Origin of the sequence: Grimontia indica, from assembly GCF_000333895.2 — a bacterium.
In the GTDB taxonomy this organism is placed as follows: domain Bacteria; phylum Pseudomonadota; class Gammaproteobacteria; order Enterobacterales; family Vibrionaceae; genus Enterovibrio; species Enterovibrio indicus.
Genome location: NZ_ANFM02000013.1, coordinates 1 through 112,889, shown reverse-complemented (window position 1 = coordinate 112,889; position 112,889 = coordinate 1). Strand labels below are relative to the sequence as shown.

Below are 112,889 nucleotides of genomic sequence, written 5' to 3'. Positions count from 1 at the left end.
CGCATTGAGGCCCTCCCTTCGGGCGAGTTGACTGACGCCGTGCTCATTGTTGTTCCTTTTTGATGGAGTTGACTACACCGGCAAAGGAACGCCGCGATCACAACGCCAGTCAATCTCGCTGAATCCTACATTTTCAGGTTGTTTGGGTATATAAATAGCAACGGGCGCGTAATGCGCCCGTCTTTAGTTTTTCAACAAAATACGTTTTAAGGTTGGTTAAGTGACCAGTCGTAATCGTATTTAATTTTACCCTTCCAGCCTTCAAGCTTTGAGCCGTCGCGGTGTTGGTCGATGGCTTTTAGTATTTCTTGCTCGTTATTACCGAAATCTACGCCATACCAGTCATAAATCGAAGATAGTGTCAGAGTATTACCGTCAATGCTGGCGCCTTTATTACTGTTGGTGAACTGCTTGGATGCTGCTTCCAATAGCCCTTCACTGTTATCTGCGGAAAACGCGGTCGTAGCGAGGTTAGGGCAACCCAAGCTGGCACAATTGACCGCATAATGAATGCGTGAGTCATTCCAAATCGGGCGAAGAATACGGTGCTCAATGTCATTGAGTGTCAATGATTGCCCTGCGATTTTGGCAACTTCATCATCCCAAGGACCAAAACTTAAAAAGCCACCCAGCTTAGTAATTGATTTTACAGGGTACTCGTCGAGAATAAGTTGAACAGTCAGCGCATTGTATAGATTTACCCAGTAAGCAAACTGTTCAGCCTTGCTGTAATTGCGAGGATCCAGAGCAGTCAGATTAGTCAGATATTGACTGAGCAATGCCTTATCAGCCGGACTGACTGCGCTGTAATTGAAAAGATTGTGCTGGCCTTTTTCGAGAAGGTACCTGTCTAGGATTTTCTGCCAATGGCCGTGATCAATCGAAGCAGAGTTAGACTCATTACTCTTATCCCAAATAGGCCAGAGGTCGCTTTTTGGGGCAGCGAATACAACGGCCGGCGAGAGAAAAGCGATCAAAAGCAAAGGACGCAATAGTGCAAAAATTGGCTTCATGGTGATACTCAGTGAAAAGCTACAATGTGAAAATAGACCGGAGAGTGACTATTTTCATTCACTTTCACTGAGCATTTCTATCACTCTTGACCAGTTGCGCGACTGGGTTTCAAATTCATAAGGACAAAACAAATCCCGTTCTGCCTCGACAAGCTCAGGATCCATTAAATCCTCAAACTTCTCAGGATCGCTGCCGTAGATCAAACATAGCGATCTTGCGTAGCGCTGGGCATCGAGACTGTGCTCTCCCCACATGGAAACATCATCGATGAACTCTGTGCCCATATCCTCGATGGCAAAAAGATCGACGCCAATAAATGCGGTTTCAGCGTCATAAAACCTAATCATGGATAGCGTAGCAAAACTGTCGACGGCGTCTTCCTCTTTGCCGAGTGCTGGGAAATCCCACAGAAAAAGATACGCATGTCCATACTCATGCAGCAAGGTGTGAATAATCGACGCCTTAGTGGCTTCATCCGGTGTAATACCTTCGTGGGAAGGAGGGACGCTCTGGAATTTTTCTTTCGCGTAACGCACAAATTCGTAAGGCATTTGAATAGTTGTGGTATCAGGGTCAAAGAGTGGCCCGTCTAGATTTCCAAAACGGATGGTCAATGTGTCAGGAAGGGGAGCGTAGTCATTGACCAGCTTTACTGTCTCTTTGGCGACGTTTTCAACCAACTGTTTAGCTGTTTTATCCTCTGAGGTCGTAGGCGTGTCAAAGATAAGCTTGGTCTCGGCACTCACTTGCACTGTGTTAAGGAAAAACAACACTGCCATTGCAGTGATGATGTGGCGAACTGGGCGCATCATGACCTTCCTTGTCGACGTGGCTTTCTACCATCACAGAAAAAGCCGACTCAAAGAGTCGGCTTTATTGTGAGATTTAGTTGATAAATCCAATTGTTAGGAAAGAAAAGCAGGGATCTTACTTTCGTATTCTGCGATCTTTTCTTCATGTTGCAGCGTCAGCCCGATGCTGTCTAAGCCATTCAGCAAGCAGTGACGGCGGAACTCGTCGATTTCGAACGAGTAGGTTTTACCACCCGCTGAAACAGTTTGCGCTTCTAGATCCAGCGCGATCTCCGCGCCTTCATTGGCTTCCACAAACTTAAACAGTTCGTCGACTTCTGCTTCAGTTAGCTTAACCGGTACCATCTGGTTATTGATGGAGTTGCCGTAGAAGATGTCCGCAAAGCTTGGCGCGATCATCACTTTGAAGCCGAAATCAGCCAGTGCCCAAGGTGCGTGCTCACGGGATGAACCACAACCAAAGTTCTCGCGTGCCAGCAGCACACTTGCTCCTTTGTACCGAGGTTGGTTCAGCACAAACTCTGGGTTGTCTTGCTGACCTGCATCGTCCAGAAAACGCCAGTCGTGAAACAGGTGCTTACCAAAACCGGTGCGGGTTACTTTTTGCAAAAATTGCTTTGGAATGATGGCATCAGTATCGACGTTTGCTGCGTCCAGCGGCGCCACCAAGCCTGTGTGTTGTTTAATTCCTGACATGGTGGACTCCTTATAAATTGTTCACATCAACGAAGTGACCGGCAACGGCTGCAGCTGCAGCCATCGCTGGGCTCACCAGATGAGTACGACCTTCGCGACCCTGACGGCCTTCGAAGTTACGGTTACTGGTGGATGCACAGCGCTCTTTTGGCCCAAGGCGGTCATTGTTCATCGCCAGACACATAGAGCAACCTGGCAAACGCCATTCAAAGCCAGCTTCGACGAAAATCTTGTCCAGACCTTCTTGCTCTGCCTGCGCTTTAACTTGCTCGGAGCCAGGAACCACCAGCGCCTGAACGCCTGCAGCCACTTTACGGCCTTTGGCGACAGCCGCTGCGGCGCGCATGTCTTCGATACGTGAGTTGGTGCAAGAGCCGATAAACACTTTATCGATGGTGATGTCAGTGATTTTCTGGCCAGCTTCGATGCCCATGTAGCGAAGCGCACGCTCAGCAGAGTGACGCTCGATAGGGTCGCTAAAGCTCTCTGGTGCTGGAACCACATCGTTCACACCCACAACCTGGCCTGGGTTGGTGCCCCAAGTGACTTGGTTAGAGATGTCTGCCGCTTCCAACGTGACGATGGTATCGAACTCAGCGTCAGCGTCAGTTCTCAGGCTGTTCCAGTATTCAACAGCTGCATCCCAGTCTGCGCCCGTTGGCGAGAACTTGCGGCCTTGCAGGTATTCAAAGGTGGTTTGATCCGGTGCAACCAGACCCGCTTTCGCACCGAGCTCGATCGCCATGTTACAGACCGTCATGCGGCCTTCCATGGTCAAATCTTCAATCGCCTGACCACAGAACTCAACCACGTGACCGGTACCACCTGCGTGGCCGACTTTACCGATGATCGCGAGGACGATATCTTTCGCGGTCACGCCTTCAACGACCTTGCCTTTGACCTCAATCTTCATGGTCTTGGCGCGGCCTTGCTTCAGGGTTTGAGTCGCCAGTACGTGTTCAACTTCAGAGGTACCGATACCGAATGCCAGCGCGCCAAACGCGCCGTGGGTCGCGGTGTGGGAGTCGCCACAAACAATGGTAGTGCCCGGCAGGGTAATACCCAGCTCAGGACCCATGACGTGAACGATGCCCTGATAAGGGTGGTTCAAATCGTAAAGGGTGACGCCGAACTCTTCACAGTTCTTTGCCAGCGTTTCCATCTGAATTTTTGCCATCTCGCCTGAGGCATTGATGTCTTTGGTCTCAGTAGAAACGTTGTGATCCATGGTCGCGAAGGTTTTAGAAACCTGACGCACCTTACGACCATGCTGACGCAGGCCATCAAACGCCTGAGGAGAGGTCACTTCGTGGACCAAGTGACGGTCGATATACAGCAACGGGGTTTCGCCCGGTGCTTCTACGACGATATGCGCGTCGTAGATTTTTTCGTAAAGGGTTTTTGCTGACATTGCCCTGTCTTCCTTAATAATTATGTGCTTCCAGTGCGCTTAGGCTTCGCTTACATACGCTGCAATCTTATCACCCATTTCGGATGTGGTCAGCGGGGTCGCATCGCCAGCCAGGTCAGCGGTTAGCTCGCCGGCTTCCAGCGCTTGGCTGACCGCAGCTTCGATAGCGCGTGCAGCGTCTTCTTCGCCAAGGCTATAGCGCAGCATCAGAGCGGCAGACAGGATTTGCGCCACTGGGTTTGCAATGTTCTTACCTGCGATATCCGGTGCAGAACCACCTGCTGGCTCGTACAGGCCAAACTTGCTGTCGTTGAGGCTCGCAGATGGCAACATGCCCATGGAGCCAGTGATCATCGCGCACTCATCAGAGATGATGTCACCGAAGATGTTAGAACATAGCATCACGTCAAACTGTGCAGGGTCTTTAATCAGCTGCATGGTCGCGTTGTCGATGTAGATGTGGGACAGCTCAACATCCGGGTAGTCTTTCGCGATTTCTTCGACCACTTCGCGCCACAGGATAGAGCTTTGCAATACGTTCGCTTTATCTACTGACATCACCTTCTTGCGGCGAAGACGTGCAGACTCAAACGCGATGCGCGCAATACGCTCGATTTCATAGCGGTAGTAAACTTCCGTGTCGAACGCTTTCTCTTCTGCGCCTGAACCTTCGCGGCCTTTAGGCTGACCAAAGTAGATACCACCAGTCAGCTCACGCACCACTACGATGTCAAAACCGCGCTCAGAGATATCCGCGCGAAGTGGTGAGAAAGCTTCCAGGCCTGCATGAATTTGCGCCGGACGCAGGTTACAGAACAGTTGGAAATGCTTACGCAGTGGCAACAGCGCACCACGCTCAGGCTGTTCATTCGGTGGCAAGTGTTCCCACTTTGGGCCACCTACTGAACCAAACAGCACCGCATCAGCCGCTTCACAGCCTTTTAGGGTCGCCTCTGGCAGCGGGGTGCCATGGTTGTCGATGGCGATACCACCGACATCGTATTCAGTTTTCTCAAAGCTAATGCCAAATTTAGCGCTTACGGCATCAAGAACTTTGTGGGCTTGTTGCATCACTTCCGGGCCAATACCGTCTCCCGGTAGAACGGCAATCTTATAGGTGCCTGCCATGGTTACACTGTCTCCATTTTTAATGTTGCTTGTTCTTTTATTTGCGCGATGCGGTCAGCGCGGTAAATGCTGTTAATCACATGCAGCAATGCCTGACCTGAGGCTTCAATAATGTCTGTTGAGACGCCCGTACCGTGGTACTTGCGACCTTTGTAGTTAGCGATGATGTCTGCCTGACCCAAGCCATCTTCCCCTTCGCCTTTGGCGGTCAGGTCAAACTTGTCCAGCACAATGTCATAGCCAGTGATGCGGTAAATGACCTGATACAGTGCGTCAACCGGGCCGTTACCAATCGCAGCGTCGCTGACTTCTTCATCGCCACACTGCAAGCTGACGGTTGTGGTCGCCATTACACTGCCACTTTGTACGCTCAGATACTTCAGCTTGTAGAAGTCATCTTCTTCCTGCAAGTTGTTGAAGAACATCAAAGCTTCCAGATCATAATCGAAAACCTGACCCTTGCGGTCTGCCAGTTTCAAGAAAGATTCGTACAAGTTGTCCAGGTTGTAGTCGTCGTCACTGTAGCCCATGGTGTCCATGTGGCTCTTCACCGCCGCACGGCCTGAACGGCTGGTCAGGTTCAGTGCTTTTTGACCCAAACCAATCGACTCTGGCGTCATGATTTCGTAAGTGTTCTTGTTCTTCAGCATGCCATCTTGGTGAATACCAGAACTGTGGCTGAATGCGTTGGTGCCGACAATCGCTTTGTTGGACTGAATAGGCATATTACACAGTTGGCTGACCATTTTACTGGTGCGGCTGATTTCTTTGTGATTGATACCTGTTTCCACGCCTAACAACTCGCCGCGGGTTTTGATGATCATCGCAATCTCTTCCAGCGCACAGTTACCGGCACGTTCACCGATACCGTTGATGGTGCCTTCAATCTGGCGCGCACCTGCTTGAACTGCAGCAATCGAGTTGGCGACCGACATGCCCAAGTCATCGTGACAGTGAACCGAAATCACTGCTTTGTCGATGTTTGGCACGCGGTTGAACAGGGTTTCGATAATGCCACCGAACTCACCCGGTACTGTGTAGCCCACAGTATCAGGAATGTTCACCGTGGTTGCGCCTGCTTTGATGGCTTCTTCCACCATTCGGCACAGGTTATCAATCGGCGTACGGCCTGCATCTTCACAGGAGAATTCCACGTCATCTGTGTAGCGACGAGCACGTTTGACGGCATTCACACCCATTTCAACAACCTGGTCGTAGCTGCGGCGCAGTTTGTCCTGAACGTGGATAGTAGAAGTAGAAAGGAAAGTGTGGATACGAAACGCTTCAGCAACTTTGAGGGATTCAGCGGCGACGTCGATGTCTTTATCGACAGCACGGGACAAGGCACAAATGCGGCTATTCTTGACCGATTTAGCGATCGTTTGGACGGATTCGAAATCACCCGGGCTTGAAACAGGGAAGCCAGCTTCAATCACATCCACACCCAGACGCTCCAGCGCCAGTGCAATCTGCAACTTCTCTTTTACAGTCAAACTGGCGGACAGCGCTTGTTCGCCGTCGCGTAATGTGGTGTCAAATATGATGACTTGGTCTTTCATGGTCGTTCCCTCATGTGCCGTTATTAGGTTGTACTCCGCACCTTTGGCAGGTCATACAAAAAACCCGCGCCTTGGCGCGGGTTTCGTGTGTCAGGTGAAAACTGTTTTCAATCCATGACCTACCCGCGCGAACAATTCACGAGAAGTAGAAGGTCTAGAAGGAAAATGCGTTTCATCATTTGTAACAGTTCTCTAAAGATGTCTGCACAAATGAATACCAAACAGCTTACTAAAGCGTCAATATCAAATTAGAAAATAACAAGAAAGCGTCACTCATAATGTTAACTGTGGTTTAAAAAACTGCTTTTTAAGTAAAAAACCAGAGTATTCATCTGTGTCTATTTTTTGAACGGAAATTCATCACAATCCTATGATCTAGGGAATTAAATTGTGCGAAAAGAGACCAAACAGGGAGTAGTATAAATTCAACGCTGATGAATTACGGATGATGCCATGACAAAAAAGCCGGGGCGACCATTGGGAGGCTCTGATGCCAGAGCTGCGCTGATCAGCGAAGCCCAACGCTTTTTCCACAAACAACCCTATCACAAGGTATCGACACGCCGTATTGCAGAAAATGCTGGTGTCGATGTGGCGATGATCCGCTATTACTTTGGCAATAAAGCTGGCTTGTTTGAGGCCATGGTCAGAGAGACAGCGGCGCCGATGATCATCCGCATGCGTCAGGCGGTTGAAGAAGGGAAAATTGAAAGCCTCAATGATGTCGTCACAACGTTTTACCGCGAGATGTCTACAGGACCTAATCTACCCACGCTGATCTTCCGTAGCATGATGCTGGATGAAGACGATCAGCAGCGACAGGTGGTCGAAAAGCTGTTTCAGGACATTCTCTTGCCCCTTCATCAATTACTCTTTCAGCGTCTACAGGAAAAAGGCGCTTTGAGAAAAGACATCGATCCGGAACTGGCGCGAATGAGCTTCTCAAGCTTGATGGTGTTTCCATTTATCATTCCCACAGCGCTCGCTGACATTCAAGGGATCACCATGGACAGCGCTTTTCTGGAAAAACTCGCTAAACACAACGCCGCACTGCTGCAACACGGAATTTTCAAGGTTCAGGGAGACAACACACTATGACACTTCGCCGTAAACTGCTTTTCTTTCCCGCCTTGGCTGTCGGTATCGCGGTGCTCTTCATTGCGATAAGCAGCAGGCCTGATGTGCCCGTGAAACCCGCCCAATCGAAAGCACGAGCGGTGGATGTCATCACTTTAGAGCAGTCTAACATTACTCCTGTGGTCACCGGTTTTGGCCGTGTCACTCCAAAGCTCACCTGGCAGGCAATTGCGGAGGTGAACGGAAAAGTGATTTACCGCAATCCTGCTTTGGAAAAAGGACGAGTGCTGCCCGCAGGCACTGAGCTTTTGCGCATCGACCCCACTGACTATCAACTGGCGGTTGCACAGGCTCAGGCAGATGTGAGTGTTCGGGAAGCGCGGTTGGCGAAACTGGCGCTGGATGAATCCAATCTGAAAACCACGCTGGCGATAGAGAAGCGCAGACTGGCCCTTAGTCGAGACGAACTGACCCGTCAAAAGAACTTGCGCAAGAAAGGTCTGACATCGCAATCAGATCTGGACAACGAGCAGCAGTCATTTCTTTCCCAGCAAACCCGGGTTCAGGACCTGGAGGCCCAGCTAAAAGTTCTGCCGGACGAAAAACGTATCACTGAATCAGAGCTTGAAGCGAGCAATCTGGCGCTGGAACAAGCCCTGAGAAATCTCGATAAAACCCAAATCGTCTTGCCTGTCGACAGCCGCATTGCGGAAGTAAACATCGAACGTGATCAGGTTGTCACGCCGCAGCAAGTGATGGTTATCGCCCATGGGCTTGGTGCAGTAGAAGTCGATGCGCAGGTCTCCATTCATGACATGCAGACGGTTTTCGACACCTTGAACGGCGAGCAAAGTGAGGGTTTTGCCGAGAAACTGCATCAGCTCAACGCGAGTGTGAACCTTTCCAGCGGTAGCTTTAAAGAGGAATGGCCTGCCAAGGTGGCGCGTCTCAGTGATACCGTCAGCCTGAATCAGGCGACGGTCGGCGTTATTCTCGAAATTGCATTGAACGAAGAGCAAAAACAGGGGATTGCCGCCCAGCCAAGTCTGGTTAATGGCATGTTTGTTAAAGCGACGATTGAAGGCAAACCCGTTTCCCATTGGGTGATCCCGGAGCGCGCCCTTCGCGGTGACAAGATCTATCTGATGGAAGACGGTGCGTTGAAAGTGATGCCGGTAACCATTTTGTTCAGGCGTGGAGAGAGCGTAGCGATCGCCGGGGAGCTGAAAGCGGGTCAGCAGCTGGTGCTGAACGATCTTCTACCCGCTGTGCCAGGCATGGAACTTCGCGCAGTGACCCTGAACGGTGACGTGGTAGAAAACAAAGCGGTGAACGGGGAGGCATCATGATCCGTTTTTTCGCCCGTCACCCGACTGCCGCTAACTTGCTGATGCTAACGTTGATCCTTCTTGGATTAACGTCACTGCCACAACTCAAGCGAGAAACCTTTCCTGAATTCGCGCCGCCTTTTATTCTCGCCACGGTAGTGTATCCCGGTGCCAGCCCAGAGCAGGTAGAGCAAAACATCTGTCTGTTGATGGAAGACGCGGTAGACGGTCTTTCTAACATCGTTGAAACCCGTTGTGAGGCAGTGGAAGGTTCGGCAGGATTAGTGGTGAAGCTCGATGCCCAAGCTGATATCTCCCGCATGCTGGTGGACATCCAAACCCAAATCAACGCCATCAACAACTTCCCGAGCGATATTGAGCCGCCAGTGGTGCGTGAGCTGGATTGGAACGAGCCCGTGGTAGATGTGGCGATTGCTGCTGATACCGATTGGGTGGGGCTCAAAGCCTACGCAGAGGATCTCAAACAGACACTTAAGCGTGATTACGATGTCCCCTTGGTCAGTGTGGCGGGCTTTTCGGGCAAGCAAATCCGCATCGAAGTGCGAGAGAGTGCACTTCGCCAGCTAGGGTTAAGTGTTTCTGATATTGCCGCTCAGGTCAGTGCGCAGAACATCAACCTCCCTAGCGGTAACGTTGAGCTTGATAACAAGAGCCTGCTGATCCGTTTTGATGAAAGACGGATTGCAGCTGGCACATTGGGGCAAATCGTGGTTGCCGCAGACAGCGACGGCGGCGTGATTCGTCTGCAGGATATCGCCACCCTGACCGAGCGCTTTGAGCTTGATGAACAGCAGGTGTGGTTTGATGGCAAGCCTTCGGCGCTGCTTAAAATCAGCAAAAACAAAGCTGACGATGCCCTTCGCATCAAAGAAAAAGTCGCGCAGTTTGTTGATGACGAACGGACCCGTACCCCAAATGGCGTGACGCTCAATCTCACCAATGATTTCTCGTCGCTCCTTTGGGATCGCCTGACCATGATGACCCGCAATGCCTGGCAAGGGGTGATTCTGGTATTTGGTGTGATGTGGATGTTCTTCTCGCTGCGCTATTCATTCTGGGTGGCTGCAGGCTTACCCGTTGCCTTCCTCGGCAGCTTCTTTTTGATGGCGCAACTTGGGCTTTCCATCAATATCATGTCGCTGGTCGCGCTCTTGATGGCTATCGGTATCATGATGGATGACGCCATTGTGATATCCGAATCCATCGCCTCACATATCGATCGGGGACAGAAACTCGAAGATGCCGTGGTCAACGGGGTCAAGAAGGTACTTCCCGGCGTGGTGTCTTCTTATCTCACTACCGTGTGTATATTCGGGAGTCTGATCTTTTTGCAAGGAGAGATGGGGGCAGTGCTCCGGGTCGTGCCTATGGTACTGATCCTGGTGCTCACACTCAGTCTTGTCGAAGCCTTCCTTATTCTGCCGCATCACTTGCAGCATTCTTTGGCGAAAGCCAAAGCGCCAAAACCTGATTTGGCTTTCAAACGCATCTTTCTCGAGAAGTTTGAAGCTTTCCGCGCAGGTAAACTGGCGGAGTTGGTCACCAGTGCCGTGAAATGGCGTTATCCCTTTGTGGGGGGCGTGATAGCCATGTTGCTGATTTCAGTTTCACTGTTGGCATCCGGTCAACTGCGGTTTGTCGGCTTTCCTGAGCTCGATGGGGATATTGCGGAAGCCCGCGTCATATTGCCGCCCGGCTCATCGCTGGCACAAACCGAGGCTGTCGTCGCGACACTGGTTGCCTCAGCCAATCGAGTGGGCGAGCGATTAAGTGAAGAAAATGAAAGTGGCCAGCCTTTGGTGGAGCACATCACCGAGCAATTCAACTTCAACGCCGATGCCGATGAAAGTGGTCAGCATATCGCAACAGTGAGGCTTGATTTGTTGAGTGCGGAGATCCGCAGCACCTTGATTGATGACTTCATCTCAGATTGGGAAAAAGAAACCGGCGTGCTGACCGATCCTATTTCGATGGTGTTCAAGCAGCCTGCTTTTGGACCCGGTGGACGCGACTTTGATATTCGCTTGCAACATGACGATTTGAACGAGTTGAAACAAGCCTCGGTCGCCATCCAGCAGTTTATCAGCCAGTTTCAGGGCGTATCAGGGGTGCTCGATGACATGCGCCCCGGCAAGGAAGAAGTGAAAGTCACGCTACGTCCCGGTGCTGAAGCCTTTGGCATCAACGGCCAGTTAATAGCCCGTCAGCTTCGCGCCGCATACTTTGGTCAAACGGCAGATGAAATTCAGGTCGGCCCTGAGAGCATCGAGATAGATGTTCGCCTCGACAGTGATGATGCCGCCAGCCTGCAAAGCTTTGCCAATTTCCCGATTGTGTTGCCGGATGGCAGTCAGGTACCGCTTTCTACCGCCGCAGAGCTCAATTATCAACGTAACTTCGTGCGTATCCAGCGCATTGATGGCATGCGAACGCTGAGTGTTTATGGTGATGTGGTACAAAGCCAGGTCAGTATCGGTGATGTTTTGGCGCAATTAAAACGCGATGTGATCCCAGGGCTGGAAACGAAATATCCGGGGTTACGTGTGTTGTTTGAAGGCCAGAGTCAGGACACGGCTGAGACCAGTCAATCCATGAGCATTGGTTTTGCTCTGGGCTTGTTCGGTATCTTCGTTATCCTGAGTTATCAATTCCGCAGTTATTTGGAACCCTTTGTGGTCTTGATTGCCATCCCGCTTGCCTTAATTGGTGTGCTGTGGGGGCATTGGCTGCTGGGGCATCCGCTTAGTATGCCAAGCCTGATGGGTTTCGTGTCGCTGGCGGGTGTGGTGGTGAATGACTCCATCTTGCTGGTGCAATATATCCGTCACCATTTGGATGAAGGTGAAGATATTTATGATGCAGTGGTGCGTGCCAGTCAGGAACGTTTCCGCGCTGTCTTCCTGACATCACTGACGACGGCTGCTGGTTTACTGCCGCTTCTGTTGGAAACCAGTTTGCAGGCTCAGGTAGTGAAACCTCTGGTGATTTCCATCGTGTTCGGGATTTTCACGTCGACACTGTTGGTGCTGTTTATGATCCCGGCTGCGTATGCCATATTGGCGGACTTCGGCAAAGTGAAAAAGCACGAGTCTCTGCACGGAGATTTTGCTTAAAAGTTCATCAACTCGTCTGCAAAGCGTCACGGGACTGTCATTCCTGACTCCTAATCTGAAACGGTAACGTGAAGAATTGGAGCAGATGAATGCGGAGTCTCGTCGCTATCCAAAGGGTGGATAATGCCGTGTCCACCCTTTGCCTTAATCACCGTTTCAGTGCGGATATCGCACGGATTTTCCGTTGGGTCTCTAAAAGTGGAGATGGTCACCTTTATGCGGCAATAGGCGTTTTGCTTGCGCTTTTCGGCGGTATGCAGGGTCTGCATTTCCTGATCGTCGGCCTGATGGCGTTTGCCATTGAAGTCCCTCTTTTTATGTGGCTGAAAAGACGTTTCCGCCGAGCAAGACCACAACACCTTCCAGCTTTTATTACGCCGTCAGATCTCTACAGCATGCCTTCAGGACATACGGCAGCGGCATTTGTGATGGCGGCATTGCTGAGTCACTTCTATCCCGAATTCAGCCATGTCTACTGGGGATGGGCCGCTGCGATTGGCGCTTCCCGTGTATTGCTTGGTGTTCACTTCATTACCGATGTTATCGTCGGTGCCTTGCTTGGATTAGCCTGCGCGTCATTAGCTTTGATGGCCTGACGAGCGGAAAACAACAACGAGAACCTACATGAAAATACTTTATGGCGTACAAGGCACGGGGAATGGGCATATTTCCCGTGCACGTGCGATGGCAGACGCTTTTTCCAATCTGCCACATGTTGAGGTCAAGTTCCTGTTCTCTGGCCGTCCGGCATCGGAGTATTTTGATATGGACGTATTCGGGGAGTATGAAGTGCGTCGTGGGCTCACCTTTGTCAGCGAGGCGGGGAAAGTCAGCATGCTGAAAACCGCGTTGAACAACAGTTTGGTGTCGTTTGTCCGCGAAGTGCGCGAGCTGGATGTGTCGGGCTATGATCTGGTGGTTTCTGACTTTGAGCCTGTTTCGGCTCATGCTGCCAGACGACAAGGCGTGCCGACGGTGTCCGTCAGTCACCAGTCTGCGTTTGCCTTCGACGTGCCGAAGCAGGGGCAATCCCTGCTGGATAAACTCATCATGCATTACTTTGCACCGACAGAGACGAAAATCGGCTTGCACTGGTACCACTTCAATCAGCCAATTTTACCGCCGATCATTGATCTTAAAACGGTGGAACCCACTAAAAATGGCACCATTTTGACGTATCTTCCGTTTGAAAATCTGGATGAGGTTGTTCGGGTACTACAACATTTTCCGCAGCGGTTTATCTGTTTCCATCCTGCATGTCAGGAAGCGCGGATGGATGAGCATGTTGATATTCGGCCACTAAGCAAAACGGTTTTCCATCAGGCTTTGGCGAACTGCAATGGCGTGATAGCCAATGGCGGATTTGAACTGCCTTCAGAAGCACTGTTGCTGGGTAAGAAACTCTTGCTCAAACCGCTTAGTGGTCAGTTTGAACAACAAAGTAATGTGTCCACATTGGACACCCTAGGGCTGGCAAGCACGATGGAGTCTTTGGATGTCGGCACCATTCGCGAGTGGCTTGAGCTGTCCGAGAGCAGCCGGGTGAAATATCCGTCGGTGGCAACAGAGTTGGCAGCTTGGCTGGGAAAAGGGGATCTCAGCACCTTTCCGGCACTGCGTGAATCTTTGTGGTCGCAGGTGTCTTTCCCTGAACATGTCACCGATCTTTTGTCAGATTTTTGGCCACAAAAGACCCGAAAGCGTGCCATGTTCAGCATGAGGCTGCCATCGCAAGCAAATAAAAGCCTTCGCCAGCATTGATGAAATGAATGTGTAACTAACAAGACTGTAAGTCTGTATTTTTATATCTAAGAGGCTGATTATCAGCCTCTTTTTTGTTGATGTTTTAGGTTTTTCATATTTTCTATGGACATGATTTTATAACAATTTACTGGGGCGCATTTATCTCACCATGTTACTAAGTTGGTGCCTTGGTTAGCGTGTGTTCAGTTGCGCTCATTAAGCTGGGGCATGAGCAGGCAACGTTGCCTTACTGATAGCTGTCGACCTTACTCAAATTCAAATTTCCTTTTCGGGTCGATCGGTAAATACGGCGACGGATGCTTTCCATTTACTCTTGCTTTAGGGTTTTGCTATGACGCAGAAAGAGTCGGTTAATAATTTTGAAAACCGTACGGATACGACGTTAAGAAGTGTGGATCTCAACCTCATCACAGTGTTTGATGCCGTGATGCAGGAACAGAACATTACGCGCGCCGCACAGAGTCTGGGCATGTCACAACCTGCAGTGAGTAATGCAGTGTCACGCCTGAAAGTCATGTTCAATGATGAACTGTTTGTGCGTAACGGTCGCGGTATCAAGCCTACGCAACGTGCGCGCCAACTGTTTGGCCCTATCCGTCAGGCGATTCAGCTGATCAAGAACGAACTGCCTACGTCAGTGTTCATTCCTGAAACAAGCAACCGTACCTTCCGTCTGGCGATTTGCAGCCCATCGGACATGCGTTTTGTTCCGCAAATCCTGAACACCATTTCTTCCGTGGCACCAAGCGTGAAGGTTCAGGTGGAAACAGAGTTTGACCGCGATATTTCGCGCAAACTGCGTTATCAGGAAGTGGACTTTGTGATTGATTACCTGCACTTCAATGAGTCAGGTTTCAGCAGCACAGAAATGTTCAACGATGAGCTGGTGGTTGTGGCGAGCAAAAATCACCCGCGTCTTAGCGACAGTATTACCGCCAAAGAGCTGACCAGCGAAGCGCATGCGGTATTGAAACATAACGGCGAAATGCAGGGTTATGCAGAAGCGTTGTATCGAGATGGTCGCTACCGTGAAGCTTATCAGGGCGTAAGCCTGAGCAATATCCTGTATGTTGTCAGCCAGTCGCAACTGGTGGCTGTGGCCCCACGCTGGATGGTGGAAGCGGGTCATCATCGTGATAACCTGAAAATGTTGCCACTGCCGCTGGATAACAACCGTATCAGCGGTTACCTGAGCTGGCATGCTTCTGCAGAGAAAGACAAAGGGCATCTTTGGATGCGCGATCAACTGCTGTCTATCTGCGGCAATTCGCTGGTATAAACCGCGTAAAAATACCCAGAATAATGATGAAAAACCGGCTTATGCCGGTTTTTTTGTGCCTATTGTTCCCCGTCGAATCACGCTTTCAGGGGCGACAGACCCTATTGATTACAGCCTGTTACAACTTTTCTGAAAGTTGAGAGAACAAGTGTACTCTGAAATGAACAGTGTTCGTCAAAATCATTGCCTAGATTTTAACCGCTTTGGCTGCGCTTTTTCTTGTAATTGATGGGGGAGTCATTACACTGCTGCCTGAGTTTTAGCTTACAAGTGTTAGCTAATTTTTGTCGCCGTCCCAACATGCATTCTAAAGGGACGCACCACGTGCTGAGAGAGAATTAAATGGCGCTGGAACTTCATATCGTTAACCGAATTCGCGAGCAGGTAAAAGCTCAAGGCGAAAAAATCGCACTGCGTTTCCAGCAAGGAAATACCTGGGGCGAAATGAGCTGGCGTCAGTTCGGTGAGCGTATTGATGCAGCTTCAAAAGCGATGCTGGTTTCAGGCCTCGCTGTGCAGGACAAAATCGGCATTTTTGCCAACAACTGTGCGGAATGGAGTATTGCGGATATTGCCGCACTTCAGGTGCGCTGCGTGCCAGTGCCAATTTATCCAACCAACACTGCCGATCAGGCTGCATATATCCTGCGCGATGCCAGTGTGCGTATTCTGTTTGTTGGTGACCAATCGCAGGCAGATGCCGCGATGTCGATTTCAGCAAGCTGCCCAGCGCTGGAAAAGATTGTCAGCTTTGCTGAGAACGTCGATTTTGCCGGCCATGAAATGGGCCAAAGCTGGGAAATGTTCCTGCAAACAGCCAATGACAATGTCGAGCAGGAAATGCAGGCGCGTATTGCAGACGCTTCAATGAGCGATCTGATGACATTGATTTACACCTCAGGCACCACGGGCGAGCCAAAAGGCGTGATGCTGGATTACGCCAATGTCGCGGCGCAGATTGAAAGCCACGATAAAGTGTTGGGGATCAGCGAGAACGAAGTTTCACTGGCATTCCTGCCGCTGTCTCACGTGTTTGAGCGTTGCTGGAGCTTTTACGTCCTGCACCACGGTGCGACCAATTGCTATCTGTCTAACACCAATGCCATCCGCGAAGCGTTGCAGGAAGTTAAGCCAACCGTGATGTGTGCGGTTCCGCGTTTCTACGAGAAAATCTACAGCGCCGTTCACGAGAAAGTGGCGACAGCGAGTCCGGTGAAAAAGGGTATGTTCCGCGCCGCGGTATATATCGGCAACCTGATGGCGGAAATTACCCGCAAAGGTAAGAAACCTGCGCCGTGGCTGAAAAGTGCTCACCGCATGGCAGACAAACTGGTGCTCAGCAAGCTGCGCCAATTGCTGGGTGGCAATATCACCATGATGCCGTGTGGCGGTGCAAAACTGGAGCCGACTATTGGCCGCTTCTTCCATGCCATTGGGGTGAACGTGAAGCTGGGTTACGGCATGACCGAAACCACCGCCACCATCTCTTGCTGGGACAGCGGTAGTTTTGACCCGGATTCTATCGGTATGCCAATGCCGAATGCTGAAGTGAAGATTGGCCAGAACAACGAAATTCTGGTGCGCGGTCCAATGGTGATGCGCGGCTACTACAACAAGGCAAAAGAGACAGCGGAAACCTTCACGACGGATGGCTTCCTGAAAACCGGTGATGCAGGCCACATTGATGCCCAGGGCAACCTGTTTATCACTGACCGCATCAAAGAGCTGATGAAAACCTCTGGGGGTAAATACATCGCTCCACAGGTCATTGAGGGTAAGCTGGGTAAAGACCACTTTATTGAGCAAATCGCTGTTGTGGCAGACGCGCGCCATTTTGTGTCTGCGCTGATTGTGCCTTGTTTTGAATCACTTGAAACCTGGGCGAAAGAGCTGAACATCAAATACCATGATCGCATGGAGCTGATTAAGCACAGCGAAGTGGTGGAAATGTTTGAAAAACGCGTCGAAGAGCTGCAAAAAGAACTGGCAAAGTTTGAGCAGGTGAAGAAGTTCACCCTACTGCCTTCTGAGTTCTCCATGGCACAAGGCGAATTGACGCCTACGCTGAAGCTACGCCGTAAGGTGATCCTCGAGCGTTATAAGAAACAAATCGAAGCCATGTACAAGAAGCACAGCTGATCCTGATTTGATTGAGAAGCCCGGCCACTGAGCCGGGTTTTTTATTGCTACTTTCCCCAAATTCCCGTAACGAAAGTGGCGTTAAAGTGTCCTTAACGTGCTACTTCCCCGAAAATCTATCGGTAACAGCCAAAAACATACTTTTGTCATACGCTGAAACACCTATCTTCTGAACAGTAAATATTGTCATTGAACGGGTTTTTAGCAGTGAATGCTGATTGAGATGGTTGGGGCAGAGTCTTTAGTGATGAAACTTTGCCCAATCAGAGTATTAATGGGAATCTGAGTTAACCAATAGACATATTTGCTAACAAAGCGTTAAAGTTGACAGTGCTTTAACCGCAGTGAGCAACTGGCGTCAGCCAGCCCAAAAAAGCGGGAAAAGTGGAAGCTTTTTTGATTCTTGTTACGACCGGAATCAAAAGCATAGCTGGCATGGATTGGCGGCAAACAGGTAGTCACGCCGACATCCATCTCTAGGCTACAAATAAGTCCTAAACTATGCATACATGGAGGCATATAGTGGAAATGTTGTCAGGAGCCGACATGGTCGTTCGTTCGATGATCGACCAAGGCGTAAAACATATATTTGGGTATCCGGGCGGATCGGTTTTGGATATCTATGATGCACTGCATGAGAAAAGCGATATCGAGCACGTTCTCGTTCGCCATGAACAAGCAGCCGTTCACATGGCCGATGGCTATGCCCGTGCAACTGGCGAAGTCGGTGTTGTACTGGTGACGTCAGGCCCAGGCGCAACCAACGCCATTACCGGTATCGCGACCGCGTATTACGATTCAGTTCCAATGGTGGTTTTGTCCGGTCAGGTCATGAGTAACCTGATTGGTAACGATGCTTTCCAGGAATGTGACATGGTGGGTGTCTCGCGCCCTATCGTAAAACACAGCTTTTTGGTGAAAAACACCGAAGACATTCCAAAAATCATCAAGAAAGCTTTCTATTTGGCATCAACCGGCCGCCCAGGTCCTGTGGTTGTCGACCTGCCAAAAGACATGCTGAACCCAGCAAACAAGTTCCCTTACGAGTACCCGGAAAGCATGTCCATGCGTTCTTACAACCCGACAACCTCGGGTCATAAAGGACAAATTAAGCGTGGCTTGAAAGCCCTGCTTGAAGCGAAGAAACCGGTACTGTACATCGGCGGTGGTTCCATCATTTCCGAGTGTGGTGAGCAAATTAAAACGCTGGCAGATACACTGAATATTCCTGTTATCAGTACACTGATGGGCCTTGGTGCTTATCCGGGTACGGGTGACAAATCGCTGGGCATGCTGGGCATGCACGGCACGTACGAAGCCAATATGGCGATGCACAATGCGGATCTGATCTTTGGTATTGGTGTCCGTTTTGATGACCGTACGACGAATAACCTCGAGAAATACTGTCCAAATGCTAAGGTCATGCATATCGACATCGACCCATCGAGCATTTCAAAAACCGTTTCGGCTGACATTCCGATCGTTGGTTCGGCAGACGTGGTATTGAACACCATGTTGAAGATCCTGACCGAGCAGGGCGGTACGAACGATGAAGCCGCACTGGACGCTTGGTGGAACAACATCAACGTATGGCGCGAGCGTAAGTGTTTGGCGTACGAAACGAATAACGAACGCATCAAGCCGCAGCAAGCGATTGAAGCGGTCTACAAGCTCACCAATGGCGATGCATACGTGGCATCGGATGTTGGCCAGCACCAAATGTTTGCTGCGCTTTACTACCCATTTGATAAGCCACGTCGCTGGATCAACTCTGGTGGTCTCGGCACCATGGGCTTTGGTTTGCCAGCTGCGATGGGTGTGAAATTCGCAATCCCTGATGCAGAAGTGCTGTGCGTGACCGGTGACGGCAGTATCCAAATGAACATTCAGGAACTGTCGACGGCGCTGCAATACGATATCCCCGTCAAAATTATCAACCTCAACAACCGCTTCCTCGGCATGGTGAAGCAGTGGCAGGACATGATTTATCAAGGTCGTCACTCTCACTCTTACATGGACTCGGTGCCTGATTTTGCTGCAATTGCAGAAGCTTACGGTCATGTAGGTATTCGCATCAGCGATCCTGCTCAGCTGGAAAGCGAACTGGCACGTGGTCTGGCGATGAAAGACAAACTGGTCTTCTTCGACATCAGCGTGGATGAAACAGAGCACGTTTATCCAATGCAGGTGCGTGGTGGTGCAATGAATGAAATGTGGTTGAGCAAGACGGAGAGAACATAATGCGCAGTATTGTATCGATTTTGATGGAAAACGAACCGGGCGCATTGTCTCGCGTAGTTGGCCTGTTTTCACAGCGTGGCTACAACATTGAATCCCTGACGGTTTCCCCGACAGACGATCCAACGCTGTCTCGTTTGAACATCACGACCACCGTGGTTAAGGCGTCTGAGCGCGAGCAGATTGAGAAACAACTGCACAAGCTGATTGACGTGCTGAAAGTGAGTAATGTGACCGAGTCAGAGCACATTGAACGTGAACTGGCGATGGTGAAAGTGAAAGCGAGCGGCTTTGCCCGTGCAGAAGTAAAACGCACTGCAGATATCTTCCGTGGCCAGATCGTGGACGTGACTAACTCGCTCTACACCGTGCAGATTGCAGGCTCAAGCGACAAGATTGAAGCCTTCATCGCAGCGATGAAAGATGTCACCGACATCATTGAAGTCGCACGAAGCGGTGTTGTGGGTATTGCTCGTGGTGAGCGCGCACTGCGTCAGTAAAACTGACAGCGAGTCTCAGAAAAAGCCGATGGTGAAAGCCGTCGGTTTTTTTATGTCTGATGGGCTGGCAGAAGATGCTCTCAACTTGTGACTTTCTGCCCAAAATGTATACTTCCGGGGTACAAGAAAAACAAAATAAACCCAAGAGAAAGTCGTTGTGTTCCAAACCATCAATAAGTATTTGGTGAGAGTGACGACCGTGTCTCTGGCTGTCCTGACGATTAAGGTCGGCTGGATTTATCTGGTGCCGATGGCGGTACTGATGAACACTCACCGCAATGAGCTGGTTCCATCCAGATTTAAGAAGTAAAAGCCCAAAGAAAAACAGAATTTTAGCCAGAGCGCTAAAAACAAAAAAGGAGCCAATCGGCTCCTTTTTTTATGCTCGGTACGGTTCGATTACAGAACGTGTACAGATGCAGTGTTAGTAGTACCAGAAGCAACCAGTGCGCCTGAAACCATAACAACGATGTCGCCTTTCGCAGCCAGACCTGATTCCAGAGCGATTTCTTTACCACGACGGTAGAACTCGTCAGTGTTTTCGAACTGGTCAACAACTACTGAAGTCACGCCTTTGCTCAGGCAAAGTTGCGCAGCAGTTTTCTCGTTGATGGTGACAGCGATGATGTTTGCAGTTGGGAAGTACTTGCGGATGGAACGCGCAGACTTACCTGCTTCAGTAGCAACAACGATCAGAGGAGCACCCAGCTTCTCAGCGGTGTCTACTGCGCCTTTACATACTGCTTCAGTGATACGCAGGCGAGAGCTATCCAGACGTGAGCCCAGTTCTGCTTTCAGTACTGCATCAGTACGCTTAGCGATTTGCGCCATGATGGTCACAGCTTCAACTGGGTATTTACCCTTCGCAGTTTCACCAGACAGCATCACTGCGTCGGTGCCATCCATGATCGCGTTCGCTACGTCACCCGCTTCTGCGCGAGTTGGACGTGGGTTCTTGATCATTGAATCCAGCATTTGAGTTGCAGTGATAACCACTTTACGTGCGCGGTTACATTTCTCGATCATCATCTTCTGAGCGAAGATAACTTCTTCTGCTGGGATTTCTACACCCAGGTCGCCACGTGCAACCATGATGCCGTCAGACAGCTCCAGGATCTCGTCGAAGTTATCAACGCCTTCCTGGTTTTCGATTTTAGAGATGATTTGGATGTTCTCGCCGCCGTTTGCAGCCAGAAGATCGCGGATTTCTTTAACGTCAGATGCTTTACGGATGAAAGAAGCTGCGATGAAGTCAACGCCTTGCTCACAACCGAATACCAGGTCACCTTTGTCTTTTTCAGACAGCGCAGGCAGGTTTACAGAAACGCCTGGCAGGTTAACGCCTTTGTTTTCGCCCAGGTCACCGTTGTTCAGTACTTTACAGATAACGTCAGTTTCTGTGGTTTCCAGTACTTCCATCTCGATCAGACCGTCGTCAACCAGGATGGTGTTGCCAACAGTCAGGTCTTTTGCGAAACCTTGGTAAGTCACTGCAACGCGCTCTGCGTTACCTACTACTGATGCGTCAGTAGTGAAAGTGAAAGTTTGACCTGCAACCAGAGAAACATCGTTGCCGCCTTCCAGCTTGATGGTGCGGATTTCAGGACCTTTGGTATCCAGCAGGATAGCCAGTTGCTTGCCACTGTTTTCCATTACCTGACGCAGGTTAGAGATGCGAGTGCCGTGCTCTGCAAAGTCGCCGTGCGAGAAGTTCAGGCGCATTACGTTCATGCCTGCATCTGCCAGCTTAGTCAGCATCTCTACTGATTCGGTTTTTGGTCCAATCGTACAAACGATTTTGGTCTTTTTCATGTAGGGTTCTCTCCGGTCGAACTTTTACTACCCAAGGGATAAATGTCGCTGTAGTCACGTTATCCAGATGCTTGAGTTTTGTAAGAAAACAACAAGCTACTGTGTGTTGAGCGGCAAGATTGCCATGTGCTCTTACAGCGTTAATATTGATTCATGCCACATAATTGTGTTGTCCAAACGCGGATTCGCTTGGACAACACAACTCATCCATGAAAGCGGACACAAGTATACATGCTTTATATGGCGGAAATTTGATCGCAGGCAAGTGAAAAAGGGATATTCCAACCTTCCTTGCATCATCCACTCAAATGAAACAGCAATGTGCCTTTTTTCAGGGCCGTAAATTTACCACATAAACTTATCTAGATCACTAATCAGTAACGAATAGATAAACAGCAGTGAACATTGGTGAACATTGGGTTGAATGCGTCAAAAGATAGCCCACTAGACGAGGATCATGCCTGAATATTTTTGAAAAAAAATGACATTATTTCGTCGCCTCATGAGCACAAAGCGAAATTTTTTCACTATTTCATAGATCTATGTCTCGCTCTGGCTATCTAACCAACAAACAGTATGTGGTCTGTTGGTTAAATTTTGCGACAATGTTTCCATTAATTCACCTAAGGGAATGAGTGCCTTTGATGCATTTGCTTCGGTTATGCCGATTCGTCTGTAGCGTTGTGGTATTTGTACTGGGGATCTCCCAGTCAGTTGCGTTGGCTGAAACGGATAAAGACACCATCATCGTGACGAATTCTCATAGCTGGAAGCCTTTTGCCTTCTCGGAAAATGGTATTCCCAAGGGACTGTTAGTTGATTACTGGAAGCTTTTTTCAGAGATCAATAACACCCCGGTAGAATTTGCTCTCTCGGATTGGAACGACTCTCTGATCGCTATGCAAGAAGGCGGGCGCAAAGTTCATGGCGGCTTGCTCTACTCTGAATCTCGTGATGAATACCTCGATTACGTCCTGCCTCTTTTCGAAATCTCCACCACGCTTTATGTACTCAATGACAGCGAAGAGTTGAAAACGGAAGGTGTTCTGCCGGGCATGGTCGTTGGTGTTGTGCGTGGCGGCTACGAGGAAGAGTTTCTGAAGACTCGCTATCCGTTGGTCTCTACCATGGGGTTTGATAACAATGCAGCGCTTATCCAGGCGGCACGTGAAGGCAAAATAAAGCGCATGTTGGTGGATACTCAAGTGGCGACTTATTACCTGCTGCAACAGGACAATCCCAACCGTTTTGTGCCGATTGACCGTATGTACCAAAAAATGCTGTATGCCGCCGTGCCAGCAGGAAATGAACTTCTGCTTCAAGAAGTCGAAAGCGGCATCAAAAATATCCCACCTCACGAAATTGATCGCATCAAACAAAAATGGCTCAACACGAGTAAAACCACTCAGATCCCTGACTGGTTTTGGCCGCTGGTGGGCTCTGTATTGTTTCTTGGCACAGTCAGTTACATCATCCTGCTCAAGCAGGCCGTACACCGAAAAACCCGTGCTTTGAAAGCGTTGAACAGTAAGCTGGAAGAATACGCGTTTACCGACTCACTGACCGGACTCATGAACCGCCGTGGCTTGGACAGAAACTTTGCCAGCAAGCGGGTCAATAGCATGCTGAAACGTGGCCAATTAGGGGTGCTGATGCTTGATGTGGATCACTTCAAAAAAATCAATGATAAGTACGGTCACCTGAAAGGGGATGAAGTGCTGAATAACCTTGGCAGGGCGTTGAACAACTACCTGCGCGAGGCGGTGGCAATCTCTCGGCTGGGAGGTGAAGAGTTCTGTTTGTTGATACCCGCTGAGGATCTGCACGATCTGGAGGTGAATGCGGATTACGTTTGCCGGTTTATCGTGCCGCAGGCTTCACAGGAAGGGATAGGGCTTTTTGTAACCGCATCGGTGGGGGCATTGCTGGTAGACAAAGGTTGCAAAGATCCTTCTCTGGAAGCGCTGCTTCACCATGCAGACCGCTTGATGTACCAAGCCAAGGAAAATGGCCGGAATCGGGTGACGCTGGGTTCTCTGTCGAACCAGCAGCATCAAAGATACTCCAATCAGATAAGTGCTTAACCGATGTCTGGTTTATCTTCTGCAGACGCATCGTAATTGATCACGCGATTGCGCCCGGTCTTCTTCGCGATGTAGAGCGCTTCATCAGCACGTAGGCTGGCGGTCAGGAAATCTTCTGTTGCCTCCAGCACTGTCGCCCCGATAGAAATTGTGCAGCCAATGGAAAGCGGCTGCGAGTTCGGGTGACTGACTCTCACTTCGCAGTCCTGCACTGCCACACGGAGCCGCTCTAATCTTGTGGTGGCCTCGGTATGGTTGTCAGCCCAAATCAGTAAGGCGAACTCTTCGCCGCCCAAACGAAATGCGTATTCATCCGGCGCAGTGAAATCTTCAATCTCCTGGGCAAATCGGCGCAACACCAAGTCACCCACGGGGTGGCCAAAGGTGTCGTTGATACGTTTGAAGTGATCGATGTCGGCCATCGCAAGATACTGGCGGCGTTGCTGAGCAGCATGGCGCTCACTGAACAAGTCCAACAGATAACGGCGATTATAAAGGTTGGTGAGATCGTCTCGGTTTGCCATATCACGCAAAGTACGCTCACGGCGGATTTGGTCGGTTACCACACTCACAAAGGTACACATGGCTTTTTCGCCATACCAGTCAATCACCTTGTCGGTGATTTCAGCGATCATCGGATTACCTTTTAAATCCATATGATTGATCACTTCCGGCGGTGTCGGGATCCCGGTTTCAATCGCGTGATTGTAGCGACGCTGAGCTTCAGGCCAGTGTTCTTCTTCAAAAAGGACGCGAATAGAAGGCAGACTGAGCACGTCCTCTGCGCAGGCCATTCCACTGAACTTTGCGAATGCGTTATTGGCATACTTAGGGACAAAGTTAATGTGTATGACGCAGGGATTCGGGTGGATGTCGAGTATGTCTTTAAAATCTGGCATCGCGTGGAGAAAGTGCTGGTCAAAAATTTAATGTGAAAGTTATCACTTATCAGTGTGAAAACTGCGATGTATTTCATGAATTTGGAATTGTTGCTCGGAACTAATCAATTGTGAATCATATGTCTTACATCTTTGTTAGTAGTGCAACGCAAAATTATCATTCTGCTCAATAATGGTTCGGTTATCTCAGACTTTGATTGGTTCAATTTTTTCACGCAGATCTGACAGAGAAACGGATGATTTTGGGATGGAAATGCAACTTCCTACTACTATGAAGCAAAGAACTTTACACCGAGATAACGTTAATTCATGTCTAAATGGAGACTCTTGTTAGGCGTTGGCGTGTTATGTTTTCCGCTCTATCTATCGGCTGAAACCAGCGAATTTGCCTACACCGAACAACTAGAAAGTGACAACCGTATGAAGTGTATTTATGGCTACTTTGCGGAGAAAACCGGTGACCATGAATTCGCTGTCGCGATTCTTGAAGACTGCATTGCACGCTGGAATGATGTTTATTCCATGCTGCTACTTGCTCAAATTCATGAAAGTGGAGTGTACTCAGCGCCAAACCCCTCCCGTTCCACTGCCCTAATGAAGCAGGGGGCACAACTCGATGACGAAGCAGGCTACTCGAGACTTGCCAGATATCACTATGGGAAAGCGCTTTACGAAGGCTTTGGCATTGCTGTCGATAAAAGTCAGGGAAAAGAATATCTCCAAATGGCCGCCCGCGAAGGGGTTGAAGCTGCCTGCGAATACCTTGAACAAAATGGTGAGCCTTGCTGATGACGTGAAGGCGTAAAGTTTCCATTTGCTTCGTTGTTTTCAGGTTGACGCAAGGCCGCACACGCACAGCGACTCTGGATATGCTCAATAGGAGCAGTAGCGCACATGTAAGACGTCATGTGTGCCATTTTTGCTGGGCCTTACTTTATCCATCAACACATGATCTTGGGATCCACCAGGTGAGCGCTAAGACGCAGCATGGGGTCGTCAATTGGCGGGGCAGTCTCACGATATCGATAACTTTTTTATTTCCCAAGCCCAGCGTTTTTAAGCGTTTGAGGCGTAATTACCTTTCCGCCAGCCTCAACACCAAACAAGCCGCTTTCCTCTTCGGAAGGTAAAGCAAAGGGCGGCGCATCATGGACTAGCTGGAATTCCAGTAAAGTGTAAGGACGTTGCCATAACCACTCACGGTTACCGACTGCATGCAAGTCCGATTCTGGCTGTGGCTCATCAATGAAAGAATAGAAATAGAGAGTGAAGCCATAATCGGTAACAGGTTGGATGGATTTCAGCGTCAAACCAAGGCTTTCAGCCCATTTCTGCATGGCTCGCTCGTCATGGCAGCGAAGAGTGATGTGTGCCAGCGCGGCTCCATCGGCAATCGGGTGAGTCAGTGGTTGGCGTTGGGGTTTATTGCCTTCAAAGGTAGTTTGCAGTAATTCAATGGTCAGCCCGTTGGGATCAGACAAGTGAGCAAGATAGCCAATGTCCTGAAACTGGCGCGGCGCGGAAACATTGATCCCCTGTGAGCGAAGCCAGTGGCAGGCGGCGTCCAAGTCCACCACAGTGATGCCGATTTTCCAAAAGCCATCTGCTGGTGTGGGTTGGTAAAGGTTATCAGACGGAATAAAAGACAGTGATGCGCTTTCACCTTCAAATCGCCAGCCGGAGTCGGTCAATCGCATGCCCAGCACATCCTGATAGAAAGCGTGAAGTCGCTCGCTAAGCCTTGCTTTGATGGTAATGTTGGTGAACACGTATTCCTTCTCCGTCCTTTGTGCGTCCTTATCCCCATATAAGGGTATATCCCATTGTTGCTGTTTCGGAGGGGAAAAGTGCGATGAAAAAAGCGTGATTTCGAGTAGTAATCAATGATCAGTGGGTAAATTTGCCAACAGCGTCCCGCCCGACTGCTGATAGGATTGCAAATACACATTGAAATGTATCAAGATCACGACAAATAAGTTTTGGAATAGAAATCACATTCATGCTTAAAGCCACAGCACTCCTTTTTACAATGCTTACCCTTATCGGGTGTTCGAAAGAGAAAGACGGCAACGTGTTTCTAGAGCGTTGTTTTGTGGATCGCGAATACAGTTTTGAGTGTGATGGTGTGAGCTTTACTGCGCTGCCGGGATTAATTGAAAAAGCCACCGAACAAGAGGTTGTCGTCAGGGTAGAAAAAGAGTCCATCACACTTTCCAACCCCGCAGGATTTGAGGCGTTGGCGAACGTCGATGTGGCTTACCTGAAAAACCTTTCCATCAAATTCTCAGGCACGGTAAAGGAAGCAACCTGGATCCAGAAGAGCTTTGATATCGAAAATCCACGGATTGACTGGTTTGAAATGCCAGACAAAGCGCATATCGCCAACATCCGTAAAGAGCGAAAAGTTCGTGCAGCAATGTTGGATGCGCGCGGTGGTGAAGATGAAGCCTATCAATACTGTGCGGCACAGGCGGAAAGCTTTTATGGTGCCGATTGTGGGTTCGACCAAAGCTTTGAGTCGGTATGGAACAAAGACACTCTGTTCACTACGGTGAGCTGCAGAGGAGAAAGCGGTAAGAAAACCCGCTATAAGTGCAGTACCTACGACGGCATGACCGTTCTCGAATCTTATTGGTAATCATCCAAAAATATCTGCTGGCTTACGGACTAATACCCAAGATCTGAATACCGGCGAATGATTTCCCCATACTTGCCCGACGCCTTTACCTGATCCAATGCCGCTTGCCAGCGGGTGATTTCTTCTTCTGGCGTGTCTTTTGAAAACGCAATATAAAGCTGGATATTGAACAGTTCTACGCCCGTGTTCTTGAGACTCTCCGCATCGATACTGCTTTTTTGCATCATGGGTTTGTAGGCAAATTCCCCAATCGGTGCCAAATCCCCCCGGCCCATCACTAACATGGAAAATGCCTGAATCGGGGAATTGGTGATATAGAGATTGTTAAACCCCTGACTCTGAAGGAACTCTGTTTCCGGAAAACCACGAGTGACAAGAATCGCGTTTGTTTCCCGCGCGTCTTCCAGTGATTGGATGTTGATGTCGCTGTCTTTATGACGATAAAACGTGACTCTGTCTTCCACCAAGGGGCCAACCCATTTAAACAAGGGTTCACGTTCTGGTGTGCGGCTCATTGAAAACAAAATGCGGTTGGACTTTCGTTTGGTTTCTTTGTAAGCGCGGGCCCAAGGAAGCATCTCAATATCGTCAGGATGCCCGACGATGGCAAAGACTTCACGTACGATATCGACAGATAATCCATTTAACTCGCCATTTTCCACATAACCAAACGGCGCAAAATCTTCCGTCATGACCGTGAATGTTTGAGACATTGCGAGCTGGCTGACTATCAGCAGAGGCAGTGCGAAAAAGCATCGAATAGCGGAGGTTAAAAACGACTTACCCGGGTTATTCATTCCTTCACCTGACATTACGACTCGTTACGTATTTTTATGTTTATACGCTTAAGTTTACTCAAGACGATTGCTTGCCTGTGTTTATTTCTGCTGAATCTCAATAGTGAACTTAGTCGCACCAACATGTCGCATAATGGGTGTCTAAGGAATTGATATTAAAGGCTGACTTTGCTGCGTTGCTTGTTAAAAAAAGAAGGCAGTGCTTGCTTGCTGGTTTTACTGATGGTTTGCATCAGTGCAAAGCTTGGGTTGGTGATGCCTTGATGCTCCAGTTCATCAAGCATCAGAAGCCAGAGCCTTGCTGTCATTTCAGCATCCGCCAAAGCGCGGTGGAAAACGCCATCATTGGCAATATGCTTGAAGCGCACCAGATCGCCGAGTTTGTGGGTCGGGGAGTCTTGAATCAGGCGGCGGGCAATCAGCATAGAGCAGGTAAACTGGCCGGAATAACCTGCGTGCAGGCGTTCCAGTTCCGCATCCAAAAAGCGCTTATCGAAAGAGGCGTTGTGAGCAACAAGGTTAAACCCGGCGATAAACTCGGAAAATCGACCCATCACATCTTCACAGCCTGGTGCCGTGCGCAGCATGTTGTTAGTGATGCCAGTGTAACCCTCGATAAAACTACTGACGCGAAAGCCCGGGTTCATCAATTCCTGAAAGGTGTCGACTACCTCACCGTCAACCAACTTTACTGCGCCGATTTCAATGGCGCGGTCGCCCATGTTGGGTGATAAGCCTGTGGTTTCGAAGTCGAGCACGACGACGGTATTGGCGGGTTTGGATGGCATGGAGAAGATCCCGAAGCGAGAGAAACAGAGGGAAGGAGTATACAGGGGAAACGACTACATGCGTGAAAAGTGAAAATAAAGCTCGCTATTTAACCAGCACACTGTATAGTTCGCGCCTGGCTCAGAAAGAGCTGTTAATGCCAAATTTAGTTTAAGTTTCTTCTCAGCTACTTCTCGATAGTCTTCGTTAATACCCTGCGTCAACTTGTGCTTCATCGACCATTCAATAGCTTTCCGTACAGCCTTGCTGTTTAACGTCGGCGTTTAGCTTGTCGTTAACATATTCAATTAAAAACAAATTAGAGGTTACTATGTCTGATAAATCGACTGGTCTGGTAAAATGGTTCGACGAAACTAAAGGTTTTGGCTTCATCACTCAAGACAACGGCGGCAAGGACGTATTCGTTCACTTCCGTGCAATTGTTTCTGACGGTTTCAAAACTCTGGCTGAAGGCCAAAAAGTACGTTTTAACGTTGAGCAAGGCCAAAAAGGTCCTCAAGCGACTAACGTAGAAGCGCTGTAATTCAGCGAGAAACGGCGCAATACTCGGTATATTGCGCCGTTTTATTTCCTGCCTTTTTCTTCCTCAGGGTATCGCCCTTAAAGTTGAACCCGCACCGTTTGCAACGCATTCGCTGGCAGGGTTATCAGCGCACTCTGCGCACCAATCACCAAATCAAATTGTATCGGCTTCTTGGTCGTGTTCAGCAGTTGCACACTTAGCAATCCTGATTCATTCACCGTTGAACTGGCATGCAAATCATCCTGCTCCAATCCGCCTAACAAGGTATCGGTTTTGACTGCTTTATCGCCGGGACGAATCGTGCGACTGAACTGTGCCAGCACATCATAAATCGGCGTGTAATAGACATACCCGGTTTCCGTATCAATCATGATCGGTGCACCACAGAAATTTCCAGCATGGTTAGGGCCGCCTTTGGCATCTAGCACCGCATTCCAATCTACCCAACCGTTCATCCAGTGATTCAGGCTGACAATGATGTCACGCGCGTAGCGATGCACTGGGGTGTAGATAGGGTGGTTTTCCGGATTTGGTGCCCAAGTAGCGGTGTATGCCCAATCGGTCGCGTTTTCATTCCACCAGAACTCGTCGTTATCAAACCAGCCGGACTCCTGAAATTTCACCGGATCCAAAATGCCTTTCGGTGCAGGCTTACCGAGATCGTCAATTGTGCCTTCGGTATGGATGATGGCGAAATCCGGGAATTTGTTGTGTACCTTCTCCAGTACCTCTTGGTACACATCGACCGTGCTGGAATACCAGTGAACGGCAGATCCATAAACATACGGCGCGGTGTCGGGATCGCCCAGGATCACATCCGTCCAATGCTCCAGATGATCACGGTTTTGATCGTAGATAAGCAATCGAGTATCGTTGAAAGCGCTTTCTTTTAAAGCCGGACCAAGAAACTTTTTGATGAAGGTGTTTTGGGTCTCAGCAGTGAAGTGCATGCTCTCCCAGTTGCCACTGTTGCCGTGCGGTTCATTGACGGGCGTTAAACCCCAGATATCAACACCGGCTTCCTTATAGTGCTCAAGGTATTTCACCAGATAATCCGCGTAAGTGGATTCATATTCCGGTTTGAGCGAGCCACCCGTGCCTTCCCAGTCGTTCTCTTCTGAGCCTTTGATGAACCAGGTATTGATATCCTTCATCCAAGGTGGCGCAGTCCACGCGGAAGCAATGATGTTCAGGGTGCCGTCATCTTGTTTTGCTTTGATCGATTTTGCTTCTTTGATCATCGGCAGCACGTCGAACGATTCATCCTGAATACCGGGATACTTGGCTTTTGAAAAGCCATCGCTGTCTGGTGCGATTGTGAAATGCTCCAGCGCCGCGTCACCTTCGACTTCGGCATAGCCGAGCTTTCCTTCCACAGAAAAGTCAGTCGAGCCAATCGGCGTGCGGGTCAGCGAGAAGTTCGCGCCTGATTCGCCGTAGAGATTGTTCATGACCTCAAGGCGTTTTTCTGGCGGAAGGTGAGCCAATACAAACGCAGCAGATTCAGTGAAAGACGTACCGATCCCAGTGATGGTTTGCTTGGTGATATCCGGCTGGATGACGACTTGTATGCCGTTTGCACGTTCGGTGGTAAAGGACTGGTTTGGCATCACTGACATTTTGTCGCCCGCTTCGCTGGTCAGCAGGATTTCACTCGTCGAGGTTAAGCCAAAATTCTTGTTATTACTCAATGCTTGCTCCCTGTCTTTATCAGAAGTGCAGGAAAGCAGCATTGCCGAAGACAACGCAACAAGCGCCGCAGCGACTGCTCTCACTTCCATGTTCTTTACTCCACAGTGGGAATGATTGGTGTTAAATAAAAAGCCGCACATTAGTCCCTGATGTGCGGCTCTCTACGTATACCTGTTCTATTTTTTGAATGTAACCGGAGGCCATGTTTACTGCTTTGCTTTTCTTGCAATCAATACAGCCCCAGCAGTTCACAGAAACACAGGGCGATGATGATGGTTACATGTTGCGCTCGGCACTGGCGACAGCGATCAGCGCATCAGCGACACCTTTTGGATCAGAGAAAATCACAGCATGACTTGAATCAAGGGTGAAAGTGCCTTTAACGGGCTGACCTTGAATCATCGCATCCTGAACGTTTGGTGGGATAGCATTGTCCTCAGAGCATTTCACGTAATAGCGGGGAATGCTGCCATAGTTTTCTTCTGTCAGTGACAGTTTATAGGTGAGCGGTGCAGTTGGCTCCATTACCATAGAGGCTTTCGCACCTTCAACGGCCTCTGCGGGCAAGTCATGTGCAAAGGCATGATGGATTTCGGACTCCTTTATTCCCACTGCGGTTTTATCTTCGTTAAAGAAGAGGTTATCCAATACCGCAGAACCCTGAACACCTTGCGTAGCATCCATAAAAGAGACGCCATCAGGTAGCATGAAAGCACATAGGTAAACCAAGGCACTCACCTTGTCTGGACGTTCTTCAGCCACTTGGCTGGCAATCATTCCCCCGAAACTGTGGCCAACCAAAATGGTCTTATCATCTTGTTTATCCAAGATATCCGTTACTGTTTTGACATAGTCCTCGAAAGTAATGTCTGCTGGTTTAGTTTTGTCGGAGCCGTGTCCTGGCATATCTGGCGTATTGAAAGTGGCGGATTGTTGCATCGAGATTTGCTCTTGAACACCTTGCCACTGGAAGCCCCCAAGCCAGGCTGAGTGAATCATGGTGAAATTATCAGCTGCCGATGCTTTTTCTGAAGTGAATGAATCAGAGGAACATGCGGCAGATAACAAGGCAGTAGCGATGGTGACAGCTTTTACGATGTTGAAGTTGAAACGTGATTGAAAACTCATATTTTTACTCCTTTTAAATAGAGTTAACAAAGTGAACTTTATGGGGATTGCATCTTGCCCCTCTTGTTCTAATCGCTTCTTTGCTCATCTCCGACTGGCTATTTCTTTATCGTAAAAATAGAAAAAGTTTGTTACATCACCACCCAAAGAGGCTCATGGGTGCATGCTTCCATTCATGGCTAGTGACAGAGTTTGTTAACAATATGATATGTAAAGTGAGTTTGGTGTAGAGGGCGGTTTGTAGAGTGTATTAGTGAAGTCAAACACTTACAGTAAATGCTACTGGCTTATAACTGTGTTTTGGACACTAGGAACTCATATTTCTTGAAATACTATTGAAAGTGAGACGTTTGGGAACACTGGAATTCAGCGTTGTATGTCTACCGTTGTATCAAGTTGTGGTTTCCGGGGATCTCAGCCACTCAATCGCCAGCTTTTCCAGTGATTCCCAACTGGTGATTTCATGGGTACCGATGTGAAAACGGGAAGAAGTCAGTTGTCCATAGAGTTTGAAGTTCACTTTCTCCCTGGGGTACTGAATCTCGCAGTGCACCGACTTAGCAAGGGTATCGATATCAAAAGCGACCACCATGACGGGCAGCGACTTATCGCCGCCACGAATATTGAGGCGAAGCACCACCGGCAGTCCGGCATCATTGGCGAACATATACATAGGCACAACACTGTGCTTGCTGCCGCTAGGGAGCAATTTGTGAAGACAATCCAGCCTATCAAGCATACCTTTCCTCTTGGGTAGTAAGGATTAATCCAACTTAAGCTATTTCTTCAGTGTAGTGATGTTTACGGATTAGAAATTTGATTTGGTTAAAGTTTGTGCGATTTGGCGCAAGGGGAATAGAGAACGGCGCGTTGTAAATGAAAGAGATGCCACCGCAATTACGCCAGTGGCACTTCGCTTTCCTTTGGCGCATAGACAATGCGATTACGGCCTTCGCGTTTGGCTTGGTATAACGCATGGTCAGCGTTTTGCAGCAGTTGATCGAGATTCTGGGTGTGATGCCAGGTGGCCATGCCGACAGAAATGGTGACGTGAATAAACTGGTCTTCGAATAGAATATCCGTTTCCTCAACCGCCGAACGCAAACGCTCAGTCATGGTTTGAGCAGCGTCTTCAGGTGTGTTTTCCATGACCACAGCAAACTCTTCCCCCCCAAGACGCGAAAGGAGATCCGTTTTTCGCAAAGAGTGGTTCAGAATATTGCCAATATGGCGAAGAACGGCGTCTCCACAGGCATGGCTGTGGGTATCGTTCACCTTCTTGAAATGGTCAATATCGATCATCAACAGGTGCACACTTGGCGAGGTGTTGCGTTTTGCCCGTTCAATGAATTGCTGTGCGCCTTCAAAGAAAGAACGTCTATTCGGTAGTCCTGTCAGCAAATCGGTGCGGGCTTCTTTTTCGGCAAGCGCTTTGGCTTCATACAGCTGCTTGGTTTGCTCTTTAACCCTTTCTTCCAGCACGTGCGCGGCATTTTCCAAATATTTCCAGTGTTTGTCTTCAATGCGTTGCTTTTCACGCTGCATGTGCCTGAATCGAAGGATCATGACGGTAGTCAGCAAGATGACCTCAATCAGACCACCAAAATAAATCAGCCACTCAGCAAAAGCGCTGTCTGCAATGTATCCTCTGAGCCTTGCCGAGGCGAGTGCCATACCAATGGCAAAGAAGACCCAACTTCCTGAAAACAAAAGTGCGTGCGGTACTTTTTTCTTGTGTGCATAGATGCCCAATGGGATCAGGGAAAACGCACCAATTGCGGTGAAATCAATGATGATTCGCGAAAGATACGGCTGACCAAAGAGGTTAAGCACCACACCGACCGCGACCACTGCCACCACTGCCAGCATGACTTTATCGACGCGCGGTAAGTGCTCCGGCACATTCAAAAAGTGACGGACAAAAAGAATGGCGACGAGTTGGCAAATATTTATCTGAAGCACCACCATCCATAACTCATAGTGCTGTGATGCGATTAAATAGCTCCACACACCGCTGAATGCGGCAAAGAGTGATGCGGCTGAAAACGCGAAAGCGGTGTAATAAAGATAAAGACGGTCTTTTGTGGCGAAATAGGCGAGCAGGGTGGACAGACCCATAGCAATTTCCACACACAACAAAATCACCAATAGCGACAGTTCTACATGTGTGGAGTGGTAAAAATCAGACTCTTCCCAGACACGCATCGAGTCAAACTTATGCATAGGGAAGTCACTTCCCTGGAACAGGCGGTAGTAAACCTCAACCTCAGATTCAGGCGGGACATCGACTGAAAACGCTGGCCTGTAAAAGGAGACCGGGCGCGAGTCTGTGGGCTGAGTGTAAACAAAGCGTTGATGCGTGAATGTGCCTTCACCGCTTTTCAAGCGTGAGTAAAAATCAATGGTCTCGACGGAGGGTTCTACATACTCCACGATGATCTTTTTACTGACAGGCTCAGGGTTGGATAATCGGAATGAGATCCAGGTCGGAAGCGTGGAAAACCCCCTGTTAACGACGCCTTTTTGAGGGCGCTGCCAGTCTGCCAGAGACGCAACATCATCAATGGTTAATTGATGTGAAGGGTCATCAATAAAACGGAATTTATCAACTGTCGACCCCCCGCTTTCCCACTGTGACAAGTCAATGGTTGTTTTCGCAGAAACCAAACCAGAGACACTGAAAGTGATAAACAGGACGGAAAAAACCAGCGATAAAAAGTGATTAATCCGACGTTGCCACATGCATGTACATTCCTGAGTTAATGGACTTATTACCTTCATTCCCTGCCAGGCATTGCTGGTTACTCAGCAGGGAAATGCCAGTGATAAGGTCCTAAATACTGATACTGTTCGGTATCAAAGAGGGCAGTTGCATCACATACGGCATAGGTCGTGAGGCATTGCGCTCATGAATATCGATTTCGATTCTGTTTAAGTTCATGTGGAACTGAGTCAGTATCGGTGCCACACGTTTGTCGGTGAAGTATTGGGTTCTTGGGTCATCCGTATAGTGACCAAGGGTGTCATATTGCACGCCAGCTAACAGGTAGGCGAATGAGGTTTGATACAGCGCCACATCCAAAGGTGGCAGCCAATCAATCACGTCTTCCTGAGTCAGTGTTTCGTTGCGTCCTGGCATTGGCTTGTAAAGCGTTCCGCTGGCTCCAGGGATATAAGACATCAGCGGGTATTGCGCATAGTTCACTGAAGCATGTTGGGCACTTGCGGTATAAATGATTTGCGCCACGACACGGCAAAGATAATCAAAGCTGTCGATTTGTACCGGGCTCTTTTCATCATTGGTTGCCGTTAAGCCATCTAAGCCCCTTACTGCAGCGCGCTTTGGATTAACCAGCTCATTCACCCAGGCTTGAAGCTCAAAATCATCCAACACCATTTTGTTACGCGCTTCCGCCGTTTCGCCCTCGTAATAAAGCGACAGGTAATCAGTCACGAATTGCTGAATCGCCGCCCAAAGGTCGAGGGTATCTTCCCTGAATGGGAAAGACGGTAATGAATCGCTTGAGACACCCCGTTGATGGAAGATCTTGTCTGGATACTGATCATCAAACCGGCGCTTTTCATAAGCATCAACAAGCACTTCTGCAGTTTCTTGATGCGAGGTTGAAATCACGGAAGCTACAACGCCGCCTGGCACCATCAAGCTGGTGTAAGCGCCATGGTTAATGTCCAGGGTGAATCGGAAATGCGGTTTCAACAGCACCATCAGTGGGTGTGTTTGTGGCAACTGTCGATGGCTGGCGACAACAATGGGTTCAATCACCAAATGGCACGCGCCCAAATGCGCCACGGTTTCATGCTCAATTGTACAGGCGTTTTGCACCACTATTTTTGCCAGCAGCCACTTTGCGCCATCTACATCGTTGTTATTGGTGCAGTCATTTGGCGTGAAAATCGGCGTGGTGTCGGCATCAAAATGCTGCCCCAATTGAATGGCGATAGGTTGCATTGCACCGTCAGTCGGGTAGCCATGAGGTGGTGACGGATTCCAATAAAACAGCGCAATCGGTGCTTCAGGGTAGCGGTGTAAACCATGCAAAGACGCGCCTTTTTTGCCTTCAAACATGGTGTAATCGCAAACGTACAATAAGCCTTTGTTAGCGGCTTCAGTGAGCGTTAACGCATTATTGCCGCTGACTTGCTGCAAGGTGTCATCACTAACGGGCATTTTTTCCAAAAGCTCTGACAGCAAATACACATTCTCATGCGCTTCTTTCTGAGTTCTGACACCTCTGAGGTTGGTGGTATTAAACCCCGCGATTTGCATGTAGCCAAAGTACCAATCTTGCAGACAAATCGGTAAATCCTCTTCCGGCATCCACGCTTTGCGCTCTACATCCAAAGCCTGAGGCGTCGGCAAGGTGTTAAACAGCAATTCGTAATCTGCCAGTCCTTTCGGTTTGAGATATTGATGCCCACGCTCTTCATTCAAGGTGTAATAAAGCGTGTCTTTAAGAAATGCCGTAAAGCCCTCTGACTCAAATTGCTTGGTGACTTTCGCCAACCCCTCAACAATGTGCATGAAATCTTTGGGTAGGTGAGAAAGGCCTTGAAGCGCGCCTTCAATAGCATTAGGTACCTCAGCCAGTGCTTCGAGTAACGCTTTGGTTGCTGCTGCATCTTCAATCACAGCCAGCGGAGAGCTTGGCGATTTCAACTTGTGATAGGCATCGTTAACCTTTTTGATCGACTCTGACACATCACCGGTTAAATCGTCCTGCAGCTCTCGCTCAAGCAAAGACACAACAACCTTGGTGAAGTTTTCCAGCAAGGGTAAAAAGACCTTAGCGACTTTCGCTTCATACTCGAGTGTGAACTCCTCTCCTTTAGGCAGCCCTGCAGAGAGGGATAAGGGCTCAATGTAGCTGAACATATAGTTATATGACGCTTGTGATACCGATACCTGAAACGCTCTATCCTGAATGGCTTCCTGAGACAATGTCTGTGGAAGTGATGGAGTCATAGAGGAGTTCTTAGATTGCATGCGCTTTCCTTGCTGGCTTTTCCCAATCTCCTTGGGAGACATCTTTTCAAACGAAACCATGATTCACTTGTGGCTCGTTAGTTTTATATATGAAACAGCCAATAATAAAACAATCAGTAGAGGTTCATGCGCGCAAATTCAGGCGCACTACACAAACATCAATATTTGCGGCGGTCATTTCATAAAATTGAAAGAACAAATCGCCGTTACATCCGGCTGCCTTATTGAAAGTTTGTGTCTTGTTATTTTCCCAACGAGCAGTAACTTTGTATCAGTAAGAGCAGGGTTATTAGCCTTCGGATTTAAGTGAAAGGGAGTCAAACATATGGATAGTGAGAAGCAAGTCCCAAATGAGATTAAGGGCTGGAACTGGGGAGCGTTCATATTCAGTTTCGTTTGGGGAATACGTTTCAAGTCTTATAAAGCCCTTTGGGCATTAGTCCCTTTTTTTGGCACTTTCTACGCATTCGTAGTAGGGGCAAAAGGCAATGAATGGGCGTGGAAAAACAATCATTGGGAGAGTATCGAAGCTTTCAAAGCAACTCAGCGGAAATGGTCGTTTGGATCACTGGTGTTTTTTCTAGCTCTTGTGCTTTTTGTGACTGTGTTTCTTAATTTGAGTTCTCGAGAATTTGAAGAGTCACCCTCGGTGAAGCTTGCGCTTACTAAATTGGAACAAAACGAGTCCTTTCAAAACAAGATTGGCATTCCCTATGACTATTCATTGAATACAGGGAAGATTGGTGGCCATGATGCAAAAGGCTACGCCGAAATGGATCTTGATATTGAAGGCGATAGTGGCGATGGAGTGTTCTTCTTCAAAGCGAGTCATACCAATCTCAACTGGCAGTTGGACTGCCTGACAATTCAGTTCGCTGATACGCAAGAAACAGAAATTGTCATCCCTTGTGAATAGCGATAAAAATGAGGACGAGTCAGCATGGATAAACACTCGGGGTTCAAGATAGAGCCAGTAGACAATGAATTCAGTGAACAACGCGTGTCAGACGTTCGCGGTGTAAATTGGGACGGTTGTTTGCTCAAAGTCCATGTTGAATTCGAGAATGTCGAAGAGCCAGTTTACGTCTGCTTTTTTTGGGTAGATGGATTCAGAGTGTTGGATGAATTCGACCTAAATGAATTTTGGTGGGCAGACAATGCCGACCTCACCTGGCTTTGCACCGTGAAAGAGGGAGGCTGGCTTAGTCTTGAGAAAACACGATCTGGTTTTCTATCCGACCCCGAAGGTCTAACTGAGTATCTTATTGCTGGTAATACTGAGTGCGTTAGTATTCTGACAACCGCACCACCAACTATCATTTACGCTTCCAAAAATGCTCTCAATTCAAACTAAAGGCTCCTGACGGTTCAGTTCATGGAGATAGGCAGATATTTGAACGAGGTCAATGAGAGCTGTTTTGCGTATTGCTTTGCCGCTCCCTTACTTTCGAAATGATAAATCCCAGCCTTATCTAATTCCGCAATAGCATGACCCACATTCTCTACCATCAACCACAGTGTGAGCTCACTGGAAGGCGCGCTATCAAGCTGAGTGATATTAATGCCCATGCAGCCCTTCGCTCAGCCAACGAACACAGATTAAACCGAGGTTATAAGCAATTTCCAAGTTTGGACGAGATTTTTCTTGAGGTGTCTGTCCCAGTAGTTCTTAAACTGATTTTTTGGATGTTTTGTGTTGTCCGAGGGCTGGAGACGTAACGTCAAATCACCCCAAAATAGACCAGAGAAAAGTAGATAGCTTTGAATTGAGGACCAATCGATTATGAGTCGTGATTTGACTGATTTCTATAAAATCTCACTTTTTCTCAGTGCGTCTTTTTTGTTATTTAATTCAGTGGATTAAAATTGAAACATCGTTACATCTCATCTTGGCTAATCTCATTTAGGGGCATCCTTGTTTGACTAAATGTTTGACTAAATTTCGCCATAGTCAAACAAGGAACAGGGTCAACCATGGAGAGGAAGATGCTAACGGTAAATGCAATAAAGGGCCTGAAACCTAGAAGCAGTCCTTACTATGAATGGGACACAAACAGCGAGCGGGGAGCAGGAAAACTTGGTGTGCAAGTGACACCAAAAGGCACTAAGCGTTTCGTGTTTCGCTACTTTGTCAGCCGTAAAGCGAAGTTTATTCCGTTGGGGCAATTTCCGACGCTGTCTCTCAATGATGCGAGAGCGAAGCAAAAGGAGTTGGGTGATTTACTCGTTCAAGGCATTGACCCGAAAGAGCTCATCGAAACGAAAAAGCGAGAAAAGGATAGCGCGAAACGCGAGGAAGCCAGAAAGGGCTCACTGCAGCAATTGTTTGAAGCCTATGTCGCGCAGATGGCGAAGGACGGCAAGCGAACCCACAAAGCCGTACTCACCTCTCTCGTAAAAGAAGTCTATCCCATTATTCCGCCCGCCACTAAAGCCAAAGATGTCACAGCATACGAGTTGAAGCTGGTTCTGGCAGGGATGATAAGGCGTGGGGCGAAAACCCAATCAAACCGAGTGCGCAGTTATCTGATGGCGGCGTTTAACTATGGACTAAGGCACGACAACGACCCTGCTAACTTCATTGATGAAGCTAAGTTTGGCTTAGTGTTCAACCCAATGACGGCAATCCCAAAACAGAAAGACGCAGAGCGAGTGGGTGAGCACTACCTGAAAATAAATGAGTTGCTCCAGGTAATTGCAGATCTAAATGGGGAATATGAACGATTCAAAATGGGTGACACCATCCGGTGTTTGATTTTGCTTTGTTTGTATACGGGGGGCCAGCGCCCTTATGAACTGGCCGTATCTAAGTGGGAAGCCGTGGATTGGCAGCAAAAATCCTTTTTGGTGAGTCGCGACCTGTCGAAAAACAAGCGTGAACACATCATTCCTCTAACAGAAACGGCATTGGAAGTGTTGCGCCAGCTGCGTGAAGCAAACCAAGACTCGACCTATATCTTTCCGCACCGGCTAAACCGCAACGAACACATTCGTTTGGATTCGCTATCACAAGCTGTTACCCGATACCGAGAGGCGACGCCTTTTGTTTCGTCATTTACTCCCCGCGACATTCGCCGCACGTGTAAAACCCTGATGGGAGAGATTGGAATTTCTAAATCAATTAGGGACCGCATTCAGAACCATGCGCTCAATGATGTTTCCAGCAAGCACTATGACCGCTATGAATACCTGCCTGAGAAAAGAAGGGCGTTGGAATCATGGGAACAACGACTAAATGACAACACCAATGTCACGAATGTAGTGGCATTTTCAGGGAGGGATTGAATCATGTCATCGAGGAAAGAAACTGAAACGAAGTTTCCGCCTCTATTACCTCTTGAATATTGCTCAGTGGAGCGGGCTGCCAGACTACTGGGGTGTGAAGTGGAAGATATCTATCATTGGGTCACTGTGGGTGCCATTAAACTTTACGCACAATTTGATAAGCAAGTGATAGGTAAAATTAGAGTTTTAATGACCGAGATTAAAGGCAAGGAACACGAGAATACAGAGGAGTACTTAGTAAGAGTTTCTGAAAAACAAATGGCTTTACAAGGTGAAGAAATAAAGTACCTAGCATCAAACCCCTTGGGAAAGGCCGCATACTTTATGCTCAAAAATACTCTTATTGGCATGCTGGAAAATTCTGAGAATAACTTTCATGAAAATTCTTCCTGTCTAATGGGGGTTTTTCACTCATATGGAAGTGCTTTTTGGGATGTAAAAGATTGCTCTCCATCGGACTATATGTTCGAGACGGAGTCTGTTGTATTTGGCTTTTGGGAGGTGGACTTCTTTTCAGATCTAGACGGTGAAAAACTTGTACTTTGGTCTGATGAAATTGAAAACACCTGGGGTGATAGTTTAAAAAGTGCAGAGATCAGTGTTGATAGACATTTATGGGATGGGAATTACTATTTGCTGCGAAAAGACCTTCTAAAAATACACAATGCGACTCATTCTAGAACTGAACTCGAAACCCTCTATAACTCCCCAGATGTAGCCAAAAAGTTCGACGCGCAAGGTAGGTATGCCAAGGCTTTATTTGGCAAATTCAAAACTTCACAAGACACTAGAGGGATAGCTCTGGGTATTATGGCCAAGCTAGTAGCCCAATCTAAGCCAAATAAGTTTATACGGGGCAAGAGGATCAACTCTTCGGAACTCATGAAAACGATAGAGCAAGAATGTGCTCGTATTGGTATTGGTCCTCTTTCAGGGGAGGTGCGAAAGGATATTAGCCAATGCGTCGAAGCTGTTGAGAGGGAAATTGAAAACCAAAAAAAGTGATATAAGCCAATATCTTAGTGTTTATATTGATGTTCGCCGCCCAACAATGTTTTGGGCACGCCCAAGTTATTGAAGGCTAGTAATGTAACTTAGCTCCTGTTCGCATTTGAACCTAACAAGGAGCAAAAAATGACAATCTCTCGCATTGTATCTCTCCAAGAAATGTCCTCACTTGTCGGCCGGTCATCCAAAACCATTTGGCGTTGGTATCGCAAAGACAAGGTTTTTCCTACCCCAATAGAAGTAAATGGACGTGCCATTGGCTGGCGCGAGGAAGACTATCAAGCATGGCTGAATGGCGAGTGGCAAAAATAGCCAACTTTTCAGCTGCAAGCTATTAGCGACAAGAACAGAAATCTCCTGCCTTCAAATTATCCCACTCCGTGGGAGGGCTGGTTACAACCAAAAAATAGGATTGCCACTATGGCTACTATCCCTACCCGCACTTTACCCGCTATCTCTCGTTGTTTTTCGGCCCCTACAACCTCGTTGTGTCTGGGGGTGACCGCATGAGCTATCTCAATCTGAAAATGGAGTACTGCCTTGGGCTTGCTGATGCCCTTCAGCAAGATATTAGCGACGAGAATAGAGACCGGTTAACCAGTCTTCTCAGCGAGCAATTACACGACCTAGCAGCGCTTCAAAATAGAGAAGAGGAAAAATTCATTCATCTTCAGCTCGCGTTAGCCGGTTCGGAGTGTCGGGGGGATTATGGCAAATCATCTTGAAAGGCAACTTGGCTTATCTTCGGCTGATCTCATGCTTGGGTATTACTTGCTGCATGTTGGTAATAAGGGGAGTAATCCCCTTTTACCCGTCGCCGCTGCAAAAGCCATAAAGACAGCGAGTTGTGATGTCCTAAAGGAGCTGTATTCAGAAATGACCTGTTCTGAAGAGGGTATTCATACTTGGGCAAATACCGGAAATGTTGAGCGTAAAGAGGCGCTGATAAAACGACTTGGGCTGGACGGTTTTAGGCAGGTGGCGGCGTCTGTGAATGTCGTGGATGAATTCACGGATGACACCGTTACCAGTATTGATAGCTATAGATCTCTTGATGATGAAAGTGGTCATATCAAACGGCTCAAAGCAAAAGACACGCGGTTTCCAGACCTTAACGAGAACGCAAGACCTTTGGGAACCTTCGATAACCTGTCAGCGCTAGTCGAGCATATCGGCCTGACTCCAGCCCAAAACAGCATGACACTTGAACTGGAAATGCTGGAGGGTGGCAAGCCAAGACCGGAAACGTTCGAGGGTAAGCGATCATTCTTGATAAGTGAGGCACTAAAAGCGGGGTTGCCCAAGTCCTCAATAGAAGACCACCTCACCGCACTTTGCGAAAAGCAATCCTATCACCCCGTGAAGGCATGGTTATCGGGTGGTGAATGGGATGGCGAGGAACGGGTATCGATAGTCATTGACGCTTTGAATGCCAAGGACAAACAGGTAGCAGACATTGCGCTGGGTAAGTGGTTTATTGCTGCTATTGCGGCGCTATACGAGCCAAACTTTACCTGTAAGTTAGTTCCGGTGTTGCAAAGTCAGCAAAGTTTTAAGAAAACGGCTTATATATCGCGTTTTGCTGAGGTGGTACCACATGCCTTCCTGGAAGGGGGGGAGCTCAACCCAGACAACAAAGACTCAATTCTTAGCTGTATTAAAAGCTGGATTGTAGAACTTGGCGAGCTTGAGAGAACATCCAAGCACAGTCAGGGGAGTTTGAAAGCTTTTATCACCAAGAATGTTGACTCTGTCAGGCCGCCATATGGTCGTGCGGATATAAAAAAGAAACGGCAAACCGTATTCATAGCCAGTGTTAACGGTACTGATTTCTTACGAGATGAAACCGGCTCAAGCCGCTATGCGGTTATTGAATTGAGTGAAGACGTAGATATGGACACAGTTAATACGGCGCTTGGGTGGACCTATAAAGATAGCCGTGTGTCGCTAACGGAGCCAGAGAGGTTGCGACAGTTTTGGCTGGAGGTGAAACATAGGTATGACAACGGAGCATCCTGGACACTGAACAAGAACGAACTTCGCATATTTAGGCAGATCAATGACCAACATCAGTTTAAAGATGATTATCGCGTGTTGCTTGAAGAGCGTTTTTTAGATGTGAAGTTCGCCAACCGACACTTCCAATGGCTCAAAGCGTCCGAAGTATGCAGCTATTGCGACATACCGCTTACAAGGGCAAGAGCAGTAGGAAAGGCGTTAAAAGGGATGGCTCAAGATGGGTTGATTCAGTCAAAAGAGGGGCGCTCAAGAGTCGTGGTCTATCTTCTTCCTGTTATCAATGAGCGTTGAAGAGAGGCGCAGTGAGTTGTCATGAGTATTTCATAATCATGCTCTGACTGCTTTGATAATGCTTAAGAACCAAAACAGCATAACGTGCTTATGGACAATTTTGATTTACGAATTACGTTTGTTATTGCCCTGTTCGGATAACTACAGATTTGGGACAGCGAAGTAGATGGCTTTGCTGTTTGTTAGAGAACATTGGTTGTCCTTGCCTCTCAGTTAAAGAAATCATTGAGGTAAAGTAGTTGCCCACATTCATACCCATTTCTAACCATCACTATATTTGGTCTGAAACAGAGTAAAGAGTGCCTAGACCATGAAACACATGGCCATTAGTTTTTATTCCTCCTATTGCTCTATGAAATTTTGAATGGCTATCATGCCGACATTAGAAATATTCCTTTTTTTTATAATATCGAATAGTTCATCTGAAACTAATTTTGTAAGCCTTAACCTCAATTCGTGCCAAGCTGCTTTTCTTACAGCTCTATCGGCATAAATATTTATATCCCCCGAGTAAGAATAAGCAAGAGGAGAGTCTGCCATTATTTCACCTCCTGATTCGGGTTTAATTCCACCTGAGTCAAGCCTTATTGAATCTATGACATTCAGTATTTTCCAAAAATATGCATCTCCTAGCTTTTTTGAATCTGCATTAAAAATTTCAACAGGAATAAATTGATGACCACCAGACGGTTCAACACTTTCGATACATTCTTTGAGCTTACCAGTTATTAACGCCAAACCACACGCCCACGCTTGGTAGTCATAAATCATTCTATTTGAAGGGGAAATTAATTTCTCAGGGAGTAAATCGATCTGTTCTTCATTTAGAGGCACAGATAAAAAATCAAACCTCGCTAGCATTACATTTTCACCTGCTCTCCTAGTATTCCTTTGGGCCACCCTCTCTTGTTCTTTCAATATTAGTGAAAGTGTATGAATTTTATTTTCACATTCTTCGGTAAGACAATAAGTCTCTATTAACGGTAGATTGAAATCTCTATCCAATTCTTTAGCCATTAGTGCAATTCCTTATTTTTTTCTTTTGGTTGGCATTGCGCCTATCTCTTTCAGAGCAGACAGTTCCATCCATTCTGCCATCAATGGCTTTGAAAATACTGACTCAACAAAGAGATACGAAGCGTCAAATCAAATGGGAATTCTGCCGTGCCCAGCATTGAATAATGTCCTCGTTAACGTCACCCCTTTCTTTTCTCGTCGCTGGCGTGGTGTTCTCGATTAGTTTTTGTATAGAAAGGTGTGGATGTTTGAAGTTGTTAAAAAACACTGGCCAAAAAGCTTTGGGGCAGTTTTGAGCTAGCAATCGTGGCTAACTCAAAAGTGTGCAAAAGTTGCCTGTGAAAAGGTTAGGCTTTCTCAGTGCTAAGTTGGGTAGACTTACTTAATGCCAATTAAGCAAATCCTAAAAGTTGATAAAACTCTTTCACCCTTTCACCAAATTTGGACTAAAGCCTTGTGTGGCAAGGTTTGCAGCGTGGTGAAAGAGGGTGGTGAATGAGAGAAATCTCTTTCACCATTAGTGTCTCTTTCACCACTTGGTGAATAGGAATGATGGTGAATGACCTTTTCACCATCTCTTTCACCCACCACTTAAAATTCATTATTATCATTGGCTTAATTGACTTTTGGTGAATGGTGAAAGAGATCTCCCAGACTTTGGAAAAGCAGGATGACCTTGGTGGTACAGATGGGATAGAAGAAATCGTATTTTTTGCCCCAAAGCATGAGGAGGGAGGGCATTTCGGAGGTTTTGATCACGTTTGTTCTGTTTCGACGAATGAGAAATTACTTGGGGAAGGTGCGTGAAATACTAGGACGCTGCGCCTTCAATTGCTGACTGGGAAAACGAAGTAGATGACTTTGTTGTTCGAAGGCAGTGACTGCTCAGGTAGTAATAAAGGCATCTAGTGCCTTTTGACCGAAGAAGGGCTCATATCTACTGCATACATTTCAAAGTCTGCCCCAATAAACAAGAGACTGGTCTTTTTGCTTGGCGTTTTTCGCAAGTGAACACACGCTTTCGAAAAGACTGATGACATCCTTCTCACTCCAACCCCATTTGAACCCGTCGGTTTGAAACCATTTGGAAGAAGTACTATTTATGTCTCTGTGATCGAAATTAGCCAAAAGGTCTCGATAATCATTTGAAAAAACGATTAACCAGACCTCTCCATCTTCAGCCGAAAGAACTTTAAGGTGGCCTGTTGAGATAGCATTTGGTTGATCTGAAATAACTCCCCAAAGGCTTTCAAAGTGGAACTCATTTAGCTGCCTCCAAGTTTGGCTAGTACGCGACTCATAGGGAGCTGCCTCAACTAAAAGCTCATTTGCTTTAAGATCATCTACGAGAATGAACTCTCCCAGCACACTAATTCCCCCATTGGCATATAACGTTCGAATTATGGACCTTTACTAGCCCAAACTGATTGAAATGGCTAAATCACCGCTTTTAGAAAAATGCGCCACGAGTAAACGTCCCGTTTATGCTCTTGTTAGCCAACTTTATGCTATCTGCTCAATTCTGCATTTTTGGCACAAAGGATAGCTCTGAACTAACTCTGAGATTTGGGATTTCATTTGAGAAAATGACGTACCGTACAAATAGAAAGCTGTTTCCTTTGAGCCTTGCCAATAACTATAAACTTTACCATTATCTTGAGTGAGACGATCAAGTTCACTGTATACGTGATTGGAGTCGCTGTTTGCATATACTTCGTCGTCTAAATCAGTGCCATTTAGGTAGATCGCCAAACCTTCTAAAGTACCAAACTCGATTTCGGAGTCAGTGGCTTCCACTTTCATTTTTGACCCTTTGGGTACACCTATTTTTTCGAGTGAATTTCTGATGAGTGCAACAGTTTCTTTGCTTGAATTGTTAACTTGAATTTCCACATCACAATGCTCAATTTCGCCAGATTGGAGTTGAAGAGTGCCTCCACCAGATACTTCACCGATAGAGTTTTCCGAGAGAATCTTATCGAGAGGGTCTTCATATATCTCACCTCTGTGTATTGGCTGGATACGAGCATTTATCGTAACCACGATATATTCAGGTTCAATTCCGATTTTTTCTTCATTTTTCTTGAATAATCCGAACAATGCTCGATCTCCTTGTATGGCTAACGCCGGTTATAACTGGCGTGTAATTAATTGAATTTGTCGTGGAAAGCGAAGTCACAGAGAGTGGAATATGCTGCTGACTCTGAGTTACACGTCCTGTTGATGACATTGTTATACAAAGGTTACCTTGGCCACTCTTTTTCTGGTTTTTGACCTAATTGCCACTCTATGTAGTCATCCGGCGGGCGGTCTATATCAATTACGTGTTCTTGGGTAAAAGCCACCTCAACCCCAAAGCCAAGGTAAAAGTCGTCTTTTGGGTCGATGCATAAAGGTTGAGAATCAAGAATGCCTATGTAGAACTCACCTATGATTTCTGAAACGATAACGTAGATTCTTTCACCCACAACTTCTATTGAGCCGTCATCATTCTCACCTTCTACATCAAAGATAAGTTTGGCGGCATCACCGATCTTTAGGTTTCTTCGCTCTGACTCATCTGGTATCCAGAATTTTTGTGGATTTAACATGTGAGATTCAACACCAGAGCGTAGTTGCCAATAGTCTTCTTCAAACGTGGCTAGCTTCAAACTTCACTCCTTGTATAACGTTGCGATAACGGGTGCTTACCAAAACGCCTCAATCCTTTGTATTCACAATACTTTGAAAAACTGCCGCAGTGACAAAGCATCCCGTTGATGGCCTGGAAAAAATTAGTTCTTTTTCACCACATTGAGTTTTACCTTCGCACCTGGCGGTAAATCTTTAATCTGATGCGCAAGGCTTCCAGATAAACTAATCAGTTCATCTAAGGTGATAGTTTTGATATTGGAGATGTCGTACTCACCGCCCAAACTTCCAGGTATCACTAAGTAGTATTTCCGGCCTTCATCTAGTTCGCCCAATGTCTTCTTCGCAACCTCGACTAAAGCAGTCATGTGCCAGTCAATTAAAAACTCTTTGTCGCTGAGCAATTCATCAAACTGCTGCTTATTGGCAGCGACTAGCTCACACTCCAGTTCCTCCGGACATAAGCGCCAAAACCTGCTAGATGAGTCTCTAATTAAGAGATTACCAAAATCGTTTTCTCTTACGACTTCGACTGCTTCAATACCGGTCCATCCCCAGCTGGTATTGATTTTTTCGGTCACATCCATGATTTCCCCGATATGTCGTTGCGATAACAAATACTTCGGTATTGTGCGACACAATTGCAGAGGCTGCATGTTTCAACAGTGGAAAAGCACGGCTCGAACTATAAAAAGTATTCGTCATTCAGAGGATAGATTGCGAACCTGATTCTGACCTGACTGTAGCCTTGGATAGCTTAAGGGTTGTAAGAACTGCGCAGTCTCAGGAAAAGTGCGCAATATTTGTTTCTCTGAAACCGCATATGGCAGCGTCTTAACGGTTCTATATATATGCTTTATAAGTTTTTTCTGATGAAGTTAGGGAAGAACTCGCCAAGTTTTGTCTCTAAAAAGTGCGCAATTATTTTCTTAAAACTGCGCACTCTGCTTGAGTGACTGCGTTGCTCAATTTTCCCGCTGTCAGAAAAGCTGGGTCTTGCCAGTGAGACAGAAAGCGATAGAATCAATACTGTATATATAAACAGTATTTTTAAATGAACGTTATCCCTATTTTTGCCAGTGCCGGTATCACCGGCTTTGAATCTCCGGCGAGCGATTATCGCCAGCTGCCTCTGAGCTTGGATGAGCTCTTGGTTGAGCATCCCAGCGCGACCTTTATTGGTCGTGCTTCTGGGGAGTCGATGCAGGGCGTCGGTATTTTTGATGGCGATATCCTAATTGTTGATAGGCACGTCACCGCCAGGGATGGGGACGTGATAGTGGCCAACTTTAACGGGGAGTTTGTTTGTAAGCTTCTCGATGTGTCCCGCCGTTTGTTGCTGTCGGCTAACGACACTTACGCCTCTGTGCAAATCACCAAACACGATACGTTCTCTATTGAGGGTGTCGTCGTCCGCTCTATCCGCTGTCACCGTGAGAGTCCTTTGTTATGTTCGCGCTAGTTGATGCCAATGCGTTTTACTGCAGTGCTGAGCAGGTGTTTAGGCCAGACTGGCGGGGAAAGCCGGTGATTGTGCTGTCGAACAACGATGGGTGTGTGGTGGCAGCAAACCGTCAGGCCAGGGAGCTGGGAGTAGAGAAGTTTAAGCCGTTTTTTCAAATGCGGACCCTGTGTGAAATGAAGGGGGTGATCGTTTGTTCATCGAACTATGAACTCTATGGTGACCTGTCCGAAAAGATGATGCAGGTGATAGGGCGCTTTGCGCCTGAGCAGCATGTGTATTCGATAGATGAATCTTTCCTGTCGTTTCACCGCTGCGCGGCGATCCCGGATTTACGTGTGCATGCTGAATCTTTGCGTCGGGCAGTATGGAAAGAGTGCCGGTTGGCGGTCGGGGTCGGTATGGGGGAAACCCTGACGTTGGCCAAAGCGGCAAACCATGCGGCGAAGAAGTTATCCGGTTATGCGGGTGTCTGTGTGCTGGACTCAGAGGCAGAGCGCCTTGATGTGTTGGGGCATATGGCCGTAGGGGATGTCTGGGGTGTCGGTCGGCGTATTTCTGAAAGGTTGAAGCGTCAGGGCATTGAAACGGCGCTGCAGCTGTCGCGCCAGAAACCGGCGTTGATGCGCCGTGAGTTTAATGTGGAAATGGAACGCACGGTGCGGGAGTTAAACGGCGAAGTGTGTAAGGGCTGGGATGTGGCCAGGGCGGATAAGCAGCAGATCTTTTCTACCCGCTCGATGGGAGAGCGGATTGTGGAGCAGGAAGCCCTTCACCAGGCATTGTGTAAGCATGCGGGTATTGCGGCCGCGAAGCTTCGGGCGCAGGGGTCGGTGTGTTCGGTATTGATGGTGTTTGCGGGGAATTCGCCGTATGACGAGAAGCCGAGAAGTTTTAAGCAGCTACATCGCTTTGCCTTTCCGGTGGACGATACCACGGTGATCACGTCGGCGGTGTCTGCCTTGGTGCCGTTGTTGTACGAGTTGGGCGTACAGTATTACAAGGTCGGGGTGGGGTTGTTGGATTTAGCCAGGGCCGAGCATGTGCAGCCGGATTTGTTTGATACCCAGCCAGGGGACCCTGCGTTAATGAAGGCGTTTGATGGGCTGAATCAGCGTTATGGTACCGGCACCGTGTTTCTGGCGGCGGAAGGGATTGCGCCGAAGTGGGGTATGCGGCGTGAGTATTTATCGCCGCAGTATACGACTCGGTGGGGAGATGTGCCGCGGGTGAGGTGTTGAGGGAGTTTTGGACAGAAGTGAGTTTCAAAAGTCGACCATTAGCATTCTCCTCTTTAGAAGCTCTGCTTCAAAAATTGGCTGTTGTTATTGATGTCACAAGCTATACGCGATGTAACCAAACCCGCTTTGGCGGACTTTTGATACCTCAAAAGTAGCACTTTATAGCCTAACAACTTTGAGTTGAACACGGTTTGTGATTTACTCTAACTCTAATAAATAAAAGGAGTTTTCATGAGCGAAGGTCTGGTTACATTTTTCAAATACAAGTCGTTGGGCTTTGCTCGTCGAGGTGACGATTACTTCGAACCTTTGAGTATGGATGTAATGCTCGACTCCTTACACGAATGGTTTCAAGACAGAATCTCTTTAGAAGATACTCTGCTTTGGGATGACCAAACCGTTGGCTACGGCAACCGCAAAAAAGTTTACTTGAAAGCAATAGAACGCAATGAGGATACAGGGGATTATATGCTTATCCTTTGGCGTGCTATAGGTCAGGGTAACGGCGTATACGGTATTAAGGCTGATGCAGGGCTAAATGACAATAACCTTTACAATGCCGATGATAACGTCGGTGAAGACCGCGTTATTTGGGGTGAAGCTGCTTATTACTGGTTTGTCCCCTCGTTAGATCTTTTCGCGTCTATTCGTTTTCCGAACTCTGTTTCTGACACAGAAATAATGAACCGATTCATGCGTGACTATGTGGAGCTACATAGTGACTTCAGACAAAGAAAAGTCGTTGAGAAAGAACGTAAAGGCGGTAAGGGTAAGTATCTGTCTATTTCGTTTGCTCCTACCAAGCAAGGCGAGAAAGGTAATTTATGGTTTCAGGCTTATTCAGAGCAGTTTAAGAAACCAACTACTGAAGCCGACTTGGAAGGTCTGACAGGTGAAATCACTCATTTTGTTAAGCGTGATTTGATTAGTGCTCAGGTAGTGCAGCAAAGCGGTTGGACGAACTTATTCAAAGGACTGCCTTTTGTTTCTAGTCAAGTGACAAGAGCTAACCGAAGAGTAGAAGTTAACATTGAGGCTAAGCCTACAGTAAAAGAACTGAAAGACCTGATCCAACTGTATGAGCGTGAATATGCGGGTGGTGATGAATGGCGAAACATTGGCTTCAAGAAAGAGAATTCAGGGGTTGTCTGGTTAGATAACTTCGTTGTTAAAAGTATTTTACCTGTAAACGATTTAGCAGGTGGTGGTCGCGATGACACGGGGCATTACACAACTGAACGTTTGTTTAAAGCTATGGAGTTTACGCGTGGTAAGCTGCTGTCAGCGTTTATTGAGGAAGAACAAGAAGAAGCGGTTGGACAATGAAAACCTTGATTTGGCATGTTGCTTTAGCTTGCTTCATTGCCTTAGTTAGCTGGATATTCAAAGACGACATAACCTACAAAGACGTGTCGCCTGTAGTTAGTATTTTGCAAAACGGGTCAGCCATGATTTTTACTATTATGGGGATTTGGATTGCTTACATTTATCCGCAAGCCATGCGTAAGGTTATTCAGCCAAGCTCGTCTGCTATATTCCCAGAAGAAGATAAAAAGCGGGTGCAGTTGTTGGTTGGCGTTGTTGTTATCTCAGCGGTGATACTAGCAGTGCTGCTGATTGGTATTTCCATTAAGCCGTTTCTAGTGAATACAAGCTTATATTTGAAAGTGCCTGAGCTATTTACGTTTGCCGGTCTTTGTATGTTACTTTGCCTTGTATATGCCCAGTTGTTTTGCATTTACAGCGTGATTGCTTCAAACATTAACTTCATAACGGACTTGGCTAATAAAGAGAATGACCAAAAGCTAAACAATAAGCTGAACAGAACCAAAACCACTGAAGATTAGTGGTCAATATGAACACTACCTTCAGTGAAGAGTATCTAGGCCCGAAGCAGCTTTGGGGCATTTTCTAGTCACACCAGGCTTCGCGCTTTCCTCCTTGATATGGCCTTGCTATTACTGCTTTGATGAGGTTATCCGCGAGTAGCTGGCCATCAATTTCAACGTCTGCTAATAGGCGAAAATACTTTCCGCGCTCGATGTTTGTCAGGCGTATCTCTTTGGCAGTGCATAGTTGTTCAACGGTGAACTGTTTGGCCACTCTAGCCAAGTGCTTTTCAGTTTTGCACTTCCCGCGAATTTCGGGTGCATCAACGCCCTTCACCCGAACGGGAACATGCTCTCCGACAATGGCTGGCCAACCATCGATATTGACCCGAAAGGTATCAGCATCATAAATCGAAGTGACCTTGCTGACAGTAGCTGTGCCGTACTGACTTTTCGCGGAGGTATGCGCTGGGAGTATAAGTAGTAATGTGGCTAATACCGCCAGCAGCCAACGCTTATTCAAGCTCGAAATACCTGTAGTTCACCTTCGCCGTGAATGTCTTGTTTCCTGTCTGGATCTCCAGAAAACTGATGTGATTTTCCTTCCTGTCACTACCTAAAAACATCGAGTAGCTGTTGTTGTCGGAACTTGAGTTTTGTCTGAGTGGTAAGGCGTTTTACTGCAATACCTGAGTGATTGTTACCGAACACGGTGGCTATCCGCTTTTCGTTGGCAATCTCTGCAGCGGTGTCTTCATCATCTGAGCATTTGGTGACAGTGCTGTAAGGCGAGGCAAGCAAGCTCACGTACCTAAAAATACGAAAGATAAGGGGCTTTTTAAAAGTGCCTGTCCTATTTACTTCAGATGTGGACACCAGTTCAACTCCCTAGCCAAAGTCGCTAAAAAGTCATGAGTGTCAAACTTTTCCATTTTTATCCTTGTGTTTACATACAGTAGTCCGCATATATGTCTATGACTATTAAAAACAAAGGAATAGCTTATGACTAAAGCAAAAAAAGCAACAAAGAAACCACAGCCGAAGCGAACCGTTAAGGTCGGACGAGATGCCTCAACCGGGCGTTTTATTACTGTAGATAAGGCTAAGAGGCGACAGAAGACTGCTGTTGTTGAGACAATAAAGCACTACTGACGGTTAGCAGGGGAAAGGAATCCCTTGTATTCGGTTGTGTTGCTACTGCAGGAGTAATTATGCGTTAAGCTGCCACCTACTTTAACCGAAATGAATATCTGCAGCACTATCCGCGCTCTAACACTGAAAAACAAATCATCAAAAGCATCGTAAATTGTAAAACCTGATGTATGTTCTGACTTCTCTATATCTGCCTAATCCTGGTCGTAGGTGCTGTTTTGTCTTTTATGTTCGTCTACCCATAGCTTCACATCTTCAGACCTATATCGAATAGTTCTACCAATTCTGATGAATGGAGGAGCATCAGTTCTGTTTTGTCGGTGACCTTCCATACGAGATTGCCGCAGAAACGAGCGGCTCATACCGATGAGCTGAGCGACTTCTTGTTCTGTCAGTAGCAAGGGCAAATTATCGGCTTCAGTTACGGTCTCTGTTTCTTTGCTCGGAGGAGTTTGTGTTTTTTGTGGCGTCGAAAAGGCCTCAATCGCTACAAGCTCAGAATAGATAGCCCGGGGAATCGTTATCTTGGATTTGCTATTGGAAATCTCTATGGCCAGTTCAGACGTGTTTAGCACCTTGCCCTCATATTCAACGCCACCTCTAGGCCTGCAAAACTTGTAGTGCCTTCCAATCATCCAGTCCATTCTGTGACTCCTTAGAAAGTGGCAAAGTTTGGAAATTTAAACCTAGTGATAGTGTAGCTATGAGACTTATTAGAGGAGGCAAGCAATGCTAACTAAAGACAGTAGCTACAGAGAAATTCTGACTTATTACTATGGTCCGCATATTGGAAGGCGTGTAGGCAAGGGACTGGATAGGGCAGGAGGTCACTATAACGGTTGTTTTCAGGGGGAAGCAGTACATTACCATCAGTCGAATAAAGAAGAGTTTGGGCCAATGGATGGTGAAGTCGTTGCGAATATTATTTCAGAGTGGGCACGAACTATGTGCCACCAAGCTTATCCTTATCATTTAAGGCGAGGATAGCCATTCCTTGTTTGACTAAGTGTTTGACTATAAATCAGCAGGCACAAAAAAAGGTTAGTAGGTACTACGCCTGCTAACCTTCTGGAATATGGTGGCCCCTCGCAGATTTGAACTGCGGACCAATCGATTATGAGTCGACTGCTCTAACCACTGAGCTAAGGGGCCGTGTTGGGGGTTGATTATAAGGGGTGGGAGCAGGGGTGTCTAGACGCAACCACACCCTATTCAGTATGCTTTTTAGCCACTTAGTTCAAATCGCAGAAATGAAAAAGGCGAGCAGTGCTCGCCTTTCCAATATTACTTAAAATGCGTCTTGGATTATTCGTCCAGGAAGCTGCGCAGAACTTCTGAGCGGCTTGGGTGACGCAGTTTACGCAGTGCTTTCGCTTCAATCTGACGGATACGCTCACGCGTTACGTCAAACTGTTTGCCCACTTCTTCCAGCGTGTGGTCGGTATTCATGTCGATACCGAAACGCATGCGCAGAACTTTTGCCTCACGAGGCGTCAGGCCAGCCAATACTTCGCTGGTTGCCATCTTGAGGTTGTTCATGGTCGCGGAATCCATTGGCAGCTCGAGGGTGGTATCCTCGATAAAGTCGCCCAGATGTGAATCTTCATCGTCACCGATTGGGGTTTCCATGGAGATTGGCTCTTTGGCGATCTTCAGCACTTTGCGGATCTTGTCTTCTGGCATTTGCATGCGCTCTGCCAGTTCTTCTGGCAGTGGCTCGCGACCCATCTCCTGAAGCATCTGACGTGAGATACGGTTCAGTTTGTTGATGGTTTCAATCATGTGAACAGGGATACGGATAGTACGTGCCTGGTCTGCGATTGAACGGGTGATTGCCTGACGGATCCACCATGTTGCGTAAGTCGAGAACTTGTAACCACGACGGTATTCGAATTTATCTACCGCTTTCATCAGGCCGATGTTACCTTCCTGAATCAGATCCAGGAATTGCAGGCCGCGGTTGGTGTATTTCTTGGCGATAGAAATAACCAGACGCAAGTTCGCTTCAACCATCTCTTTCTTCGCACGGCGTGCTTTCGCTTCACCGATTGACATGCGACGGCTAATGTCTTTTACGCGCTCTACAGAAAGGCCGGTTTCGTCTTCAACGATTTTCAGTTTCTGTACGCAGCGGCGAAGATCTTCTTCGTACTGCTTCAGGCGATCGACGTATGGCTTTTCTGAAGCCAGAGCTTCATCCAGCCAGCTGTCTGACGATTCGTTGCCGCTGAACAGTTGTACAAAGGTTTTCTTCGGCATTTTCGCTTGGTCTACACACAGGCGCATCACGATGCGTTCTTGTGTGCGTACGCGATCCATAGTGTCGCGCATTTCGTTAACCAGGCGGTCGAATTGTTTTGGTACCAGACGGAATTGCTTGAACACTTCTGACAGTTCGGCGATGGCGCCTGCAGTGTCTTCGTGGAAGCGGCCGTTTTTCTGGATTGACAGCTGCATGCCTTCGTAAGCCAGACGCAAGTCGTTAAACTTTTCGCGTGCTAGCTCTGGGTCGATGCCAGTGTCTTCTTCTTCCTCGTCATCATCATCGTCGTCGCCGTCATCATCCTCATCTTCCAGTTGCTCTTCGGTGAGCTCTGAACCGATGTGGGTGGCGGTAGGGGCGATGTCTTCCTGGTTCGGGTCTACGAAGCCAGAAATGATGTCTGTCAGGCGAAGCTCTTCTGCTTCTACTTTGTCAAACTGATCGAGCAGTGATGAGATGGAGCCAGGATATTCGGCAACCGATACCTGTACTTGGTTAATACCATCTTCGATGCGTTTGGCGATGTCGATTTCGCCTTCGCGGGTAAGCAGTTCTACTGTACCCATTTCACGCATATACATGCGTACTGGGTCAGTTGTACGACCTATTTCAGATTCAACGCTAGAAAGTGCTGCTGCTGCTGCTTCGACGGCATCTTCGTCCGCGACAGTTTCAGACATCATCAGCTCATCGGCATCTGGCGCTGTTTCCACCACCTGAATGCCCATGTCGTTGATCATCTGAATGATGTCTTCTATCTGATCAGAATCGACAATGTCTTCCGGTAGGTGGTCATTTACTTCTGCATAGGTTAGATAGCCTTGTTCCTTACCTTTTGCGACAAGCAACTTTAGCTGTGACTGCGGATTTTGATCCATAGACGATATCCAACTTCGGGTCTGAGTGAAGAATTTAGTATGCGGAAACGCAAACTGCCAATTTTAGCAAAATACAAGTATGCTGGCTAGTTTCTAGTCGGGCCGGTTGAGGATTAACAACTGCAACTCCCGCTTCTCTTCGACTGATAAGCCGACGGTATTCGATTTAGCTTGCAACTTGGCTATTTGTTGTTTGACGCACTGGTCCAGAATTTTGTCCAGTGAGTCTAAAAATACATCTAATACATTGTTTTCGTTGATAGGTAGTTCCCAACTTGCCAATTTGGCTAACAATGCTTCTTGTTCTGTGCCGCGCCAATGTTCCAGCAGCTGTCCTGTCGTAATATTGGGACGGGATCGGCAAAGTTCAAGCATGGTGGTGAATAAATTTAAGCCGGGGATCCCGAGCTCTTCCACACCATCAAGTGGCGGTACGTTTTCTACAAACCCTGGATTCTGCAATAACAGGGTTATCACTTCTCTCATTGGGGTACGTTTCATTTCCGGCAAAGGTTGACGTTTTTGCGTCTGACCTTGTCGGCTGATGAGCTTTTCGAGTTGTTGCTCATCAGGTAGACCTAGCTTCTGGCCCAAAATGTTACGTAGGTAGAGACGAAGTGTGCCGCCCGGCACTTTGTCAATCAGTGGCACCGCCAAAGTGGTGAGCTTGGCTTTGCCTTCCTGACTGCTGGTGTCGACCTGTTCCATCAAGGTATTAAACAGAAATTCTGACAGTGACATGGCACCTGCAAGGCGCTGTTCAAAGCCTTCTTTGCCTTCCTGTCGAACCATGGAATCCGGGTCTTCACCGTCTGGCAGGAACATGAATTTGAGCTGGCGTCCATCTACCAAGTGGGGAAGTGCCTGCTCCATTGCACGCCATGCGGCGTCACGTCCTGCGCGGTCACCGTCGTAGCAGCAAATCACGTTGGATGTCTGGCGGAACATGGTTTGCATATGTTCTGCGGTGGTCGCGGTGCCCAGTGATGCAACGGCATAATCAATGCCAAATTGCCCCAGGGCGACCACGTCCATGTAACCTTCAACAACGAGTAATTGCTTGGGCTCGCGGTGTGCCTGTAGCACTTCGTACAGGCCATACAACTCACGTCCTTTGTGGAATATCGGCGTTTCCGGTGAGTTGAGGTATTTCGGTGTGCCATCGCCAATCACGCGGCCACCAAAACCGATAACACGTCCACGACGGTCACGAATAGGGAACATTACACGGCCACGGAAGCGGTCGTAACGGCGTCCGTTGTCGTTTTCTATCAGCATGCCGGTTGATACCAGCGCCTGCTGGCTGGTGTTATCACGGCCAAAGCGTGAACGCACCTGATCCCATTCGTCAGCGACGTAGCCAATCCCAAACTTCTGTACGATTTCACCGGAAAGGCCACGGCCTTTAAGGTAATCAATCGCTATTTTACCCGCTTCATTACGCAGACCACCCTGATAAAACTGGGCGATTTGGCCCATCATCTGGTAGAGGTCGCGTTTTTGATCGCTGCGTGCATAAGGCCCTTTTGGGGCACCACCGCCGGATTGCTCTCTTGGTACATCTAGACCGAGCGAAGACGCTAATTCTTCGATGGCTTCGACAAATTCAAGGCGATCGAACTCCATGACGAAGTCGATGGCATTGCCGTGCGCACCACAACCAAAACAATGATAGAACTGTTTCTCTTGGCTGACGGAGAAAGACGGGGTTTTTTCGTTATGGAAAGGACAGCAGGCACCGTAGTTTTTGCCTTGCTTTTTGAGTTTCACCCGCGCGTCTATTAGCTCGACAATATCGAGTCGTGCTAGCAGATCATCAATGAATGAGCGTGGGATCTTTCCTGCCATAAACCTTTATGCATTCGGTGAATAAGAGAAGAGGGTACTCTCAGTATTTGCTACTGAGCGAATACGAACAAGCCGCGCACTCCAAAAATGGATAGCACGGCTTGTTTGCAGGTCGGATAAAAGTTAAGCCAGATTAGCTTTAACCAATTGGCTGATTTTACCCATGTCAGCTCGGCCCTGAACCAAAGGTTTCAGAACGGCCATGACTTTACCCATGTCTTGCATGGAGCCTGCTCCAGAAGTTGCGATGGCTTCTTTCACCAGAGCATCAACTTCTTCGTCGCTGAGTGGCTTTGGCATGAACTCTTCCAGAACGGAAATTTCTGCCAGTTCCACATCAGCCAGGTCATCACGGCCTGCTGACTGATATTGCGAAACAGAATCACGACGCTGCTTAACCATTTTGGTCATCACTGCCAGCACTTCGTCTTCGTTCAGAGTTTTCTGACCGTCAACTTCTTGCTGTTTAATTGCAGCCATGATCAAACGGATAGTGCCAAGACGAGGTTTGTCTTTGGCTTTCATCGCCGTTTTTTGTTCGTCTTTCAGACGTTCAATCAATTCCATCTCGCAATCCTGTATTAATCGTAATTAGTACAGGCGAACGCGACGTGCGTTTTCGCGAGCCAGCTTTTTCAGGTGGCGTTTAACTGCAGCTGCTTTAGCGCGTTTGCGAACGGTAGTCGGCTTTTCGAAGTGCTCACGACGGCGAACTTCAGAAAGGATACCTGCTTTTTCACAAGAGCGCTTGAAGCGACGCAGTGCTACGTCGAATGGTTCGTTTTCACGTACTTTAACTACTGGCATGTGCCTTTCACCTCAGGGGTTAGTCAGTTATCGCTGGAGACAGATTGACCAGCTTTGATTAAAAATGGTGCGGAATTCTAATCCGATACTAGGGTGCTTGTAAAGCATAACTGGTGAATTTGATGCCGCCCATGTAAGATTGCCGCCTGATTTAGAAACCAGCAGATCGAAAGCGGATCGATCTGTGATCCAAGTGAGCTGAGGTGTTATGCGAATTCTGGGCATCGAGACGTCGTGCGATGAGACCGGCGTGGCTATTTATGATGATGAAAAAGGTCTGTTAGCGCACCAGTTATACAGCCAGGTAAAACTGCATGCTGATTACGGCGGTGTGGTGCCTGAACTGGCTTCTCGCGATCACGTTAAGAAGACGATTCCGCTGGTTAAAGCTGCGCTGAAAGAAGCGGGCCTGACGCCGAAAGACTTGGATGGCGTGGCTTACACGGCAGGTCCGGGTCTGGTGGGAGCACTGTTGGTTGGTGCGACGATTGGCCGAAGTCTGGCTTATGCGTGGGACATTCCTGCGGTGGCAGTTCATCATATGGAAGGTCACTTGCTGGCGCCGATGCTGGAAGATAACCCTCCTCCGTTCCCGTTTATTGCGCTGCTGGTATCAGGCGGTCACTCGATGATCGTTGAAGTAAAAGGTATCGGTGAATACCAGATCCTTGGCGAATCGATTGATGATGCTGCCGGCGAAGCGTTCGACAAAACTGCGAAGCTGATGAACCTGGATTACCCGGGTGGCCCTCTGCTTTCTAAGCTGGCAGAAAAAGGCGACAGCAGCCGCTTCACTTTCCCACGTCCAATGACCAATGTACCCGGCTTGGACATGAGCTTTTCTGGCTTGAAAACCTTCACCGCCAACACCATTGCCGCGAACGACAATGACGACCAAACCCGCGCTGATATCGCCCGTGCGTTTGAAGATGCTGTCGTTGATACCCTGGTGATCAAGTGTAAGCGCGCTCTGAAACAGTGCGGTATGAAGCGTGTGGTGATTGCTGGCGGCGTGAGTGCTAACCGTCACCTACGTGCCAAGCTGGAAGAGCTGGCGAACAATATCGGTGGTGAAGTTTACTACCCACGCACTGAGTTCTGTACCGACAACGGTGCCATGATTGCTTACGCTGGCATGCAGCGCCTGAAAAACGGCGAGCACAATGATTTGGGCGTGAAAGCTTTCCCACGCTGGCCGATTGATACGCTTAAGCCGATTGAAGGGTAAGAGTGAAGAACAGGTCCTAGAAAAAGAAAGGTCCTAGATCCTAGGAAGAGCAAAAAGCAGAGCTTATAGAACAGAAAAAGCGGCAACTGAATTTCAGTGCCGCTTTTTTTATTTGTCTGTGTTGGGGCCAATCTCTTCTAGGACCCTAGGACCCTAGGACCCTAGGACCCTAGGACCCTAGGACCTCAAATCTCTTTCCCTTCCTGCTCTTCACTCTCCGCCAGCTTCTTCTTTTTGTTCCAGATCTTCTGCTCTTCGCCACGGATGAGACGTTTAATGTTTTCCTGATGGCGGAAAATGATAAGACAGGAGAGCATGGCGACAGGCATGGTGAACTGGGGTTTGACCATCCACGTAAAGAGTGGGGCAAACAAAGACGCGAGAAGTGCGCCGACAGAAGAATAGCCCGTGACTAAAACGGCAGCTATCCATGTCCCTAACATCATGCCGGTGAGATCTAAGCCTATAGGTGCAATGGCACCGAGTGCAGTTGCGACCCCTTTACCGCCACGAAAATGAAAGAAGATGGGGTAGATGTGGCCGAGGCAGGCCGCGATACCAATCAGGCCGAGCATGAAAGGATTGACGCCCAACAGGTAGCTTACCCAGACAGGAATAGTGCCTTTGAGCATGTCGCACAGCAGCACGAGTGCCGCAGCGAGCCGACCACCTAAGCGGAATACATTGGTCGCACCTGGATTACCTGAGCCTTGTTCTCGTGGGTCTGGCAGGCCATAGAGACGACAGATCAATACTGCGCTGGATATGGAACCCAGTAAATATGCAAGTACGATCATCAATAGGCCAAAAGCAGTCATTCAGTCATCCAGTTTGAACATTCGCTAGGGCGGCGAGAACTTGGTATAGTTCGCGCACCAGACACAAAGTATCCAATTTTTTAAGGATATTGTGTAGATATAATGAGCGCTCAGGCTATTTTTGCCGTGGCGCTGGTTGAGCCGATGTTACGTGCTTTTGCGCATAATGGGTATCCGACCTCTGATATTTTTGAGTGAACATGGATTTAGTATTTATTGAGCAGCTTGAAGTCGTGACCACTATCGGCGTCTACGACTGGGAACAACAAATCAAACAGAAGCTGGTGTTTGATATTGAAATGGCACACGACAATAAACCTGCGGCAGATAGCGATGATGTGGCTTACGCACTGGACTATGCCTCAGTGAGTGGTGCGATTATCGATTTGGTCGAAAACGGCCGTTTTCTCCTAGTGGAACGCGTTGCTGAAGAAATTGCGGCGCTGATCCAATCCCAATTCTCTGTGCCTTGGGTTCGCGTAAAAGTGAGCAAGCCAGGTGCTGTGCCTCAGGCCCGCACCGTGGGTGTGGTGATTGAGCGAGGCGCCAAGTGACTCAGGTTCTCGTGAGCGTCGGCTCGAACATTGAGCGCGAGCATCATATCTCTGAAGGTATTGCTGCACTCAGGGAACTCGACCCTCAATGTCGTTGCTCCCGCATTTTTGAAGCTGTTCCCGTCGGCTTCGAAGGTCCTAATTTTTATAACCTTGTCGTTGAACTTCATACCGAACTGAGCCTCGAAGGCATTATGGCTGCATTGCGTGAGATTGAATCGCGCTGGGGGCGTGAGCGAGATGCTATCAAGTTCCGTGATCGCACGTTGGATATCGATTTGCTGACTTACGGTGAGCTGTCGCAGCCGGAAGGCCCGACATTGCCGCGCAACGATGTGTACAAATTTGCCTTTACCCTTTGGCCGTTGGCAGAGCTTTGCCCTGACCAAACCATTCCGGGTGATGACAAAACTTATCAAGAAGCGTGGGATGCTTTCTCAGAAGAACAACCCCTTTGGCCGGTGACCGATTTTTCCCTTTAATAACTATAAGTGACTTAAAACTATGAGCATGTTTGAAGCCTTTGCGCTGGCTTTAATTCAGGGTCTGACGGAGTTCCTCCCCGTCTCAAGCTCTGCGCATCTTATTCTTCCGTCAGAAATTCTAGGTTGGCAGGATCAGGGCTTAGCCTTTGATGTTGCTGTTCACGTGGGTACCTTGCTTGCTGTTGTGGGCTACTTCCGAAAGGAAGTAACGCAATTGCTGGGCGCATTCTTCCGCTCCATCTTCAAAGGCGAGCGTTCTTCTGATGCCACGCTGGCATGGATGATTGCACTGGCGACGATTCCAGCCTGTCTGTTTGGCCTTTTCATGAAAGATATCATCGAAATTTATCTGCGTTCAGCGTGGGTGATTGCGGTGACCTGTATTGTTTTCGGCCTGCTGCTTTGGTGGGTTGATGTGAAAGCCAAATGCGAGTTTGACGAATACAAAACCACGCCGAAAATGGCGCTGTGGATTGGTATTGCACAGGCGCTGGCGATGATCCCGGGTACTTCCCGTTCTGGCGCGACCATGACCATGGCCCTTTACCTGGGTTACACCCGTGAAGCTGCGGCGCGTTTTTCTTTCCTGATGTCGATTCCAATCATCGTACTGGCGGGTTCTTACCTTGGCCTTGGTCTGGTGAAAAGTGACGTACCTGTCATGTGGGCGCCGATCATGACTGGTGTGCTGGTTTCATTCATCAGTGCGTATGCGTGTATCCACTGGTTCCTGAAACTCGTGACCAAGATGGGCATGAAGCCATTCGTGATTTACCGTGTGGCGCTGGGTCTTGGCCTAATGGCGTTCCTGGCGACGCGATAAGAGCTTGAGGGCTTGGAAAAGCAGATCCTAGGCCCTAGGAATAGCAAGAGCAGATCCTAGGAATAGAAAAAGCGGCAACTGCTAACAGTGCCGCTTTTTTACGTCTGAAGTTGGAGATACTGCCTTCTAGGACCCTAGGACCCTAGGACCCTAGGACCCTATTCCCTTCCAGATACTTTTTCACCGCTTCAATTCGCTGCTTTGTCAGCTCTTCCCGTATTGCTGGGCCTTTAAAACCTGCAGCGACAATCGGTTTCACTTCCACAGCACTTGCTGCATCAAACGCGCCGGTCAGCCATGCTGACTGCGGATAGTCACGCTCTTCAAATCCTGTGCGGCCTTGGTGATCGGCTTTGCTTGCGGTGGCGAGCTGAGGGATTTTCTCGGGCTTTCGCCAGCAGTCATTGCGGTCAAATATCTTGACGAAAGTGGCGGCTTTTAATTCGCCTGCGTTGTGTACATTGGTGTGCTCGGCGCAGACCAGAAGGGCGGCGTCGCGGTAGGCGTTCGGTACACGGATGCGCTCGCACAGGGTTTTAATCGGTTTCAAACCGAGCTTGGTATGTAGCTTGTGGCTTGGCCATTCCTCCTGTGGTGTCAGCCCCTTGCCCAAATCATGAACTTGAGCAGCAAAGCGGATGACTGGGTCTTCCGTCAGTAATGCAGCTTGTCTGGCGACCATTAGGGTGTGAATACCGGTGTCGATTTCCGGATGCCACTGTTCGGGCTGAGGTACGCCGAACAGGGCGTCTATCTCAGGCAGCACGACAGCCAATGCACCGCAGTCTCGCAGCACGCTTAAGAACACTTCAGGATGCTGGGAGGTGAGTGACTTTTCCCATTCTTTCCAGACGCGCTCGGCGGTCAGGGCGTCAAGCTCGCCGCTTTCGACGATTTCCTGCATCATCGCGAGGGTTTCATCAGCCACGCGAAAACCAAGATGATGAAATCTCGCCGCAAAGCGTGCAACGCGCAGCACGCGTAGCGGGTCTTCTACAAAAGCAGGGGAAACATGGCGAAGCAGACGATCGTTGAGATCTTGCTGGCCACCGTAAGGGTCAATGAGAGATCCATCTTCGGCTTTCGCAATGGCATTGATGGTCAGATCGCGTCGCTGCAGGTCTTCTTCCAGTGTGACATCTGGTGCGAAATCACAAACAAAACCTGTGTAGCCTTTACCTGATTTGCGTTCTGTGCGCGCCAGTGCATGCTCTTCATGGGTTTTAGGGTGGAGGAAAACGGGGAAGTCCGAGCCCACTTGCTGGTAACCAGCGTTTAGCATGGAATCAATGTCTGCGCCGACCACGACCCAGTCCCGATCTTTGACTTCCAGGCCGAGGAGTTCGTCGCGAACGGCACCGCCGACAAGGTAGGTTTTCACATTACTATCCGAAATCTAAGCAATAATGTGATCATCATATACCGAAACCATGGGTCTATGCAGGCGCGAACCGTGCGCAGAATACAGGGATGTGTGTAAAAGCTGCGAACCTGTCCCTGATTACACAGTCTGAAGCTGTGACTGGCTTTACTTCATCTTTAGGCCGCGCTACCTTGCGAGCCATTGAGGGAACAGAGAAATATTCATGTACCAAGACTTTTTCCGGTTAACCGAGTCGCCATTTGCGATCGTGCCCAACCCTAAATTTTACTTTTTGAGCGAAAGGCACAAAGAAGCGCTGAGTCATGTCTTGAACGGCATTGAGGATGGCGGCGGTTTGGCGCTTTTAACCGGTGAAGTGGGGACGGGTAAAACCACCACCATGAAAGCCTTGTTGGATCGCATGCCTGAGAAAACGCAGGTTGCAACGATCCTGAATCCGAGTGTGTCTGTTCTCGAACTGCTTCAAACGCTTTGCGATGAGCTGGGCGTGGAATACAAAGAGGAAGACAGCTTTAAGCGCCTCTATGACGCCATATCCGATAAGCTGTTCAATAACGAATCCAAAGGCATCCAAACTGTGTTGCTGGTGGATGAAGCCCAGCATTTAATGCCGGATGTGTTGGAGCAGCTTCGCCTTCTTACCAATATCGAAACCTCTTACCGCAAGCTGTTAAAAGTGATTCTGATTGGTCAGCCTGAGCTGCAGCAAATGCTGCGTCAGTCTAATCTTCGTCAGCTTGCTCAGCGCATTACCGCGCGTTATCACCTGATGCCGCTCTCGCCGGATGAAGTTCATCAATACATCACGCACCGTATCAGCTGCGCAGGTGGTTTGGAGCCTTTGTTTGATGGGGCTGCCATTAAACTGATTGCCAACGAAACGGGCGGTGTGCCACGTCTGGTGAACCTGGTGTGTGATAAAGCGCTGAAGATGGCGTTTAAAGAATCGCGCCAGAAGGTCAATAAAGTCATTGCGGCGCGTGCTTGTCAGGACGTATTGGAATGGCAGGGCGTGGTACAAAGCAAGCCACAGACTGACTACAAACGTTATTGGCCTGTTTATGCCGGTGCGATTGGTGGTGCAGCCTTACTTGCTATCGCTATTCGGGTTGGGCTCGGTGTTGGCAGCGAGGACGAAGCGATTGTGGTCGCCACAGAATCTCCTGCTCCTGTGGTTGTCACTCAGCCGGCTGTTGTTGAAGTGGTTGAACAACCAGCGCCTGTCGTTGTCGTTTCCGAGCCGGCACCTGTGGTGAAAGTCGAGGCTAACAAGCCGGTCCAGACTATTGTCACTTTGCCACTTAGCGAAGTGACTCGTGAGAGTCTGAGTGCAGGTTCGTCGATGCAGTCCCTTTATAAGCTTTGGGGCTTTGATGCCGATGTGTTGGCAGCGGGCTGTTCATCAGATGTGCGTGGCGAGCTTGCCTGCTTTAAAGGAAACTTACCGCTTTCCCAATTGTTGACCATCGACCGCCCAGCAGTGTTGGAAATGAACGGCACAGGTGGCCAGAATTGGTTTGCCGTGTTGTATGGCAGAGGTGACGGTCAGTTTGAATTGCTGGCAGCTGACAAACGTCTGCTGGTCAGCGAAGAATTCCTGAACCAATACTGGAGCGGCGAAGCCTTGGTGCTTTGGCGTCCGCCATTGGGCAACTCGAACTTTATCCGCTTTGGTCAGCGCGGCGAGCGCGTTCAGTGGCTGGATCAGCGCCTGAATCTGGTGCTGGGCGAGAATGCGCCGGTATCTAATACCTTTGGTCAAGAGCAGCGCGTGAAAGTGCGTGAGTTCCAGCGCAGCAAAGGCTTGGATGCTGACGGTATCCCTGGAGCTATGACCTTTATGGTTCTGGACTCTGTGCTGCAAATGCCTGGGCCAACGCTGGTGGGCAGCATTGATGCTACTCCGGGCGAGAAGCTGGCGCTTTCAGATGGTGAGATTGTGGTGATGCCAGATTCAGATGTCTTTGAACTTGCGCTTGAGCCTTTGCCGCAGCCTGTCATTGAGCCAGTTGAGGAAGAAGAGGTTGCTCAGTCTGAGCCGTCAGAGCCTGAAGTGGTAGAAATCGGCAGCACAACCTTTACCGCGCCGAATCAGACACAACTGAAAGGGAATGACGAGCTGACATTGGAAGATTTGGACTTGTCTGAGCTTTCCCCTGAGCTGGCACAGAAAGTCGAAGCCGCCATGGGCAGTGATAAGTCTCGTACCTTGGAAGCGAAATTGGACCGCGCTCAGCCAGAGAGCAACGTTGTGCCGATTGCTGAGCTGAATTCTGCGCAATTGAACCGCTTACCTGCGATGGACTTTCAAACCCATATCTATACCTCTAATGAGAGTAACCGTTGGGTGAAGGTAAATGGAAAAGAAGCCCGTGAAGGTCAGTTTGTTGCAGATGGTGTGTTACTCCGAGGTATCGAGCCTCAGCAAGTGGTGGTGCAGTTTGAAGATGCGCTTATCGCGATTCCTGCGCTAACAACATGGTAATGCAAGAGTTCGCGTCTAGAGTTTTTTCCTAGGTCCTAGGTCCTAGGTCCTAGGTTCTAGGTTCTGGGTTCTGGGAAAAGTAGTAAAAGCCAAACGCTGTCGCCTTTTACGCTGATTCAAAAAACAAAAAAGCCGCTTACGCGGCTTTTTTTGTTGTCTTTCGGTTATCGCTTACGCCCAACCGTTATTACGCTTCTTGCGGCGTGGGATCAGGTGCGGCAGGATAAGACCAAACAGCAGACCACCACCCGCTACCATGCCACCGTAAGCAAAGTAGCGCATCAGAAGGTCATCTTTCTGAGTGTCGATACGTGCGCGCAGTTCGCGGATTTCGGTTTGCGCATCGATCAGCTTCTGGTTCAGTTCGCTGGTGTGTTGCTCCAGCTCTTTCACCTGTGCGTTACGCTGATCCAGAGATTCAATCAGGCCTTTGGTTTTTGCTTCGGCATCGCCTTGTGCACTTGACAGTGCTTCTTTTACCTGCTTCAGTTCTTCTTCCAATGCAGGTACACGAACTTTCAGGCCTGGTTGGTTAGAAACATACTTGGTCTCAACCCAGCCTTTACGACCACGATCATCGATAACTTGGGTGTAGCCTGCGTTACGGTTACTGTCCACAACTGTTACTTTCGTGCCCGCATCCACACTGCCGATAATACGGAACTGGGTGCCCGGGCCAGAATGCATGTAAGTGAAAAGCTCATCTGAGATGTAGTTGTCCTTCGCATGTGCAGCAGGGACCGCCAGCATCATAAGTACAGCCAGGGCAGAGAAAAGTTGCTTCACGGAGTATTCCTTTGTTTTGGTCGTGAGTATCTGTTTGTGCCAAATACTAAAAAATTTTGGGGTTCAGGTACAACAAAAGGGAGGCATAACCTCCCTTTTTTGACCGAAGACTGACATCACTGCACAAAAACGTGACTGAAATGCCTTTCTTAGTTTGTCTTATACGCCGAATGCAGCCTGCATAACGTAGAAGAAAATCACTGCAAGCAGCGCACCGGCTGGTAGGGTGACTACCCAAGAAGCCACGATATTACGCACGACACCCAGATTCAGAGCACCGATACCACGGGCAAAACCAACACCCAACACCGCACCGACCAGCGTTTGCGTGGTAGAGATAGGAAGGCCCGTACCAGATGCCAGAACAACGGTTGATGCGGTTGCCAGCTGAGCGGCGAAGCCACGGCTTGGTGTTAGCTCAGTAATACCTGAACCTACTGTCGCCATCACTTTGTGACCCAAAGTTGCCAGACCCACCACGATACCGATACCACCCAGAGGCAGAATCCACCATGCAATGGTGCTCTTCTCGGTGATTTGGCCCATGTGTTCAACGGTAGAAACGATAGCCGACAGTGGACCAATCGCGTTTGCTACGTCGTTTGAACCGTGTGCGAATGCCATGGCACAGGCTGTCACGACCATCAACAGGCTGAACACGCGCTCAACACCTTGATAGCCATTTGCGCTTGCTGTGTCGTCTTTGTATTTGCGGCTGATGTAGACGTAACCGAACATCATGATCAGAGAAGAAACCGCAATGGATACCATCACTGCTTCACCGGTAGAAAGATGCAAGCCGACGTGCTTCAGACCCTTCTTGATCGTCACCATAGCGATAATCATCGCTGTCAGGAACATGTATACCGGTACGAAACGCTTGGCATTGATCAGCGGTTTGTCGGTATCAAAAATCAAACGCTGGGCGCTGACAAAAATCGCGTAAGCGAACACACCGGAAATCAACGGCGTGACAAGCCAGCTGCCTACGATGCCTTGCACGGAACTCCAGTCCACCGCTTCGGTACCCACAGACACACAGGCGAAACCGATGATCGCACCGATGATGGAGTGGGTCGTAGAAACCGGCCAGCCCATGTAGGACGCAACCAGCAGCCAGGTACCCGCTGCCAGTAGCGCTGACATCATGCCGTAAACCAGCACTTCAGGTTGGGAAGCGTAAAGCGACGTTTCAATCACCCCTTTTCGGATGGTGTCTGTCACTTCACCACCGGCCAGATAAGCGCCGGCGAATTCAAAAATCATCGCAATGATGATGGCTTGTTTAACGGTCAGCGCTTTAGAACCCACTGACGTACCCATGGCGTTGGCAACGTCATTTGCACCGATACCGATAGCCATCATGAAACCAAAGACTGCGGCCACCAAAATAATAATGGTGCCGTAATTCGCTAGGATTTCCATTGTTTTACCTTGTTATCTCTTAGATGAATGGCGCGTTACGAGCGCGACAGCATCAGCTCTAGACGCGAGCCAACACGTTGTGCCTGATCAGCGATAGCGCCGACCCATTCAAGAATCTTGTAAAGGAACATCACATCAACCGGGTTGTATTCACTCTCGATTGACATCAATTGCTGGCGAAGCTTGATTTGCATTGAGTCAGTATCGCCCTCAATGGTATCCAACTGGTGGATCATTTCTTCAACCAGAGTGACTTCACGTCCTTTAAAGCCAGTTTCCAGCAGTTCATCCAATTCACTGATAACGCGACGTGCCTGTTCGGCAGCATCCAGACAACGTTGCACGTAAGCGACGAAGTCGGTGTAGAGCAAGGAAGGGACTTGGAGTTGTCGACCAATCACGCGGCCGGCAATATCTTTGGCGAGGTTTGCAAGCTTGTCCTGTTGGATAAGCAGGTCGAGCATGTCAGTACGATCTACCGGGAGGAACAGACCGCGAGGCAATTTGAGACGGATTTCACGTTTGAGCACATCAGCTTCTTTCTCAATCGTGGAAATCTCGTGGCGCAGTTGTTCTGCACGTTCCCAATCGCCTTTCTCACATGCTTCAAAGAAAGGGACCAACAGTGAACAGCAGTCATTAACGCGGCTCACGTGGCGTTGCAAAGGTTTTAAAGGGCTCTTTGCGAACAGCCCAACAATTGTATTTACAGGCATAGCCGTATCTACCTAAAAGACCTGTCCAAAGGATCAGGCTAAATATTACACCGGAACTCATCTGAATGTTTCAGGAGTATGAGTTTCTAGTGACGCGATGGTTATTTAGGCGGCGAATGTTATCGCAATCACATTTGTATTGATACCGTTTCAGATCAATGAAAGTCTCTTGCCCGACTTAGCGAATATCCATATCCTTGTTCTGCTATTGGTTATAGGTACCTTTATGGAAACTGAGATAGAGCTAAAGTTTTTTGTTTCGACGGATTTTTCACGCCAGATCCGGGACAAAATTGCTGATTTAAAGGTATTGCAGCAACGCCAGCGAGACCTCGGCAATATTTACTATGACACCCCGGATTACCTGCTGCGACGCCATGATATAGGCCTTCGTGTCAGACGTTATGATGACGTGTTTGTGCAGACACTGAAAACCGCAGGACGCGTTGTTGCAGGACTTCATCAACGTCCGGAATACAATGCAGAACTGGACTCTCCGGTTCCTGACCTTTCCTTGATCCCTGCCGATGCCTGGCCAGAAGGTTTAGACATCGAAGCACTCAGTGCTAACCTGAATCCTTTGTTCTCTACTGATTTTGAGCGCCAGCAGTGGCTGCTTGCGATGCCTGACAGCAGTCAGGTAGAACTGGCTTTCGACAGCGGCGAGGTCACAACGGAAGAGGGCGGTTATGACCCGATTTGCGAAGTAGAGCTTGAGCTGAAGTCTGGTCAGACGGATGCGCTGTTTGTGTTGGCACGCGAGCTGGCAGAAAACGGCGGCCTGCGTTTGGGTAACCTGAGTAAAGCCGCCCGTGGCTACCGCTTGGCGACAGGCTACGAAGGCGAGCCAGTGAAACCGCTGACCATGGTCAAAGTGAATGGCCTGATGACGGTAGAGCAATCATTTGTGAAAGCGCTCGAGCATGCGCTCGACCACTGGCATTACCACGAGCAAATCTACGTAGAGCGTCCTGAACAGAATGCTATCTTTGAGATGTGTAATGCAGTGTCGCTTATCCGTCAGGCTCTGGTGCTTTACGGCGGTCTTATTCCCCGTCGTGCCAGTGCGCTGCTTCGTCAGGAGCTGCAATGGCTGGAAGGGGAGCTGGAATGGGTTTATGAAGGCCGTGCCATTGAGCGTCTTCTCGACGACAAAGGTCACTTCCTGCGTAAACTGAACGCGCAAAAGCCGTTGATGGCAAAGCTCTCGGATCGCTATGACGCATTGCCAGAGCGTGCGGAAGTGTTGGAACTCCTGCACTCAAGCCGTTATTGCAACCTGCTGCTTGATTTGAGCCGTTGGATTCTTACCCGAGGCTGGCAACCGTTCCTGGATGACAAAGCCCGTGAGAAACTGGGTGAGCAAATCCGCCAGTTCGCTAACCGCTCGATGGCCCAATCCTGGGATGAGCTGTTGAGTGTCTTTGCGGAAGGTAATGAGCTGGATCGTTTTGCGTATCTGGATCAACAGCCGCGCCTGACCCGAAACCTGATGTCAGGGTGCTGTGTTGCTGCCCTTTATGACAGTGAAGAACGTGAAACCTTCCGTCTTCCTTGGCTGGATTTGTTGCAGGGCATTGAAGACTTTCAGCTGCTTGAGCCGGTCAGAAAGCTGGCTGATGATGAAGATTTGGAAGAGGAAGATCGCGCGCAGATCGAAAAATGGCTGGGTCGCAAGGAAGAATCTTTGCTGCATGCCATGATGCAATCGCGTCAGATTGGTCTACAGCTTGATCCCTATTGGGATATCTAAATTCTGAATATCGAAAAATAGCGCCTGATGGCGCTATTTTTTTGCTTGTTGCGGAGGTGGTTTGTCCTCCAGCTTGGCTTCAATTGCCGCAAGACGCTCCAATATTTCAGTTTGCTGCGTGAGAATCAGTTCCAGCGCTTCGCGGCGGCGTTCTTCTCTTTCCTGCGCTTTCTTCTCCGGCTTAGTGACATAGGAAGTCACAAGGCCGGTGATGGCACCAAAAATCCCCACGCCACACATAATCACTATTACCGCGACAGCGCGCCCTGCCGGCGTCACAGGGTAGTAATCGCCATAACCTACTGTCGAGATGGTGACAAACACCCACCAGATAGCATCGGTCAGGCTGGTGATGTTGGCTTCGACTGCGGGGCTTTCAAACGCAAATACCGCGGCAGAACCAGTGGAAACAAGAACCGTCAGGAGCAACAGAATGGTTGCCATGGTGGTTTCGTTTCTATTTTCGCTCATGTAGGTGAGCAGTGACTGACTTTGTTGAATAAGGCGTATGACGCGGAAGATTTGAAAAATGCGGGCGAAACGCAATGCTTCGACCACAGGAATGCTGGCGAGAATATCTATCCAATGTGTTTTCAAATAAGTGACTTTGTTATCACTTTTAAGAAGATGTAGGGCGATTTGTAGCAAAAATATCAGACAAATCAGCGTATCGATGCCTAGCAATAAGGTATAAAGAGGGTCGCTTTTAGGCAGCAATAAAATGGTAGTGACCACACAAAGTGAGACAAAGGAAAGCAACAGACTCAACAATCCCATCGGATTCAGATCTAAGTTTTTCGTTTCGGTCTCGCTCATCACTCAATAAACAACCTGTGCTGCCGTTAGTTCTTTAGGGCTCAGCATCTCTACCGAAGTTTACTCTCGACAGATACCTAACCCTATTCCGCTTGCTTTCTCTCTACTGTATCGCAGTTTAGGCGATGCAACTATCAAGGAGTCATCGAGAATGTCACAGATGATATTCAGGCCTTGGGAAAAGGCCGTTGCCAACATCAAACTGGTTCCCAAACTCATTCTTTTAATGGTTTTCAGTACCTTGCTATTGGTGGCAAAACAGCTGTGGGACGCCAATACGTTCCGAGACTCTGTCAGTGAGGTCACTGAAGCGCAAAGCCATAGTCTGGCATTGCGAAGTGCTGAAATGGCAAAAGAGCTTTTGAAAGAAGAGAACGGCACATCGCTGCTTCAGCGCGTGGTGAGCCGAGAAAACGCAACCAGCGAAATTAACCAATACATCTACTTCACCAACCGTAAAACAGGTGAAGTTCTTGCACACCCAAGTATCCGTAATTTTGATGGTTTGAACCTGCCACTTGAAAATGGCCGGATGCTGACGGAAGTGATTCGAAATACTCAGGGTGAATTTACCTACCATCTTGCCAACGAGGGGCGCCATGGCATTGCGGTGCCGGTAGGAAGCACCGATTGGCTGTCCATTTCTTCTCAACCAGATTCCGCGGCAGAACAATACTACAACGCTTATCTGATTCAGGTGGCATGGCAAACCGCGCTTATGATTGTTGCCTTTATGGTCATCCTGCTGGGCGGCTCTAACCTGATGCTTCGCCAAATCAATTGCTTGATAGACGGTATGCGTAATATGGCTCAGAAGAACCTGAGTGTGCCCGTGGTGATGGACTGCAAAGATGAGTTCGGTGAGTTGGCGCGTGAACTGGAAAAAAGCCGTATTCAACTGTCGAGCGTGATTAAAACGCAGCGTCACTCTTCGGAAGAATTGTCTGATATGGCTGAGGTGATGAGTATCAGCATGGATGAAACCCGTGAGTCTGCCAAAGAACAGTTCGGTGAAATTGACCAGTTGGCGTCAGCCATGAGTGAAATGACGTCCACGGTACAGGATGTGGCGGGTCATGCGCGTGCAGCTTCTCAGGCGACAGAAGCGTCCCGCGAGCAGGTGGCGAATGGTCAGCAGTACGTGAGCAACACGATTTCGACTATCAACAAGCTGTCTGATGATATCCGAGAGTCAGCGAGCGTGGTTAATCAGGTGGAAGAGCGCGTTGAGAAAATCAGTTCTGTGGTCGTGACCATTCAGGGGATTTCAGAGCAAACCAATCTGCTGGCACTTAATGCGGCCATTGAGGCAGCGCGTGCCGGTGAAATGGGACGTGGCTTTGCCGTGGTAGCAGATGAAGTTCGCAACCTGGCGCAAAACACGCAGAAAGCCACTTTAGAAATTCAAGATATGATCACCCAGCTTCAGTCTTCCGCTCAGCAGGCGGTTGGCTTGATGGAGCAAAGCGTGGTGGAAGCGGTGGAAAGCGTAGAGTCAGTCAGCAAAGCGGGTGAAGAGCTGAACCTGATTGTGGAGCAAATCTCCCAAATCAACGACATGAACTTCCATATCGCCACCGCCGCAGAGCAGCAAGCCTCTGTGGCTGATGAGATGAACCAGAATCTGACCAATGTCCGAGAGCTTGTGGAGGCGTCTGTGACTGTGGTGACTGAGCTGGCCGAAACCTCAGAAAGCATGCAGGGCAATGCAGAACAGCTGGATCTGAAAATCAAAGAGTTTGCGGTTTGATTTCCGTTTAGGAATGAGGAAGCCCACCGATTGTGTGGGCTTTTTTTATGATATTTTAAGGTTAACTAGAAAGCTCAAAGGAAAGAACACCGATGTCGCTTCCCACGGAACTGGATGCTTGCGCAACCCGCGCTATCGACACTCTGGCTGAAAAACAGCCTCATAACCTTGAACAATGGCAAGGTGCTGACAGGGAAACCCTTTCCCGCACATTGGCACTGAGCGACTTCATCAATGAATCGGTGCTTCATGACGAAAACCTGCTGCCTTGGTTGAAGGACAATCTCGGCTCCGGTCTTCGTATCGCGCAATACCGTAAACTGCTGAAAGAGCAGCTCGATAGCCAGCAGGATGAAAATAGCCTGTTGCGTGAGCTTCGCCGTTTCCGTCGACGTGAGATGGTTTGGCTGGCGTGGCATGACTTTAACGACACCATTTCCCTTGATGATGGTCTCGCCCATCTCTCCAAACTGGCAGAAGCCATGATCATGGAAGCTTACGGCTGGCTTTACCGTTTCTGCTGCAATGAGTGGGGAACGCCCTGTGATGCGGACGGAAATCCACAGCCAATGTTGATCCTCGGCATGGGTAAGCTGGGTGGCGGTGAGCTGAATTTCTCTTCTGATATCGACCTTATTTTTACATACCCTGAGAACGGCGAAACCCAAGGTGCTCGCCGAAGCATTGCCAATGCCCAGTTCTTCACCCGACTCGGTCAGCGTTTGATCAAAGCGTTGGATCAGCAAACCTATGATGGTTTCTGTTATCGCGTCGACATGCGCCTTCGCCCATTCGGCGACAGTGGCCCATTGGTCATGAGTTTCGCAGCGCTTGAAGATTACTATCAGGAGCAGGGGCGTGACTGGGAACGTTACGCGATGATCAAAGCGCGCGTGATGGGGAAAGAGCAGTTTGCCTGTTACCAGACTCTGCGCCAGATGCTGCGTCCTTTTGTGTTCCGTCGATACATCGATTTCAGTGCGATCCAGTCTCTGCGTCGTATGAAGGCCATGATCCGCAGTGAAGTGCGTCGCCGTGGCCTGACAGACAATATCAAGCTTGGTGCGGGTGGCATTCGTGAAATCGAGTTTATTGTCCAGTCTTTCCAGCTTATCCGAGGCGGTCGCGATCCGATTTTGCGTAAACGTGGCCTTTTCATCACTTTGAATGCGATTCGCGAACTGGAGCTGCTGCCGGAGAAGGAAGCTGACACGCTCGAAGCATCTTACCGCTATTTGCGCCGGGTGGAGAACTTGCTGCAAGCCATTGGTGATAAGCAAACCCAAACCTTGCCAGACAATGACCGTGACAGGTTGCGTCTTGCTGTTGCCATGGGGGAAACGGAGTGGGATGCGCTACGTGAGAAGATTGCTTTCCACATGCAGGGTGTACACGACATCTTCGATAACCTGATTGGCGACGAAGAAGAAAACGAAGAAGAGAAGATCGCTGCTGAATTCAGTGAGATCTGGGATGCTGTACGCGATCCGGATTTGGTTGAGAAGATCCTGAACGATATGCAGGCGCAAAGAGCTGAAGATCAGGCCAAAGCATTGCTACGATTCAAAGAGGAGTTAGCAAAACGCACCTTGGGCCCTCGCGGCCGTGAAGTGGTAAACCGCCTGATGCCTCTGATGCTCAGCCACATTGTGTGCCGTGAAGATGCTATGGCGGTGCTTGAGCGGGTGCTCAAACTGTTGGTTCGAATCGCCACGCGTACAACGTACCTGGAACTTCTCGATGAGCACCATGGAGCAATCACCCAATTAGTGCGTCTTTGCAGCGCAAGCCCAATGGTGGCAGAGCAACTGGCAAATTACCCGATCCTTCTGGATGAGCTTCTGGATCTGCAACACCTCTACAACCCAACGCCACTCGATCAATACCGCAACGAACTGTTTGACTTTCTTGCCCGTATTCCGGAAGAGGATATGGAGCAGCAGATGGAGAATATCCGCCAATTCAAGCAAACCCAGTTGCTCCGTATTGCCGCCGCTGACATTGCTGATGTGTTGCCTGTGATGAAGGTGAGCGATCACTTAACCTATCTGTCTGAAGCCATTGTAGAAGCGGTAGTGAATCAGGCTTGGTATCAGATGACGGAAAAGTATGGGCAACCATCTCATCTATCCGGCCGTGATGGCCGCGGCTTTGCGGTGATTGGTTACGGCAAAGTCGGAGGCATTGAGCTCGGTTACAACTCAGACTTGGATGTAGTGTTCGTGCACGATTGCCCGGATAACACCTACACTGACGGCCCGAAAGAGATAGACAGTCGCCAGTTCTATCTACGACTGGCTCAGCGTATCGTCCATCTGTTTTCTACCCGCACTGCATCGGGTGTGTTGTATGAAATCGACACCCGCCTTCGCCCCTCCGGTGCATCAGGTATGTTGGTGACCACGCTGGAATCGTTCGAAGAATATCAGAACGAAGAAGCCTGGACTTGGGAGCATCAGGCGCTGGTGCGCACCCGTTTGGTTTATGGTGATGCATTGCTGACAAAGGGCTTTGCAGATGTGCGTAAGCGCGTACTGACGAAAGAGCGCGACATTGATGCCCTTCGCAAGGAAGTGGTCGAGATGCGCCATAAAATGCGTGACCATCTTGGAAGTAAGGAAAAGGGTAAATTCCACATTAAACAAGATCCGGGCGGGATTACAGATATTGAGTTTATGACCCAATTCTTTGTGCTGGCAAATGCCAATGACGCACCGGCATTGACCCGATGGAGCGATAATGTCCGCATCCTCGAAGACATGGCGCAAGCGGGCATTCTCAGTACGCCGCAAGCACTGACTTTACGAGATGCCTATGTCGCAATGCGCGATGAAATTCATCGTCTAAACCTGCTCGATGCGTCTGTGGAAGTGGACGATAGTGCATTCATAGCAGAACGTGAAGCGGTGGAAGCGGCTTGGGAAGAATGGATGGAGCCTGTGTAAAACAGGTCCTAGAGCCTAGGAAATGAAAGAGCGGCTACTGATTCAGTGCCGCTTTTTGCTGAATGACTTGCAGGATTTAGCCCCTTGATACCTCAATCATATAGCGAGGGTTCGCCTTCCGGGCGACTCTTGAATCGGCGGTGCAGCCACATGTATTGTTCAGGCGCACGCATGATAGAGCGTTCCACAAACTTGTTGGTATAAACCGCAGAAGCTTCGGCATCATCGTAAGGGAACGCCTCCATTGGCGGGTCCAGTCTCATGGTGTAGCCAGTGCCTTCACGATCTCGCGTAATAGTGAAAGTCGCGACTTTACATTTGCTGGCAGAAGCAAGTAGATGTGTTCCCGTCGTGGTACAGGCTTTTTCGACCGCAAATAATGGTGCCCACGCATAGCGGTGGCGGCCGTAGTCATGATCCGGTGCATACCAAACCAGCTCGCCTTGACGAAGGCGTTTGATCATCTGTTTTACGTCGCGACGATCAATGCATTTGTTTTCGCGTGTACGTCCACGGTATTGGAACCAGTCATAAACCGGATTGGTATTAGGGCGGTAAACACCATAACCTGGGGAGTGAACCCCAAACGCACGGGCACCAAGCTCCAAATTAAATGAATGCACCGCGACGACAAGTACACCTTCTTTGTTGGCTTTAAACCCTTCGATTTGTTCAAAGCCTTCATATTTCATGTGTTTCTTAATACGCCATGCAGGCCAGAACCACGCCATACAAGTTTCGAAAAAGGCGAGGCCCATATTCTGAAAGTTTTCTTTCAGTAATGCCTCGCGTTCACCACCTGTCATTTCGGGAAAACAAAGCTCCAGATTTCTTGATGCAATCTTCTTTCTGCTTTTGAAGAACTTCATGATCAGCAAGCCAAGTTTACGGCCGATAAAACGCTGTAAGCGGTAAGGCATCCAACTGATCAGAAACATCATTCCGACACCAATCCAAGTATGCCAATACTTGGGATGTAGTAAGGACCATTGGAAAGTCGGCGCTTCAGAATTGTTGCTCATGGCGTTGTCGTGTTTCCTGAATCAAGCGAGAAAATAAGGTCGTCATTGTATACCGAAACTTTTGAAATAGTCAGAGTTCGTCAACAAGCTATCTTACTGTAGCAATTGAAAGACATAGAAGATGTGAGTTGTTGCTCGCATGGCTGTTGCAGTGATGTGTTTATGGTAATATCGCCGACGTTCCTTTTTCCCTGGAGAAAACAATGAAACTGACTTTGCCTGACTATCAGCAAGCCGACGTTCTGGTTGTTGGTGATGTGATGCTTGACCGTTATTGGTATGGCCCAACGGGACGTATCTCTCCGGAAGCTCCGGTGCCGGTTGTAAAAATCAACCAGACTGAAGAGCGTCCTGGTGGTGCGGCGAACGTGGCAATGAATATTGCTGCGCTTGGCGGCAAAGCGCAATTGATTGGTCTTGTCGGTCAGGATGAGCAGGCACAAGTGCTGAACGACACACTTAGCTCGCTGAAAGTGGAATGTGATTTTGTTGGCTTGGAGAACTACCCAACCATCACCAAACTGCGTGTGATGAGCCGCAACCAGCAACTTATTCGTCTGGACTTCGAAGAAGGCTTCCATGATGTTGATGTCCAGCCAATCCTTGCTCGCATTGAAGCAGCATTGCCTAAAGCGAAGGCAATGATCCTGTCTGACTACGCGAAAGGCGCACTGGAAAATGTTCAGCCAATGATCCAACTGGCGCGCCAGGCAGGTGTTGCTACGTTAGTCGACCCGAAAGGCGCTGACTTTGAACGCTACCGTGGTGCAACGTTGCTCACACCAAACATGAGCGAATTTGAAGCCGTTGTCGGTACTTGTCGTACTGAAGAGGACATTGTTGAGCGTGGTCTCTCGCTTATCGAAAAATTCGAATTCGAAGCTCTGCTGGTTACCCGCAGCGAAAACGGTATGACTTTGCTTCGTAAAGGCCATGAACCACTGAATCTGCCTACGTTGGCGAAAGAAGTGTATGACGTGACGGGTGCAGGCGATACCGTAATTTCTGTGCTGGCGGCGTCTTTAGCCGCGGGTAAACCTATTGAAGATGCGTGTGCACTGGCGAATGCTGCTGCAGGCGTTGTGGTTGGTAAACTGGGTACATCGACGCTGTCGACTATTGAACTGACTGAAGCGGTTCACGGTAGCCATCATTCTGGCTATGGCGTCGTGACTGAAGAGCAACTTAAAGCCGCTGTTCAGATGGCGCAATCACGTGGTGAAAAAGTGGTGATGACCAACGGTTGTTTCGACATTTTGCACGCAGGACATGTTGCTTACCTGAATGAAGCGGCCAAACTGGGCGACCGTCTGATTGTTGCTGTGAACACTGACGAATCTGTGCGCGGCCTGAAAGGTCCGGGCCGTCCTGTAAACCCTACCGATCGCCGTATGGCCGTATTGGCAGGTTTGGGCGCAGTGGACTGGGTTGTGCCTTTCGGTGAGGAAACACCGCAACGTCTGATCAGTGAAGTGCTGCCAAGCCTTTTGGTAAAAGGCGGTGACTACAAGCCGGAAGAGATCGCAGGCGGTAAAGAAGTGATTGCTGCGGGTGGTGAAGTTCGCGTATTGAACTTTGAGGATGGCTGTTCAACCACAGAGATCATTAACTCAATCCTGGGTGGTCACAACAAGGCCTAATGGCTTTTGTGATAGACCGAGATAGAGACAAAAAAGGCGCCGAGGCGCCTTTTTTAGTGCGTACCGAAAATTACTTTTTCGGTGGCAACAGACCGTTGTTGATATCAACCAGATCCTGCTCGCTCAATGTACCCACAGCCTGACGAAGCTGCAGCACGCTCAGGACATAGTCATAACGCGCATTGGACAGGTTACGGTTTGCATCGTACAGACGACGGGTCGCATCCAGCACATCAACAATAGTACGTGTACCCACTTCAAAACCTGCTTCTGTCGCTTCCAGTGCAGAACGCTGTGAAATCACAGTTTGTTCGTAAGCACGCAGTGCGCCAATGCTGGCATTGATGTTGTTGTAGAAAGCACGTACATCCTTCACGGTAGAGCGGTATGTGCCTTCCAGCTGTTCAGAAGCCGCCACGTAGTTGAATTGCGCTTCTTTTACGCCCGCAGTGATGGTGCCACCGGTGTAGAGAGGCATATTTAAGTTAATGCCAGCCGTTAGCTGGTTGTTGTCGCCACTATTGCCAGTGGTTTTGTTATCTGTGTCAGCGTAATCATAACCTGCATTGAGAGTCAGGGATGGCAAGTGACCAGATTCTGCCAGACTGATGCGCTCTTTTGCCGCGTCACGGGAAATGCGTTGTGCCAGCAGGCTCAGGTTGCCTTCTTCTGCTTGTTTTACCAACTCATCAGCCGTTTGCTGTGGGCGGGTTGCTGAGAAGGTTCTGGTGTTCAGGACATATAGGTCAGCATGGCGGGTGCCGGTGATTTCCCGCAGCTCTTCATAGCTGTTCGAAACCTGGTTTTCAGACAGAATTTCCTGAGCAAGTACTGAGTCAAACTGTGCTTGTGCATCATGCACGTCAGTGATTGCTGACAGACCGACTTCAAAGCGCTGTTTGGTTTGCTCTAACTGACGACCAACCGCCGCTTTTTCTGCGCGGACAAAAATCAGGTCATCTATGGCACGCAGTACGTTGAAATAAGCTTGGGAAACACGAAGGATCAGTCCTTGCTGCTCCGCCGCATAAACCGCATCTGCCTGACGGGCAGTGATCTCGGCGATATCAAGGTTAATCCAGCTGTTTTGCTCGAAAAGCTCTTGGCTTAGATCAACACCTGCTGATAAAACGTTGGTGTCAGATACGCCAGGACCATTCGTGCTGTAACGGGTAAGGTTGTACCCAGCATTCAGATTAATCTGCGGCAGCAAGGTGCCACGGTTAGTGTCAACGGCTGCGAAAGCAGCGTCTTTGGTTGCAGCAGCTTGTAGAAGTTGTGGGTCGCTTTGCTTCGCCTGCTCGTAAACCTGAATCAGATCATCAGCGCTTGCCAGGGGAGCGGCGGTGCCCAGCGCAACCCCGATAAAGAGGGGGAGCAATTTTTTCATAGTAGGTAATCCCTGAACGTATCGTTATTTGGTCAGTTTTCAGAAGGTATCCGGACCTTACGGCTAGCCCCTAGTTTAAACTATGGATGCTTACTTGGAACTGACAATGTGATGGTTTCTTGAGAAAAATTGATTGTAAAACCATCTGAACCATAAAGATATTCAAATAATTCTGCAATCCATACCAAAAAAGTCGAGGTGTGACATTGCAGCCCCATATTTCGACCATTTATCATTTGCCACCCGTTTGCAGGAATAAAGGGATATTCCGTGCCACAGCAAAATGCACCGTCCCAGTTTGGGAAAGGCGACGTAAAAATTGAAGCAAGTGACGTTGTCTATAATGGTTACTTCAAGATGGTGAAATATCGATTTCGTCATCGCCTGTTTGCTGGTGGCTGGAGCGAGACCATCGATCGTGAGCTTTTCGAGCGTGGTCATGCTGTCGCGATGCTTCCTTACGATCCGGTGACTGATCAGGTCGTCATGGTGGAGCAAATTCGCATTGGTGCGATGGTGGCAAGTGAATCTCCCTGGCAGCTTGAAATTGTCGCTGGGATTATCGACAAAGATGAATCGCCAGAAGAAGTGGCGGTGCGTGAAGCGGACGAAGAAGCTGGGCTGACTGTTGAAAAGCTTGAGCCGATGACCAGCTACCTGTCGAGCTCTGGCGGGTGTTCTGAACGCATTCATTTATACCTTGGATTGGTCGATGCGTCAGAAGCCAAAGGTGTTCATGGCTTGCCAGAAGAAGGCGAAGACATATTGGTACATGTGGTGCCGTTTAACACAGCAATGCAATGGATTAACGAAGGCAAGGTCGAAAATGCCGCGTCTCTTATTGCTCTGCAATGGCTGGCACTGAATCGTGACAGGGTTCGCGCGGAGTCATCCAGCATTGGGTGAACACGCAGCGATTGGGAATAAGGGTATGTTGAGGCAAGGGTATCGAGTCGACTTGAATGCGCTGATGCGCATGTACGAGACCAACTACGCTAAATTGCTAAGACTGATGCCGCGTGACGACAACGTGGGGGAATCCTGCGTGTACGAAATTCAGGGACATGAGTTCCAGATGGATATCGTGGAGTCAACGCGCTATACCACCTTGCTTGATATTTGGCAGCGGGGTGAAGTTCCTCAATATTTGCGACCCAGACTCACAGTTCGTATGTATCATGATGCACGTGTGGCCGAAGTGTGTACCACACAGCAGATTTCTCGTATTCAGCCGCGCTATGATTATCCGAACCCGCGTATGCACCAGAAAGATGAAAAGCATCAGGTTAATGCGTTTCTTGCTGACTGGTTAGCGCATTGCCTGCGAAACGGTATAACAAAACAGAATATAATTTATTAGTTTGACGCGCATGAGCGCGTATTTACGATCAGGGTTTTCAAGACGTTGCGGATAAGCCATCTACCAAGCCAACACAGCCAGACCGTCCGGTTGTTACAAATTACAGATACCCATCTCTTTGCAGACCCCTATGGTTGTTTGCTTGGGGTGAATACGGCTGCGAGTTTCCAGGCAGTAGTCGGTGAAATCCAATCCAGTCAGGTTGAGTTTGATGCCATCATCGCAACCGGCGATATTTCACAGGATCACACGGCAGAATCTTATCAACGTTTTGTTGATGGGATTGCTCAGTGGTCGCAGCCTTGCTTCTGGCTACCCGGTAATCATGATTACCAACAGGAAATGCAGTCCATTCTGGCGCAATCCACACTGCAACGTTGTGATAGCGTGTTAGTTGGAGAGCATTGGCAATTGGTGGTGTTGGACAGCCAGGTGAAGGGTGTCCCGCATGGCCGCCTTTCTGAAGAGCAACTTTCCTTGCTTGATACTGCGCTATCAACGAACAAAGACCGTCACACTCTGGTGCTGCTGCACCACCATCCGCTCCCAGCTGGCAGTGCATGGCTGGACCAACACCAACTCCATAATCAGGAAGATTTCTGGGCGGTGGTTGAAAAGCACAACAACGTGAAAGGCGTCGTATGTGGTCATATTCACCAAGCGCTGGATACTGAACACAAAGGCCGTCGCGTCATGGCGGCACCTTCAACCTGCATCCAATTCAAACCGGATTCTGATGACTTTGCGCTAGATTCTACTAACCCTGGCTGGCGCGAGATTGAATTGCATCAAGACGGCACTATTATCACTCACGTAGGACGACTCAAGGGCACGGAATTTCAGCCTGATATGAATTCCACAGGCTACTAAAATATGAAGCCCTTGCTCCTCTATATTCATGGATTTAACAGCTCGCCACTCTCTGCGAAGGCAGAGCAGATGCGGGCTTGGTGCGAATTGCACCGTCCAGACATAAAGCTGGAAGTTCCCCGTCTTGCCTGTTACCCTGCCGAAGCCGCACACCAACTCCAACATATTATTGAAACCTACAAAGGTGACTATCAGATAGGTTTGGTTGGTAGTTCTCTCGGTGGTTATTTATCGACCTGGCTTAATGCCCAGTATGGTTTTCGTGCCGCACTGGTGAATCCAGCCGTGAAGCCTTATGACTTGCTGGCTGATTACCTCGGACCACAGAAAAACCCTTATACCGGAGAAACGTACCTGCTTGAGCCTCATCATATGGATGAGCTGAAAGCCTTGGATGTGGCCTCGATTTCCCATCCGGAGACACTCTGGCTGCTGCAGCAAGAGGGCGATGAAGTGCTTGATTACCGAGAAGCTGTCGCTAAATATCAGGGATGTAAGCAGACCGTTGAAGCAGGTGGCGATCACGCCTTTGTCGGATTCGACAGATACCCCGCTGATATCATTCAATTCCTGGGACTGTGACCACAACTCACAGAATAACCTCGTTAGCTGTGACAATATTTGACAAGCTAGCGCGGCATCACTGACCATGTGACAAAATTTAGAAAACCATTCATCTATGACAGACCAAGTTTATAACGCGGGATCCATTGAAGTTCTCAATGGTCTTGAGCCAGTGCGTCGCCGCCCTGGCATGTATACAGACACGACCCGTCCAAACCACCTCGGTCAAGAAGTTATCGACAACAGTGTCGATGAGGCATTGGCGGGGCATGCACGTAAAGTGGAAGTCATCCTTCATGCGGATCAGTCCCTTGAAGTGATTGATGACGGCCGTGGTATGCCGGTGGACATCCACCCGGAAGAAGGGGTTTCAGGGGTTGAACTGATCCTTTGTAAACTCCACGCCGGTGGTAAATTCTCCAACAAAAACTACCAGTTCAGTGGTGGTTTGCATGGTGTGGGTATTTCGGTTGTAAACGCCCTGTCTAACCGTGTCGAAGTCTCGGTAAAACGTGACGGTCAAGTGTATGAAATCGCCTTCGAACATGGCGATAAAGTGCAGGAACTGACGGTGACCGGCACCTGTGGCCGCCGTGCAAAAGGCACACGTGTCCACTTCTGGCCAGATGCTAGCTACTTCGACTCACCGAAATTCTCTGTTTCCCGTCTGAAAAGCATTCTGAAAGCCAAGGCTGTGCTTTGCCCTGGTCTGGAAATTGTCTTTACCGACAAGAACACTGATGAGACCACTAAGTGGTGCTACGAAAGTGGTTTGAAAGATTATCTGGCAGAAGGCGTAAAAGGTTACGAACTTCTGCCAGCAGAACCTTTTGTGGGTGAATTCAACGCACCGCATGAAGCGGCCGACTGGGCGGTTATTTGGTTGCCGGAAGGTGGCGAGCTGATTGCTGAAAGCTACGTTAACCTAATCCCAACTGCTCAAGGTGGTACGCACGTGAACGGTCTTCGACAGGGCCTTCTGGATGCGATGCGTGAGTTCTGTGAATTCCGCAATCTGTTGCCACGCGGTGTGAAACTGACAGCCGATGATATCTGGGATCGCTGTGCCTACGTGCTGTCTGTAAAAATGCAGGATCCACAGTTTGCCGGTCAGACCAAAGAGCGTCTGTCATCACGCCAATGTGCTGCTTTCGTCTCAGGCGTTGTCAAAGATGCCTTCAGCCTGTGGCTGAACGAGCGTCCGCAACTGGCGGAACAACTGGCAGAAGTGTGTATTGCCAACGCGCACCGCCGTATGCGCGCCGCGAAGAAGGTGGTGCGTAAGAAAGTGGCGTCAGGCCCAGCACTGCCGGGCAAGCTCACTGACTGCTCAATGCAGGATCTGGCGCGCACCGAACTGTTCCTTGTCGAGGGTGACTCGGCGGGTGGTTCTGCCAAGCAAGCCCGTGACCGTGAATTCCAGGCCATCATGCCGCTTCGCGGTAAGATCCTTAACACTTGGGAAGTTTCAGCCGATCAGGTTTTGGCTTCTCAGGAAGTCCACGATATTTCTGTGGCGCTGGGTATCGACCCGGACAGTGAAGATTTAAGCGGCCTGCGTTACGGCAAGGTGTGTATCCTCGCCGATGCGGACTCAGATGGTCTTCACATCGCCACACTGCTTTGTGCGCTATTCGTGAAGCACTTCCAGGCGCTGGTGAGAGCCGGTCACGTTTATGTAGCAATGCCACCTCTTTACCGTATCGATTGCGGCAAAGAAGTGTATTACGCGCTGGATGACGAAGAGAAAGCGGGCATCCTTGAGCGTTTGAGCCAGAAGCGCGCCAAAATCGACGTACAGCGATTTAAAGGTCTGGGTGAGATGAACCCACTGCAGCTTCGCGAAACCACCATGGATCCGAATACCCGCCGTCTGGTTCAGTTGACCATTGACGATCAGGAAGAAACGGATCGCATGATGGACATGCTCCTGGGTAAGAAACGCGCAGAAGACCGCCGCCACTGGTTGCAAGACAAAGGCGACATGGCTGAGCTGACCGAAGTTTAAGCAAGAATTTTAAGATCGGACGTTTTCAATGACTGATATCACTTATGACGGTGTCGAACAGCTTCCGCTGAGGAAGTTTACTGAGGATGCATACCTCAACTATTCGATGTACGTCATCATGGACCGTGCACTGCCTTTTATCGGTGACGGCCTGAAGCCGGTACAGCGCCGCATTATTTATGCGATGTCTGAGCTTGGCCTGTCGGCAACTGCCAAATACAAGAAATCTGCCCGTACCGTCGGTGACGTGTTGGGTAAGTATCACCCGCACGGTGATTCTGCCTGTTACGAAGCCATGGTATTGATGGCGCAGCCATTCTCTTACCGTTACCCACTGGTTGATGGTCAGGGTAACTGGGGTGCGCCGGACGATCCGAAATCCTTCGCGGCGATGCGTTACACCGAATCGCGCCTGTCACGTTTCTCGGAAGTGCTGCTGTCTGAATTAGGACAAGGCACTGTTGACTGGCAGCCAAACTTCGACGGCACCATGAAGGAGCCGAAAGCGCTGCCTGCACGTCTACCGCATATCCTGCTGAACGGCGTGACCGGTATCGCGGTCGGTATGGCGACTGACATCCCACCGCACAACGCCCGTGAAGTGGCAAATGCGCTGGTGGCGTTGATTGATACGCCAAAACTGGAGCTGGATGACCTGCTTGAGCATGTCAAAGGCCCGGATTATCCGACCGAAGCCGAAATCATTACACCGCAGGTAGAGCTCAAGAAGCTGTACCGCGATGGTCGTGGTTCCATCAAGATGCGTGCTTGCTGGCACAAAGACAACGGCGATATCGTGATCACTGCGCTGCCGCACCAGGTTTCTGGTGCGAAGCTTCTGGAGCAAATCGCTAACCAGATGCGCGCGAAGAAATTGCCGATGGTCGACGATCTGCGTGACGAGTCGGATCATGAAAACCCGACCCGTATTGTGATTGTTCCACGCTCAAACCGTGTGGATTGCGATCAGCTGATGAACCACCTGTTTGTTTCAACGGATCTGGAAAAGAGCTATCGCGTTAACCTGAACATGATTGGTCTTGATGGCCGTCCTCAGGTGAAGGGTCTTGTTAGAATCCTGACTGAGTGGCTGGAATACCGCCGCGAAACCGTGCGTCGCCGTCTGCAATACCGTTTGGACAAAGTACTGGCCCGTCTGCACATCTTGGAAGGTTTGTTGGCTGCGTATCTCAACATTGATGAAGTGATTGAGATCATCCGCACCGAAGATGAGCCGAAAAAAGAGCTGATGCGTCGTTTTGACCTCAGCGAGAAGCAAGCCGAAGCGATCCTTGAAATCAAACTCCGCCAGTTAGCCAAACTGGAAGAGATCAAGATCCGTGGCGAGCAGGACGAGCTGAACAAAGAGCGCGAGCAACTGGAAAAGCTGCTGGGCTCTGAGCGCCGTATGAATACCCTGCTGAAGAAAGAAATTCTGGCAGATGCTGAGAAGTACGGCGACGATCGCCGCTCACCTTTGATTGAGCGTGCTGAAGCAAAAGCGATGACAGAGCGCGATTTGATCCCGAGTGAGCCAATCACTGTGGTTCTGTCTGAAAAAGGTTGGATCCGTCATGCGAAAGGCCACGATGTTGATGCGACCACGCTGAGCTATAAGTCTGGTGACAATTACCTGGCGTCCGCGCGAGGTAAGAGTAATCAGCCTGCTGTGTTTATCGGTACTGATGGCCGCAGCTATGCGCTGGAGTCGCACAGTTTGCCTTCTGCGCGTAGTCAGGGTGAGCCGATTACTGGCCGCTTGAACATCACAGCAGGCACGACAGTGCGCCATGTGATGATGGGCGAGAATGATCATTTGGTGCTGATGGCGTCAGATGCGGGTTATGGTTTTGTGTGTAAGCAAGACGACCTTCTGTCGAAAAACCGCAGCGGCAAAGCCTTGCTGAGCTTGCCTCAAGCAGCAGAAGTGATGGCACCACAACGTGTGTTTGATATCGACAACGACGATATTGTCGCTATCACTAACGAAGGCCGTATGCTGGTGTTCCCGGTGAAAGAGCTGCCTCAACTGGGCAAAGGTAAGGGTAACAAGATCATCAACATTCCTTCTGCGCGCGCGAAAGCCCGTGAAGAACTGTTGGCGCAATTGTTCGTTATCCCGCAAGGCTCAACAGTGACTCTGCATGCTGGTAAGCGCAAGCTGTCATTGAAACCTGCGGACATGGATAACTTCCGTGGCGAGCGCGGCCGACGTGGCTCTATGCTGCCACGAGGTTTGCAGCGAGTAACGGCGATTGAAGTAGCGACACCAGATACGTCGTCGGCAGAAACCTCGGCGCCAGATACTCCGGAAGCTGAATAAGAAAAGGCCCTCTACGGAGGGCTTTTTTTCGTCTTGTTAACCGAAGGTTGATGATTTTTGTCAATGCATGCGTATACTAGTCGCAGCCAATTTAAGCGAACAAGTGTACGCTGTAATTTTTACCAGACCGCCTCAGGCTAACAGCCTGATTCCTTGCGGCTAAGTGGTGTTAGGAGAATTTGAATGTACTTTATACTGCGACTGCTGGCTGTCGCGTTGTTTGCGATTTTCATGCTTGTATTCGGTTGTGGTTACTGCCTGTTCAGCCCGAGAAATCCAAAGCACGTTTATACTTTTGGCCGCATGTTCGGCAAGCTTTCTTCTCTGTTTGGTATCAAGCTTGACCTGCGCCAGTCTGAAGCCTCAAAAGACGTTGGCACCTGTGTTTATATCGCCAACCACCAGAGCAACTGGGATTTGGTGACCGTATCGAATGCTGTTCGTCCACGCGCGGTGACCGTGGGTAAGAAAAGCCTCGCTTACATTCCTATTTTCGGCACCTTGTACTGGCTGACCGGTAACATCCTGATTGACCGCAACAACCGTAGTAAAGCAGTCGGCACTATTGGTCAGGTGGTTGACCAAATCAAAGACAATGACGTCTCTGTTTGGTTGTTCCCTGAAGGTACGCGTTCACGCGGCCGTGGTCTGTTGCCATTCAAAACCGGTGCGTTCCATGCTGCCATCGGTGCCGGTGTGCCTATCGTTCCTATTGTTTGTAGCTCAACCAAGCACCTGAGTGCGTCACGTGGCGATAACGGACACATCATTGTGGAAGTGATGGATCCGATTTCTATCGAAGGCTATGACAAAGACAATGTGCGTGAATTGGCGAAGAAGTGTCATGACATCATGGCGGCCAAGCTGGCAGAACTGGATGCAGAAGTAGCCGAGCTCAACAAGAAGTAATAGACTACTCAGTAAATGTAAAAACCAAAGGATACGCAGATGCGTATCCTTTTTGTGTTTTAAGAAGCCTCTGATTTGTAAGAGAAGTAAGACAGGTATGCTGAGAGATCAGGTTGTTCTGGTAACAGAAAATGGCGAGCCAACAGGGCTTGCCGAAAAACTGGCTGCGCACGAGCAAGGGCTTTTGCATCTGGCATTTTCGGTGATGATTTACCGGGAAACCCCGCATGGCCGTGAATACCTGCTCCAGCAAAGAGCAATGGGGAAGTATCACAGCGGTGGATTATGGACTAACACCTGCTGCTCGCACCCTATGCAAGGAGAGTCTTTTGAGGCCGCAGCGAAGCGTCGTTTGAACGAAGAGCTTGGCATTGTTGCGCCGCTCAGCTTCGAGATGGGCGAATCTTTTTGTTATCGCGCTGAGCTTGATAACAATCTGACTGAGCATGAGTTGGACCAAATTATTGTCTGTCAGGTAGACGATATTTCTCTCGTACCCAACCCTGATGAAGTGATGGACTGGCGCTGGTGGTCTCAGCAGGAAATGAGTGCTGCAATGGGGGAAAAGCCCGAGCAGTTTACGGCCTGGTTCCGTCAGGTTGTCGACAAGATTGAAGTGCAGTTGGCAGCTTAACAATTTGCCCAGACAATAAAAAAGCGACCTTGTGGTCGCTTTTTTCATTCTCGTCCGATATCAAAATCATCAGACCTTGAGAGAGATCATTTGCGTACTGCGATCGCTTCGATTTCGATGCCAACATCTTTTGGCAGGCGAGCGACTTCAACACAAGAGCGTGCTGGGTAGTGTTCTACACCGTGCTCGTCGAAGAATTTGCCGTATACCTCGTTAACAGTACCGAAGTCGTTCAGATCTTTTACGAATACGGTCATTTTCACGATGTCGCCAACAGTCAGGCCAGACGCTTCAACCACAGCTTTCACGTTTTCCAGAGACTGGCGTGCTTGAACCGCGATGTCTGCTGACACTTCACCCGTGACTGGGTTCACTGGGATTTGGCCTGAAGTCAGTACCATGTTACCCAGATCGACGCCCTGAATGTATGGGCCAATTGCTGCTGGAGCGTGTTCAGTGTGAAGCACTTTAGTCATTTACCAATCCTTCATTCAATGTTTTTCGGTAGGGTGGTTAGTCTGCATGGCGACTCGCCTGACGTAAACCCAATTCCATCACATTTTATACCCGACACCATGTAATGTTCCGCTCATAGACAAGAAAAGCCAGCGCAAAGGCTGGCTTTTTGAGTGCAGAGAATACGATCAGTGGCTTTCTGTCATGATTTCGCGTGAGAACACCTTCTCACAGTATTTGCACTTAAGGTGGATGTCGTCAGTTTTCTCAATCACGTTGAAGCTGCTCTCAACGGCTTTTTCGTCGTGAGTGATACAGTTGGAGTTAGGACAACGGAACACGCCCAGAATGCTTTTAGGCAGCGTCAGGGGGATTTTTGCGACGACTTGGTAGTCTTCGATTTGGTTGACGGTTGCTTTAGGCGCGTAGAGTGCCAGTTGTTGCGCCTGCTCTTCAGACACGAAGATGTTTTCAATCTTTATAAGATCTTTCGCACCCAGCGCCGAGGAAGGCAGATTCAAACCCACGGTCACGCGTTCGTTGGTTTTGTGCAGCTTAAACAGCTTCATGACTTTAAAGCCGACATTTGCAGGGATATGGTCGATAACTGTGCCGTTCTTGATGGCTTCAACCTGTAATTTGTGTTCTTTAACCATGTTGATTCTCCTGCCTTAAACGCTTCCGTTGATAACCAGTGCCAGTAATGCCTGGCGTGCATACACCCCATTTTCCGCCTGCTCGAAGTAGTAGGCGAAAGGGGTTTTATCGACTGCGACCGTGATTTCATCTACGCGTGGCAGTGGGTGAAGGACCTTGAGGTTATCGCGGGCATTGGCAAGCTGTGGGGTGTCGAGAATAAACGCCGCTTTGATGTGCTGGTACTCGGATTCGTCAAAACGCTCTTTCTGAACACGGGTCATGTAGAGAATGTCGAGTTCCGGCACGACGTCTTCGATGCTGGTGTGCAGGCTGTAAGGGATGCCTTGCTCGTCCAGCTCTTCCAGAATGTAGTCCGGCATCGCCAGTGCTTCCGGTGCGATGAAATAGAACTGGTTGTTATCGAACTTCGACAGTGCTTGAGTCAGAGAATGCACGGTACGGCCGTATTTCAGGTCACCGACCATGGCCACTTTTAGGTTGTCCAGACGGCCCTGAGTTTCGTAAATGCTGAAAAGGTCCAGCAGGGTTTGGGTTGGGTGTTGGTTAGCGCCATCGCCGCCATTAATCACTGGCACGCCTTTCGAAAATTCCGAAGCCAGACGGGCTGCACCTTCTTTCGGATGACGCATTACGAACGCATCAACATAAGAAGAGATGACCTGTACCGAGTCAGACAAGGTTTCGCCTTTCTTACCTGAAGACGTATTTCCGCCATCCGGAAAGCCGATCACCGTGCCACCAAGACGCTGAACCGCGGTTTCGAAAGACAGACGGGTGCGTGTAGATGCCTCGAAGAAGCAACTCGCGACTACCTTGTTCTTCAACACGGTAGGGTTCGGTTCCGCTTTCAGTTTGCCGGCAGTGTCGACGATAAGTTCCAGTTCTTCGCGGGACAACTCCGGGATGGAGATGATGTGTTTATTGTGCAGCGAGGTCGCCATGTCTTCTCTTCCCTTAACAGATTCCATGCGTTGGCTTGGTTAAAACAGCCAGTGCAACATGGTGGATGGTACATTTTGGTCAAAAAAAAGCCTCCCGATCAGGAGGCTTTTCTTGAGAATCCAGTAAAAACAAAAAACGGTGCCAGTGCCGAGATTCGGCAGGTTTTAGCAGTCAGTTGTGTCGCTAATGTTGGCATTCCGATTCGTTTTTTTGACAAATTGCGAAGGATTATACGCCCATTTTTATCCGGTGCAAGGCAGAGCGAATGACATTGGGTATCGTCTATAAAATAAAAAACCGCGCAAGTGCGCGGCTTCATCATAGGTACGATGGGATTAACTGCCCAGCGTGGCTACCATCACTGCTTTAATGGTGTGCATGCGGTTTTCTGCTTCATCAAACACGATGGAGTATTCAGATTCGAAGACGTCCTCGGTGACTTCGAGCCCTTTCATGCCGTATTTCTCTGCGACTTCTGCACCAATGGTGGTTTCATCATTGTGAAACGCCGGCAGGCAGTGCATGAATTTGACGTCTGGATTACCTGTGGCTTTGATCATGTCCATATTGACCTGATAAGGCTTCATCATGGCAACACGCTCGTCCCAGGCTTCTTTTGATTCGCCCATGGAAACCCAAACGTCGGTGTAAAGAAAATCACAGCCTTGAACGCCTTCTTCCACGTTTTCTGTCAGAGTAATTTGCGCGCCGGTCTTAGCAGCAATCGCCTGACACTCTTCAACCAGCGCTTCTTCCGGCCAGAACTGGCTTGGGGCAACCAGACGGATGTCCATGCCCATCTTCGCTGCACCCACCATCAGGGAGTTACCCATGTTGTTGCGTGCATCGCCAAGGTAAGCAAACTTCATTTCGGAAAGCTTTTTGCCCTGACCGTGCTCAAGCATAGTGAGGAAATCTGCCAGGATCTGCGTTGGATGGAATTCATCAGTCAGACCATTCCAAACCGGAACACCTGCAAATTGGCCCAGCTCTTCAACAATAGACTGGCCGAAACCGCGATATTGGATGCCGTCATACATACGGCCAAGAACACGCGCAGTGTCTTTCATCGACTCTTTGTGACCGATCTGCGAGCCAGATGGGCCGATATAGGAAACCTGTGCTCCTTGGTCAAAGGCGGCAACTTCGAAGGCACATCGCGTGCGGGTAGAAGCTTTCTCGAAGATCAGGGCAATGTTCTTGCCTTTCAGACGAGGCTGCTCGTAGCCACCGTACTTGGCTTTCTTCAACTCTGCTGACAGATCCAGCAGGTGCGCGATTTCCTTTGGCGTGAAATCCAGCAGCTTGAGAAAGTTCCGGTTACGCAGATTAAATGCCATGTTGAGGTCCCTTTCTAAAAATCCGTTTACTGCGATGTGACTTATATTTTTGTCACTTTGATATTAATCACGATTCTGACCTATTTGTGAGTATTAATTCAACCCCTTTGAATAAATATTTATTTGTGTTTGGTCGACATTTTCCCGGAGAAACGAAAAAAGCCACCTCGCAATGAGGTGGCTCGTTCGATTAAGGAGAGTGGGAGAGTTCGGTTGCTTTTTAAAGCCCTTCGCGTTCGATAGGGCAGCTCATGCAGCGCGCACCGCCACGACCACGGCCAAGTTGGTCGCCCGGGATAGGTAGAACGGTGATGCCCGCTTTGTCGTATTTTTCATTGGTGTACACGTTGCCTTCATAGCCAATCACCACGCCAGGGCGTACAGTCAGCACATTGTTGGCATCGTTCCACTGTTCGCGTTCTGCTTCAAAGCTGTCACCACCGGTAGTGATGATGTTGAGCTGAGGCAACTCCAGCGCTTTTTCGATGGCATGCAGAAAGTAGTCAGCTTCTTTCACTTCCACATCGCCGTTGCCTTTGTTGATAAGACGCCAGCTTTGCAGGTCTTTACGCATCACTTGTGGATACACGGAGAAAGTATCGATATCCATGTGAGTCATCACGGTATCCAAGTGCATGCAGGAGCGGTGCTTTGGTAGGTTAATGGCGATCACCTCTTTTGCCTGACCATGAGCAAACAAGCTGCGTGCCAGCGCTTCCACACCTTGTGGTGTCGTGCGCTCAGACATACCCACCAGAACTGCACCATTGCCGATAACCAGCACATCTCCGCCTTCGACCATGGCATTGTCGTAGTCGCGCTGCTCATCACCAAGGTAAGTGATGAAGTCCTGACCCGCAAACAATGGGTGCCAGCGGTAAATAGCACGCAGGTGGTTGGTTTCACGCTGACGGGCAGGCATCGCCATTGGATTTAAGGACACGCCACCGTAAACCCAGCAAGAGGTATCACGGGTAAACAAGTGGTTCGGCAGTGGGTCGATGATGAAATCCATGCGTTCGTGCATTGCCTGCATCATCGACGCTGAATGGTTTGGAAAGTCGATATAGCTTAAGCCGCCGAGAAGGATGTGTGCCAGCTCTTCGTTACTAAGGCTTTTTAAATAGCTTCTCACATCATGTGCGAACTGGTAACCAAGACGGTATTCGCCCACTTGGGTGTTGAGCAACCAAGCCTTGGCTTCCGACACTTCTAATGTTTGGGCCAGCAGATCGTGCAATAACAGCACTTCAACGCCTTGGTCACGCAGAGTTTGCGCGAATTGATCGTGCTCCTCGCCGGCACGTTCCACCGCAAGTACATCATCAAACAACAGGTCTTTGTAGTTAGATGGCGTAAGGTGGTTTAGCGCTCGTTCTGGTCGATGAAGCATCACACGCTTCAATTGACCGACTTCAGATCCCACATATAGCTGACTCATGATCGTTTCTCTCTTGAATTTTTATTAACCTCCACCGTTTTACTTCGCATGAGTTAGGTTGAAGAGAGCGTTCGCCTCTCTGTCATATCAGTGCGTAGCAGGAACGGTGGGGAAAATGGAGATAAAGCGACAGAATTCTGTATTCGTGGCGTCGGGTAGTAGAGACGCCTGAAAATTTGTCGTAAATCCATTTACCTTTTTGCGTGAGGGCTAACCTTGGTTTGCTCGATCTTCGCCGAGTGTGAAAGCCCGCCATGCATCTATCGGTGCTTATCTATGCGATATAAGTGCACACTATTCCATAATCAGGGGTTTTGGTGGCGCAAGATTGGGTATTTTTAGATATATCCAGCATCTTGTGTTGTTGTTACCCTGTTCTCAAATAATGACAACCTTGTTCGATAAGGTCAATTTTACTTTTAATTAACATGTGGGGGAGTGTGGGAAATTGACGTGGTAAACCATGCCAATCCATGCCATAGTTCTGCCGTTAATTAAGTGCCTGGAGTGATCTGATGTCTTACGCTGACATTATTGAAGAACAAAAAGCGGAAACCCGTGAAATCATTGAAGCCTTGCTGGAAGATGGTAGCGATCCTGATGCGCTGTACACCATTGAGCACCACCTGTCTGCAGACAGCTTTGCAGAGCTTGAAGGCGCGGCAGTAGAAGCGTTCAAAATGGGCTTTGAAGTGCTGGAAGCGGAAGAGCTTGAACTGGAAGACGGCTCCACAGTGATCTGCTTTGATGCAGTGATGGAATCGGCGCTGGATGCAGACCGCATTGACGAACAGGTTGAGAAGCTGGTGAAGCTGGCTGAGAAATTCAGTATCGATTACGACGGCTGGGGCACTTACTTTGAATCGGACGAAGAAGACGCCGAGGAAGAGGGTGAACTGGAAGAAGACGATTAATCATCTTTGCCGAAAAGAAAGCCGGAGCGTTAAAGACTCCGGCTTTTTTGTGTCTGGTAATGGGTGACTTATAGTTTTTTCAGCATCGCGACTTCGCAGTCTGTATGTCCGGTGTTACCAAGTGGAGCATCGACACGTTTAAAGCCGAGTGACTCGTATAGGCGAATAGCTTCTTTCAGGCAGGCCGTCGTTTCTAGATAGCAGCTGTGATAACCCTGACTACGTGCGAACTTCATGGCCATTGCCGCGAGCCTTCTCGCAAAGCCCCGGCCACGAAGTTCAGGGCGGAAATACATTTTCTGTAGTTCGCAAACACCCTCTTCACCCGGCAAAGGCGCAATGCCGCCGCCACCCAAAATTTTCCCATTCTGCTCGACAACCCAATAAGCAGCATTGTCTGCTTTGTAGCTTTCACTCAGTACATCCAGTGTCGGGTCTGCAACGCTGTAGCCTTTGTCAGCAGTCAGGCCATATTCTTCGGATACTTTGCGAATAACAGTAGCAATGGCTGCGTTGTCGGCAGGCTCCAACAGGCGAAGGGTAAAACCTTTCTGGCGTTCGCTTTGCTCCATTGCCCGGTTATAGCGGTGCAGTGATGTGGAAAGGGATTCAATTTCATCGGTATCCAGTTGTTCCAGATACAAGGCGATTTGCTGATTGATCCCAAAGTGATGTTCATCCAGACGCTCTTTACCCACATCAGACAGGGAATAGCGCGGCAGATTGCTGTCTTGGTCGATAGTGGAAGCAACATTGTCGTTGTTGATGAGAATAGCCAGTGTGCGGTTAGCATTGGCGACATCAATATTTAGGCGTTCAGAAAGCTGCTCAGCAGTCAGAGGTTCCTGCTCAAGCTCAATCATCACATGGCATTGCACCGTGGTTAGCCCAGCAGTGCCATAAATGTTATCCAACAATCCGCGATGGCGAAGAAGTTGGCGGACGAGCGATCTGATTTCAACCGGACCTGTAGTCATTGTGTCTCCATTTTACACCGAATGTGTCACTTTCCTTTGTGGCTTACTGTCTTTGGGTAAGTAAGCAGCTCGGAGGTCATTGCTCCGTTTTGCACAAAATCAAGCCTCTTGATTCACACTTGCTTAATTTGGCGATGAGCCTGTCGAGCTTAATGATTATGATGGCAAAAACCATAATAAAACAGTTGGCAAAGGATTGACCATGGAAAACAAAATGACTTTTCACGGCACCGGACGTGAATTTTTTGGTATCTGGATTGTGAATATAATACTGAGCCTTCTGACGCTCGGTATCTATTCAGCTTGGGCAAAAGTACGGACAAAAAAATACTTCTACGGAAACACTGAACTTGCGGGTGATCGCTTTGATTATCATGCCACACCTAAACAAATTCTGATCGGGCGGGCGATTGCGGTTACGGCATTTGTCATCTGGTTTTTGTCCGGTCATTTTTCTCCGCTGTTTTCTAGCATTTTGTTTATTTTGGGTTTAGCTGTGATGCCATGGCTGGCGAGAAACAATGCCCGGTTTAATGCCCGTATGACGAGTTACCGCAATGTCAGGCTGAACTTTACAGGCACCTTGATGGGCGCTTATGCAGCTATTCTAGGCCGGGGTGTTTTGTTGATCCTTACCATCATCGTGTTTGTGACTTTTGCTACCGCGCCCACCAGTGGTTTTATCACTTTCCTTTTTGTTGTTGGTGGACTTACTTCTGTGTTGGTGATGTTTGCATGGATGATGAAAGGCATCGCGAGCTATTTCGCCAATGGCTATGGTTACGGAAAGCTAAAATTTGACGCCACGTTGTCGACAGGCTTTTTTGTCCGCACTTACATCTGGGCCGTGTTTATCTGGATATTGGCTTCTATCGGTGTATTGGCAATAGGCGCATTATTTGTTGTTGTTAGCGGGCAATTTTTCAGTCTCCCAGATATAGGTAGCGCTGAACTTTCGACATTTAATATTGAACATATCGCAACAGCGTTAGGCGCAATGAGTATTATGGTGCTTATGTATTTTATGTTGTTTGCTTCCATGTTGGTTGTGACTGCGTTTATTCACACCCGCACCCGAAATCACGTGTTCAGCCAAATGATGGTTGGTGATAGTGGGGACTACCGTCTGTCTTCAAGAATGAATACCGCGGATTACACGCTGCTCGTTACCACGAACTTCTTCATGCAGGTTTTGACGCTCGGCTTGGCGCGCCCTTGGGTGATGGTTCGCACTGCTCGCTATGTATTGTCAGTAACTGCAGTTCATGGCGACCTTGATGCGCTGAGTGTTTATGAAGATGAAAATGGCGCTAAGTCCGCTGTGGGCGATGAAATGTCACAAGTCTTCGACTTAGATATCGGGATAAACTGATGGTGAAAGGGACAGCGTTTGCGGCAGGTGAGTCAGGCAAGCATGAGGCTGAGCTCTTTGTCATGGGTGAGACCAAAGCGATACTGAGATTCGACGGCAAAACCATTGAATGCCGTTTGGATGAAGTCTCCCGCTCTGAGCGCATTGGTAATCTTCCTTTGCAGCTTCGTTTTCCAGAGGGTGAGCTCTTTATTGCGAATGATGAATCTGACTTGCCCTACTCTTTGCAGGCTAAAAAGCGAGGATGGCTGACACGCCTTGAGAGTAGTAAAACGGCAATTCTTTCTTCCATTGCGGCTGCGCTGCTGTTTCTGGTGGCCTTTTTCTATATTGGCTTGCCTGGGATCAGTAAAGGAATAACCCAGCTTTTACCGGATGAAATTCCGATGGCGGTGGGTGAGCATGTGATGTCTCAGCTCGATGAAAGAATGTTTACTGCTTCCGAACTGGATACCGAACGCCAGCAAGCGCTGAATCAGCGTTTTGATGCGCTGGTTGAAATGCTACCGCCGATGCCTGTCAAACCTAAACTGGTGCTCCGCAATTGGAAACAAGGTCCGAATGCATTTGCTTTAAGTGATGGCACTGTGGTGTTACTCGATCCTTTAGTCAATCTTGCTCAAACTGACGCGCAACTTGAGAGTGTAATACTCCATGAGCTTGGACATGTTTATCACCAGCACGTGATGACGGGACTGGTGCGATCAACCCTGATTTCAGTCTCGGTAGCCGTGATCACTGGTGAAAGCACTGGTGTCATCGACATGATGACAGGCTTGGGTGTACTTGCGGCAACAGCCGGGTATTCAAGGGCAGATGAGGAAGAGTCCGATCAGTTCGCTGCTAAATACCTCAGTGCTATTTATGGTGATGCCAGTGCACAGGCGGAAATGTTTGCCTTGCTTGGCGAGGCTCATCAGACGGAGGGAATGTCGCAATGGCTCAGTTCCCATCCAGACACAGAAAGCCGCATAGAGGCCGCAAACAGCTTCCAGACAGAATGATAAAAGGGCAGCTTACGCTGCCCTTTCTTATTTCCAAACGTGTTCTCTATTAAGCTGCCATTGGATGGTGGTGACATTGCATCATGCTCAGGCGTTCTTTCTTCTGCCATACACGCTCATGGAAGTAGTAAGCCATGGTATTGATACAAGGTTCAATCATTGCCATCACACTGCCAATCAGTACATCACCTGTCAGCAGGTAAGCCACACCAAACGCAACGCTGAAATGTACAACAGCGAAACTTGCTGTTTTACGGCCTGGATGGTTTGTTGCCAGACGCTTCAGTAATTTGTTATCCCACGCTTTTTCGTGGAAGTAGAACGCGACCGTATTGACCATAGGCTCTACCATGGCAATCAAACTACCCAGCAGAATATCGCCAGTCAGGACATACGCGACTGTAAACGCAACGGTAAAGTGAATCACAGCAAAACTTAAGGTCTTTTTCATAACAGTTCCCTCATTCGGTATGACTTCATTATTGCAAATAATTCTCATTTGTAAATGTGGTTTCTGTTGATTGTTTTAATAGGTAAAAACTATTGAATAAGACGGAAGTGAGTAAGGTGTTGCTCGAAGAGAGAAAAAGAGAGGCAAACCCCGGCTTGTGGTAACAAGCCAGGGGAATGGTTCAGGCTATCGCTACCTGTTCTTGAAGTGCAAGATTAAAAGCTTCAAGAGGCATAGGCTTGTAGAACAGGTACCCTTGAGCCATATCGAGACCTGCTGCGACTGCGGCAACGAGCTGTTCCTCGGTTTCTAACCCTTCAATCAACACTTGTTTATTCATTCCTTTCAACATATTTACCATGCCGCCCAGTAATCTTTCTGAACGATCACACTTGCTCAGTCCCCAAGTGAAAATGCGGTCGATTTTGATCACTGAGACGGGAAGATCCAGCAAATAGCCGAAAGATGAATAGCCCGAGCCGAAATCATCCAGATGCAAAGTCCAGTTCTGGCGGTGAAGCATAGTGATGTTGAACTTGGTGTTTTCACCCTGAACAAAGCAGCCTTCAGTGATTTCGAGTGAGATCCGGTCTTTATCGATGCCATATTTTTGCAAGATACCGTTTAGGGTGGGCAGCAACTCCCTTCGGCTTAAAGTGAGCGGGGAGATATTTACCGCAATCTCGGGGAAGTGAGGATTGGCTTCGAGGATCTCACAGGCTGTGCGGAAAACGTAGGTGTCTAATTCGAAACTTAACCCCGCAGCTTCTGCGATAGGCACGAAAACTCCGGGTGACACCTCCCCCAGTTCGGGGTGATCCCATCGAATCAGCGCTTCTGCACCAATGATCCTGTCATCACGCAGGTCTACCTTTGGCTGGAAGACAAGATATAGACGGTTTTCAGCGAGGTCATGGCGCAGCTTATTTATCAGGTTTAAGCGCTCAGTGCAGGCTTTTTCCATACCGTCATCAAAGGTGAGGGTAGAGCCTCGACGTTTGGATTTTGCCTGTTTGAGCGCGATTTCTGCCCGCCTCAATGCCACTTCAATATCGTAGATATCGCCATCATAACTTACGCTGAAAAGCCCAGCGGTCGCGCTGAGATAGAATGTTCCACCGTCCATGCTGAACCGGGTGTCCTGCAAGTTTTGCAACATATTACACAGCTCAGGTTCTTCAAGCTCCGTTGCTACGGCAAATGCATCACTATGAAGTCGGGCCACTATGCTGTTTGCAGGCAAAGCCTGTTGCAGGGTTTTACCAAACACCTTGAGCACACGGTTGCCATATTCAAAACCCAGAGACTCATTGATTTGGTGAAAATCATCAATGTCAATCACTGCCAATGTCAAACGGCCAGTTTGTTTTAACAGTGTGGGCGCCTGGGAGTCGACAAAACCCAAACGGCTATGGAGACCGGTGTTTTCGTCAGTAAACACGGCATCAAAAAGTTGATTGATAAACTTGGTGTTTTCCAGTCCTAAAGCCACATTCTGAATGAATACACTCAATAGCTCTGGATCCAGTTGGTCGAGCAAATTCGTCCTATCGGTCATGATATAAATCACGGCCTTCCAGCGGCTGGGCGTGTCGAGATAAAGGGCGATATTGCCATCCTGAATGACGTTTTTTCCCTCTTTGAATGCTTGGCGAATCACACACTGGGAAGATGGCTCAAGCTCCACACTGTCGAGAGGGTGTCCAAACACCTTTTGGTATTTTTTACTGGCGGCGACAATGATGTGTTCATCTTCTTGCCGTTTGCTGGTGGCGTGACAGTATATTTTTTCAAGCTGCTGAGGGGGATTTAAAGGGCGACTGGAAACACAGAAAATCCCTTCAGAATGAATATCAAACAGGACATTGATTTGCTCCAGAACACCTTCTGTAAAGCTCGCCAGCGATCGCTCCTGAAACTGATTGGCGGCGGAATCCACAATCTTTCTTAGGCCATCACGGCTTTTCTGAATAGATACCAGATTGTGGTAGGAGCGGATAGATGTGCAAAGGGTACTGAATAGTTTGGTCCGGGTAAGTTCGTTTTTGGTTTTGTAATCGTTGATTTCGAAGTTTTCGATCACTGACTCTTCCGGTGCATACCCAGGCTGCCCTGTGCGTAGCACGATCTGTGTCGTGTGGTTGCCTAGCTCGTTACGGATGTAACTGGCCAATCGCAGCCCTGCATCCTCTGTCTCCATCACCACGTCGAGCAACACCACAGCAGTGTCTGGATTTTCCTCAAGAAGTTGCTGTCCTTCGGCGCCGGAGTACGCATGGATGAAGGTCAATGGATACCCAAGAATCGTTACTTTGTTCAGCGCCAACGTGGTGGCCTGATGCATGGAAGTTTCGTCATCAATGATGGCGATCTTCCAACTTCGTCCTGCATTTACCGATGGCTTCGAAGGCGTAGATGGTCCATCGATGATATTGATTTTAAAGTCACTCATTGTCCACCTTCAGCTTGTTGAATGGATGCCGGAATAGAAATATCAAAAACGGCACCGTTATCGTTGTATACCTTGATGTCTCCTTGAAGCATGTTGACCACAATGCTGTAGACGATGTGCATGCCCATTCCCGAACCGCCTTTGCCAAGGCGGGTGGTGTAAAAAGGTTCAAAGATACGCTTGAGCCCCTCACCGGAAAGCCCTTTACCTGAATCACGGTACAGCCAACGGATACGTCCATCTTCACGGACTAACGTCAGAGAAATTTCTCCCTGACCATCTTGGTCAAAACCGTGGAGGATGGAGTTGTTAAACAGGTTGGTAAACACCTGTCCTATCGGCCCGGGGTAACTGCTCATGACTAAATCTTCTTCTGCGTGCAAGGAGAACTGAATCGGCCGGTTTTTGATTTGGTGGTGCAGGGTGCTATAAACCTCGCGCATCAAGGTACCCAGCTCAAACTCGCGCAATTGCTCACTGGTTTGGTCGTTGGCGACTTGCTTGAAGCTGTTGATGAGCTCTGACGCTCTTTGTAATGAGCGATTCATTACGCTGTAGGCATCGGCACTGTGTGATTCAAAGTTGTCGAGATCTTCCCGTCGGATTTCTCCGGTTTTGAGCTTTTCCAAAAATGAAAGGTGCTCGGTTTCCAGCGTGCTTGCCATGGTCACTGAAATTCCAAGTGGCGTATTGATTTCGTGGGAAACCCCCGCTACAAGGCTGCCAAGGGAAGAAAGTTTCTCTGTTTCAATGAGCTTATCCTGCGCTGACTTAAGGCTCTCCAACATCTCTGTCAGTTGTTCTTTGTCGCGTTTCAGAGCTTCTTTTTGGTTAGCATTTTCTATCTGCAGTTGGTCGAGTCGGGAAAGGCCGACCTGGAAGTTTTTCAGGCTCAGGGTGATTCGTCCCAGTTCATTGTCTTCAATGTCTTCGAAAGGGATATTGCGATGACCCAGACGCAGTGCCTGAATGGTTGTGTTGATTTTCTCCAGTGGCCTGAACAATGAACGCTGGAAAAAGAGGACAATGAATGCCAGCAAAACAGTCGCGAAAACAGTGACAAATATAAGAAGGTACATGGACTTATTGGCTATGTTGCGTAGCCCGTGAGATTCTTCAATCAATAGGCTGTCCGACTGGTCAGCCATCTTGTTGAGTAGTGTCTTCATGTCCAGAAAGATGCCTCGCTCCAACGCAATAACCGCTTTCAGTGCACGTTGTCGGGCAGTGTTGTCGTGGTGTTTGAAGACGTTATTGGCAATTCCGAAGAATCTGGCAAAGTGCCATTCAATGCGCTTTAGCTGCTCGAGAATGCTGGGGTCGCTCGTTGCATCAGAAAGCGATTGTATGTAGTACTTGAACTCCTCTGCATTGGCGATGAAGCGTTTTTCAGCTAACGGGTAGCCGAGCAGATAAATATCTAAATCAGATTTCATATCCTGCATTTCATCGAGTAACTCTAGATCGTATCGATGTAAGGAAGCGAAGTCGTTATGGAATGCCTGAAGATCGCTTTGATTGTTAATGAAGGTATGGAGCTTATCGAGAAGCACTTCAAGTGGTTGACTTGTTGAGTTGATGAGAGAGCGGGCACGTTGCTCTGCTGTGGGGTCGAATACGTTAAAGACGCTTTCTTGCGAGAGTGACAGAAAGGCCTGATGTAGCGCGCGCAACTCTGCAATGTCCTGGCTGATGGCCTGATCTTTCGAGACGCTGAGGTCTTGCTTGTGTTTGACGAAAGTCTCCAGATGTTGAAGAAAGGCTGCGTGACCTTCCTCATCTTCCTCTTCCACATACCGCATCAGATTGAACAGCATTTCGCTAAGCTCATCCACCATGTGTATGGTGTTGATGGTATTGGGAAGTGCCTTATCTAACAGCGCATCAGTACTGCTTCGGGTATTAAGCGCGACCCAAACAGTCAGAGATGACACGGTGAGTAAGAGAACCGTTAGTGTTATCAGGCTGAGGTGCAGCCTGAATGCGATTGAATTCATTTCTACGTTTCATTGGTTGCAGAATAGCGTTCTATAAAGCGTAGTAATGGATTTCGACGCGAATGTTAAAGCTGCTCATCAATTGCGGCGCATGTCACTTTTATGCATCAAATTGTTGATGAATTTAACAGGGTTGGCGGGTAGAGAGAAAAGAAAACGGGCCTTCCGTTGGAAGACCCGTTTGTGAGCGTAAGTTCCGCGTGAGATTACAGTGCAGCGATAACTGCTTTCTGCTCTTCCAGCTTAGTTAGGGTTTCTGCGTAACCGTCCAGCTTCGCACGCTCAGCAGCAACAACCGCTTCAGGAGCTTTCGCCACGAAACCTTGGTTATTCAGCTTGCCTTCAACGCGTTTGATTTCACCCTGGGTCTTGGCAATTTCTTTGTCCAGACGAGCCAGCTCGGCGTCTTTATCAATCAGACCTGCCATTGGGATCATCAGGGTAGATTTACCAACAAGTGCGGTTGCACATGCCGGTGTTTCTTCGCCTGCTTCCAAAATGCGGATGCCTTCCAGCTTCGCCAGTGACATCAGAACCTGCTTGCTTGCTTCAACACGCGCAGCATCTTTCTCGTCAGCGGCTTTCAGCATCACATCCAGAGGTTTGCTCGGTGCGATGTCATATTCAGCGCGCAGGTTACGGATGGCAGTGATGAAACCTTTCACCCACTCGATATCAGCCAGTGCTGCTTCATCGAACTGTGCTTCGTCATACTGTGGCAGTGCCTGCAGCATGATGGTGTCACCTTCAACACCGTCTACCAGTGGCTTCACGCTCTGCCAGATAGATTCAGTGATGTAAGGCACAACTGGGTGCGCCAGTCGCAGTGTCTTCTCAAGCACGTTGATCAGCGTGTGACGGGTCGCGCGCTGTTGTGCTTCAGTGCCTTTCCACAGAACAGGTTTGGTCAGCTCCAGATACCAGTCGCAGAATTGGTTCCAGATGAATTCGTACAGGGTGTTCGATGCCATATCCAGACGGAAGTTTTCGATATGCGCGTTGAACTCTTTTGCTGCCAGTTGGAATTGAGATTCGATCCACTTATCAGCCAGTGAGAACTCCATCTCACCGCCTTGCATGCCGCAATCCTGATCTTCTGTGTTCATCAGCACGTAACGGCTTGCGTTCCAGAGCTTGTTACAGAAGTTGCGGTAACCCTCAAGACGCTTCATGTCCCAGTTGATGTCACGACCTGTTGAAGCCATGGCAGCCAGAGTGAAGCGCAGTGCGTCGGTACCGTAGGCTTCGATACCATTTTCGAACGTCTTACGGGTGTTCTTTTCGATCTTCGCCGCCAGTTGTGGCTGCATCATGTTACCGGTACGTTTTTCTACCAGTGACTCTAAGTCGATACCGTCGATCATGTCGATCGGGTCAAGTACGTTACCTTTAGATTTCGACATCTTGTCGCCGTTTTCGTCACGGATCAGACCCGTTACGTAAACAGTCTTGAATGGCACTTGTGGCTTGCCATCTTCATCTTTCATGAAGTGCATGGTCATCATGATCATGCGCGCAACCCAGAAGAAGATAATGTCGAAACCGGTTACCAGTACATCAGTCGGGTGGAAGGTTTTCAGTTCTGGCGTTTCTTGTGGCCAGCCCAGTGTACCGAATGTCCACAGTGCAGATGAGAACCAGGTATCCAGAACGTCATCGTCCTGACGCAGCACAACAACTGGAGCAAGACCGTTCTTCTCACGTACTTCTTCTTCTGTACGACCTACGTAAACGTTGCCGTCGTTGTCATACCAAGCAGGGATGCGGTGACCCCACCACAGTTGACGGGAGATACACCAGTCTTGAATGTCACGCATCCACGAGAAGTACATGTTCTCGTATTGCTTAGGCACGAACTGGATGTCGCCGTTTTCAACCGCTTCAACCGCAGGCTGAGCCAGCGTCGCAGTGCGAACATACCATTGGTCAGTCAGCATTGGTTCGATAACCACGCCACCACGGTCGCCGTAAGGAACAGTCAGGTCGTGATCTTTGATTTCGTCCAGCAGGCCCAGTTCTTCGAACTCAGCAACGATCGCTTTACGTGCAGCGAAACGCTCCATGCCACGGTATTTCTCTGGCAGGTCAGTGCTGTATACATCGCTCGCTTCGCCGTTGGTGTTGAACACTTCGGCTGCGTCGCGGATGTCTGCGTTGAACGTGAGGATGTTGATCATTGGCAGCTGGTGACGCTTGCCAACTTCGTAGTCATTGAAGTCATGCGCAGGGGTGATCTTCACACAACCTGTGCCTTTCTCCATGTCAGCGTGTTCGTCGCCCACGATTGGAATGCGGCGGTCAACGATTGGCAGGATGATTTCTTTACCGATGAGATCTTTGTAACGCGGATCTTCTGGGTTAACAGCTACACCGGTGTCGCCCAGCATGGTTTCTGGACGGGTAGTTGCTACCACGATGTAGTCTTTACCGTCTGCGGTTTTAACGCCGTCAGCCAGTGGGTAACGGAAGTGCCACATGTGACCTTTCACGTCCTTATTTTCCACTTCCAGATCGGAAATAGCCGTGTGCAGTTTCGGGTCCCAGTTAACCAGACGCTTGCCGCGGTAGATCAGGTCATCTTCATACAGACGTACAAACACTTCCTGAACAGCAGCGTAAAAGCCATCATCCATGGTGAAGCGCTCACGATCCCAGTCTACAGACGCACCCAGACGGCGCAGCTGCTTGGTGATTGTGCCACCGGATTCGCCTTTCCACTCCCAGATCTTGTCGATGAAAGCGTCACGGCCGTAGTCGTGCTTGGTTTTGCCTTCTTCTGCCGCGATCTTGCGCTCAACAACCATTTGGGTCGCGATACCTGCGTGGTCAGTACCGACCTGCCAAAGGGTGTTTTTGCCTTTCATGCGCTCACAGCGGATCAGGGTATCCATGATGGTGTCCTGAAACGCATGGCCCATGTGCAGGCTGCCCGTGACGTTGGGTGGTGGAATCATGATGCTGTAAGCAGCTTTTGATGTATCACCGTGAGGCTTGAAGTAGCCAGCCTCTTCCCAGCGCTGGTACAGCGCCTTTTCAATTGATGTTGGGTTGTATGTCTTTTCCATAGCGCTCTTGATGGACTGATTTAATAGGACATTTCTTCAATGGCGAGGGTACGCATTTGACGCCCCGCCATGCGGTAAATTTTGTAGCGTTCCCGAGCCTGTTGCTTGAGAGCTTCTTCGCAAGGCACGAAGTCTACCACTTGTGCAAAGGAAGGCGCAAAAGTTGCTGCTTCTTGCGCCAGATTTATTAGCACTTGGCGGTGGCCAGCATGGCGTACACCCGGCCAACCAATTTCAACCTGTGCTCCTCCCCGTGGACCTTCGCCAACGAGGTTATGAGGCACAAAGTGTTCCGTGGTTTGCTGAAAGAGCCGTTCATCGATTGCTTCGGCTTGTTTTCTATCTTCAGCCATGATGAACGCTTTCATACCTTGCTGACAGAAAAGGGCAGAGAGCTGACTAACCTTGTCCAACATTTGTTGTGTTGGTTGGTCTTGCGATTCATCCAGTAAGTAGAAGGTCGCCATGCCTGTCATCGATTTCCCTCTTTAGCCATTTTTTCGGTATTGATAACACCATTGTGTTCGGCTCAGTGTGCGGTGAGTTGCTCACACTCGCAACAAAAAGCAGCAACAAAAAAGGAGGCCGAGGCCTCCTTTTCTCTTTGTGCAGTTTTACTCTGCGACTTCAAGGCCAGAACGGTTCAGAAGGAACTGGACCAGCAATGGGACAGGACGACCTGTTGCGCCTTTGTTCTGCCCGCCTTTGAACGAAGTACCGGCTACATCGAGGTGTGCCCAGTTGTACTTCTTCGCGAAACGTGACAGGAAACAACCCGCAGTGATGGTACCGCCACCAGGGCCACCGATGTTTGCCATATCAGCAAACGGGCTCTTGAGTTGCTCTTGGTACTCTTCTGTCATCGGTAGACGCCACGCACGGTCACCCGCTTGCTCTGACGCATTGACGATTTCGTGTGCCAGTGGGTTGTGGTTAGAAATCAGACCGCTAATGTGGTGGCTCAGTGCCACGATACATGCACCGGTCAGGGTCGCCACATCAATCACACACTCTGGCTCGTAACGCTCAACGTAAGTCAGGGCGTCACAAAGTACCAAGCGGCCTTCTGCGTCAGTGTTGAGTACTTCAACAGTTTGGCCTGACATAGTGGTCACGATATCACCTGGGCGGTATGCGTTGCCATCGGGCATGTTTTCACAGCCTGCTAGTACCCCAACCACGTTGATAGGCAGATCCAGCTTCGCCAGAGATTTCATTGCACCGAATACAGAAGCAGCACCACACATGTCGTACTTCATTTCGTCCATGTTAGCAGGCGGCTTCAATGAGATACCGCCTGCATCGAACGTTAGGCCTTTACCTACCAGAATGATTGGTTTTGCATCTGGGTCTGGGTGACCTTTGTACTCCATGATGGACATCATGGACTCGTTTTTCGAGCCTTGGCCTACAGCAAGGTAAGAGGTCATGCCCAGCTCTTTCATTTCTTGCTCGCCAATGATCTTGGTGCTGACTTTTTCAAAGTCATCCGCCAGACGGCGCGCTTGAGAAGCAAGGTACGCTGGGTTTGCAACGTTTGGTGGCATGTTGCCAAGGTCTTTACATGCGTTCACACCGGAAGCAACCGCAAGACCGTGTGCAATTGCGCGCTCACCCAGATTCAGTTCACGACGTGTTGGTACGTTGAACACCAGTTTACGCAGCGGACGGCGGGTTTCTGGCTTCACGCTCTTGAACTGGTTGAAGGTGTACAGGCTGTCTTTGGTGCTCTCAACCGCTTGGCGCACTTTCCAGTAGGTGTCGCGACCTTTGACGTGCAATTCAGTCAGGAAGCAAACCGCTTCCATTGAGCCCGTTTCGTTCAGCGTGTTGATGGTGTTTTTGATGATTTCTTTGTATTGGCGCTCACCGAGTTCACGCTCTTTACCACAACCAACCAGAAGCACACGCTCAGACAGCACATTAGGAACGTGGTGCAATAGCAGCATCTGGCCAGGCTTTCCTTCGAGGTCACCACGGCGCAGCAGGCTACTGATGTAACCGTCACTGATTTTATCAAGTTGTTCTGCCACTGGTGACAGGCGGCGTGGTTCAAACACACCTACAACGATACATGCACTGCGCTGTTTCTCGGGACTCCCGCTTTTTACACTGAACTCCATGCGTACTCCTACATCCTAAAGACAAGTGAGGCTAAATGTTGGATAATGCCCGCTTTATCGGAACTCGAAACTGTGTTCGACGTAAATTTCATTAAGCAGGCCAACACTTGGCCGAAAGATTAAAAAATAACTAATTTACCGAAAAACTATAGCGATTCGAGTAAAAAAACAAGTTTTCTAAAGGTAAAACGCCGTGATTATTGTTCGGTATTTGATCCGAGAAACAGTGAAAACGCAACTTGCGGTGCTGTTTGTGCTATTTCTGGTCTTTTTTAGCCAGAAATTTATCCGAGTGCTGGCCAACGCTACAGATGGCTCAATTCCGGGCAGTGATGTGTTAACTCTTGTCGGGTTGTACATGCCGTCGATGGGCATGTTGATGCTGCCGCTCAGCCTCTATATCGGTATTTTGATTACTTTTGGGCGTTTGTACGCAGAAAGTGAAATTACCGTCATGAATGCGACGGGTATCGGAAACAAGTTTTTGATCCGTGCGGCGCTGTATTTGGCGGTGATTACCGGTACGGTGGCGGCCTTCAACGCCTTATGGTTAACGCCATGGGCAAATGACAAAGAAATCAAAGTGATGGAAACGCTCGAGGCGGATACAGGTCTTGAGCTTTTGGTGCAGGGGCAAATCCAAACCACGCCAGATGGACAGGCTGTGGTTTTTGTCAGCGAGATCACCGGAGAAGGCAAAGATCTCCATAAAGTCTTTATTGCACAACCTGTACCTCGCGGCACCTTGCGCCCCAACGTTGTTGTGGCAGAGAAAGGTTATATCTCAGAATTACCTGATGGACGTCAGGTGCTCGACCTGAATGGCGGTATGCGCTATGAAGGTGTGCCCACCTTACTCGATTACACGGTGACAGATTACGAGAACTATCAGGTGCTGATTGGTCAGCGTGAAGTGCGTCAGAAACATCGTGATTGGGATGCAGTCCCTACCCAGGTGTTGCTCAACGAACCTTCAGCACGTGCTCAGGCTGAACTTCAGTGGCGTATCTCTCTGGTGCTATGTATCCCGCTGATGACCATGATTGTGGTCCCGCTTTCGGCGGTGAATCCGCGTCAGGGACGTTTCGCAAAACTCTTCCCTGCGGTGTTAATTTATCTGGCTTACTTCCTTTCTATCAGTGCGGCGAAATCTGCGGTGGAGGAAGGCAAGTTGCCACCTGAGATTGGTCTTTGGAGTGTAAATATATTGGCGTTGCTGGTGGCGTTAATGCTGATCAGTTGGGATAGCTTGCCAATGCGTAAACTGAAATACCGATTGAGGAGAGCGGCCTAATGTTTAAGATCCTCGACCTTTATATAGGCCGCACTATTATCGCCACAACAACCTTGTGTCTTGCGACACTGGTTGGCCTGTCCGCCATCATCAAGTTTGTTGAGCAGCTGCGTTCAGTGGGTGAAGGGACCTTCACCATGATGACGGCGATTCAGTACGTGCTACTCAGTATGCCGCGCGATATTGAAATGTTCTTCCCAATGGCTGTGCTTTTGGGGGCTTTGATTGGATTGGGCACGCTGGCTTCAAGCTCTGAGCTTGTGGTGATGCAAGCGGCGGGCTTTTCTAAGTTGGATATCGGCCTGTCGGTACTGAAAACCGCCATGCCTCTGATGCTGGTGGTACTGGCGCTGGGGCAGTGGGGCGCGCCTGATGCTCAGAAAGCCGCGCGTGAACTTCGCGCCTTCGCTAAATCTGGCGGTAATGTGATGTCGGTGAGAACCGGCGTATGGGCAAAAGACGGGGCAGACTTCATCTATATTGCGCGTACTGATCAGAAAGAATCACTGACGGGTGTGAATATCTGGAAGTTCGATGACACTCAAAACCTGCAGGCTCAGGTTTTCGCAGAGCAAGCTAAATACCTGGATAAAGACAGTTGGATGCTGGAGAAAGTGACAGTGACGCACTTCGATGGCCCGGTGAGGATCAGTGAAACCAAAGAGGCAGAACTGGCATGGAAAACCACACTGACGCCAGAAAAGCTGGCGATTGTAACGGTAAAACCTGAAGAGCTCTCTCTCAGTGGTGTCTACAGTTATGTGGATTACCTGAAAGCATCAGAGCAAGATGCTTCCCGCTACGAGCTGGCGTTATGGCGTAAAGCACTTCAGCCATTATCGATTGGTGTGATGATGCTGTTGGCGCTTAGCTTTGTCTTCGGGCCGTTGCGTTCGGTGACCATGGGGGCGAGGGTATTATCCGGCGTGATCTTTGGTTTCGCCTTCTATATATCTAATGAAGTCTTTGGCCCGATGACACTGGTCTACAAGCTGCCGCCATTTGTTGGCGCGGTGGCACCGAGTTTGGCTTTTATCGGCGTGACGCTTTATCTGCTTAACCGAAAACTCTGACAAAAGACGATATCAGACTGTAAAACAAGAGAGGGAGCCTGTTGGCTCCCTCTTTATTATCAGCATCCTTACGAATTATTTAATCGTATCGACTTTAATAACCTGACTGTTGGAGAAGTGATCCTGAAACGCGCGGTTGTTTCGGTCAAACAGAGCCAGCAGGTTGCCAATACCTAAGCAAGAAGTTGCCATTCGGATAAGGGCTTGGGTAAAGGTGATGTTCCCACCAAACTCACTGATGACTTTAAGCTTCCATGCTTTCATCCCAACTGTCTGTCCTGCTCGGGTCCAGAAGTAACCATAAAAGCCAGCTGCAATAGCAAACACATAGATAGTAAAGAAAGGACTGATAGCCGGGTTGCGTGTCAGATAATCGCTGACATCTTCATAGCCATCAATAGAAAGTCCCAGCTGCACAGCAATAGCCACGGCACCGACGACTAATGCGATTGCCAGCATCTCCACAGCGATGAGTACAAGAAAGTCATAAAGCCAGGCGCCGAAGCGGCGGAAAAAGCTAGCGCCCTTGGGTACGCTGTACTGTGTCGATGATTGAGCCATTGTTCTGTCCTAGAAATGAGTACTGTGTGTAGTTTACCAGCCTAATCGGCAGTGTTGAATGCGTAAAAATAGGCCAGATAGTGCGTGTTTATAGCACTGTGGTGAAAAAAGAACCGATCGAGAAGGTTTTGTGAATTATAGGCTTGCTTCAACCCATTGCTTGCGTATAATTGCTCGCACTTGCCCGGGTGGCGAAATTGGTAGACGCAGCGGATTCAAAATCCGCCGGTGAATAACTGTGCCGGTTCAAGTCCGGCCCCGGGCACCAATTTCCGGAAAAGCCCCAGTCGAAAGACTGGGGCTTTTTTCGTTATATGCTTTTCTGTTACCACGCCAAAAACTCCTCTTTATTACTTTCTTTTACTCTAACCCCTATTTAATGATGCTTTGTTCCCTATCTCTTCCGTTCTAATTACCAGTGATAAGAAAAAGCTCGATGATTATTGGGCTCATCAGCGACTTCTTAAACACAATCCCTACTGTGTATAGGGATGAAGGCGTGCTTCATTTCATTTTTCTTTACGCTTTTAGGGCGAAAGTTGCTGTATAAATACTCATTTTTGCCGTTTTTGCTGGCTTTGTGACCATTTAAATCGATTTTTGAAAATTATTTGGTTTTTGCTATTGCCAACTGAAGTGAACTCTCTATAATGCGCCTCATCGACACGGCAAGCGGCTCGCAGAGCAAGCTACCAAGTCAACGTTCTTTAACAATTTGACCTATGCAATCTGTGTGGGCACTCGTAATTGATAGACAAAAGATTTATCGATGTTTACTGAGTGACCAAACGAAAACTCTTCGGAGTTATCGGCACAGTCAATTCGTTCTGCTCTTTCTTTACTTTGTAGAGAGGGGTTAGAACACAACAGTATTTCATCGAGCCAAAAACTTTAATTGAAGA

General features: G+C 48.9%; 98 protein-coding genes, 2 tRNA genes and 1 pseudogene. 49 read left to right on the top strand and 52 right to left on the bottom strand.

Features of this window, described 5'->3' with window-relative positions:
• Positions 1–206 precede the first annotated feature (206 nt).
• The 6 genes from D515_RS08370 to leuA all read right to left on the bottom strand — a co-directional run bounded on the left by D515_RS08370 (position 207) and on the right by leuA (position 6,620).
• Positions 207–1,013: a DUF547 domain-containing protein gene (locus tag D515_RS08370; protein WP_002537724.1), complete on the bottom strand. Its 807-nt coding sequence runs from the start codon at positions 1,011–1,013 to the stop codon at positions 207–209.
• A gap of 54 nt (positions 1,014–1,067) precedes the next feature.
• Positions 1,068–1,826: a DUF4344 domain-containing metallopeptidase gene (locus tag D515_RS08365; protein ID WP_002537723.1), complete on the bottom strand. Its 759-nt coding sequence runs from the start codon at positions 1,824–1,826 to the stop codon at positions 1,068–1,070.
• A 93-nt stretch (positions 1,827–1,919) separates the two neighbouring features.
• A complete protein-coding gene (gene leuD, locus D515_RS08360) occupies positions 1,920–2,522 on the bottom strand; it encodes a 3-isopropylmalate dehydratase small subunit (RefSeq protein ID WP_002537722.1) in 603 nt (200 codons plus the stop codon).
• A gap of 10 nt (positions 2,523–2,532) precedes the next feature.
• A complete protein-coding gene (gene leuC, locus D515_RS08355; RefSeq protein ID WP_002537720.1) occupies positions 2,533–3,933 on the bottom strand; it encodes a 3-isopropylmalate dehydratase large subunit in 1,401 nt (466 codons plus the stop codon).
• Between the two features lie 39 nt (positions 3,934–3,972).
• Positions 3,973–5,061 (bottom strand): 3-isopropylmalate dehydrogenase, encoded by a 1,089-nt coding sequence (gene leuB, locus D515_RS08350; RefSeq protein WP_002537718.1) that lies wholly within the window; start codon positions 5,059–5,061, stop codon positions 3,973–3,975.
• 2 nt (positions 5,062–5,063) lie between these two features.
• Positions 5,064–6,620, bottom strand: a complete 1,557-nt coding sequence (gene leuA / locus D515_RS08345; RefSeq protein WP_002537717.1) for a 2-isopropylmalate synthase — start codon at positions 6,618–6,620, stop codon at positions 5,064–5,066.
• Positions 6,621–7,073: 453 nt separating this feature from the next.
• On the opposite strand from leuA, the gene D515_RS08340 reads away from it, so the two are divergent.
• The 10 genes from D515_RS08340 to D515_RS25985 all read left to right on the top strand — a co-directional run bounded on the left by D515_RS08340 (position 7,074) and on the right by D515_RS25985 (position 20,389).
• Positions 7,074–7,718, top strand: a complete 645-nt coding sequence (locus tag D515_RS08340; RefSeq protein WP_002537716.1) for a TetR/AcrR family transcriptional regulator — start codon at positions 7,074–7,076, stop codon at positions 7,716–7,718.
• Positions 7,715–9,046, top strand: a complete 1,332-nt coding sequence (locus D515_RS08335) for an efflux RND transporter periplasmic adaptor subunit (protein ID WP_002537715.1) — start codon at positions 7,715–7,717, stop codon at positions 9,044–9,046. The genes D515_RS08340 and D515_RS08335 overlap by 4 nt, the downstream gene beginning before the upstream one ends.
• On the top strand, positions 9,043–12,159 hold the full coding sequence (locus D515_RS08330) for an efflux RND transporter permease subunit (protein ID WP_002537714.1): 3,117 nt from the start codon (positions 9,043–9,045) through the stop codon (positions 12,157–12,159). Before D515_RS08335 ends, D515_RS08330 begins: the two co-directional genes overlap by 4 nt.
• A gap of 89 nt (positions 12,160–12,248) precedes the next feature.
• Positions 12,249–12,755: a phosphatase PAP2 family protein gene (locus D515_RS08325; RefSeq protein WP_039849787.1), complete on the top strand. Its 507-nt coding sequence runs from the start codon at positions 12,249–12,251 to the stop codon at positions 12,753–12,755.
• A gap of 28 nt (positions 12,756–12,783) precedes the next feature.
• On the top strand, positions 12,784–13,920 hold the full coding sequence (locus tag D515_RS08320; protein WP_002537712.1) for an MJ1255/VC2487 family glycosyltransferase: 1,137 nt from the start codon (positions 12,784–12,786) through the stop codon (positions 13,918–13,920).
• 334 nt (positions 13,921–14,254) lie between these two features.
• Complete coding sequence (gene leuO / locus D515_RS08315; protein ID WP_002537711.1) at positions 14,255–15,202, top strand: transcriptional regulator LeuO; 948 nt, start codon at positions 14,255–14,257, stop codon at positions 15,200–15,202.
• Positions 15,203–15,544: 342 nt separating this feature from the next.
• Complete coding sequence (locus tag D515_RS08310; protein ID WP_002537710.1) at positions 15,545–17,341, top strand: AMP-dependent synthetase/ligase; 1,797 nt, start codon at positions 15,545–15,547, stop codon at positions 17,339–17,341.
• Between the two features lie 522 nt (positions 17,342–17,863).
• The gene (locus D515_RS08305; protein ID WP_039849785.1) at positions 17,864–19,582 is read left to right on the top strand and encodes an acetolactate synthase 3 large subunit; all 1,719 of its coding nucleotides are present in this window, start codon (positions 17,864–17,866) and stop codon (positions 19,580–19,582) included.
• On the top strand, positions 19,582–20,079 hold the full coding sequence (gene ilvN, locus D515_RS08300; RefSeq protein ID WP_002537707.1) for an acetolactate synthase small subunit: 498 nt from the start codon (positions 19,582–19,584) through the stop codon (positions 20,077–20,079). Before D515_RS08305 ends, ilvN begins: the two co-directional genes overlap by 1 nt.
• 157 nt (positions 20,080–20,236) lie before the next feature.
• Positions 20,237–20,389, top strand: a complete 153-nt coding sequence (locus D515_RS25985; RefSeq protein ID WP_002537704.1) for a hypothetical protein — start codon at positions 20,237–20,239, stop codon at positions 20,387–20,389.
• Positions 20,390–20,478: 89 nt separating this feature from the next.
• Here the strand turns inward: D515_RS25985 and pykF are convergent, their stop codons facing one another.
• Entirely contained in the window at positions 20,479–21,891 is a 1,413-nt protein-coding gene (pykF, locus tag D515_RS08295; protein WP_002537702.1) for a pyruvate kinase PykF, read from the bottom strand.
• 644 nt (positions 21,892–22,535) lie between these two features.
• Here pykF and D515_RS08290 point away from each other — a divergent pair.
• Positions 22,536–23,975 (top strand): transporter substrate-binding domain-containing diguanylate cyclase, encoded by a 1,440-nt coding sequence (locus D515_RS08290; protein WP_039849784.1) that lies wholly within the window; start codon positions 22,536–22,538, stop codon positions 23,973–23,975.
• On the opposite strand, the gene D515_RS08285 is transcribed toward D515_RS08290, so the two are convergent.
• A complete protein-coding gene (locus D515_RS08285) occupies positions 23,972–24,874 on the bottom strand; it encodes a GGDEF domain-containing protein (RefSeq protein ID WP_039849783.1) in 903 nt (300 codons plus the stop codon). The genes D515_RS08290 and D515_RS08285 overlap by 4 nt on opposite strands.
• A 309-nt stretch (positions 24,875–25,183) precedes the next feature.
• Here D515_RS08285 and D515_RS08280 point away from each other — a divergent pair, with 309 nt between their 5' ends.
• Positions 25,184–25,663, top strand: coding sequence for an SEL1-like repeat protein (locus D515_RS08280; RefSeq protein WP_039849782.1), 480 nt, complete (start codon positions 25,184–25,186; stop codon positions 25,661–25,663).
• A gap of 245 nt (positions 25,664–25,908) precedes the next feature.
• Here the strand turns inward: D515_RS08280 and D515_RS08275 are convergent, their stop codons facing one another.
• Positions 25,909–26,643 (bottom strand): VOC family protein, encoded by a 735-nt coding sequence (locus D515_RS08275; RefSeq protein WP_002537697.1) that lies wholly within the window; start codon positions 26,641–26,643, stop codon positions 25,909–25,911.
• A 230-nt stretch (positions 26,644–26,873) separates the two neighbouring features.
• On the opposite strand from D515_RS08275, the gene D515_RS08270 reads away from it, so the two are divergent.
• Positions 26,874–27,512 (top strand): hypothetical protein, encoded by a 639-nt coding sequence (locus D515_RS08270; protein WP_039849781.1) that lies wholly within the window; start codon positions 26,874–26,876, stop codon positions 27,510–27,512.
• Between the two features lie 29 nt (positions 27,513–27,541).
• Here D515_RS08270 and D515_RS08265 read toward each other — a convergent pair whose 3' ends face one another.
• On the bottom strand, positions 27,542–28,324 hold the full coding sequence (locus D515_RS08265) for a substrate-binding periplasmic protein (protein WP_002537694.1): 783 nt from the start codon (positions 28,322–28,324) through the stop codon (positions 27,542–27,544).
• Between the two features lie 140 nt (positions 28,325–28,464).
• Positions 28,465–29,097 (bottom strand): 3'-5' exonuclease, encoded by a 633-nt coding sequence (locus D515_RS08260; RefSeq protein ID WP_002537693.1) that lies wholly within the window; start codon positions 29,095–29,097, stop codon positions 28,465–28,467.
• A 311-nt stretch (positions 29,098–29,408) separates the two neighbouring features.
• Between D515_RS08260 and cspE the strand changes: the two genes are divergently transcribed.
• Positions 29,409–29,621, top strand: a complete 213-nt coding sequence (gene cspE / locus D515_RS08255; RefSeq protein ID WP_002537692.1) for a transcription antiterminator/RNA stability regulator CspE — start codon at positions 29,409–29,411, stop codon at positions 29,619–29,621.
• A 77-nt stretch (positions 29,622–29,698) separates the two neighbouring features.
• Here cspE and D515_RS08250 read toward each other — a convergent pair whose 3' ends face one another.
• The 5 genes from D515_RS08250 to D515_RS08230 form a co-directional block, all read right to left on the bottom strand.
• On the bottom strand, positions 29,699–31,402 hold the full coding sequence (locus D515_RS08250; protein ID WP_002537691.1) for a glycoside hydrolase family 30 protein: 1,704 nt from the start codon (positions 31,400–31,402) through the stop codon (positions 29,699–29,701).
• Positions 31,403–31,589: 187 nt separating this feature from the next.
• On the bottom strand, positions 31,590–32,441 hold the full coding sequence (locus D515_RS08245) for an alpha/beta fold hydrolase (RefSeq protein ID WP_002537690.1): 852 nt from the start codon (positions 32,439–32,441) through the stop codon (positions 31,590–31,592).
• Between the two features lie 391 nt (positions 32,442–32,832).
• Positions 32,833–33,180 carry a hypothetical protein gene (locus D515_RS08240; protein ID WP_002537689.1) on the bottom strand — a complete coding sequence of 116 codons (348 nt, stop codon included), beginning with the start codon at positions 33,178–33,180 and terminating at the stop codon, positions 32,833–32,835.
• A 158-nt stretch (positions 33,181–33,338) separates the two neighbouring features.
• The gene (locus D515_RS08235) at positions 33,339–35,183 is read right to left on the bottom strand and encodes a sensor domain-containing diguanylate cyclase (protein WP_002537688.1); all 1,845 of its coding nucleotides are present in this window, start codon (positions 35,181–35,183) and stop codon (positions 33,339–33,341) included.
• Between the two features lie 91 nt (positions 35,184–35,274).
• Complete coding sequence (locus D515_RS08230; protein ID WP_002537686.1) at positions 35,275–37,446, bottom strand: lipoxygenase family protein; 2,172 nt, start codon at positions 37,444–37,446, stop codon at positions 35,275–35,277.
• A gap of 325 nt (positions 37,447–37,771) precedes the next feature.
• On the opposite strand from D515_RS08230, the gene D515_RS25240 reads away from it, so the two are divergent.
• Both D515_RS25240 and D515_RS08215 read left to right on the top strand, forming a co-directional pair.
• Positions 37,772–38,362, top strand: a complete 591-nt coding sequence (locus D515_RS25240) for a cytochrome c oxidase assembly factor Coa1 family protein (protein ID WP_039849779.1) — start codon at positions 37,772–37,774, stop codon at positions 38,360–38,362.
• 24 nt (positions 38,363–38,386) lie between these two features.
• Entirely contained in the window at positions 38,387–38,800 is a 414-nt protein-coding gene (locus D515_RS08215; protein WP_051997485.1) for a hypothetical protein, read from the top strand.
• Between the two features lie 14 nt (positions 38,801–38,814).
• On the opposite strand, the gene D515_RS08210 is transcribed toward D515_RS08215, so the two are convergent.
• The gene (locus tag D515_RS08210) at positions 38,815–39,015 is read right to left on the bottom strand and encodes a hypothetical protein (RefSeq protein ID WP_002537683.1); all 201 of its coding nucleotides are present in this window, start codon (positions 39,013–39,015) and stop codon (positions 38,815–38,817) included.
• A 417-nt stretch (positions 39,016–39,432) separates the two neighbouring features.
• On the opposite strand from D515_RS08210, the gene D515_RS08205 reads away from it, so the two are divergent.
• From D515_RS08205 to D515_RS08185, 5 genes are all read left to right on the top strand, one after another.
• Positions 39,433–40,731 carry a tyrosine-type recombinase/integrase gene (locus D515_RS08205; protein ID WP_002537681.1) on the top strand — a complete coding sequence of 433 codons (1,299 nt, stop codon included), beginning with the start codon at positions 39,433–39,435 and terminating at the stop codon, positions 40,729–40,731.
• A gap of 3 nt (positions 40,732–40,734) precedes the next feature.
• The gene (locus tag D515_RS08200) at positions 40,735–41,736 is read left to right on the top strand and encodes a hypothetical protein (protein ID WP_002537680.1); all 1,002 of its coding nucleotides are present in this window, start codon (positions 40,735–40,737) and stop codon (positions 41,734–41,736) included.
• A 129-nt stretch (positions 41,737–41,865) separates the two neighbouring features.
• The gene (locus tag D515_RS08195) at positions 41,866–42,051 is read left to right on the top strand and encodes a helix-turn-helix transcriptional regulator (protein WP_002537679.1); all 186 of its coding nucleotides are present in this window, start codon (positions 41,866–41,868) and stop codon (positions 42,049–42,051) included.
• A gap of 194 nt (positions 42,052–42,245) precedes the next feature.
• Positions 42,246–42,464, top strand: a complete 219-nt coding sequence (locus D515_RS08190; RefSeq protein ID WP_039849778.1) for a hypothetical protein — start codon at positions 42,246–42,248, stop codon at positions 42,462–42,464.
• Positions 42,448–44,049, top strand: a complete 1,602-nt coding sequence (locus D515_RS08185) for a VapE domain-containing protein (protein ID WP_002537677.1) — start codon at positions 42,448–42,450, stop codon at positions 44,047–44,049. The genes D515_RS08190 and D515_RS08185 overlap by 17 nt, the downstream gene beginning before the upstream one ends.
• Positions 44,050–44,391: 342 nt before the next feature.
• Here D515_RS08185 and D515_RS08180 read toward each other — a convergent pair whose 3' ends face one another.
• The 6 genes from D515_RS08180 to D515_RS08160 form a co-directional block, all read right to left on the bottom strand.
• Entirely contained in the window at positions 44,392–45,066 is a 675-nt protein-coding gene (locus D515_RS08180; RefSeq protein WP_039849776.1) for an imm11 family protein, read from the bottom strand.
• A gap of 446 nt (positions 45,067–45,512) precedes the next feature.
• Positions 45,513–45,668, bottom strand: a complete 156-nt coding sequence (locus tag D515_RS25865; RefSeq protein WP_002537676.1) for a hypothetical protein — start codon at positions 45,666–45,668, stop codon at positions 45,513–45,515.
• 349 nt (positions 45,669–46,017) lie between these two features.
• Positions 46,018–46,434, bottom strand: a complete 417-nt coding sequence (locus tag D515_RS08175; RefSeq protein WP_039849775.1) for a hypothetical protein — start codon at positions 46,432–46,434, stop codon at positions 46,018–46,020.
• Between the two features lie 135 nt (positions 46,435–46,569).
• Positions 46,570–47,166, bottom strand: coding sequence for a hypothetical protein (locus D515_RS08170; RefSeq protein WP_051997484.1), 597 nt, complete (start codon positions 47,164–47,166; stop codon positions 46,570–46,572).
• 143 nt (positions 47,167–47,309) lie between these two features.
• Positions 47,310–47,717: a hypothetical protein gene (locus tag D515_RS08165; protein ID WP_002537671.1), complete on the bottom strand. Its 408-nt coding sequence runs from the start codon at positions 47,715–47,717 to the stop codon at positions 47,310–47,312.
• Between the two features lie 123 nt (positions 47,718–47,840).
• Complete coding sequence (locus tag D515_RS08160) at positions 47,841–48,284, bottom strand: T6SS immunity protein Tdi1 domain-containing protein (protein ID WP_002537670.1); 444 nt, start codon at positions 48,282–48,284, stop codon at positions 47,841–47,843.
• A 467-nt stretch (positions 48,285–48,751) separates the two neighbouring features.
• On the opposite strand from D515_RS08160, the gene D515_RS08155 reads away from it, so the two are divergent.
• The 4 genes from D515_RS08155 (at position 48,752) to D515_RS08140 (ending at position 52,247) form a co-directional block, all read left to right on the top strand.
• Positions 48,752–49,159, top strand: a complete 408-nt coding sequence (locus D515_RS08155) for a LexA family protein (RefSeq protein ID WP_002537669.1) — start codon at positions 48,752–48,754, stop codon at positions 49,157–49,159.
• Entirely contained in the window at positions 49,147–50,400 is a 1,254-nt protein-coding gene (locus D515_RS08150) for a Y-family DNA polymerase (RefSeq protein WP_002537668.1), read from the top strand. The genes D515_RS08155 and D515_RS08150 overlap by 13 nt, the downstream gene beginning before the upstream one ends.
• Positions 50,401–50,631: 231 nt before the next feature.
• Positions 50,632–51,726, top strand: coding sequence for a hypothetical protein (locus tag D515_RS08145; protein WP_002537666.1), 1,095 nt, complete (start codon positions 50,632–50,634; stop codon positions 51,724–51,726).
• The gene (locus tag D515_RS08140; protein WP_152442357.1) at positions 51,723–52,247 is read left to right on the top strand and encodes a hypothetical protein; all 525 of its coding nucleotides are present in this window, start codon (positions 51,723–51,725) and stop codon (positions 52,245–52,247) included. Before D515_RS08145 ends, D515_RS08140 begins: the two co-directional genes overlap by 4 nt.
• 64 nt (positions 52,248–52,311) lie before the next feature.
• On the opposite strand, the gene D515_RS08135 is transcribed toward D515_RS08140, so the two are convergent.
• Positions 52,312–52,752 (bottom strand): thermonuclease family protein, encoded by a 441-nt coding sequence (locus tag D515_RS08135; protein ID WP_002537663.1) that lies wholly within the window; start codon positions 52,750–52,752, stop codon positions 52,312–52,314.
• A gap of 89 nt (positions 52,753–52,841) precedes the next feature.
• Positions 52,842–53,030 carry a hypothetical protein gene (locus D515_RS08130; RefSeq protein ID WP_002537660.1) on the bottom strand — a complete coding sequence of 63 codons (189 nt, stop codon included), beginning with the start codon at positions 53,028–53,030 and terminating at the stop codon, positions 52,842–52,844.
• Positions 53,031–53,231: 201 nt separating this feature from the next.
• Between D515_RS08130 and D515_RS25980 the strand changes: the two genes are divergently transcribed.
• On the top strand, positions 53,232–53,381 hold the full coding sequence (locus D515_RS25980) for a hypothetical protein (protein WP_192815501.1): 150 nt from the start codon (positions 53,232–53,234) through the stop codon (positions 53,379–53,381).
• 194 nt (positions 53,382–53,575) lie between these two features.
• On the opposite strand, the gene D515_RS25235 is transcribed toward D515_RS25980, so the two are convergent.
• The 6 genes and pseudogenes from D515_RS25235 to rpsU form a co-directional block, all read right to left on the bottom strand.
• Positions 53,576–54,025 carry a helix-turn-helix transcriptional regulator gene (locus tag D515_RS25235; protein ID WP_083939854.1) on the bottom strand — a complete coding sequence of 150 codons (450 nt, stop codon included), beginning with the start codon at positions 54,023–54,025 and terminating at the stop codon, positions 53,576–53,578.
• A gap of 432 nt (positions 54,026–54,457) precedes the next feature.
• Positions 54,458–54,533, bottom strand: a tRNA-Ile gene (locus tag D515_RS08115).
• A gap of 153 nt (positions 54,534–54,686) precedes the next feature.
• Positions 54,687–56,534, bottom strand: a pseudogene (rpoD, locus tag D515_RS08110) (RNA polymerase sigma factor RpoD); the annotation flags it as partial.
• 81 nt (positions 56,535–56,615) lie between these two features.
• On the bottom strand, positions 56,616–58,370 hold the full coding sequence (dnaG, locus tag D515_RS08105; protein WP_002537658.1) for a DNA primase: 1,755 nt from the start codon (positions 58,368–58,370) through the stop codon (positions 56,616–56,618).
• Positions 58,371–58,493: 123 nt separating this feature from the next.
• Positions 58,494–58,937, bottom strand: coding sequence for a GatB/YqeY domain-containing protein (locus D515_RS08100; RefSeq protein WP_002537657.1), 444 nt, complete (start codon positions 58,935–58,937; stop codon positions 58,494–58,496).
• 24 nt (positions 58,938–58,961) lie between these two features.
• Positions 58,962–59,177 (bottom strand): 30S ribosomal protein S21, encoded by a 216-nt coding sequence (rpsU, locus tag D515_RS08095; RefSeq protein ID WP_002537656.1) that lies wholly within the window; start codon positions 59,175–59,177, stop codon positions 58,962–58,964.
• A 208-nt stretch (positions 59,178–59,385) separates the two neighbouring features.
• On the opposite strand from rpsU, the gene tsaD reads away from it, so the two are divergent.
• A complete protein-coding gene (gene tsaD, locus D515_RS08090; RefSeq protein WP_002537654.1) occupies positions 59,386–60,405 on the top strand; it encodes a tRNA (adenosine(37)-N6)-threonylcarbamoyltransferase complex transferase subunit TsaD in 1,020 nt (339 codons plus the stop codon).
• A gap of 185 nt (positions 60,406–60,590) precedes the next feature.
• Here the strand turns inward: tsaD and plsY are convergent, their stop codons facing one another.
• A complete protein-coding gene (gene plsY / locus D515_RS08085) occupies positions 60,591–61,223 on the bottom strand; it encodes a glycerol-3-phosphate 1-O-acyltransferase PlsY (RefSeq protein ID WP_002537653.1) in 633 nt (210 codons plus the stop codon).
• 194 nt (positions 61,224–61,417) lie between these two features.
• Here plsY and folB point away from each other — a divergent pair, with 194 nt between their 5' ends.
• Genes folB through D515_RS08070 form a run of 3 tightly spaced genes read left to right on the top strand, consistent with a single transcriptional unit; the run spans position 61,418 to position 63,085 of the window.
• The gene (gene folB / locus D515_RS08080) at positions 61,418–61,777 is read left to right on the top strand and encodes a bifunctional dihydroneopterin aldolase/7,8-dihydroneopterin epimerase (protein ID WP_039849772.1); all 360 of its coding nucleotides are present in this window, start codon (positions 61,418–61,420) and stop codon (positions 61,775–61,777) included.
• Positions 61,774–62,259 carry a 2-amino-4-hydroxy-6-hydroxymethyldihydropteridine diphosphokinase gene (gene folK / locus D515_RS08075; RefSeq protein ID WP_002537650.1) on the top strand — a complete coding sequence of 162 codons (486 nt, stop codon included), beginning with the start codon at positions 61,774–61,776 and terminating at the stop codon, positions 62,257–62,259. The genes folB and folK overlap by 4 nt, the downstream gene beginning before the upstream one ends.
• 22 nt (positions 62,260–62,281) lie before the next feature.
• Entirely contained in the window at positions 62,282–63,085 is an 804-nt protein-coding gene (locus tag D515_RS08070) for an undecaprenyl-diphosphate phosphatase (RefSeq protein ID WP_002537649.1), read from the top strand.
• Positions 63,086–63,227: 142 nt separating this feature from the next.
• Here D515_RS08070 and D515_RS08065 read toward each other — a convergent pair whose 3' ends face one another.
• On the bottom strand, positions 63,228–64,466 hold the full coding sequence (locus D515_RS08065) for a multifunctional CCA addition/repair protein (protein WP_002537648.1): 1,239 nt from the start codon (positions 64,464–64,466) through the stop codon (positions 63,228–63,230).
• A 205-nt stretch (positions 64,467–64,671) separates the two neighbouring features.
• Here D515_RS08065 and D515_RS08060 point away from each other — a divergent pair, with 205 nt between their 5' ends.
• A complete protein-coding gene (locus D515_RS08060; RefSeq protein ID WP_002537646.1) occupies positions 64,672–66,954 on the top strand; it encodes an AAA family ATPase in 2,283 nt (760 codons plus the stop codon).
• Positions 66,955–67,125: 171 nt separating this feature from the next.
• Here D515_RS08060 and D515_RS08055 read toward each other — a convergent pair whose 3' ends face one another.
• The 3 genes from D515_RS08055 to D515_RS08045 form a co-directional block, all read right to left on the bottom strand.
• The gene (locus D515_RS08055) at positions 67,126–67,740 is read right to left on the bottom strand and encodes a TIGR04211 family SH3 domain-containing protein (protein ID WP_002537645.1); all 615 of its coding nucleotides are present in this window, start codon (positions 67,738–67,740) and stop codon (positions 67,126–67,128) included.
• Between the two features lie 159 nt (positions 67,741–67,899).
• Positions 67,900–69,165 (bottom strand): inorganic phosphate transporter, encoded by a 1,266-nt coding sequence (locus D515_RS08050; protein WP_002537644.1) that lies wholly within the window; start codon positions 69,163–69,165, stop codon positions 67,900–67,902.
• 35 nt (positions 69,166–69,200) lie between these two features.
• Positions 69,201–69,881 carry a TIGR00153 family protein gene (locus D515_RS08045; RefSeq protein ID WP_002537643.1) on the bottom strand — a complete coding sequence of 227 codons (681 nt, stop codon included), beginning with the start codon at positions 69,879–69,881 and terminating at the stop codon, positions 69,201–69,203.
• Between the two features lie 226 nt (positions 69,882–70,107).
• On the opposite strand from D515_RS08045, the gene D515_RS08040 reads away from it, so the two are divergent.
• Positions 70,108–71,634, top strand: a complete 1,527-nt coding sequence (locus D515_RS08040; RefSeq protein ID WP_002537642.1) for a CYTH and CHAD domain-containing protein — start codon at positions 70,108–70,110, stop codon at positions 71,632–71,634.
• Positions 71,635–71,667: 33 nt separating this feature from the next.
• Here the strand turns inward: D515_RS08040 and D515_RS08035 are convergent, their stop codons facing one another.
• On the bottom strand, positions 71,668–72,450 hold the full coding sequence (locus D515_RS08035) for a potassium channel family protein (protein WP_002537641.1): 783 nt from the start codon (positions 72,448–72,450) through the stop codon (positions 71,668–71,670).
• A gap of 151 nt (positions 72,451–72,601) precedes the next feature.
• Between D515_RS08035 and D515_RS08030 the strand changes: the two genes are divergently transcribed.
• Positions 72,602–74,200, top strand: a complete 1,599-nt coding sequence (locus D515_RS08030; protein ID WP_002537640.1) for a methyl-accepting chemotaxis protein — start codon at positions 72,602–72,604, stop codon at positions 74,198–74,200.
• A gap of 92 nt (positions 74,201–74,292) precedes the next feature.
• Complete coding sequence (gene glnE / locus D515_RS08025; RefSeq protein ID WP_002537639.1) at positions 74,293–77,145, top strand: bifunctional [glutamate--ammonia ligase]-adenylyl-L-tyrosine phosphorylase/[glutamate--ammonia-ligase] adenylyltransferase; 2,853 nt, start codon at positions 74,293–74,295, stop codon at positions 77,143–77,145.
• A gap of 92 nt (positions 77,146–77,237) precedes the next feature.
• Here the strand turns inward: glnE and lpxL are convergent, their stop codons facing one another.
• A complete protein-coding gene (gene lpxL, locus D515_RS08020) occupies positions 77,238–78,167 on the bottom strand; it encodes an LpxL/LpxP family Kdo(2)-lipid IV(A) lauroyl/palmitoleoyl acyltransferase (protein ID WP_039849771.1) in 930 nt (309 codons plus the stop codon).
• A gap of 203 nt (positions 78,168–78,370) precedes the next feature.
• Between lpxL and hldE the strand changes: the two genes are divergently transcribed.
• Positions 78,371–79,807, top strand: coding sequence for a bifunctional D-glycero-beta-D-manno-heptose-7-phosphate kinase/D-glycero-beta-D-manno-heptose 1-phosphate adenylyltransferase HldE (gene hldE / locus D515_RS08015; RefSeq protein WP_002537637.1), 1,437 nt, complete (start codon positions 78,371–78,373; stop codon positions 79,805–79,807).
• A 70-nt stretch (positions 79,808–79,877) separates the two neighbouring features.
• Here the strand turns inward: hldE and tolC are convergent, their stop codons facing one another.
• Positions 79,878–81,197 carry an outer membrane channel protein TolC gene (gene tolC, locus D515_RS08010; protein WP_002537636.1) on the bottom strand — a complete coding sequence of 440 codons (1,320 nt, stop codon included), beginning with the start codon at positions 81,195–81,197 and terminating at the stop codon, positions 79,878–79,880.
• 270 nt (positions 81,198–81,467) lie between these two features.
• On the opposite strand from tolC, the gene nudF reads away from it, so the two are divergent.
• From nudF to idi, 8 genes are all read left to right on the top strand, one after another.
• A complete protein-coding gene (gene nudF, locus D515_RS08005) occupies positions 81,468–82,103 on the top strand; it encodes an ADP-ribose diphosphatase (RefSeq protein WP_002537635.1) in 636 nt (211 codons plus the stop codon).
• A gap of 25 nt (positions 82,104–82,128) precedes the next feature.
• A complete protein-coding gene (locus D515_RS08000) occupies positions 82,129–82,557 on the top strand; it encodes a DUF1249 family protein (protein ID WP_002537634.1) in 429 nt (142 codons plus the stop codon).
• Between the two features lie 45 nt (positions 82,558–82,602).
• The gene (gene cpdA, locus D515_RS07995; RefSeq protein ID WP_039849770.1) at positions 82,603–83,427 is read left to right on the top strand and encodes a 3',5'-cyclic-AMP phosphodiesterase; all 825 of its coding nucleotides are present in this window, start codon (positions 82,603–82,605) and stop codon (positions 83,425–83,427) included.
• Between the two features lie 3 nt (positions 83,428–83,430).
• Complete coding sequence (yqiA, locus tag D515_RS07990; protein WP_039849769.1) at positions 83,431–84,009, top strand: esterase YqiA; 579 nt, start codon at positions 83,431–83,433, stop codon at positions 84,007–84,009.
• A gap of 97 nt (positions 84,010–84,106) precedes the next feature.
• On the top strand, positions 84,107–85,999 hold the full coding sequence (parE, locus tag D515_RS07985) for a DNA topoisomerase IV subunit B (protein ID WP_002537631.1): 1,893 nt from the start codon (positions 84,107–84,109) through the stop codon (positions 85,997–85,999).
• 28 nt (positions 86,000–86,027) lie between these two features.
• Complete coding sequence (gene parC / locus D515_RS07980; RefSeq protein WP_002537629.1) at positions 86,028–88,322, top strand: DNA topoisomerase IV subunit A; 2,295 nt, start codon at positions 86,028–86,030, stop codon at positions 88,320–88,322.
• 183 nt (positions 88,323–88,505) lie between these two features.
• Positions 88,506–89,231: a 1-acylglycerol-3-phosphate O-acyltransferase gene (locus D515_RS07975; RefSeq protein ID WP_002537628.1), complete on the top strand. Its 726-nt coding sequence runs from the start codon at positions 88,506–88,508 to the stop codon at positions 89,229–89,231.
• A gap of 97 nt (positions 89,232–89,328) precedes the next feature.
• Positions 89,329–89,865: an isopentenyl-diphosphate Delta-isomerase gene (gene idi / locus D515_RS07970; protein WP_002537627.1), complete on the top strand. Its 537-nt coding sequence runs from the start codon at positions 89,329–89,331 to the stop codon at positions 89,863–89,865.
• Positions 89,866–89,951: 86 nt separating this feature from the next.
• On the opposite strand, the gene D515_RS07965 is transcribed toward idi, so the two are convergent.
• From D515_RS07965 to arcA, 5 genes are all read right to left on the bottom strand, one after another.
• A complete protein-coding gene (locus D515_RS07965; protein WP_002537626.1) occupies positions 89,952–90,341 on the bottom strand; it encodes a RidA family protein in 390 nt (129 codons plus the stop codon).
• 168 nt (positions 90,342–90,509) lie between these two features.
• Positions 90,510–90,977: an aspartate carbamoyltransferase regulatory subunit gene (gene pyrI / locus D515_RS07960; protein ID WP_002537624.1), complete on the bottom strand. Its 468-nt coding sequence runs from the start codon at positions 90,975–90,977 to the stop codon at positions 90,510–90,512.
• 15 nt (positions 90,978–90,992) lie between these two features.
• Positions 90,993–91,922, bottom strand: coding sequence for an aspartate carbamoyltransferase (pyrB, locus tag D515_RS07955; protein ID WP_002537622.1), 930 nt, complete (start codon positions 91,920–91,922; stop codon positions 90,993–90,995).
• A 336-nt stretch (positions 91,923–92,258) separates the two neighbouring features.
• Complete coding sequence (argF, locus tag D515_RS07950; protein WP_002537621.1) at positions 92,259–93,263, bottom strand: ornithine carbamoyltransferase; 1,005 nt, start codon at positions 93,261–93,263, stop codon at positions 92,259–92,261.
• Positions 93,264–93,483: 220 nt separating this feature from the next.
• Positions 93,484–94,704 carry an arginine deiminase gene (gene arcA, locus D515_RS07945; protein ID WP_002537620.1) on the bottom strand — a complete coding sequence of 407 codons (1,221 nt, stop codon included), beginning with the start codon at positions 94,702–94,704 and terminating at the stop codon, positions 93,484–93,486.
• A 515-nt stretch (positions 94,705–95,219) separates the two neighbouring features.
• Here arcA and rraB point away from each other — a divergent pair.
• Positions 95,220–95,618: a ribonuclease E inhibitor RraB gene (gene rraB / locus D515_RS07940; RefSeq protein WP_002537618.1), complete on the top strand. Its 399-nt coding sequence runs from the start codon at positions 95,220–95,222 to the stop codon at positions 95,616–95,618.
• Between the two features lie 68 nt (positions 95,619–95,686).
• Here rraB and D515_RS25230 read toward each other — a convergent pair whose 3' ends face one another.
• Positions 95,687–96,595, bottom strand: coding sequence for a bifunctional helix-turn-helix transcriptional regulator/GNAT family N-acetyltransferase (locus D515_RS25230; RefSeq protein ID WP_002537616.1), 909 nt, complete (start codon positions 96,593–96,595; stop codon positions 95,687–95,689).
• A gap of 202 nt (positions 96,596–96,797) precedes the next feature.
• Here D515_RS25230 and D515_RS07930 point away from each other — a divergent pair, with 202 nt between their 5' ends.
• Together D515_RS07930 and D515_RS07925 are read left to right on the top strand one after the other, a co-directional pair.
• Complete coding sequence (locus D515_RS07930; RefSeq protein ID WP_002537615.1) at positions 96,798–97,967, top strand: YjgN family protein; 1,170 nt, start codon at positions 96,798–96,800, stop codon at positions 97,965–97,967.
• Positions 97,967–98,971 (top strand): M48 family metallopeptidase, encoded by a 1,005-nt coding sequence (locus D515_RS07925; protein ID WP_002537614.1) that lies wholly within the window; start codon positions 97,967–97,969, stop codon positions 98,969–98,971. The genes D515_RS07930 and D515_RS07925 overlap by 1 nt, the downstream gene beginning before the upstream one ends.
• 49 nt (positions 98,972–99,020) lie before the next feature.
• On the opposite strand, the gene D515_RS07920 is transcribed toward D515_RS07925, so the two are convergent.
• The 6 genes from D515_RS07920 to pepA all read right to left on the bottom strand — a co-directional run bounded on the left by D515_RS07920 (position 99,021) and on the right by pepA (position 109,059).
• Positions 99,021–99,422 (bottom strand): DUF2061 domain-containing protein, encoded by a 402-nt coding sequence (locus D515_RS07920; RefSeq protein ID WP_002537612.1) that lies wholly within the window; start codon positions 99,420–99,422, stop codon positions 99,021–99,023.
• 181 nt (positions 99,423–99,603) lie between these two features.
• Positions 99,604–101,874, bottom strand: coding sequence for an EAL domain-containing protein (locus D515_RS07915; protein WP_083939852.1), 2,271 nt, complete (start codon positions 101,872–101,874; stop codon positions 99,604–99,606).
• On the bottom strand, positions 101,871–103,871 hold the full coding sequence (locus D515_RS07910; RefSeq protein ID WP_002537609.1) for a sensor histidine kinase: 2,001 nt from the start codon (positions 103,869–103,871) through the stop codon (positions 101,871–101,873). Before D515_RS07910 ends, D515_RS07915 begins: the two co-directional genes overlap by 4 nt.
• Before the next feature lie 206 nt (positions 103,872–104,077).
• Positions 104,078–106,936, bottom strand: coding sequence for a valine--tRNA ligase (locus D515_RS07905; protein WP_002537608.1), 2,859 nt, complete (start codon positions 106,934–106,936; stop codon positions 104,078–104,080).
• Between the two features lie 20 nt (positions 106,937–106,956).
• Positions 106,957–107,412, bottom strand: a complete 456-nt coding sequence (locus D515_RS07900) for a DNA polymerase III subunit chi (RefSeq protein ID WP_002537607.1) — start codon at positions 107,410–107,412, stop codon at positions 106,957–106,959.
• 138 nt (positions 107,413–107,550) lie between these two features.
• On the bottom strand, positions 107,551–109,059 hold the full coding sequence (pepA, locus tag D515_RS07895) for a leucyl aminopeptidase (protein WP_002537606.1): 1,509 nt from the start codon (positions 109,057–109,059) through the stop codon (positions 107,551–107,553).
• A 193-nt stretch (positions 109,060–109,252) separates the two neighbouring features.
• On the opposite strand from pepA, the gene lptF reads away from it, so the two are divergent.
• Positions 109,253–110,353, top strand: a complete 1,101-nt coding sequence (gene lptF, locus D515_RS07890; protein WP_039849768.1) for an LPS export ABC transporter permease LptF — start codon at positions 109,253–109,255, stop codon at positions 110,351–110,353.
• Positions 110,353–111,426 carry an LPS export ABC transporter permease LptG gene (gene lptG, locus D515_RS07885; protein ID WP_002537604.1) on the top strand — a complete coding sequence of 358 codons (1,074 nt, stop codon included), beginning with the start codon at positions 110,353–110,355 and terminating at the stop codon, positions 111,424–111,426. Before lptF ends, lptG begins: the two co-directional genes overlap by 1 nt.
• 75 nt (positions 111,427–111,501) lie before the next feature.
• On the opposite strand, the gene D515_RS07880 is transcribed toward lptG, so the two are convergent.
• Positions 111,502–111,987: an RDD family protein gene (locus D515_RS07880; RefSeq protein ID WP_002537602.1), complete on the bottom strand. Its 486-nt coding sequence runs from the start codon at positions 111,985–111,987 to the stop codon at positions 111,502–111,504.
• A 182-nt stretch (positions 111,988–112,169) separates the two neighbouring features.
• On the opposite strand from D515_RS07880, the gene D515_RS07875 reads away from it, so the two are divergent.
• A tRNA-Leu gene (locus D515_RS07875) sits at positions 112,170–112,255 on the top strand.
• Positions 112,256–112,889 lie beyond the last annotated feature (634 nt).

What these genes read in the sequence shown, in the direction of transcription:
- D515_RS08370 (WP_002537724.1), bottom strand. Translation starts at nt 1,013, where the DNA reads ATGAAGCCAATTTTTGCACTATTGCGTCCTTTGCTTTTGATCGCTTTT.
- D515_RS08365 (WP_002537723.1), bottom strand. Translation starts at nt 1,826, where the DNA reads ATGATGCGCCCAGTTCGCCACATCATCACTGCAATGGCAGTGTTGTTT.
- leuD (WP_002537722.1), bottom strand. Translation starts at nt 2,522, where the DNA reads ATGTCAGGAATTAAACAACACACAGGCTTGGTGGCGCCGCTGGACGCA.
- leuC (WP_002537720.1), bottom strand. Translation starts at nt 3,933, where the DNA reads ATGTCAGCAAAAACCCTTTACGAAAAAATCTACGACGCGCATATCGTC.
- leuB (WP_002537718.1), bottom strand. Translation starts at nt 5,061, where the DNA reads ATGGCAGGCACCTATAAGATTGCCGTTCTACCGGGAGACGGTATTGGC.
- leuA (WP_002537717.1), bottom strand. Translation starts at nt 6,620, where the DNA reads ATGAAAGACCAAGTCATCATATTTGACACCACATTACGCGACGGCGAA.
- D515_RS08340 (WP_002537716.1), top strand. Translation starts at nt 7,074, where the DNA reads ATGACAAAAAAGCCGGGGCGACCATTGGGAGGCTCTGATGCCAGAGCT.
- D515_RS08335 (WP_002537715.1), top strand. Translation starts at nt 7,715, where the DNA reads ATGACACTTCGCCGTAAACTGCTTTTCTTTCCCGCCTTGGCTGTCGGT.
- D515_RS08330 (WP_002537714.1), top strand. Translation starts at nt 9,043, where the DNA reads ATGATCCGTTTTTTCGCCCGTCACCCGACTGCCGCTAACTTGCTGATG.
- D515_RS08325 (WP_039849787.1), top strand. Translation starts at nt 12,249, where the DNA reads ATGCGGAGTCTCGTCGCTATCCAAAGGGTGGATAATGCCGTGTCCACC.
- D515_RS08320 (WP_002537712.1), top strand. Translation starts at nt 12,784, where the DNA reads ATGAAAATACTTTATGGCGTACAAGGCACGGGGAATGGGCATATTTCC.
- leuO (WP_002537711.1), top strand. Translation starts at nt 14,255, where the DNA reads ATGACGCAGAAAGAGTCGGTTAATAATTTTGAAAACCGTACGGATACG.
- D515_RS08310 (WP_002537710.1), top strand. Translation starts at nt 15,545, where the DNA reads ATGGCGCTGGAACTTCATATCGTTAACCGAATTCGCGAGCAGGTAAAA.
- ilvN (WP_002537707.1), top strand. Translation starts at nt 19,582, where the DNA reads ATGCGCAGTATTGTATCGATTTTGATGGAAAACGAACCGGGCGCATTG.
- pykF (WP_002537702.1), bottom strand. Translation starts at nt 21,891, where the DNA reads ATGAAAAAGACCAAAATCGTTTGTACGATTGGACCAAAAACCGAATCA.
- D515_RS08290 (WP_039849784.1), top strand. Translation starts at nt 22,536, where the DNA reads ATGCATTTGCTTCGGTTATGCCGATTCGTCTGTAGCGTTGTGGTATTT.
- D515_RS08285 (WP_039849783.1), bottom strand. Translation starts at nt 24,874, where the DNA reads ATGCCAGATTTTAAAGACATACTCGACATCCACCCGAATCCCTGCGTC.
- D515_RS08280 (WP_039849782.1), top strand. Translation starts at nt 25,184, where the DNA reads ATGTCTAAATGGAGACTCTTGTTAGGCGTTGGCGTGTTATGTTTTCCG.
- D515_RS08270 (WP_039849781.1), top strand. Translation starts at nt 26,874, where the DNA reads ATGCTTAAAGCCACAGCACTCCTTTTTACAATGCTTACCCTTATCGGG.
- D515_RS08265 (WP_002537694.1), bottom strand. Translation starts at nt 28,324, where the DNA reads ATGTCAGGTGAAGGAATGAATAACCCGGGTAAGTCGTTTTTAACCTCC.
- D515_RS08260 (WP_002537693.1), bottom strand. Translation starts at nt 29,097, where the DNA reads ATGCCATCCAAACCCGCCAATACCGTCGTCGTGCTCGACTTCGAAACC.
- cspE (WP_002537692.1), top strand. Translation starts at nt 29,409, where the DNA reads ATGTCTGATAAATCGACTGGTCTGGTAAAATGGTTCGACGAAACTAAA.
- D515_RS08250 (WP_002537691.1), bottom strand. Translation starts at nt 31,402, where the DNA reads ATGGAAGTGAGAGCAGTCGCTGCGGCGCTTGTTGCGTTGTCTTCGGCA.
- D515_RS08245 (WP_002537690.1), bottom strand. Translation starts at nt 32,441, where the DNA reads ATGAGTTTTCAATCACGTTTCAACTTCAACATCGTAAAAGCTGTCACC.
- D515_RS08240 (WP_002537689.1), bottom strand. Translation starts at nt 33,180, where the DNA reads ATGCTTGATAGGCTGGATTGTCTTCACAAATTGCTCCCTAGCGGCAGC.
- D515_RS08235 (WP_002537688.1), bottom strand. Translation starts at nt 35,183, where the DNA reads ATGTGGCAACGTCGGATTAATCACTTTTTATCGCTGGTTTTTTCCGTC.
- D515_RS08230 (WP_002537686.1), bottom strand. Translation starts at nt 37,446, where the DNA reads ATGCAATCTAAGAACTCCTCTATGACTCCATCACTTCCACAGACATTG.
- D515_RS25240 (WP_039849779.1), top strand. Translation starts at nt 37,772, where the DNA reads ATGGATAGTGAGAAGCAAGTCCCAAATGAGATTAAGGGCTGGAACTGG.
- D515_RS08215 (WP_051997485.1), top strand. Translation starts at nt 38,387, where the DNA reads ATGGATAAACACTCGGGGTTCAAGATAGAGCCAGTAGACAATGAATTC.
- D515_RS08210 (WP_002537683.1), bottom strand. Translation starts at nt 39,015, where the DNA reads ATGGGCATTAATATCACTCAGCTTGATAGCGCGCCTTCCAGTGAGCTC.
- D515_RS08205 (WP_002537681.1), top strand. Translation starts at nt 39,433, where the DNA reads ATGCTAACGGTAAATGCAATAAAGGGCCTGAAACCTAGAAGCAGTCCT.
- D515_RS08200 (WP_002537680.1), top strand. Translation starts at nt 40,735, where the DNA reads ATGTCATCGAGGAAAGAAACTGAAACGAAGTTTCCGCCTCTATTACCT.
- D515_RS08195 (WP_002537679.1), top strand. Translation starts at nt 41,866, where the DNA reads ATGACAATCTCTCGCATTGTATCTCTCCAAGAAATGTCCTCACTTGTC.
- D515_RS08190 (WP_039849778.1), top strand. Translation starts at nt 42,246, where the DNA reads ATGAGCTATCTCAATCTGAAAATGGAGTACTGCCTTGGGCTTGCTGAT.
- D515_RS08185 (WP_002537677.1), top strand. Translation starts at nt 42,448, where the DNA reads ATGGCAAATCATCTTGAAAGGCAACTTGGCTTATCTTCGGCTGATCTC.
- D515_RS08180 (WP_039849776.1), bottom strand. Translation starts at nt 45,066, where the DNA reads ATGGCTAAAGAATTGGATAGAGATTTCAATCTACCGTTAATAGAGACT.
- D515_RS25865 (WP_002537676.1), bottom strand. Translation starts at nt 45,668, where the DNA reads ATGAATTTTAAGTGGTGGGTGAAAGAGATGGTGAAAAGGTCATTCACC.
- D515_RS08160 (WP_002537670.1), bottom strand. Translation starts at nt 48,284, where the DNA reads ATGGATGTGACCGAAAAAATCAATACCAGCTGGGGATGGACCGGTATT.
- D515_RS08155 (WP_002537669.1), top strand. Translation starts at nt 48,752, where the DNA reads ATGAACGTTATCCCTATTTTTGCCAGTGCCGGTATCACCGGCTTTGAA.
- D515_RS08150 (WP_002537668.1), top strand. Translation starts at nt 49,147, where the DNA reads ATGTTCGCGCTAGTTGATGCCAATGCGTTTTACTGCAGTGCTGAGCAG.
- D515_RS08145 (WP_002537666.1), top strand. Translation starts at nt 50,632, where the DNA reads ATGAGCGAAGGTCTGGTTACATTTTTCAAATACAAGTCGTTGGGCTTT.
- D515_RS08140 (WP_152442357.1), top strand. Translation starts at nt 51,723, where the DNA reads ATGAAAACCTTGATTTGGCATGTTGCTTTAGCTTGCTTCATTGCCTTA.
- D515_RS25980 (WP_192815501.1), top strand. Translation starts at nt 53,232, where the DNA reads ATGACTAAAGCAAAAAAAGCAACAAAGAAACCACAGCCGAAGCGAACC.
- D515_RS25235 (WP_083939854.1), bottom strand. Translation starts at nt 54,025, where the DNA reads ATGGACTGGATGATTGGAAGGCACTACAAGTTTTGCAGGCCTAGAGGT.
- dnaG (WP_002537658.1), bottom strand. Translation starts at nt 58,370, where the DNA reads ATGGCAGGAAAGATCCCACGCTCATTCATTGATGATCTGCTAGCACGA.
- D515_RS08100 (WP_002537657.1), bottom strand. Translation starts at nt 58,937, where the DNA reads ATGGAATTGATTGAACGTCTGAAAGACGAACAAAAAACGGCGATGAAA.
- rpsU (WP_002537656.1), bottom strand. Translation starts at nt 59,177, where the DNA reads ATGCCAGTAGTTAAAGTACGTGAAAACGAACCATTCGACGTAGCACTG.
- tsaD (WP_002537654.1), top strand. Translation starts at nt 59,386, where the DNA reads ATGCGAATTCTGGGCATCGAGACGTCGTGCGATGAGACCGGCGTGGCT.
- plsY (WP_002537653.1), bottom strand. Translation starts at nt 61,223, where the DNA reads ATGACTGCTTTTGGCCTATTGATGATCGTACTTGCATATTTACTGGGT.
- D515_RS08070 (WP_002537649.1), top strand. Translation starts at nt 62,282, where the DNA reads ATGAGCATGTTTGAAGCCTTTGCGCTGGCTTTAATTCAGGGTCTGACG.
- D515_RS08060 (WP_002537646.1), top strand. Translation starts at nt 64,672, where the DNA reads ATGTACCAAGACTTTTTCCGGTTAACCGAGTCGCCATTTGCGATCGTG.
- D515_RS08050 (WP_002537644.1), bottom strand. Translation starts at nt 69,165, where the DNA reads ATGGAAATCCTAGCGAATTACGGCACCATTATTATTTTGGTGGCCGCA.
- D515_RS08045 (WP_002537643.1), bottom strand. Translation starts at nt 69,881, where the DNA reads ATGCCTGTAAATACAATTGTTGGGCTGTTCGCAAAGAGCCCTTTAAAA.
- D515_RS08040 (WP_002537642.1), top strand. Translation starts at nt 70,108, where the DNA reads ATGGAAACTGAGATAGAGCTAAAGTTTTTTGTTTCGACGGATTTTTCA.
- D515_RS08035 (WP_002537641.1), bottom strand. Translation starts at nt 72,450, where the DNA reads ATGAGCGAGACCGAAACGAAAAACTTAGATCTGAATCCGATGGGATTG.
- D515_RS08030 (WP_002537640.1), top strand. Translation starts at nt 72,602, where the DNA reads ATGTCACAGATGATATTCAGGCCTTGGGAAAAGGCCGTTGCCAACATC.
- glnE (WP_002537639.1), top strand. Translation starts at nt 74,293, where the DNA reads ATGTCGCTTCCCACGGAACTGGATGCTTGCGCAACCCGCGCTATCGAC.
- lpxL (WP_039849771.1), bottom strand. Translation starts at nt 78,167, where the DNA reads ATGAGCAACAATTCTGAAGCGCCGACTTTCCAATGGTCCTTACTACAT.
- hldE (WP_002537637.1), top strand. Translation starts at nt 78,371, where the DNA reads ATGAAACTGACTTTGCCTGACTATCAGCAAGCCGACGTTCTGGTTGTT.
- tolC (WP_002537636.1), bottom strand. Translation starts at nt 81,197, where the DNA reads ATGAAAAAATTGCTCCCCCTCTTTATCGGGGTTGCGCTGGGCACCGCC.
- D515_RS08000 (WP_002537634.1), top strand. Translation starts at nt 82,129, where the DNA reads ATGTTGAGGCAAGGGTATCGAGTCGACTTGAATGCGCTGATGCGCATG.
- yqiA (WP_039849769.1), top strand. Translation starts at nt 83,431, where the DNA reads ATGAAGCCCTTGCTCCTCTATATTCATGGATTTAACAGCTCGCCACTC.
- parE (WP_002537631.1), top strand. Translation starts at nt 84,107, where the DNA reads ATGACAGACCAAGTTTATAACGCGGGATCCATTGAAGTTCTCAATGGT.
- parC (WP_002537629.1), top strand. Translation starts at nt 86,028, where the DNA reads ATGACTGATATCACTTATGACGGTGTCGAACAGCTTCCGCTGAGGAAG.
- D515_RS07975 (WP_002537628.1), top strand. Translation starts at nt 88,506, where the DNA reads ATGTACTTTATACTGCGACTGCTGGCTGTCGCGTTGTTTGCGATTTTC.
- idi (WP_002537627.1), top strand. Translation starts at nt 89,329, where the DNA reads ATGCTGAGAGATCAGGTTGTTCTGGTAACAGAAAATGGCGAGCCAACA.
- D515_RS07965 (WP_002537626.1), bottom strand. Translation starts at nt 90,341, where the DNA reads ATGACTAAAGTGCTTCACACTGAACACGCTCCAGCAGCAATTGGCCCA.
- pyrI (WP_002537624.1), bottom strand. Translation starts at nt 90,977, where the DNA reads ATGGTTAAAGAACACAAATTACAGGTTGAAGCCATCAAGAACGGCACA.
- pyrB (WP_002537622.1), bottom strand. Translation starts at nt 91,922, where the DNA reads ATGGCGACCTCGCTGCACAATAAACACATCATCTCCATCCCGGAGTTG.
- argF (WP_002537621.1), bottom strand. Translation starts at nt 93,263, where the DNA reads ATGGCATTTAATCTGCGTAACCGGAACTTTCTCAAGCTGCTGGATTTC.
- arcA (WP_002537620.1), bottom strand. Translation starts at nt 94,704, where the DNA reads ATGAGTCAGCTATATGTGGGATCTGAAGTCGGTCAATTGAAGCGTGTG.
- rraB (WP_002537618.1), top strand. Translation starts at nt 95,220, where the DNA reads ATGTCTTACGCTGACATTATTGAAGAACAAAAAGCGGAAACCCGTGAA.
- D515_RS25230 (WP_002537616.1), bottom strand. Translation starts at nt 96,595, where the DNA reads ATGACTACAGGTCCGGTTGAAATCAGATCGCTCGTCCGCCAACTTCTT.
- D515_RS07930 (WP_002537615.1), top strand. Translation starts at nt 96,798, where the DNA reads ATGGAAAACAAAATGACTTTTCACGGCACCGGACGTGAATTTTTTGGT.
- D515_RS07925 (WP_002537614.1), top strand. Translation starts at nt 97,967, where the DNA reads ATGGTGAAAGGGACAGCGTTTGCGGCAGGTGAGTCAGGCAAGCATGAG.
- D515_RS07920 (WP_002537612.1), bottom strand. Translation starts at nt 99,422, where the DNA reads ATGAAAAAGACCTTAAGTTTTGCTGTGATTCACTTTACCGTTGCGTTT.
- D515_RS07915 (WP_083939852.1), bottom strand. Translation starts at nt 101,874, where the DNA reads ATGAGTGACTTTAAAATCAATATCATCGATGGACCATCTACGCCTTCG.
- D515_RS07910 (WP_002537609.1), bottom strand. Translation starts at nt 103,871, where the DNA reads ATGAATTCAATCGCATTCAGGCTGCACCTCAGCCTGATAACACTAACG.
- D515_RS07905 (WP_002537608.1), bottom strand. Translation starts at nt 106,936, where the DNA reads ATGGAAAAGACATACAACCCAACATCAATTGAAAAGGCGCTGTACCAG.
- D515_RS07900 (WP_002537607.1), bottom strand. Translation starts at nt 107,412, where the DNA reads ATGACAGGCATGGCGACCTTCTACTTACTGGATGAATCGCAAGACCAA.
- pepA (WP_002537606.1), bottom strand. Translation starts at nt 109,059, where the DNA reads ATGGAGTTCAGTGTAAAAAGCGGGAGTCCCGAGAAACAGCGCAGTGCA.
- lptG (WP_002537604.1), top strand. Translation starts at nt 110,353, where the DNA reads ATGTTTAAGATCCTCGACCTTTATATAGGCCGCACTATTATCGCCACA.
- D515_RS07880 (WP_002537602.1), bottom strand. Translation starts at nt 111,987, where the DNA reads ATGGCTCAATCATCGACACAGTACAGCGTACCCAAGGGCGCTAGCTTT.